At 46.0% G+C, this 115,343-nt stretch carries 107 protein-coding genes, 1 other RNA gene and 2 pseudogenes (1 of these 110 running past the window's edge); 35 read left to right on the forward strand and 75 right to left on the reverse strand.

Annotated features, from left to right (window positions below; all coding sequences use genetic code 11):
- Positions 1 to 103: 103 nt before the first annotated feature.
- From H3S82_RS00280 to H3S82_RS00305, 6 genes are all read right to left on the reverse strand, one after another.
- Positions 104 to 1,156 carry a hypothetical protein gene (locus H3S82_RS00280; protein ID WP_077993967.1) on the reverse strand — a complete coding sequence of 351 codons (1,053 nt, stop codon included), beginning with the start codon at positions 1,154 to 1,156 and terminating at the stop codon, positions 104 to 106.
- 21 nt (positions 1,157 to 1,177) lie between these two features.
- Positions 1,178 to 1,642 (reverse strand): protein TolR, encoded by a 465-nt coding sequence (tolR, locus tag H3S82_RS00285; RefSeq protein WP_198225661.1) that lies wholly within the window; start codon positions 1,640 to 1,642, stop codon positions 1,178 to 1,180.
- A 13-nt stretch (positions 1,643 to 1,655) separates the two neighbouring features.
- Positions 1,656 to 2,369 (reverse strand): protein TolQ, encoded by a 714-nt coding sequence (gene tolQ, locus H3S82_RS00290; protein ID WP_198225660.1) that lies wholly within the window; start codon positions 2,367 to 2,369, stop codon positions 1,656 to 1,658.
- Positions 2,370 to 2,969: 600 nt separating this feature from the next.
- A complete protein-coding gene (locus H3S82_RS00295) occupies positions 2,970 to 3,644 on the reverse strand; it encodes a DUF1013 domain-containing protein (protein WP_077972978.1) in 675 nt (224 codons plus the stop codon).
- Positions 3,645 to 3,776: 132 nt separating this feature from the next.
- On the reverse strand, positions 3,777 to 4,778 hold the full coding sequence (locus H3S82_RS00300; RefSeq protein ID WP_198233384.1) for an NAD(P)H-quinone oxidoreductase: 1,002 nt from the start codon (positions 4,776 to 4,778) through the stop codon (positions 3,777 to 3,779).
- 484 nt (positions 4,779 to 5,262) lie between these two features.
- The gene (locus H3S82_RS00305; protein WP_077972984.1) at positions 5,263 to 5,430 is read right to left on the reverse strand and encodes a YdcH family protein; all 168 of its coding nucleotides are present in this window, start codon (positions 5,428 to 5,430) and stop codon (positions 5,263 to 5,265) included.
- Positions 5,431 to 5,665: 235 nt separating this feature from the next.
- On the opposite strand from H3S82_RS00305, the gene H3S82_RS00310 reads away from it, so the two are divergent.
- The 9 genes from H3S82_RS00310 (at position 5,666) to H3S82_RS00350 (ending at position 11,631) form a co-directional block, all read left to right on the forward strand.
- Positions 5,666 to 5,869 (forward strand): YdcH family protein, encoded by a 204-nt coding sequence (locus tag H3S82_RS00310; RefSeq protein WP_077972986.1) that lies wholly within the window; start codon positions 5,666 to 5,668, stop codon positions 5,867 to 5,869.
- Positions 5,870 to 5,889: 20 nt separating this feature from the next.
- On the forward strand, positions 5,890 to 6,393 hold the full coding sequence (gene purE / locus H3S82_RS00315; protein WP_198233385.1) for a 5-(carboxyamino)imidazole ribonucleotide mutase: 504 nt from the start codon (positions 5,890 to 5,892) through the stop codon (positions 6,391 to 6,393).
- Positions 6,390 to 7,472 (forward strand): 5-(carboxyamino)imidazole ribonucleotide synthase, encoded by a 1,083-nt coding sequence (locus H3S82_RS00320; protein WP_198233386.1) that lies wholly within the window; start codon positions 6,390 to 6,392, stop codon positions 7,470 to 7,472. Before purE ends, H3S82_RS00320 begins: the two co-directional genes overlap by 4 nt.
- A gap of 189 nt (positions 7,473 to 7,661) precedes the next feature.
- Entirely contained in the window at positions 7,662 to 7,787 is a 126-nt protein-coding gene (gene ykgO, locus H3S82_RS00325; protein ID WP_075869311.1) for a type B 50S ribosomal protein L36, read from the forward strand.
- A 187-nt stretch (positions 7,788 to 7,974) separates the two neighbouring features.
- Complete coding sequence (locus tag H3S82_RS00330; protein WP_198233387.1) at positions 7,975 to 8,673, forward strand: M48 family metallopeptidase; 699 nt, start codon at positions 7,975 to 7,977, stop codon at positions 8,671 to 8,673.
- A 101-nt stretch (positions 8,674 to 8,774) separates the two neighbouring features.
- A non-coding RNA gene (gene ssrS, locus H3S82_RS00335) (6S RNA) lies at positions 8,775 to 8,936 on the forward strand.
- Positions 8,937 to 9,317: 381 nt separating this feature from the next.
- Positions 9,318 to 9,905 (forward strand): 5-formyltetrahydrofolate cyclo-ligase, encoded by a 588-nt coding sequence (locus H3S82_RS00340; RefSeq protein ID WP_369459105.1) that lies wholly within the window; start codon positions 9,318 to 9,320, stop codon positions 9,903 to 9,905.
- A 21-nt stretch (positions 9,906 to 9,926) separates the two neighbouring features.
- Positions 9,927 to 10,748: a TIGR00282 family metallophosphoesterase gene (locus H3S82_RS00345; protein WP_075913890.1), complete on the forward strand. Its 822-nt coding sequence runs from the start codon at positions 9,927 to 9,929 to the stop codon at positions 10,746 to 10,748.
- 133 nt (positions 10,749 to 10,881) lie between these two features.
- A complete protein-coding gene (locus H3S82_RS00350) occupies positions 10,882 to 11,631 on the forward strand; it encodes a YebC/PmpR family DNA-binding transcriptional regulator (RefSeq protein WP_077972998.1) in 750 nt (249 codons plus the stop codon).
- A gap of 348 nt (positions 11,632 to 11,979) precedes the next feature.
- On the opposite strand, the gene rpmE is transcribed toward H3S82_RS00350, so the two are convergent.
- Entirely contained in the window at positions 11,980 to 12,201 is a 222-nt protein-coding gene (rpmE, locus tag H3S82_RS00355; RefSeq protein WP_075869314.1) for a 50S ribosomal protein L31, read from the reverse strand.
- Between the two features lie 168 nt (positions 12,202 to 12,369).
- On the opposite strand from rpmE, the gene H3S82_RS00360 reads away from it, so the two are divergent.
- A complete protein-coding gene (locus H3S82_RS00360; protein WP_246785214.1) occupies positions 12,370 to 14,163 on the forward strand; it encodes an ABC transporter transmembrane domain-containing protein in 1,794 nt (597 codons plus the stop codon).
- A gap of 48 nt (positions 14,164 to 14,211) precedes the next feature.
- A complete protein-coding gene (locus H3S82_RS00365; RefSeq protein WP_198237074.1) occupies positions 14,212 to 15,534 on the forward strand; it encodes an FAD-binding oxidoreductase in 1,323 nt (440 codons plus the stop codon).
- 113 nt (positions 15,535 to 15,647) lie between these two features.
- Here H3S82_RS00365 and H3S82_RS00370 read toward each other — a convergent pair whose 3' ends face one another.
- The 4 genes from H3S82_RS00370 to H3S82_RS00385 form a co-directional block, all read right to left on the reverse strand.
- Positions 15,648 to 16,439, reverse strand: a complete 792-nt coding sequence (locus H3S82_RS00370) for an inositol monophosphatase family protein (RefSeq protein WP_077973022.1) — start codon at positions 16,437 to 16,439, stop codon at positions 15,648 to 15,650.
- A gap of 11 nt (positions 16,440 to 16,450) precedes the next feature.
- A complete protein-coding gene (gene efp, locus H3S82_RS00375; RefSeq protein ID WP_077973024.1) occupies positions 16,451 to 17,014 on the reverse strand; it encodes an elongation factor P in 564 nt (187 codons plus the stop codon).
- Between the two features lie 128 nt (positions 17,015 to 17,142).
- Complete coding sequence (locus tag H3S82_RS00380) at positions 17,143 to 18,126, reverse strand: tetratricopeptide repeat protein (RefSeq protein WP_198233521.1); 984 nt, start codon at positions 18,124 to 18,126, stop codon at positions 17,143 to 17,145.
- Positions 18,123 to 18,782, reverse strand: coding sequence for a thiamine phosphate synthase (locus tag H3S82_RS00385; RefSeq protein WP_198233522.1), 660 nt, complete (start codon positions 18,780 to 18,782; stop codon positions 18,123 to 18,125). Before H3S82_RS00385 ends, H3S82_RS00380 begins: the two co-directional genes overlap by 4 nt.
- Before the next feature lie 215 nt (positions 18,783 to 18,997).
- Here H3S82_RS00385 and H3S82_RS00390 point away from each other — a divergent pair, with 215 nt between their 5' ends.
- The 7 genes from H3S82_RS00390 to H3S82_RS00420 all read left to right on the forward strand — a co-directional run bounded on the left by H3S82_RS00390 (position 18,998) and on the right by H3S82_RS00420 (position 24,683).
- Complete coding sequence (locus tag H3S82_RS00390) at positions 18,998 to 20,209, forward strand: OpgC family protein (RefSeq protein WP_370541263.1); 1,212 nt, start codon at positions 18,998 to 19,000, stop codon at positions 20,207 to 20,209.
- A gap of 345 nt (positions 20,210 to 20,554) precedes the next feature.
- Positions 20,555 to 21,043: a DUF1465 family protein gene (locus H3S82_RS00395; protein ID WP_198233525.1), complete on the forward strand. Its 489-nt coding sequence runs from the start codon at positions 20,555 to 20,557 to the stop codon at positions 21,041 to 21,043.
- Positions 21,044 to 21,118: 75 nt separating this feature from the next.
- Complete coding sequence (ruvC, locus tag H3S82_RS00400; RefSeq protein ID WP_198237075.1) at positions 21,119 to 21,628, forward strand: crossover junction endodeoxyribonuclease RuvC; 510 nt, start codon at positions 21,119 to 21,121, stop codon at positions 21,626 to 21,628.
- Complete coding sequence (gene ruvA / locus H3S82_RS00405) at positions 21,625 to 22,239, forward strand: Holliday junction branch migration protein RuvA (RefSeq protein WP_198233477.1); 615 nt, start codon at positions 21,625 to 21,627, stop codon at positions 22,237 to 22,239. Before ruvC ends, ruvA begins: the two co-directional genes overlap by 4 nt.
- Positions 22,240 to 22,248: 9 nt before the next feature.
- Positions 22,249 to 23,292 (forward strand): Holliday junction branch migration DNA helicase RuvB, encoded by a 1,044-nt coding sequence (ruvB, locus tag H3S82_RS00410; RefSeq protein WP_198233478.1) that lies wholly within the window; start codon positions 22,249 to 22,251, stop codon positions 23,290 to 23,292.
- Positions 23,285 to 23,740, forward strand: a complete 456-nt coding sequence (ybgC, locus tag H3S82_RS00415; protein ID WP_198233479.1) for a tol-pal system-associated acyl-CoA thioesterase — start codon at positions 23,285 to 23,287, stop codon at positions 23,738 to 23,740. Before ruvB ends, ybgC begins: the two co-directional genes overlap by 8 nt.
- Before the next feature lie 202 nt (positions 23,741 to 23,942).
- On the forward strand, positions 23,943 to 24,683 hold the full coding sequence (locus tag H3S82_RS00420; RefSeq protein ID WP_198233480.1) for a transporter substrate-binding domain-containing protein: 741 nt from the start codon (positions 23,943 to 23,945) through the stop codon (positions 24,681 to 24,683).
- Positions 24,684 to 26,140: 1,457 nt separating this feature from the next.
- On the opposite strand, the gene H3S82_RS00425 is transcribed toward H3S82_RS00420, so the two are convergent.
- The 5 genes from H3S82_RS00425 to tkt form a co-directional block, all read right to left on the reverse strand.
- Entirely contained in the window at positions 26,141 to 27,268 is a 1,128-nt protein-coding gene (locus H3S82_RS00425; protein ID WP_370541177.1) for a porin, read from the reverse strand.
- 287 nt (positions 27,269 to 27,555) lie between these two features.
- Positions 27,556 to 28,584 (reverse strand): class I fructose-bisphosphate aldolase, encoded by a 1,029-nt coding sequence (locus H3S82_RS00430; protein WP_198233481.1) that lies wholly within the window; start codon positions 28,582 to 28,584, stop codon positions 27,556 to 27,558.
- 133 nt (positions 28,585 to 28,717) lie between these two features.
- Positions 28,718 to 29,908 (reverse strand): phosphoglycerate kinase, encoded by a 1,191-nt coding sequence (gene pgk, locus H3S82_RS00435; protein ID WP_198233482.1) that lies wholly within the window; start codon positions 29,906 to 29,908, stop codon positions 28,718 to 28,720.
- Positions 29,909 to 30,051: 143 nt separating this feature from the next.
- A complete protein-coding gene (gene gap / locus H3S82_RS00440; RefSeq protein WP_077973035.1) occupies positions 30,052 to 31,059 on the reverse strand; it encodes a type I glyceraldehyde-3-phosphate dehydrogenase in 1,008 nt (335 codons plus the stop codon).
- 33 nt (positions 31,060 to 31,092) lie between these two features.
- Positions 31,093 to 33,072: a transketolase gene (gene tkt, locus H3S82_RS00445; protein WP_077973036.1), complete on the reverse strand. Its 1,980-nt coding sequence runs from the start codon at positions 33,070 to 33,072 to the stop codon at positions 31,093 to 31,095.
- 224 nt (positions 33,073 to 33,296) lie between these two features.
- Between tkt and H3S82_RS00450 the strand changes: the two genes are divergently transcribed.
- Positions 33,297 to 33,572: a DUF4164 domain-containing protein gene (locus H3S82_RS00450; protein ID WP_077973037.1), complete on the forward strand. Its 276-nt coding sequence runs from the start codon at positions 33,297 to 33,299 to the stop codon at positions 33,570 to 33,572.
- Between the two features lie 12 nt (positions 33,573 to 33,584).
- Positions 33,585 to 33,947, forward strand: coding sequence for a cell division protein ZapA (locus tag H3S82_RS00455; protein WP_078040149.1), 363 nt, complete (start codon positions 33,585 to 33,587; stop codon positions 33,945 to 33,947).
- 516 nt (positions 33,948 to 34,463) lie between these two features.
- On the opposite strand, the gene pyk is transcribed toward H3S82_RS00455, so the two are convergent.
- Both pyk and H3S82_RS00465 read right to left on the reverse strand, forming a co-directional pair.
- Positions 34,464 to 35,900 carry a pyruvate kinase gene (gene pyk, locus H3S82_RS00460; RefSeq protein WP_198232861.1) on the reverse strand — a complete coding sequence of 479 codons (1,437 nt, stop codon included), beginning with the start codon at positions 35,898 to 35,900 and terminating at the stop codon, positions 34,464 to 34,466.
- Positions 35,897 to 36,364, reverse strand: a complete 468-nt coding sequence (locus H3S82_RS00465) for a DUF1036 domain-containing protein (RefSeq protein ID WP_077973657.1) — start codon at positions 36,362 to 36,364, stop codon at positions 35,897 to 35,899. Before H3S82_RS00465 ends, pyk begins: the two co-directional genes overlap by 4 nt.
- A 133-nt stretch (positions 36,365 to 36,497) precedes the next feature.
- On the opposite strand from H3S82_RS00465, the gene H3S82_RS00470 reads away from it, so the two are divergent.
- Complete coding sequence (locus tag H3S82_RS00470) at positions 36,498 to 37,292, forward strand: N-formylglutamate amidohydrolase (RefSeq protein WP_077973040.1); 795 nt, start codon at positions 36,498 to 36,500, stop codon at positions 37,290 to 37,292.
- A 148-nt stretch (positions 37,293 to 37,440) separates the two neighbouring features.
- Positions 37,441 to 37,698, forward strand: a complete 258-nt coding sequence (locus H3S82_RS00475) for a DUF2312 domain-containing protein (protein ID WP_075869337.1) — start codon at positions 37,441 to 37,443, stop codon at positions 37,696 to 37,698.
- Between the two features lie 180 nt (positions 37,699 to 37,878).
- Here the strand turns inward: H3S82_RS00475 and H3S82_RS11350 are convergent, their stop codons facing one another.
- From H3S82_RS11350 to H3S82_RS00490, 4 genes and pseudogenes are all read right to left on the reverse strand, one after another.
- The gene (locus H3S82_RS11350; protein ID WP_370541264.1) at positions 37,879 to 38,220 is read right to left on the reverse strand and encodes a hypothetical protein; all 342 of its coding nucleotides are present in this window, start codon (positions 38,218 to 38,220) and stop codon (positions 37,879 to 37,881) included.
- A pseudogene (locus H3S82_RS00480) lies at positions 38,199 to 39,684 on the reverse strand (ABC-F family ATP-binding cassette domain-containing protein); the annotation flags it as partial. The gene H3S82_RS11350 and the pseudogene H3S82_RS00480, both read right to left, overlap by 22 nt.
- A gap of 113 nt (positions 39,685 to 39,797) precedes the next feature.
- On the reverse strand, positions 39,798 to 40,091 hold the full coding sequence (locus tag H3S82_RS00485) for a glycine zipper 2TM domain-containing protein (protein WP_075869339.1): 294 nt from the start codon (positions 40,089 to 40,091) through the stop codon (positions 39,798 to 39,800).
- Between the two features lie 156 nt (positions 40,092 to 40,247).
- A complete protein-coding gene (locus H3S82_RS00490; protein WP_198232863.1) occupies positions 40,248 to 40,877 on the reverse strand; it encodes a thiamine diphosphokinase in 630 nt (209 codons plus the stop codon).
- 334 nt (positions 40,878 to 41,211) lie between these two features.
- On the opposite strand from H3S82_RS00490, the gene H3S82_RS00495 reads away from it, so the two are divergent.
- Entirely contained in the window at positions 41,212 to 42,642 is a 1,431-nt protein-coding gene (locus tag H3S82_RS00495) for a M48 family metalloprotease (RefSeq protein WP_370541265.1), read from the forward strand.
- A 48-nt stretch (positions 42,643 to 42,690) separates the two neighbouring features.
- Here the strand turns inward: H3S82_RS00495 and H3S82_RS00500 are convergent, their stop codons facing one another.
- The 8 genes from H3S82_RS00500 to mtgA form a co-directional block, all read right to left on the reverse strand.
- The gene (locus tag H3S82_RS00500; RefSeq protein ID WP_246785215.1) at positions 42,691 to 43,659 is read right to left on the reverse strand and encodes a cation diffusion facilitator family transporter; all 969 of its coding nucleotides are present in this window, start codon (positions 43,657 to 43,659) and stop codon (positions 42,691 to 42,693) included.
- 78 nt (positions 43,660 to 43,737) lie between these two features.
- Positions 43,738 to 44,649 (reverse strand): RNA polymerase factor sigma-32, encoded by a 912-nt coding sequence (locus tag H3S82_RS00505; RefSeq protein ID WP_077973049.1) that lies wholly within the window; start codon positions 44,647 to 44,649, stop codon positions 43,738 to 43,740.
- Between the two features lie 257 nt (positions 44,650 to 44,906).
- On the reverse strand, positions 44,907 to 45,506 hold the full coding sequence (locus H3S82_RS00510; protein ID WP_078040466.1) for a CarD family transcriptional regulator: 600 nt from the start codon (positions 45,504 to 45,506) through the stop codon (positions 44,907 to 44,909).
- Positions 45,507 to 45,864: 358 nt separating this feature from the next.
- Positions 45,865 to 46,203 carry a ferredoxin FdxA gene (gene fdxA / locus H3S82_RS00515; protein WP_077973053.1) on the reverse strand — a complete coding sequence of 113 codons (339 nt, stop codon included), beginning with the start codon at positions 46,201 to 46,203 and terminating at the stop codon, positions 45,865 to 45,867.
- Positions 46,204 to 46,338: 135 nt separating this feature from the next.
- Positions 46,339 to 46,713 (reverse strand): RNA-binding S4 domain-containing protein, encoded by a 375-nt coding sequence (locus H3S82_RS00520; protein ID WP_198232864.1) that lies wholly within the window; start codon positions 46,711 to 46,713, stop codon positions 46,339 to 46,341.
- Positions 46,710 to 49,652 (reverse strand): DEAD/DEAH box helicase, encoded by a 2,943-nt coding sequence (locus tag H3S82_RS00525; RefSeq protein ID WP_198232865.1) that lies wholly within the window; start codon positions 49,650 to 49,652, stop codon positions 46,710 to 46,712. Before H3S82_RS00525 ends, H3S82_RS00520 begins: the two co-directional genes overlap by 4 nt.
- A gap of 833 nt (positions 49,653 to 50,485) precedes the next feature.
- Entirely contained in the window at positions 50,486 to 50,665 is a 180-nt protein-coding gene (gene rpmF / locus H3S82_RS00530; RefSeq protein WP_075869347.1) for a 50S ribosomal protein L32, read from the reverse strand.
- Positions 50,666 to 50,942: 277 nt separating this feature from the next.
- Positions 50,943 to 51,608 (reverse strand): monofunctional biosynthetic peptidoglycan transglycosylase, encoded by a 666-nt coding sequence (gene mtgA, locus H3S82_RS00535; protein ID WP_246785216.1) that lies wholly within the window; start codon positions 51,606 to 51,608, stop codon positions 50,943 to 50,945.
- Positions 51,609 to 51,815: 207 nt separating this feature from the next.
- Here mtgA and H3S82_RS00540 point away from each other — a divergent pair, with 207 nt between their 5' ends.
- Positions 51,816 to 52,718, forward strand: coding sequence for a polyprenyl synthetase family protein (locus H3S82_RS00540; protein ID WP_198232867.1), 903 nt, complete (start codon positions 51,816 to 51,818; stop codon positions 52,716 to 52,718).
- A 91-nt stretch (positions 52,719 to 52,809) separates the two neighbouring features.
- Here H3S82_RS00540 and H3S82_RS00545 read toward each other — a convergent pair whose 3' ends face one another.
- Positions 52,810 to 53,082 (reverse strand): hypothetical protein, encoded by a 273-nt coding sequence (locus H3S82_RS00545; protein WP_198232868.1) that lies wholly within the window; start codon positions 53,080 to 53,082, stop codon positions 52,810 to 52,812.
- On the opposite strand from H3S82_RS00545, the gene H3S82_RS00550 reads away from it, so the two are divergent.
- Positions 53,081 to 53,689 (forward strand): YigZ family protein, encoded by a 609-nt coding sequence (locus H3S82_RS00550; RefSeq protein WP_198232869.1) that lies wholly within the window; start codon positions 53,081 to 53,083, stop codon positions 53,687 to 53,689. The genes H3S82_RS00545 and H3S82_RS00550 overlap by 2 nt on opposite strands.
- Positions 53,690 to 54,108: 419 nt before the next feature.
- On the opposite strand, the gene ispG is transcribed toward H3S82_RS00550, so the two are convergent.
- Entirely contained in the window at positions 54,109 to 55,344 is a 1,236-nt protein-coding gene (ispG, locus tag H3S82_RS00555) for a flavodoxin-dependent (E)-4-hydroxy-3-methylbut-2-enyl-diphosphate synthase (RefSeq protein WP_198232870.1), read from the reverse strand.
- A 371-nt stretch (positions 55,345 to 55,715) separates the two neighbouring features.
- On the opposite strand from ispG, the gene H3S82_RS00560 reads away from it, so the two are divergent.
- On the forward strand, positions 55,716 to 56,006 hold the full coding sequence (locus H3S82_RS00560) for a hypothetical protein (protein ID WP_077973077.1): 291 nt from the start codon (positions 55,716 to 55,718) through the stop codon (positions 56,004 to 56,006).
- Between the two features lie 229 nt (positions 56,007 to 56,235).
- Here H3S82_RS00560 and H3S82_RS00565 read toward each other — a convergent pair whose 3' ends face one another.
- The 17 genes and pseudogenes from H3S82_RS00565 to H3S82_RS00645 all read right to left on the reverse strand — a co-directional run bounded on the left by H3S82_RS00565 (position 56,236) and on the right by H3S82_RS00645 (position 75,209).
- The gene (locus tag H3S82_RS00565) at positions 56,236 to 57,354 is read right to left on the reverse strand and encodes a branched-chain amino acid ABC transporter substrate-binding protein (protein WP_078040165.1); all 1,119 of its coding nucleotides are present in this window, start codon (positions 57,352 to 57,354) and stop codon (positions 56,236 to 56,238) included.
- 75 nt (positions 57,355 to 57,429) lie between these two features.
- Positions 57,430 to 57,777, reverse strand: coding sequence for a DUF6867 family protein (locus H3S82_RS00570; protein WP_077973081.1), 348 nt, complete (start codon positions 57,775 to 57,777; stop codon positions 57,430 to 57,432).
- A gap of 49 nt (positions 57,778 to 57,826) precedes the next feature.
- Positions 57,827 to 58,561, reverse strand: coding sequence for an ABC transporter ATP-binding protein (locus H3S82_RS00575; protein ID WP_198232871.1), 735 nt, complete (start codon positions 58,559 to 58,561; stop codon positions 57,827 to 57,829).
- A gap of 104 nt (positions 58,562 to 58,665) precedes the next feature.
- Positions 58,666 to 59,472: pseudogene (locus tag H3S82_RS00580) on the reverse strand (ABC transporter ATP-binding protein); the annotation flags it as partial.
- Positions 59,472 to 60,887: a high-affinity branched-chain amino acid ABC transporter permease LivM gene (gene livM / locus H3S82_RS00585; protein ID WP_370541267.1), complete on the reverse strand. Its 1,416-nt coding sequence runs from the start codon at positions 60,885 to 60,887 to the stop codon at positions 59,472 to 59,474. The gene livM and the pseudogene H3S82_RS00580, both read right to left, overlap by 1 nt.
- Before the next feature lie 153 nt (positions 60,888 to 61,040).
- Complete coding sequence (locus H3S82_RS00590; protein ID WP_078040168.1) at positions 61,041 to 61,949, reverse strand: branched-chain amino acid ABC transporter permease; 909 nt, start codon at positions 61,947 to 61,949, stop codon at positions 61,041 to 61,043.
- 170 nt (positions 61,950 to 62,119) lie between these two features.
- Positions 62,120 to 63,136, reverse strand: a complete 1,017-nt coding sequence (locus H3S82_RS00595; protein ID WP_198232873.1) for an HlyD family secretion protein — start codon at positions 63,134 to 63,136, stop codon at positions 62,120 to 62,122.
- A gap of 30 nt (positions 63,137 to 63,166) precedes the next feature.
- Positions 63,167 to 64,816 carry an MFS transporter gene (locus H3S82_RS00600; protein WP_198232874.1) on the reverse strand — a complete coding sequence of 550 codons (1,650 nt, stop codon included), beginning with the start codon at positions 64,814 to 64,816 and terminating at the stop codon, positions 63,167 to 63,169.
- Positions 64,813 to 65,256 carry a MarR family winged helix-turn-helix transcriptional regulator gene (locus tag H3S82_RS00605; protein WP_198232875.1) on the reverse strand — a complete coding sequence of 148 codons (444 nt, stop codon included), beginning with the start codon at positions 65,254 to 65,256 and terminating at the stop codon, positions 64,813 to 64,815. Before H3S82_RS00605 ends, H3S82_RS00600 begins: the two co-directional genes overlap by 4 nt.
- 1,116 nt (positions 65,257 to 66,372) lie before the next feature.
- Positions 66,373 to 66,777: a F0F1 ATP synthase subunit epsilon gene (locus tag H3S82_RS00610; protein WP_077973103.1), complete on the reverse strand. Its 405-nt coding sequence runs from the start codon at positions 66,775 to 66,777 to the stop codon at positions 66,373 to 66,375.
- A gap of 164 nt (positions 66,778 to 66,941) precedes the next feature.
- Positions 66,942 to 68,567, reverse strand: coding sequence for a F0F1 ATP synthase subunit beta (gene atpD / locus H3S82_RS00615; protein ID WP_077973104.1), 1,626 nt, complete (start codon positions 68,565 to 68,567; stop codon positions 66,942 to 66,944).
- 18 nt (positions 68,568 to 68,585) lie between these two features.
- Positions 68,586 to 69,473: a F0F1 ATP synthase subunit gamma gene (locus tag H3S82_RS00620; RefSeq protein ID WP_077973105.1), complete on the reverse strand. Its 888-nt coding sequence runs from the start codon at positions 69,471 to 69,473 to the stop codon at positions 68,586 to 68,588.
- Between the two features lie 20 nt (positions 69,474 to 69,493).
- On the reverse strand, positions 69,494 to 71,023 hold the full coding sequence (gene atpA, locus H3S82_RS00625) for a F0F1 ATP synthase subunit alpha (protein WP_077973106.1): 1,530 nt from the start codon (positions 71,021 to 71,023) through the stop codon (positions 69,494 to 69,496).
- A complete protein-coding gene (locus H3S82_RS00630) occupies positions 71,023 to 71,598 on the reverse strand; it encodes a F0F1 ATP synthase subunit delta (protein WP_078040175.1) in 576 nt (191 codons plus the stop codon). The genes atpA and H3S82_RS00630 overlap by 1 nt, the downstream gene beginning before the upstream one ends.
- A 196-nt stretch (positions 71,599 to 71,794) precedes the next feature.
- On the reverse strand, positions 71,795 to 72,187 hold the full coding sequence (locus H3S82_RS00635) for a DUF4345 family protein (RefSeq protein ID WP_198232876.1): 393 nt from the start codon (positions 72,185 to 72,187) through the stop codon (positions 71,795 to 71,797).
- A gap of 100 nt (positions 72,188 to 72,287) precedes the next feature.
- Positions 72,288 to 72,929 carry a hypothetical protein gene (locus H3S82_RS00640; RefSeq protein ID WP_077973115.1) on the reverse strand — a complete coding sequence of 214 codons (642 nt, stop codon included), beginning with the start codon at positions 72,927 to 72,929 and terminating at the stop codon, positions 72,288 to 72,290.
- Positions 72,930 to 73,016: 87 nt separating this feature from the next.
- A complete protein-coding gene (locus H3S82_RS00645) occupies positions 73,017 to 75,209 on the reverse strand; it encodes a primosomal protein N' (RefSeq protein ID WP_198237076.1) in 2,193 nt (730 codons plus the stop codon).
- A 109-nt stretch (positions 75,210 to 75,318) separates the two neighbouring features.
- Between H3S82_RS00645 and fsa the strand changes: the two genes are divergently transcribed.
- Positions 75,319 to 75,972: a fructose-6-phosphate aldolase gene (gene fsa, locus H3S82_RS00650; protein ID WP_198232877.1), complete on the forward strand. Its 654-nt coding sequence runs from the start codon at positions 75,319 to 75,321 to the stop codon at positions 75,970 to 75,972.
- A gap of 198 nt (positions 75,973 to 76,170) precedes the next feature.
- Positions 76,171 to 76,755: a DUF805 domain-containing protein gene (locus H3S82_RS11355; RefSeq protein WP_077973117.1), complete on the forward strand. Its 585-nt coding sequence runs from the start codon at positions 76,171 to 76,173 to the stop codon at positions 76,753 to 76,755.
- Between the two features lie 103 nt (positions 76,756 to 76,858).
- On the opposite strand, the gene lptE is transcribed toward H3S82_RS11355, so the two are convergent.
- The gene (gene lptE, locus H3S82_RS00660; protein WP_077973119.1) at positions 76,859 to 77,434 is read right to left on the reverse strand and encodes an LPS assembly lipoprotein LptE; all 576 of its coding nucleotides are present in this window, start codon (positions 77,432 to 77,434) and stop codon (positions 76,859 to 76,861) included.
- Positions 77,421 to 80,033 carry a leucine--tRNA ligase gene (leuS, locus tag H3S82_RS00665; protein ID WP_198232878.1) on the reverse strand — a complete coding sequence of 871 codons (2,613 nt, stop codon included), beginning with the start codon at positions 80,031 to 80,033 and terminating at the stop codon, positions 77,421 to 77,423. Before leuS ends, lptE begins: the two co-directional genes overlap by 14 nt.
- 125 nt (positions 80,034 to 80,158) lie before the next feature.
- On the opposite strand from leuS, the gene H3S82_RS00670 reads away from it, so the two are divergent.
- Complete coding sequence (locus H3S82_RS00670; RefSeq protein ID WP_198232882.1) at positions 80,159 to 80,839, forward strand: YggS family pyridoxal phosphate-dependent enzyme; 681 nt, start codon at positions 80,159 to 80,161, stop codon at positions 80,837 to 80,839.
- Here the strand turns inward: H3S82_RS00670 and H3S82_RS00675 are convergent, their stop codons facing one another.
- The gene (locus H3S82_RS00675; protein ID WP_370541179.1) at positions 80,840 to 81,823 is read right to left on the reverse strand and encodes an SDR family oxidoreductase; all 984 of its coding nucleotides are present in this window, start codon (positions 81,821 to 81,823) and stop codon (positions 80,840 to 80,842) included. It abuts the gene before it with no gap.
- 311 nt (positions 81,824 to 82,134) lie between these two features.
- On the opposite strand from H3S82_RS00675, the gene acs reads away from it, so the two are divergent.
- The gene (gene acs / locus H3S82_RS00680; RefSeq protein WP_198232879.1) at positions 82,135 to 84,084 is read left to right on the forward strand and encodes an acetate--CoA ligase; all 1,950 of its coding nucleotides are present in this window, start codon (positions 82,135 to 82,137) and stop codon (positions 84,082 to 84,084) included.
- Between the two features lie 651 nt (positions 84,085 to 84,735).
- Here acs and H3S82_RS00685 read toward each other — a convergent pair.
- The 3 genes from H3S82_RS00685 to H3S82_RS00695 are packed head-to-tail and all read right to left on the reverse strand — an operon-like array spanning position 84,736 to position 87,713.
- Complete coding sequence (locus H3S82_RS00685) at positions 84,736 to 85,926, reverse strand: acetate/propionate family kinase (protein WP_077973127.1); 1,191 nt, start codon at positions 85,924 to 85,926, stop codon at positions 84,736 to 84,738.
- Positions 85,919 to 86,863, reverse strand: coding sequence for a bifunctional enoyl-CoA hydratase/phosphate acetyltransferase (locus H3S82_RS00690; protein WP_246785217.1), 945 nt, complete (start codon positions 86,861 to 86,863; stop codon positions 85,919 to 85,921). The genes H3S82_RS00685 and H3S82_RS00690 overlap by 8 nt, the downstream gene beginning before the upstream one ends.
- Before the next feature lie 28 nt (positions 86,864 to 86,891).
- A complete protein-coding gene (locus H3S82_RS00695; RefSeq protein WP_077973130.1) occupies positions 86,892 to 87,713 on the reverse strand; it encodes a hypothetical protein in 822 nt (273 codons plus the stop codon).
- Between the two features lie 198 nt (positions 87,714 to 87,911).
- Between H3S82_RS00695 and H3S82_RS00700 the strand changes: the two genes are divergently transcribed.
- Positions 87,912 to 89,282 carry a sensor histidine kinase gene (locus H3S82_RS00700; protein ID WP_198225628.1) on the forward strand — a complete coding sequence of 457 codons (1,371 nt, stop codon included), beginning with the start codon at positions 87,912 to 87,914 and terminating at the stop codon, positions 89,280 to 89,282.
- Between the two features lie 406 nt (positions 89,283 to 89,688).
- Here the strand turns inward: H3S82_RS00700 and hpt are convergent, their stop codons facing one another.
- Entirely contained in the window at positions 89,689 to 90,225 is a 537-nt protein-coding gene (hpt, locus tag H3S82_RS00705; protein ID WP_198237077.1) for a hypoxanthine phosphoribosyltransferase, read from the reverse strand.
- Positions 90,226 to 90,461: 236 nt separating this feature from the next.
- Here hpt and ftsE point away from each other — a divergent pair, with 236 nt between their 5' ends.
- The 3 genes from ftsE to H3S82_RS00720 are packed head-to-tail and all read left to right on the forward strand — an operon-like array spanning position 90,462 to position 92,762.
- On the forward strand, positions 90,462 to 91,121 hold the full coding sequence (gene ftsE, locus H3S82_RS00710) for a cell division ATP-binding protein FtsE (protein ID WP_077973134.1): 660 nt from the start codon (positions 90,462 to 90,464) through the stop codon (positions 91,119 to 91,121).
- Positions 91,114 to 92,088 carry an ABC transporter permease gene (locus H3S82_RS00715; RefSeq protein WP_246785218.1) on the forward strand — a complete coding sequence of 325 codons (975 nt, stop codon included), beginning with the start codon at positions 91,114 to 91,116 and terminating at the stop codon, positions 92,086 to 92,088. Before ftsE ends, H3S82_RS00715 begins: the two co-directional genes overlap by 8 nt.
- A gap of 2 nt (positions 92,089 to 92,090) precedes the next feature.
- Positions 92,091 to 92,762 carry a YdcF family protein gene (locus H3S82_RS00720; protein WP_077973136.1) on the forward strand — a complete coding sequence of 224 codons (672 nt, stop codon included), beginning with the start codon at positions 92,091 to 92,093 and terminating at the stop codon, positions 92,760 to 92,762.
- A 91-nt stretch (positions 92,763 to 92,853) separates the two neighbouring features.
- On the opposite strand, the gene ybaK is transcribed toward H3S82_RS00720, so the two are convergent.
- The 10 genes from ybaK to H3S82_RS00770 all read right to left on the reverse strand — a co-directional run bounded on the left by ybaK (position 92,854) and on the right by H3S82_RS00770 (position 105,983).
- Positions 92,854 to 93,327, reverse strand: a complete 474-nt coding sequence (ybaK, locus tag H3S82_RS00725) for a Cys-tRNA(Pro) deacylase (protein ID WP_077973137.1) — start codon at positions 93,325 to 93,327, stop codon at positions 92,854 to 92,856.
- A 55-nt stretch (positions 93,328 to 93,382) separates the two neighbouring features.
- Positions 93,383 to 95,362, reverse strand: coding sequence for a MacB family efflux pump subunit (locus H3S82_RS00730; protein ID WP_198225625.1), 1,980 nt, complete (start codon positions 95,360 to 95,362; stop codon positions 93,383 to 93,385).
- Between the two features lie 3 nt (positions 95,363 to 95,365).
- Complete coding sequence (locus H3S82_RS00735) at positions 95,366 to 96,565, reverse strand: efflux RND transporter periplasmic adaptor subunit (RefSeq protein WP_198233493.1); 1,200 nt, start codon at positions 96,563 to 96,565, stop codon at positions 95,366 to 95,368.
- Positions 96,562 to 98,052: an efflux transporter outer membrane subunit gene (locus H3S82_RS00740; RefSeq protein ID WP_198237078.1), complete on the reverse strand. Its 1,491-nt coding sequence runs from the start codon at positions 98,050 to 98,052 to the stop codon at positions 96,562 to 96,564. Before H3S82_RS00740 ends, H3S82_RS00735 begins: the two co-directional genes overlap by 4 nt.
- A 145-nt stretch (positions 98,053 to 98,197) precedes the next feature.
- Positions 98,198 to 99,004 (reverse strand): exodeoxyribonuclease III, encoded by an 807-nt coding sequence (locus H3S82_RS00745; RefSeq protein ID WP_198237079.1) that lies wholly within the window; start codon positions 99,002 to 99,004, stop codon positions 98,198 to 98,200.
- A gap of 485 nt (positions 99,005 to 99,489) precedes the next feature.
- The gene (locus H3S82_RS00750) at positions 99,490 to 100,107 is read right to left on the reverse strand and encodes an outer-membrane lipoprotein carrier protein LolA (protein WP_370541268.1); all 618 of its coding nucleotides are present in this window, start codon (positions 100,105 to 100,107) and stop codon (positions 99,490 to 99,492) included.
- A 132-nt stretch (positions 100,108 to 100,239) separates the two neighbouring features.
- Complete coding sequence (locus H3S82_RS00755; RefSeq protein ID WP_198233498.1) at positions 100,240 to 102,687, reverse strand: DNA translocase FtsK; 2,448 nt, start codon at positions 102,685 to 102,687, stop codon at positions 100,240 to 100,242.
- 156 nt (positions 102,688 to 102,843) lie between these two features.
- Positions 102,844 to 104,013, reverse strand: coding sequence for an ammonium transporter (locus tag H3S82_RS00760; RefSeq protein WP_246785276.1), 1,170 nt, complete (start codon positions 104,011 to 104,013; stop codon positions 102,844 to 102,846).
- A 319-nt stretch (positions 104,014 to 104,332) separates the two neighbouring features.
- On the reverse strand, positions 104,333 to 104,671 hold the full coding sequence (locus H3S82_RS00765; protein ID WP_077973154.1) for a P-II family nitrogen regulator: 339 nt from the start codon (positions 104,669 to 104,671) through the stop codon (positions 104,333 to 104,335).
- A gap of 439 nt (positions 104,672 to 105,110) precedes the next feature.
- Positions 105,111 to 105,983: an acyl-CoA thioesterase II gene (locus tag H3S82_RS00770; protein WP_198233515.1), complete on the reverse strand. Its 873-nt coding sequence runs from the start codon at positions 105,981 to 105,983 to the stop codon at positions 105,111 to 105,113.
- A gap of 106 nt (positions 105,984 to 106,089) precedes the next feature.
- Here H3S82_RS00770 and H3S82_RS00775 point away from each other — a divergent pair, with 106 nt between their 5' ends.
- Positions 106,090 to 107,331 (forward strand): ubiquinone biosynthesis hydroxylase, encoded by a 1,242-nt coding sequence (locus tag H3S82_RS00775; RefSeq protein ID WP_198233516.1) that lies wholly within the window; start codon positions 106,090 to 106,092, stop codon positions 107,329 to 107,331.
- Positions 107,332 to 107,803: 472 nt separating this feature from the next.
- Here H3S82_RS00775 and H3S82_RS00780 read toward each other — a convergent pair whose 3' ends face one another.
- The 9 genes from H3S82_RS00780 to trmD all read right to left on the reverse strand — a co-directional run.
- Positions 107,804 to 108,025, reverse strand: a complete 222-nt coding sequence (locus tag H3S82_RS00780; protein WP_198233517.1) for a hypothetical protein — start codon at positions 108,023 to 108,025, stop codon at positions 107,804 to 107,806.
- Between the two features lie 451 nt (positions 108,026 to 108,476).
- On the reverse strand, positions 108,477 to 109,256 hold the full coding sequence (locus H3S82_RS00785) for a succinate dehydrogenase iron-sulfur subunit (RefSeq protein ID WP_077973159.1): 780 nt from the start codon (positions 109,254 to 109,256) through the stop codon (positions 108,477 to 108,479).
- A 15-nt stretch (positions 109,257 to 109,271) separates the two neighbouring features.
- Positions 109,272 to 111,116, reverse strand: coding sequence for a succinate dehydrogenase flavoprotein subunit (sdhA, locus tag H3S82_RS00790; RefSeq protein WP_198237080.1), 1,845 nt, complete (start codon positions 111,114 to 111,116; stop codon positions 109,272 to 109,274).
- Positions 111,117 to 111,121: 5 nt separating this feature from the next.
- Positions 111,122 to 111,508: a succinate dehydrogenase, hydrophobic membrane anchor protein gene (gene sdhD, locus H3S82_RS00795; protein ID WP_078040192.1), complete on the reverse strand. Its 387-nt coding sequence runs from the start codon at positions 111,506 to 111,508 to the stop codon at positions 111,122 to 111,124.
- A gap of 19 nt (positions 111,509 to 111,527) precedes the next feature.
- Positions 111,528 to 111,929, reverse strand: a complete 402-nt coding sequence (gene sdhC / locus H3S82_RS00800) for a succinate dehydrogenase, cytochrome b556 subunit (RefSeq protein ID WP_077973165.1) — start codon at positions 111,927 to 111,929, stop codon at positions 111,528 to 111,530.
- 527 nt (positions 111,930 to 112,456) lie between these two features.
- Entirely contained in the window at positions 112,457 to 112,924 is a 468-nt protein-coding gene (locus H3S82_RS00805; RefSeq protein WP_210326761.1) for a GNAT family N-acetyltransferase, read from the reverse strand.
- A 106-nt stretch (positions 112,925 to 113,030) separates the two neighbouring features.
- A complete protein-coding gene (gene leuC / locus H3S82_RS00810) occupies positions 113,031 to 114,440 on the reverse strand; it encodes a 3-isopropylmalate dehydratase large subunit (protein WP_198233456.1) in 1,410 nt (469 codons plus the stop codon).
- Positions 114,441 to 114,647: 207 nt separating this feature from the next.
- A complete protein-coding gene (gene rplS / locus H3S82_RS00815; protein WP_077973169.1) occupies positions 114,648 to 115,109 on the reverse strand; it encodes a 50S ribosomal protein L19 in 462 nt (153 codons plus the stop codon).
- A 178-nt stretch (positions 115,110 to 115,287) separates the two neighbouring features.
- Positions 115,288 to 115,343: the end of a tRNA (guanosine(37)-N1)-methyltransferase TrmD gene (trmD, locus tag H3S82_RS00820; RefSeq protein WP_077973171.1), read on the reverse strand. Its footprint extends 643 nt past the window's final position; only the last 56 of its 699 coding nucleotides appear in the window; its start codon lies off the right edge, out of view; the stop codon is at positions 115,288 to 115,290.

Consider the following 115,343-nt stretch of genomic DNA (forward strand, 5'->3'; position numbering starts at 1 on the left):
GAAAAAATTATCTCATCAACACCATTGGCGAATAGCAAAGTCGGTTATCTCTCCTATAGTTGTTTACTTTGTTTAATCCCGTCACAAAAATACGTCGCCACAATCAGAACGAATTGAACGGGTCGATTTTCAAATCAAATCCCTGACCCCATTTGTCATATTGGTCACGTGGCAAATCCTCGAACGGCTGACAGGCAAATATGGCCGCGCGTGTCTGGTTAATCAGCAAGTCCACTTTATTGGGGTTGCCACTCATTCCGGTAATGATCGGTTCACCGACAACTTTACCCTCTATGCTCAAATTGAACTTGGCTTCGGCAACCGGATTTTCTCCCGCGACCCCGCCACCGAGGGCGGCCAATTTCAAGTTTTTGGTGATACAGCTTGTTGCCGCATTAACGAGTGTCTGACCAACATCCTGACCATTGCCGATATTTTTCTTGGCACCAAAACCCGCAGGCCCTTGCGAACGGGCAGCACCACCGCCGGATGTGCGCGTTTTATCAATCAAGGCCTTTTCATTCATTGCCAGAATATCATCGACACTTTCACCTTTGGCTTTTACAGCAGGCTTAGGCTCCGCCGGTTTCGGTTTTGCTGTCGGCAAAGGTGCTTTTTCCGGTAAATTCGGGAAAGGATCCTTCTTCGGCTCGCTAGCTGGTTCGGTCGCATCGGCCGATTCTTCCGGCTTCGGCTCTGCCTTATCCGGCTTGGAACTTTCTTCCGGCTTTTGTTCTTCTACCTTCGGTTTTTCTTCAGGTTTCGGAGTATTGTCCGGCTTTGTTTCGGGCGTTTTTGTAGGTGGAACGGGATTCGGATCCGCGTCGGGTGTGCCCGAAGGCGGCGGTGTTGCATCGACATCGCGATCTTTTTCCTTGGGCTTTAATGGCGCTTCATTATCAACCTTGCCATCACCGACATGCTCGGCATCAGGCTTTTCAACCGGTTTTGTGGTCGGTTTCGGTGCGGCTTTATTCTCTTTGGATGCTGTCAACTCGCCCTTTTGTATCGAAGTCGTTTCGGCAATCGGCACCAGAGAAACCGGCAAAGCTTCGGTTACCTCCGCATTAAAATCGGCCGGCGAGGAAAGGCTGATAAGCCCCCAGGTAAGAATCAGGGCATGTGCCGCTACCGATGTTGCCAGACCTGCTTTCATAATATCAGTTTATCGCCAATTTTACTGTTGTGGCAGACTTGCCAATGCAACATTGGTAAAGCCCGCTTTCTGAATGATTGCGAGAAGGTCAAGAACCTTCTGGTATTCTACTGTTTTTGCTCCGCGAACAAAAATACGTTGCTTGGAAGCATCACCGCCTGATGATTCTGTAACAGCATTCAATTTTGCAACAACTTCATCCGGCGTATCATAATATTCCTCATTGACGGCAAGGCGCCCCTGATCGTTAATGGAAACCGTCAAAGGTTTTGTTTCGGTGTTGACGGGGCCGGCTTGCGTTTTCGGTAAATCAAGCGGCACACCATTAACAAGCAATGGTGCCGAAACCATAAAAATAATTAACAGAACCAGCATCACATCAACGAATGGTGTCACGTTGATTTCACTCATCAAGCCACGACGCGGCGCACCGCCACGGCGACCACGCCGTTTTGAACCACCGGAACTTCCTACAGCCATACCCATCTCAGAATTCCTTTTAGTAAGACTGGCGAGAAGTCAATTTCTCATCGATTTGGCGGGAAAGAATGGCTGAAAATTCGTCGGCAAAGCCTTCAAGACGACCGGTGATTTTTCCCGCATCTCCCGACAATTTATTGAAAGCAATAACCGCCGGAATAGCAGCAAGAAGACCGATAGCCGTTGCCAACAAGGCTTCCGCAATACCGGGTGCGACGACAGCAAGAGATGTATTCTTCGAGGCTGCAATGGACTGGAAAGAACTCATAATACCAACAACCGTTCCGAAGAGGCCAATGAACGGACCTGCCGAGCCGACTGTTGCCAGAAACCCTAAACGCGATTCCATGCGGTCGCTTTCGCGGGCAAGTGCAACATCCATAGCTTTATCAATACGGCTTTGCAAACCCATCGGCGAGCGCGCACCCTTTTCAAGTGACTTTTTCCACTCGCGCATAGCCGCCATAAAAATGGCTCCCATGCCAAAGACCCGCCTTTCGCTCAAATTTCTATACAAGTCCTCAAGCGATTGGCCGGACCAGAAAATCTGCTCGAAACGGTTCATCGCATGACGAATGCGACTATAAGCAATCAATTTATCAATAATAATTGCCCAGCTCCAGATAGATGCCAATAGCAAGCCGATCATGACAGCTTTTACAACCCAATTGGCCTGCATGAACAGGCTCCAGATTCCTACCGACGCTGGACTCGCTAATTCTATTCCCGGCATAATGTGTTAATCCCTGAATCCAAACGCCCGGCATCTTTTCACCGGGCGGTCTTAAGCAAAATTCTTTACTTCCCGTCAAAATAACTGAAGCATCAGATTTACCGATAGACCTGCTTCACGATATTTCCCTGCTTCACGTTATTTCTATGACGTTTAAATTTGTTGAAACAAAGGCCAAAACTTGAATATTCCGGCGCGTTTGCTTCGACGATATCAATAGATAAGGATGGTTAATTTTTAGTAATGATAAGTCGGCTAATTAAAAACAAACCTGAACGGGGCAACTTTTAATGGTCTAGGAGTTCAACTTTGGAGGCTTAAAAAATCTGCCTTTGCGGGCACAATGATGACAAAGAAACAATATTTCATATGTTAAAAAGCAATTTAATGAATTTATCATTTTAAAATTTAACTTATAACTTCTTATAATTAGTTATAGATAATAAAAATATTATAACAAAAACGTAAAAAATTGTCGTTATTTGACCGACAGAGCTAAGTTTTCGATAAACAAAACCCGCAATTTTTTCAAATTGCGGGATAAAACGAATAGTTTATTTGCCAAACCAATCAAGTCTGACAGCTTGACTGGTAAAAAACTCAGTTATCGTCGTGATTATCACTTTTAAGAGATGAAAGCTTGGCAAAAACCTTATCGGCATCAAGCTCTTCATCCTTGTTATCATTGATTTCAAGATTCTCGGTAGCTGATGCCGGCAATAATGTGCCGTCTTCCGGTGTCACTGCAGGACGGTTCTTGGCGGCTTTTTCAACTTCTATATCAAGTTCGATTTGCGAGCAGAGCCCGAGTGTTACCGGATCCATCGGTGTCAAATTTGCCGAATTCCAGTGCGTACGATTGCGGATTTGCTCGATTGTCGATTTGGTCGTGCCGATCAAACGGGCAATCTGCGCGTCTTTCAATTCGGAATGATTGCGCACCAGCCACAAAATAGCATTCGGACGGTCCTGACGCTTTGAAAGCGGTGTATAGCGCGGTCCTTTACGTTTGTTTTCCGGAAGGCGAACTTTTGGTTCGGAAATTTTCAGGCGGTAATCATTATTCTTTTCGCCGCGTTCAATTTCATCACGCGTCAATTGACCGGTAATAATCGGATCAAGCCCTTTGATGCCTTGTGCTGATTCTCCATCGGCAATCGCTTTGACTTCCAATGGATGCAACTTGCAAAAAGCGGCGATCTGGTCAAAAGAAAGCGCCGTATTATCAACCAGCCAAACGGCTGTAGCTTTGGGCATCAATAGTTGTGTTGCCATAACATTATCCTCTCGTTCGCCCGCTCCGGTGAGGCGGGACGTGGAATAGACCACATTTTCCGGGAATTCGCCAAGCCTTATAAACCGAATTTTATAAAACGACAAGACATGAGGTGAAACTCGCAAGTCCCCTCAATCGATTTGGAGAATAATTTTGCCAATATGGGCGCTTGATTCCATGCGTTCATGGGCTTTGGCGGCTTCTGCAAGCGGAAAAACCTTATCAATAACCGGATGAACTTTTTGCGTTTCGAGGAGCGGCCAGACTTTTTCCTTTAATTGCGCGGCAATGGCAGCTTTAAACGCTGTGTCACGTGCCCTCAACGTCGAGCCGGTATGAATAAGCCGCTTTACATAAATGTAGTTGAGATTAACGGTTGCCATAGAGCCGGAAAGATTGGCAATCTGGACAATGCGTCCCTCAGGGGCAGCGATTTTGTAATTCTTGTTGACATAGTCGCCCCCGACCATATCAAGAATGACGTTGACACCTCTTTTATGGGTAAATTCCTGAGCCTTGCTGACAAAGTCCTCTGTCCGGTAATTGATTGCAAGATCGGCCCCGAGTTTCAAACAGGCTTCGCATTTTTCTTTTGTTCCTGCTGTGGCAAGCACCTTGGCACCGAAAGCTTTTGCCAATTGGATAGCTGTCGTGCCAATGCCCGAAGTGCCACCGTGAACAAGAAAAACTTCACCCGATTTCAAATGTGCGCGATCAAACACATTGCTCCAGACGGTAAAGAAAGTTTCAGGCAGCGCCGCCGCTTTTATAAAATCATAGCCATGTGGAACAGGCAAAACATTATCGGCAGCAACAGCCGCATATTCGGCATAACCTCCACCGGCAATCAGCGCCGTGACTTTGTCGCCAACTTTCCATTGTTTGACTGCAACACCAAGTTTGACAATTTCACCTGCAATTTCCAACCCCGGTAGTGGCGAAGCTCCTTCCGGCGGCGGATAACTACCCATCCGCTGGAAAACATCCGGACGGTTCACACCGGCTGCACGAACACGCACAAGAACTTCATTGTTCTTTATGTCCGGAATGTTGACATCAACGAGTTTGAGCACTTCGGGCCCGCCTTTACCGGCAATTTCAATAGCCTTCATTGTCTTTTTCGAGACAGTCATTGTAAACCCTTTCTTCAAACTTCCGACATTCGTGCCAATCTTGCCCTGACATAACAGTCTTGCTCTGGCATTTTATGTGTAAATGTCTTTCATGACATATGGTCTTCTCCCCCGCAAAGTCTATTTCCGTGCAATTTCCTTTTATCCAGAACCATTTTTGCGTAACAAAAACTTTATGCCCCCCTATGATACGGGAAATTCATGTTCAATGAAGTAATAGCAAGAAATAAGGCTTAAGCCAAAAGAGTGATTGTCAAAAAAACTTGTACATTATTTTTAACGGCACATTGTACAAGTAGCCAGCGACACTTTTGTAAACAATTTACAAAACCGTGTTATAAAAAAACGCCTCGTTTGGTGTGAAAATACACCTTGGCCGGAAAGGGAAAATCTCCCCCTTTCCTTCATGCAAGCTTCACTCAGGACAAAATAATTTTGTAACCTGTTTCAAAAAATCGATAAAACTTTAAACAATCAATTAAAACTAAAGCGTTTTGAGTTTTTCGATCTCGTCCTTGAGAGCAAGCTTCTTCCGTTTGAGTTCATTAATGGCAAGATCATCGGCCGAAGGCGAAGCCATGGCTTTGTCGATTTTTGTTTCAAGCTCCTGGTGCTTACGTTCCAAAGATGCCAGATGTGCTTCAGTCGCCATAACTATGCTCCTTATTTCTTTGATATTAACTTCATAATTCTTGCGAAGCCTTTTCTAATCGGCAAAGAATAGCTTGGCATCTTTAACATTAATTGTCGACTTTAAAATGAATTACCACAGATTTTGGCAATTAAACATTTTCGCAATTTTTCTTTCGTGGTATAGGCGAAAAAATGACGATGGGCGACAACAATGCCCGATGAACAAGCCCCATGCAAAATAGGACGGCCGCTAAATGTCTGAACAGGAACAGGTTGATGTCAAATTGGCTGTTGCAAAATTGAAGCAAGAACATGCAGATTATGATGCAGCAATTGACGCAATGATAAAAACAGGCTGTGACCAGTTACAAATCCAGCGGATGAAAAAAAAGAAATTGGCGATTAAAGATCAACTGCAAAAACTCGAAGATCGTATTATTCCCGACATTATTGCATAAAAACTATGACAGGAAAAAACATGGGCACGAAAACACATGATGTTGCCATTATTATGGGCAGCCAATCCGATTGGGAAACAATGCGCCATGCTGCTGAAACGCTAAAAAGTCTCGGCATCAGTTATGAAGCAAGAATCGTTTCGGCTCATCGCACTCCTGATCGTTTGTATAATTTTGCCAAAGGCGCCAAAAAGGCCGGTTTCAAGATTATTATTGCCGGCGCCGGAGGCGCTGCCCATTTGCCGGGAATGACTGCCGCAATGACCAGTCTTCCGGTATTTGGTGTTCCGGTACAGTCGCGCGCATTATCGGGGCAGGATTCGCTTCTTTCCATTGTGCAAATGCCGGCGGGTGTGCCGGTCGGAACACTTGCCATTGGAAAATCGGGTGCCATCAATGCCGCACTCCTTGCCGCTTCTGTTCTTGCCCTTTCTGACAAAGCCCTTGCCGGTCGGCTTGATGAATGGCGAGCCAATCAAACGGCCAGTGTTTCGGAATTTCCCGTCGATGAGGTGAAAAAATGAAAAATCTTGAACCAGGAGATACAATCGGCATTATCGGTGGTGGGCAGCTTGCCCGTATGATGGCAAGTGCCGCTGCGCGGCTTGGATTTCATACAATTATTCTTGAGCCGACGCCGGGTTGCCCCGCCGCACAAACAGCTAATCGTCAAATTGTTGCAGATTATGATGATGAAAAAGCATTGGATGAACTCGCCAATTTATCCGATGTGATCACTTACGAATTCGAGAATGTTCCTGCTCGCGCCGTTGACCGGCTTGCTAAAAAAGCCACTGTTTTGCCAAAACCGGCAGCACTAGAAGTTTCTCAGGATCGCTTTACCGAAAAGAAATTTCTGAACGACAGCGGTATCAAAACGGCTCCGTGGTTTCTTGTCGACAATCGTCAAATGCTGATTGCCGGTCTCGGCAATGTTGGCGGCAAAGGCATTCTGAAATCACGCCGATTCGGTTATGATGGCAAAGGACAAGTGCGGCTTGATAATCCGACCGAAGAAGAAATTGATCAAGCGCTTGCCGATATCGGGAATGCGCCTGCCATTCTTGAAGGATTTGTTCCATTTAAAAAAGAAATATCGGTGATTGCCGCCCGTGATTTTGATGGCAATATTGCCTTTTATGATTGCCCTGAAAATGTTCACCGTGACGGCATTTTAAGAACATCGACCGTTCCGGCTTCTATTGACGAAAAGACCGTCGAGGCAGCGCAAAAGGCAGCAAAAACGGTCCTTCACGAACTCGATTATATCGGTGTGATCGGAGTGGAATTTTTTGTTCTCAAAGATGGCTCGGTCTTGGCCAATGAATTGGCACCGCGCGTTCATAATTCCGGCCACTGGACAGAAGCAGCCTGCCTTATCTCGCAATTCGAACAGCATATACGTGCAGTCGCCGGTCTTCCCTTGGGGAAAACAACGCGGCATAGCAATTGTGTAATGGAAAATTTGATTGGCGAAGATGTGAAACGCTTGCCCGATCTATTGGCGGAACCGCAAACTTTCATCGACCTTTACGGGAAAGCGGACATAAGAGCGGGAAGAAAAATGGGGCACATTATAAGACTGACCGGTCGTGCCGAATAACAGCAAAACGACAGGCTTGAACGTCTCCAAAGTTTGATTCTTGATAGAGTTTGACAATGGAAACACTATTTTTGCGTGATTTAGAGTTGACAAACCCTCTATCGTCAGGCTATTTGACCGACGAAATTCAAGCCCGATTATGGGTCCAATCCTTTTACCCGGCGACGGGTTATACAAACGGTGATTGAAATGAAAATTAAAAATTCGCTCAGAGCGCTCAAGGGTCGTCACCGCGACAACCGCATGGTTCGCCGCAAAGGTCGTATTTATATTATCAATAAGACCAACCCGCGCTTTAAAGCCCGTCAGGGTTGATTATTCGATATATGAGTTAAAAAGGCTCCATTATGGGGCCTTTTTTATTTTGCACTATATTCCACCATTGCTTCAATTCCCTCATCATTATAATATCGCCGCCATAATATGCGGCGGGCGTTGAAAAACAAAATCATCTGTCGCGGACTTCATGTGACAAAGAAAAACGGCCCTGACAGAGGAAATCATGATGAATAAATGGAAAATTCGTTTTTTCATAATTTCTCTGTCTATTATAACGGCTATGTCGCCTTCTTTAGTGTTTTCTCAAGGCTTGCCGGAACTTCCACCACAAGAAGACCCTGATTCTCCGCCATTATCACCGGAAGATATGATTCCCGATAAGCCATCTCGGGAAGAAGCATTGCCCGATCTTGGAAAAGATCAGAATGCAGCACAAAAAAAGCAGGCTGAACTTGACCACTTGCTTGCTGTTTTGAAAAGAACCGCCAATCAAAAGGAAGCGGCAAAAATCAGTCGCCAGATTCAAGGCCTATGGTCGCAATCGGGAAGTGATACGATTGATCTTCTTATGCAATGGGCTGAAGATGGTATTAACCAGCAAGACTATGCCAGGGCGCTTGATTTTCTTGATAATGTGGTGGCCTTGCAGCCCGATTATGCTGAAGGATGGGCGCGTCGTGCAGCAGTTCATGTGCAATTGAATGACCTGAAACTTGCAATGAGTGATCTTCACCGCTCGCTTTCATTGGAACCCAGAAATTACAATGCCCTGTTTCTCGTCGGGTCGATTCTTGAAATGACAGGGCGCAATAAGCTTGCGCTACACGCCTATGAAGATGCATTGCAAATTTATCCGCAAATGCAACGCGCGCAAAAACGTGTTGGCGACATTCTTGAAGAACAAATCGGACGGGCTATCTGATTTCTTCAAAGATTTCGGGATTTAAATAAAACTTGCAAATTAAGTTTCAAAAACCTGATTGTGGACTGGTAACAAGTCGGGACTTCACCTATATTGGCCGAGGCGTTCTGCTCTTCTCGACAGGAATAACTGCATCCCCGGGGCCTTATTGATCTCTAAGGGAGCTGTCCCTGATTAGGCTCGTGGGCCTTTTCATATGGCGCCCACCTACGTTGTAGGTTTCCCGGGATCAAATACATTCCACCGGTTGCTGCGGATCGCCACTTTCTTCTCTCAAATTGTTTAGGGCATAAACGACAATCTATTTGTCCTTATAATCTATGGCTCATTTCATTTTAGCCGGACAAATGTTTTCTTCCAGCTTCAAACTTGTCTCTTCAGATCGACCTTTGCATCACCTTCAAATTGTTTCGATCAATGATTGCGAGTTCGACCTTTCCTTTACCACCTTGCCGATCTTTGTGAGGATTTGTGATGATTAAAGAAGCCATGGCGGTTATCGTCACGATTTAAAGGTTTCCACTGTTCTCTTGATAAGATTTTTCAAAACAGCTTTGACAAAACCGGATGATCGTCCATTATCGTTAAAGTTAAACCGGATTTTAACAATAAATCGCAGAGCAGCTTTGAAGAAATAAACGGAAGTGGAAGACGTTTCTCGCAAGATGACCAACAACAAAAAAACGCTTCGACAGGAAGCACTGGCTAGACGCGACCGGATACCGGAGAAACAGCGCGTTATCATTTCGCAAAAACTCGTCGATGAGCTTCAAAAGCTGCTTGCCATTTTAAAAGGCAAAACTGTTGCAGGTTTCTGGCCGATCAAAAGCGAAATTGACCCGCGCCCGATTATGTTGGCACTGAAAGAACATGGATTTAAACTGGCTTTACCGGCCATTATCGATAAAACAAAAATGGTTTTCAGAATTTTTGAAGATGAGGGAAAACTCGTTGATATGGGCTTTGGTACCGTAGGGCCATCCGAAGAAGCGAAAATCGTCGAGCCGGAAACACTCCTCGTTCCGCTTTCGGCTTTTGACAACAAAGGAAACAGAATTGGTTATGGTGCCGGTTACTATGATCGGGCAATTGCAAGCTTGAGAGAAAACGGGCATAACCCTTTATTGATAGGACTTGCTTTTGATTGTCAGGAAGTTCCATCAATACCGGCCGAACCTCACGATCAAAAATTGGCAATGATACTCACCGAAAGTGGTTTAAGATCGTTTTGAAGAGATGTTTAGAGTAGAATTATGAGATTTTTATTTTTAGGTGACATGGTTGGCAAATCCGGCCGCACAGCAGTGTTCCAGAAGCTTCCGGGCTTGATATCAAGTCTTAAACTCGACTTTGTTGTCGTTAACGGAGAAAATGCAGCTTCGGGCTTCGGCATTACCGAAAAAATCTATAATGAAACACTGGAAGCTGGTGCAAATGTTGTAACCACCGGTAACCATGCGTTTGACCAGAAAGAAACTTTAAATTATGCCGATCATGCCGACCGGTTTTTAAGACCTGCAAATTTCCCGAAAGGAACGGCAGGCAAAGGTTCGGGTGTCTATATAGCAAAAAACGGTGCGCGTGTGCTTGTTGCCAATGTTATGGGACGGGTATTCATGCATCCCGATCTTGACGATCCGTTCGAGGCAGCCGAACGCATTGTGGGAGAATGTCCGCTCGGCGAGCAGGCCGATGCCGTGATTTTTGATTTCCATGCCGAAGCCACAAGCGAAAAACAATGTTTTGGCCATTTTCTTGATGGTCGCGCCAGTGTGGTGGTGGGCACCCATACCCATGTTCCGACAGCCGATTATCAGATTTTTAACGGCGGCACAGCCTTCATGTCGGATGCCGGTATGTGTGGTGATTATGATTCGTCACTTGGCATGGATAAAGAAGAGCCGCTCAACCGTTTTGTTACCAAAATATCGCGTGGCCGCTATGAACCGGCAAGCGGGCCTGCAACCATTTGTGGGCTTGCGGTTGAAATTTCCGACCGTACAGGGCTTGCAGAAAAAGTATCCGCCTTGCGACTTGGACCGCGATTGGAAGAATGCTTGCCGGATTTTTGGTGAAAGACGCGCAACTCTTTACCTTTTCACTCGTTTTCCGTATAAGGCGCTCATTCAGATTTTTATTAGAACATTGTCCGACAGGATACTTCGATCATTCCAAGGCTCGCTGTCGGTGAAAACCGAAAGGTGATCTATGTCAGGCCATTCACAGTTTAAGAATATTATGCATCGCAAAGGTCGTCAGGATGCGATGCGCTCGAAGATGTTTTCCAAACTCGCCCGCGAAATTACAGTTGCGGCCAAGCTTGGTGTGCCGGATCCTGCGATGAATGCCCGTTTACGCTTGGCTGTGCAAAATGCGAGAGCCCAGTCCATGCCGAAAGACAATATCGAACGGGCGATTAAAAAGGCTGCCGGTAACGATAGCGAAAATTATGAAGAAGTCCGCTACGAGGGTTACGGCCCGGCCGGCGTTGCTGTTATTGTCGAAGCTTTGACAGATAATCGCAACCGTACAGCCTCCAATGTTCGTGCCGCTTTCACCAAAGCGGGTGGCGCATTGGGTGAAACAGGTTCGGTCGGCTTCATGTTCAATCGCGTTGGTGAAATTGTTTATAAACCGGAAGCCGGTGACGCAGACAAAGTTATGGAAGCAGCTATTGAAGCAGGTGCCGATGATGTCCAGTCTGATGAAGATGGCCACGTCATTACCTGCGCTTTTGAAAATGTTGGCGAAGTTTCCAAAGCACTGGAAGCCGCACTTGGCGAAGCCGAATCGGTCAAAGTCGTCTGGAAGCCGACAACAACAACACCGATTGATGAAGAAAAAGCCGAATCGGTTCTTCGTCTGATTTCTACCTTGGAAGAAGATGATGACGTTCAAAACGTCTATGCCAATTTTGAGGTGAGTGACGAAGTCATGGCAAAGCTTGCCGCCGAATAATTTTATTCTTGAAGTTTCCAACTGAATTGTTCCGGCTTTCGGGTGTTTTTTAAACCTCCCGAAGGCCGGTTTTTTTTGAGGCGGCGAATTTATTTTCCGTTCGCCGGATTTATCCCCTGTTCAAAAACCATTTGTTTGTTGAAAAGTAGGTTTTTCGGGAACGGGCTTTTTATCGGGCTGTCTGTTATTTTTTCGTGCTTTTATCTTCTTCTCTACCATTTGAACAAAAGCTTTCGGCTAAGGTTCGAGACGGGCAGTTGGAAAATTGTCACTATGCCGATAACTGCAATGTTTTAAAAAATAAAAAACCCGCCGGATTGGCGGGTTTTAAAGGGAAATAGAAACTTATTAAAGGCCGAGATTGCCAAAACGGTTTTTGAACTTGGAAACACGACCACCGCGATCAACGAGAGTCTGTGAACCACCAGTCCATGCCGGATGTGTTCTCGGATCAATATCAAGATTCATAGTATCACCCTCTTTGCCCCATGTGGAGCGGGTGAAATACTCGGTGCCATCTGTCATCACAACCTTGATGGTGTGGTAATCGGGATGAATATCAGCTTTCATGACGCAAACTTCCTGCTTCTAACGGTAACGAACGGTTACATGGTGTATTTTCATGATGCCATCCGTTCATCAATTTGATAAACAAAGCCCGGGCGTGGCCGGACTTTGATAAAAATCTGGTGTTGCCTATACAACAGCACGAACGATAGCACAAGGGCACAATAGAATATGGATAAGAAGAACAGCATGGAAAATGGCGAAAAAAGACTATCTGCCCCGAAAAAACATAGCTTGCGTCCATTATCAGCACTGCAACCTTATGTATTCCGTTATAAAAAACTTGCCTTTTCGGCTGCTGTTTCTTTGATTGTTGCAGCCCTTGTTATGTTGGCTCTTCCCATCGCTATCCGCCGTATGCTCGATCATGGCTTTAGTTTAAGCAACGGCACCATGATCAATTCCTATTTTGCGGTGCTGTTTCTGCTTGCTGCAATTCTGGCTCTTGCTTCAGCCGGGCGTTATTATTCAGTGATTACTTTGGGAGAACATGTGGTGGCCGATCTCCGGCGTGATGTTTTTTCCCATATTATCAGTCTGTCACCGGAATTTTTCGATAAATCCCGTTCCGGTGAAATTATCTCGCGCTTATCTGCTGATACAACGCAAGTAAAATCGGCAGTCGGTGCTACAGCTTCGGTTTTCTTACGCAATATTATCATGGCTGTTGGCGCCATTATTATGATGATTGTAACCAGTCCGAAACTGTCGGCAATGGTGCTTGTGGCAATTCCCATTGTTGTTATTCCGCTCATTGTTTTCGGTCGCAAAGTGCGCAAAAGAACCCGCCTCGCACAAGACCGTCTTGCCGATGCGACAGCACTTGCTTCCGAACAGGTAAGCGCTATCCGAACCATTCAGGCTTTTACAGCTGAACAAAATGTCAATAAACGTTTTTCCCAATTGATCGAACGAGCTTTCCAATCGGCACGTGGGTCGATTTTATCGCGTGCGTTTTTAACCGCTTTTGCTATTTTTCTTGTCTTTGGTAGTGTTGTAGCCGTGTTGTGGATTGGCTCGAACGATGTCTTGAATAAAACCATGACAGCCGGAACATTGGGGCAATTCGTTCTTTATGCGGTTTTCGGTGCAAGTGCATTCGGCCAATTATCGGAAGTTGGCGCCGAGCTTGCACAGGCAACAGGCGCGGCCGAAAGACTTGCCGAACTGCTTGTTGAAAAAACGACCATTACTGTTCCCGCCACTCCGTTGAAACTGCCTGAACCGGCACGGGGTGCAATCAACTTCAATCATGTCGATTTTGCCTATCCGACCAGAAAATCACAACCTGTCTTGCACAATTTGACCTTTTCGATCAAAGCCGGAGAGACGGTTGCCTTTGTCGGCCCCTCCGGCGGTGGCAAAAGTACAATTTTTTCATTGATTTTGCGCTTTTATGATCCCGATAGCGGCAATCTTACTTTCGACGGGACGGAAATTTCCAAAGTCAAGCTTGAGGATTTACGTTCGCGTATTGCCTATGTACCGCAAGATGTCGCCATTTTTGATGGAACTTTGCGGGAAAATATCGCCTTTGGTAATCCTTTGGCCGACAATAAAGCTATTGAAGAAGCGGCCGAGGCTGCCCATGCACTCGACTTCATTCATAATTTGAAAGACGGTTTTGAAACTGAAGTCGGCGAGCGCGGCATTACCCTTTCAGGCGGACAGAAGCAACGTATAGCCATTGCACGTGCAATTTTGCGCAATGCGCCGCTTCTTTTGCTTGACGAAGCGACATCTGCACTCGACGCAGAAAACGAGATGCTTGTACAAAGAGCGCTTGAAGGATTAATGAAAAATCGCACAACACTGGTTATCGCCCACCGTTTGGCAACAGTTTTGAAAGCCGACAGAATTGTTGTTCTTGATAAAGGTGCTATTGTCGAAGAAGGTACACATGACGAACTGGTTGCTCAAAACGGCCTTTATGCGCGTTTGGCAAAACTACAATTCTCGCATTGACGACAATACGGCAAAAGAAAATACAGGGATTAGAAAACAGGCCATATTATGGTTCAAATTCGCGTGGAGCCGAAAATTGATGGCGTTTCGGGTTGGTTTGCCACATCGCCCGATCATGGAATAACAATTGGCAAAAATTTTGAAGAAGATAAAAACTTTGATTTTGTGATTATCGGAGCAGGCTTTATCGGCCTTTCATTGGCTTATCGGCTGGCCGAACGGCAACCGGATGCCAAGATTGCTGTTATTGACGCACTCAAAGTCGGCGAAGGAACTTCGGGACGGAATGCCGGCTTTATCATTGATGTTCCGCACAATGTGGATGGCGGCAAAACAACTCCCGATCATGACCGGCGGCTTTATGCATTGAATAAATTTGCCATAAGGCGTTTGGGTGATTTTAAAGACCGTTTTGCTATTTCCTGTGATTGGCAGGAGAGCGGTAAATATATGGCCGCCCACGAAACAAGAAACCTCGGCAATCTTGACCATTTTGCCGAACAACTGAAAAATGACGGGTTTGATTATCAGGATATTGCCGGAGACGATTTAGCGAAACGATTGGGATCTGCCTATTATCAACGGGCAATCTATACAAAGGGCAATGTTCTTGTTAATCCTGCCGCACTTATCCGTGGTATTGCCAAAGCCTTGCCACCTTCTGTCAGCCTTTTTGAACAAACACCTGTTACAGAAATCACTTATGGTTCCAAGCATGTGATTAGAACCGTCCGCGGGCTTATTACGGCAAAATTTATCTTCGAGGCAGGTAATATTTTTAACAGTGAATTCGGCTATGACAAGCACCGTCTTGCGCCCGTTTACACTTATGCCAGCCTGACAAAACCGCTTGATGCCAGTGATGTCGAAAAGTATTTTTCCAATGTAAAACCGTGGGGCATTACCTCGGCTCATCCGGCGGGCACAACGGTGCGCTATACTCCCGACCACCGCATCTTTATTCGTAATGTGTTGCGTTTTGCCCCGACATTGACAACTTCCAAAGATGATATCGATTTTGCCTTGATCCACCATAGGCGTTCGTTCGAAAACCGTTTTCCCGAGCTTTCCCATATCCCGTTCGAATTCACCTGGGGCGGAATGATTGCCGTTACGCTTAACCAGAATTATGTTTTCCATAAACCTGCCGAAAACATCATGGTTTTGAATGGCTGTAACGGCGTTGGCGTGGCAAAAGGCACATATCTCGGTGTTTGCGCGGCGGATTTTATTTCTGGCGATGATAATGAAGAAATCCGCTTCATTCGCGAGAACAGTCATCCGAGCTTTATTATTCCCGATCCGATCCGTTCGCTTGTTGCCCGCTACCGGTTGAAAAAGGAACAAGCCGCTGCTGGTGGTGATTTATGAAGTGAGAACATCTCAAGCGAAACAAGTATGTGCAGGATTTAACTCAAAAAAATTCCCGCTTTCAAAAAAGCGGGAATGGAATTTGATAGAAATTTTTGAACAGAGCTTAGCCATCAGATCGGCTTTTTAATCGTCTTCATCAGTGCTTTATGAATAAGCTCGTTTCCGGCAACGATATTCTTTTTCCCGAAGATATTTTGCCCGCCATCCTTGTCACTGACAAAGCCGCCAGCTTCACGAACCATCAAAAGGCCGGCTGCCATATCCCATGGCTGTAGATTATCTTCCCAAAAACCGTCAAGACGACCGGCTGCAACATAAGCAAGATCGACCGCAGCCGCACCCATGCGCCGGATACCGGCCACTTCGGCCATCACATTGCGCAGTTCAACAAGATATTCGCCATGATGCCCACGACCAAGATGGGGAATACCTGTTCCGATAACGCAATCTTCAAGCTTGCGACGATTGGCAACCCGCATGCGCCTGTCATTTAAAAACACGCCACCACCGCGCTCGGCAGTAAAGAGTTCATCCATTGCGGGATTATAAATCACACCGGCAACAATCTGGCCCTGACGCTCCAATGCAATCGAAACGCCGAAAAAAGGTATGCCGTGAAGGAAATTGGTTGTCCCGTCGAGCGGGTCGACAATAAAACGATGTTGGGTGTCGCTACCGTTGATCTCGCCCGATTCTTCCATGAGAAAACAATAATCCGGACGCGCTTTTAAAAGCTCTGTCCGGACAATATCTTCTGCGCGTCGATCGGCCTGGCTGACATAATCGGCCGGACCTTTCAAAGACACCTGAAGATTTTGTACCTCGCCATAGTCACGGGCAAGCGACCGCCCCGCTTTCATTGCCGCTTGTACCATGACATTCATTATCGCTGAACGCGCCATCAAACCAATCCTTAATCTGCACGACGCAGATAAATAAGCTCGTTTGTATCGACAACCACTTTCTCGCCTGAAGAAATAAACGGCGGCACAAGAATGCGGATGCCATTTTCGAGAACCGCCGGCTTATAGGAAGAAGCAGCAGTTTGCCCCTTAACAACCGGATCGGCTTCGGTAATCGTCAATGTGACCTGATCTGGCAAATCGATGCCGATCGGCTTTTCTTCATAAAGTTCAACCGTGACCTTCATGCCATCCTGAAGGAAAGCAGCACGCTCGCCAACAAAATCTTTCTGCAATTCAAGTTGCTCGAAAGTTTCCGAATCCATGAAAACAAGTGCGTCACCCTGCTCGTAAAGGAACGTATAGTCCTTCTGTTCGAGTCTTACTTTTTCAACAGTTTCAGCTGCACGAAAACGTTCATTCAATTTGGTTCCATCAAGCAGGTTCTTCAATTCGACCTGATTGAATGCACCACCTTTTCCCGGTTTGACTGCATTGCATTTGACTGCAACCCAGAGGCTGCCATTATGTTCAATCACATTACCCGGGCGGATTTCATTACCATTGATCTTCATCTTTTTTATCCGACATTAGATTATTGTGGAATAAGGACATTTGAAAATGTTCTTGATTAATCTGTTCAAGACCATAAAAAAAGTCTTTAAGCAAGGGGCGGCTTCAAATTTAAGGACATGCTTGAACTTTAAAGTGTCGGCATAAGCTGTTCTGCTTTTTGGCGGGCTGTTGCCAATTGCTCATCTGACATGCCTTCCAACATATTTTCGAGATCGGGGGCTTCCATTTTAGCCTGTTTGGCTACCATATACCAGGCGGCAGCTTTTACAATATCCCCCTCGGTTCCGATACCATCGCGATAAAGCCTTGCAAGATTGATCTGGGCCGGTGCAATCATCTTGCTCGCATCCATTAACAGCAAATTGAATGCTGCTTCATAATCCCGTGGACCACCGCGCCCTTCAACCATCCATTTGGCCAGAGTGATTTGTGCCGGAACATGATCTTTTGCAGAAGCTGCCTCCAGCAATTTGCGTGCATTATTGTCATCACGCGGACGTTTTGGCGTACCACGCGCCAATATCTGGCTTGCAGCAAATGCCGAATCCGGATTGCCCCGTGCAGCCCCCTTCAAAAAATAGCTGAGACTGGTCTCCAAAGCGTCATCGCTATCGGATTTGCTCAATAATAATTGGCCGTAATAAAAATAGGCTTCAGGGACACCGGCATCCACGGCTTTTTTAATATATTCCTCGCCTAATGACGGGTCTTTGGGAACATAGGTTCCGTTGAAAACCAACAGCCCGTAACGTAATTCTGCTTGCGGGTCGCCCTGCTTGGCAGCGCGGCCGAACCATAGAGCTGCCCGTGCCCCGTCAATTGCAACGGCATAGCCTTCCATATACATACGCCCCAACAGCGTTTGAGCTGTCGCATCACCTTCTTCGCCTCTTTTCAAGGCTTCCAGAAATGCCGTTTTATAATTTCCTGCCATATAATTATCATAGGCACTGTCATATTGACCGGCTTTTAAATTATTTTCTCCCGTTTGTTGCGGCACCACGGGCTTTGCACCTTTATCCGAACGGGCGTCTTCGGCATTAGCCCATGAACTACCGGCGAAAAGCATCATAAAAAACGCACCCAATAGTTTGCTTGTGAATGTTTTCATTCAGCAAGCTCCCCGTCGAGAACGTCGCAGTCCTCAATCAACTGCATAATTTGACGCACTGATTGTTGCGGGTTTTCATGGCCAAAAATAATGTCTTCAACAGCAATAAACTCGGCTTTCGTTGCAATCACGTCGCCAAATGTCGCAATGTCGGAACCCGCCTGAACAATGGCCGGAATTTCCATAACTTCAGCCCACCACGATGAAAGTGCAATATTGCGCGGGTGAGGAGCCGGTTTTTTATCGGCTCCAAGTTTACCGAACATCAAATAGTCCGGCTCACATTCGCCACTCAACATAGAGCTGTGTTTGTCACGCAAATTGCCGAAGCCGATAATCATTGAATCATGGCGGCGTTCAAGCAATGTGTGGAGGTCTTCAATCGTGCCTTCAAGATGGATTCCATCGGCGTGAATACGACCGGCAATGCGGCTATCATTGGAAACAAGAAAAGCAATAGACTTTGCCTCGATTGCATTAACGAGCAATTCGGCCTGTTGCTGTAGAAATGTCGTATCATTTTGCGAATCATAGACAATGAGGCTAGCAAAATCACCTTTATCGAGAACATCCATCAACAGATCGGCCTTTATGTTGCGACGCATGTCAAGTGTCATCACAAGTCTTTGGCGTAGGTGATTTATCTCTTTACTCATGGCATTATCATTTAGGTCTATAAAAAGGACGAATTAGGGCGAATCTATCATTTCCACACTAATCATTTCTTACAATGATTTCACCTTGGAAAGAAATGTGATTATGCATTGTCATATTTCGACTTCAAATTGCCTGCAAATCAGATAATGACGCTGTGAGCAAATTTTATTTGATCGGCCGTTTGGTCAACAGGGATTAGAATTCTATGAAGCAAATGACAATGTCTAAAAGGGACACCCGAATTGATGTGTTTCGCGCATTGGCATTGCTGACCATTTTTATAAACCATGTTCCCGGCACAATTTACGAATGGCTCACCCACAAGCATTTCGGCTTCTCCGATTCGGCAGAAGCTTTTGTTCTTATTTCCGGAATAGCTGTCGGCTTGGCCTATGGCAGCAAATTTTTCGGACAAAACCGGTTGCTCATTTCTTTAAAACTTTTACGCCGCTCGGCTACTCTTTATTCAGCCCACATACTGACAACATTGATGAGTCTGGCAATTTTTGTCGCCGCAGCATTATTTTTTCAACGACCGGAATTTTTGCATCTCAACAATATACCGCCTCTGTTAAAGGATCCTGCATCATCGTTGCTTGGTCTCGTCACACTTGGCCACCAGCTCGGCTACAACAATATATTGTCGCTTTACCTTGTTCTGGTTCTGGCAACACCTTTTATACTTTACCTTGCGATAAAATCGCTCAAGCTTCTGCTCGCCCTGTCTTTGATAATATATCTCATAGCAGGTTTTTATGGCATTGCACCGCATAACTTCCCGACCAAGGGTGTATGGTTTCTCAATCCGCTTTCATGGCAATTCCTGTTTGTTATCGGCTGTGCAACAACAATTTATATCAAAAAGGGTGGTAAACTTCCTCGCCATCCTCTGCTCGTCATTGCCGCAGCAAGCTATCTCGTCATCTCGTGTCTGTGGGTGCGCCTTGGCTGGTGGTGGATTAATCCGACAATGGGACTTCCCGCAACTCTTGCCAGTTTTAACAAGACTTTTCTTTCTCTGCCGCGTCTTCTCCATATTCTGGCGCTGGCCTATCTCATTGCCACAATCACACCGCTCAACAAATTGGCAAAGGTCGGAAGCAATCATCCACTTGCCATACTTGGTAAACACAGTCTTGCTGTCTTTGTCGCCGGCACTATTCTCGCCATGGCGAGCCAGGTTCTTAAAATAGTAAATCCCGGTGGGCTTTATTACGACACATTGCTTTTGACTACGGGAATCGTCATACAATTTGCCGTAGCCTATTATTTCGAATGGATAAAAATCGCCACGAAAGAACTTGCGACCAAAGAACTCGCAACCACGGGGCAAACCTACTATGTGGCTCGCAGTTCCCAAGCGACGGGACAACAGGAAAAGCTTTCACCAACGAGACTTGCTGATAAACATTGGCAAAAAGCATGAAGTCAGGACCAATTGCCCTCGTCGAAGCTCGTTGCAGAAACGATTCTCAAGTCTCTTGATCAATAGAAAAACTGCAATGACAAAAGTCCGGTTGAAACAAAAGCCGGTTAAACCAAAAAATTGTCCGGCCAAACCGATATCAAGGCACTATAGACTCATCGCTTTTAAGCCGTTAACCTTGCATTAAGGATTTCATTGCGAAAAGATCCAAAAAAGTGCAGTTTTTGTTTCTGCAAAATCTTGATGGAACAATTACCGAAAAGATTTCTGTCTTTGGAATTGTTGGAATCGGGAAAAAGAGTTGGAGTAAAACGGTTGCATCCGCAAGGTTTTCATAACGACAATATGATTGTCATGTTTGAACATGGTGCATTCGACAATGCATTTTCGCGTCTTTATGACGAAGGAATGTCACTGATCGAAAAAACCGCCGCCTATATTGATGGCGATGGAAAAATTGCTTCACGAAACCTTTCGGGAGAAGCTTCTTCACTTTACGCAGCCGAAGCTATGCGTATGAGCACAAGGCTTATGCAAGTCGCTTCATGGCTATTGTTATTTCGTGCCGCACGCGAAAAAGAAATGACGAAAGAACAAATTGCGCAGGAAAAAGCAAAAGTCTGTCTCAACACTCCTTCATTGATCGACGAAAATCCGAATTGGAAAGAGCTGCCCGAAGAATTCAAACATCTTGTCGAACTTTCGTTGCGGATAGAAGAACGCGTCCGTCATATGGATCGCGATGTTGAAAGCGCCTTGAACCATGATGAGAGTGCCTTAAACCCTGTCAACAAACAGATCGATATGATCAAAGCAGCCTTTCAGCATAATTAACTTGCTGTTCATTTTGTTTCCCTTTTGTTCACAATCTGCTACAAAACGGAGCATAAAAGCTTTATGCTCCGGATTATGGCTGAAGCGATTCGTATTATAGGTATCGATCCCGGTTTAAGGCGTACTGGGTATGGCGTCATAGACGTTCTGGGAAATAATCTGAAATTTGTTACATCCGGTACAATACGTTCGGATGATAAATTAAGTTTGGCTTCAAGGCTGTCTACACTTTATGACGGCCTTTCGGAGATCATCCATTCTTTTATGCCGGAGGAAGCAGCTGTCGAGCAAACTTTTGTCAATAAGGACGCAACAGCCACATTGAAGCTCGGACAAGCGCGCGGCATCGCATTATTGGCACCGGCACAAGCCGGTTTGCCGGTTGCCGAATATGCACCTAACTCCATCAAAAAAGCTGTCATTGGCGTCGGACATGGTGAAAAACAACAAATTCATATGATGGTGAAAGTTTTGATGCCACGGGCCAGTTTTGATTCAAGCGATGCGGCTGATGCTTTGGCCATTGCTATTTGTCACGCCCATAACCGCAATAGTCTGGAAAACCGTTTGAGAGCTTTGGTATGATAGGAAAATTGAAAGGCATTATTGACGAAATCAATGTTGATCACCTGATCGTCGATGTTCATGGCGTTGGCTATATTGTCTTTGCAAGCCCACGTGTTCTGGGAAGCCTGCCGGGCATTGGTGAAGCTGTAACGCTCTTCATTGAAACGCAAGTGCGAGAAGACGCTATAAAGCTTTTCGGCTTTACCACAAAGGCTGAAAAACAATGGTTCGCGCTGTTGCAGACCGTGCAGGGTGTCGGCGCAAAAGTGGCTCTGGCACTGGTCGGTACATTGTCACCTTCCGAAATTGGCAATGCAATTGCCTTGAAAGATATTGCGATGGTGTGCCGCGCACCCGGAATTGGTAAAAAAGTAGCCGAACGTATTGTAACAGAACTGAAAAACAAAGTTCCCGAATTTGCCGGTAATGATAAAAATTTGGCCCTGAAACAGGACCTCGGCGAAGGAGCCACATCGCAAGCAATATCGGACGCCGTTTCGGCTTTGGAAAATTTGGGTTATTCGCGCGATCAGGCCGCCAATGCTATTGCCAGTGCATTGCGTGAAGCGGGCAATGACGCAGATTCGGCAAAGCTGATACGGCTTGGTCTAAAAGAAATTTCAAGGTAAAATGTCGGCATGGAAAATAATGAACGCCTGATCTCTGCCAATAAACGTGATGAAGATGGTGACGTTTCTCTGCGTCCCCAATGTCTTGATGATTTTGTCGGTCAGGAAGCCCAAAGAGCAAATCTGAAAGTTTTCATCGAAGCGGCAAAAAATCGTAATGAAGCTTTGGATCACGTTTTGTTTGTCGGTCCTCCCGGACTCGGCAAAACAACTCTTGCGCAAATTCTGGCAAAAGAGCTCGGTGTCAATTTCCATTCGACTTCCGGACCTGTCATCGCCAAAGCGGGTGATCTTGCGGCGCTTTTGACAAATCTTGAGGAGCGGGATGTTCTTTTCATTGATGAAATTCATCGTTTAAGTCCGGCGGTTGAAGAAATCCTCTATCCGGCTATGGAAGATTTCCAGCTTGACCTGATTATTGGCGAAGGTCCTGCTGCACGTTCTGTCAAAATTGATCTTTCAAAATTTACCCTTGTTGCAGCAACAACAAGACTTGGCTTGCTGACCACACCCTTGCGTGATCGTTTCGGTATTCCGATAAGACTGAATTTTTATACCGTTGACGAGCTCGAGCATATCGTCAAACGCAATGCCCATATTCTAGATATGCCTATTGCCGAAGACGGGGCGCGGGAAATTGCGCGTCGTGCGCGCGGTACACCGCGTATTGCCGGCCGACTTTTGCGCCGGGTCAGAGATTTTGCTTACGTTTCCGGGGCTACAACAATTAATCGCGATATTGCTAACGAGGCATTATTGCGTTTGGAAGTCGACCAACTTGGTCTTGACCAGCTTGATCGACGCTATCTTGGTATGATTGCCGAAAATTTCGGCGGTGGACCTGTAGGGATCGAGACGATTGCAGCCGGTTTATCAGAACCGCGTGATGCGATAGAAGATATTATAGAGCCTTATCTCATCCAACAGGGGTTTATACAGAGAACCCCCAGAGGTCGGGTGATGACTGCAAAAGCCTGGACCCATATGGGGTTAAATCCACCGAAAGCGGTTGATCAGGCCCAATTTAATATGTTTGGCGAATCTGATGATTGAAAATGTTCCTTTTTGCGGCGAATTTATTGGTAATGTACACCATCTTTTCGCCCGTGTTTATTATGCTGATACCGATTTTACCGGTGTCGTCTACCATGCCCGTTATCTCGAATTTTTTGAACGCGGGAGATCGGAATTTATAAGATTGAGCCGGGCTCAACACCAACAACCGCACGACGCGGAAGAAAACGAAAAATTAGGTTGGGTTGTCCATAAAATATCCGTCAATTACCATAAATCTGCCCGGTTTGACGATATACTTGATATACGTACGAAGATAACAAAAGTGACAGGCGCACGAATTGTCATGGCTCAGGAAATTATTTGCAACGACTTGTTACTTGTCTCGGCAGATGTTCAACTGGCTTTGGTCAATTCCGAAGGCCGGCCTAGAAGGTTGCCCGATCAATTCATCACGAGCTGGGAAAATGCGCTGCCACAAAAATAAATAGCCTGATTTATCGAATTTAGGGGAGGAATGATAAAATTTTTACTATTTGTGAATAAAAGTGCATGTTAATGTTTTTCTTTAAGAGAATTTTTGTTGGTTATTGGTTTTGGAATAGCCATATCTGTAGCGGAGGTTTGGCTATAAAGAAAGGATTCGATTATCGGACGTGTTCTCAAGTTCGTTAATGAGGGGGTGGTTTATGATTTTTAAATTTATTTGTAGAGCCATCATTATGGTGGTGGCTTTAGGTTTTGTGCATATTGCGAATGCACAAGAAGTGAAATTTGCGACTGATAATTCCAATATTCCTTTCAGTTATATGGAAAATGGCAAGCTCGTCGGCTTTGACATAGAATTGTGGGATGCCATCGCAAAAGAGATGGGTATTAAATATACAACGACACCGATGGACTTTTCGACGGTTATTTCGGATGTGCATATTGGCCAGATTGATGTTGCTATGGCCGGTCTGATTATTACCCGCACACGTTCCAATGTGGTCGATTTTTCCAAACCCTATTATGAAGGTGGGCTTGTATTACTGGTTCGCAGTGACAGCACTATAAAATCCGTTGATGATCTCAAAGGCAAAACAGTTGGCATAAAAAACGGCACAAGTGCTTTTCCTTATGCAATTGAACATTTACCGAATACCCAGCGTCGCCTCTTCCCGGAAATCGATGCGGCTTTTAACGACCTCGTCAATGGCGGAGTAGATGCTGTGTTGTTTGATGCTCCGGTTGTTATGCATTATGCAGCAAACGAAGGGAAGGACAAGGTAAAAGTCGTGGGAAGCGTATTGGAGCAACAGACCTATGGTGCAGCCTTCCCGCAAGGTAGCCAGTTGCTTGGTCGCTACAATGTTGCACTCAAACGTCTGCAAGATAATGGAACATATGCAGCAATCTACAAGAGATGGTTTGGTGTCAACCCAAGCTAAAGTTTCGATTTTGTTTTAGAAATTCAGCACAGTTTTTGAAATTGCTTTTGCTTTTCCTTTTACCGCTGCTGGATAGGCGAAATTGCCGGAGTTCGAGAGTGCGCTTTCTCCAATAATCGGGCAAGGTTGAAAAATATTGAACTATATTCGATGACCACTCTCCGATGGGTGGGTTCTCTCATTTCACTTGGTTCATGAATGTTTGTACATTTATGATTGATATTTCCCTTATCAACATCATAAGATTTAAGGTCTTGTCTTTGTTTCAAGACAATCCTCTTTCATAAAACTATAAAAAGAAAAATTGATTGTATATCCTTAGTCGTATTTCGGAATCCGGAATCTGTAATATTTTTGGCTTTCTTATTGTCTTTTTTATAACGCTTCAACATTCGTAAATTTACTCTGCACAATCGCAATTAGGACAACCAATTCTTTAAAAGTTTATGCGCCTATATTGGAGCGGCCCCGCGAGAGTCGATATTCTATGTTTTTTATATTGACGACAATGAAGGGTTATTTGAAAGCCCCGCTACAAGTAGATATAGGGTTAATGCCCATGGAAAGACAACGTTCTTTCAAATCTTCGAACGCAACGGGTACATCTTTGAACGCAACGGGCAAGGTTCTATGAAATTTGTTCCTCCGCGACTAAAAGCTTCGTTACAAAACATTTTACTTAGCATTATAGTGCGGCAGAAGAGACATATTTAGTAGAAAATCCGTTGGGCAGCATGGATATAAAGGACCGGCTGATTTTGGATATGAGTTTGCGTTGATCGCAGCAAAACAGAACTTGCAAAGAATGATTTCTTATCAATAACATCCGAATTCTACAATATTTTATTGATTTTAATAAGTAAAATTCAAAATATTATCCATTAAAAAGAATTAAATTTTCCTATTAAAAAATTTTAATATCAATTTAAATTAATTTTTCCCTTCATAAAAATATTATTCATAATTTATTTTCTAAAAACGAAATTATTTGAGTTCTTTATTGAATATAAATCATTTTATAAATTTTTTAATTGTATTTTTACTAACAGGATGTGTCATAAAACGTCAGGTAGTGATTGAAATTCCGGATAGCCATATGTTTTGAATTCAAAATTCAAAAACTGAACCATCAAAAATTCAAAGAGCAACGTTGTTTTGAACAAATGATGCTGTATTATTCACGTTCAACCATCATAAACTATCTTTCCGATCTTTAACTGCCATCATCCGTATTATTTCCGCGAAAATAAAAATATTCGACCTGACCCGGTTCGAGTGAAAGGGTCAGTCATATTTATTCATGGTTTGATTATCACGACAAAAATTGACTTTTCTCTCCTCCCCCTCGCAATTTGCGGAATTTAGCCAGTCCGGAAGTTTGGTTCCGAATGAATGGAGCGAAAGATACCCAATAAAAAAGCCCCAAAAGGGGCTTTTAATGAGTTACGCCAAATATCTTAGAAATCGCGTTGGATACGAATGGCACCGCCTATAGCATCCTGATCATACAAATCGGAATGGACATCGTTCCATTTACGATAGTTGACTTCCGGCATAACAGTAAGACCGGGAAGCATTTCATAAGCAACATTGACAGCCGTGTAGGTGTTGCCTACGCCTTCATAAGTCAACTGCAAGTTACCTGTTGTTTTCGGTGTGAATTTATAAGAGGCGCCGAGCCAGCCAACCCATTTTCCACCCCATGTACCGTAGAAACTGTCGACAGCACGGATACCGCGACGACCATCACGGATGAGAGTGTCCTCGTCATCAATATCTTCATAATATTTGTCTTTGAGGTCTTTATAAGCCCCCATGACCCAGACATTGAATGCATCGGTAATTTTCAGATTGACTTTTGCCTTGCCAATCCAGGCTTCATTGACAGCGTCATAAGCACCGGCACCGGTAATCGATCCCCAACCTTGATCGAATTTCAAACCGGCAACAACATCGGGAGTATAATCTTCTATCGTTCCGTTGAAGTCGGTATCTTCGTTACCGCCTTGTTCGATTGAAACCAATGCCGTCAAACCATTGCTGAATGCGTATTGGTACTGGATCATATTGGTCCGATAGGCACCGCCCAGGACAACATCATCATTAATGAAGTCGCCATAGTAATCGAAAAATGTATTCAACGCCGATTCATCAACACCGATATGCAAACCACCGAGTTCGATATAACCGAAACGCAATTGGGACGAAGAGGAATCCGTTCCATCATCAAAATCGGAACGTAACTCGATATGTGTTTTCAAGGTTCCGAGTTCGGTTTCGGAAGCTGTAGCAACGAGCAAATGGGCACGGACTTCATCGCGCCAGGTTTTCATATTACGTTCGTCACGCGAACGGGCGTAAACATCATCGCCACCTTTTGCTTGTGCATAAATAAAACCGCCCACCTTCATACATGTATCGGTACCGGGAATATAGAAATATCCCTCGCCATAAGCGTCACAGACGCGAACATATTCGACCGGCTCGGCTTCCGGCAAGGCGACATCGGCTGCCTTTGCCGCTGTTGTTTGGATTGCGATAACCGCGGAAGTTACCATGAATGCCTGAAATAATTTTTTCATCATTGCCCCGAAAAGTTACTGATCGATCATCTCGACAGCTTTAGGTGTGAACTGCTTGACATGGACATCTGAATTCCCTCGCCCGTCATGTCCATGCAAATTGAAACGAGCACATATAAGCTCTGAGTATCTATACAAACTTGAAGAATTTATTCAAGTTTTTAATGGCCTTTTTATTTCTAAGTTGTTTTTAAGAGATAATATGTAACAAATATGATACACTTTTATAATAAAAGCCCGAAACAGGTGCTTCGGGCTTTTTGAAAATTTTATAATTCCAATCCAAAAAATCAGGCGGCTTGTTCGTCCTTTTTGGTCCATTTGCCAAGTGCTGCAAGATAGTTCATCTTTGCACGGTGAGCAAAAGCCTTTTGTCCGGCTGCAACATTCTGCTTTTTACCGCCCCATGCCGCGATAGCAGCAGCTTGAAGAGCACGTCCGTAAGAGAATGTTACCTTCCACGGCAGGTTGCCGATTGCGTTGATTGCCGAAAGATGAGCTGTTGCTTCTTCGTCCGACTGGCCACCGGAAAGGAATGCGATACCGGGAATGGTTGCCGGAACAGTTGATTTCAAAACACGAACGGTTTTTTCAGCAACTTCCTCGACAGAAGCCTTGCGGGCATTTTTACCGTCAATAACCATATTCGGCTTTAAAACCATGCCTTCCAATTTGACGCGGGCAGAAAAAAGCTCGTCAAAAACGGTTCTCAACACATGTTCGGTTACTTCATAGCAACGATCAATCGAGTGATTTCCGGGTTTGCCATCCATGAGAATTTCCGGTTCAACGATCGGAACAATCTGTGCTTCCTGACAAAGTGCGGCATAACGTGCCAAGGCTTGAGCATTTTGTCTTACAGCACCCCATGTCGGCAATTTATTGCTATCAATAGCAATAACACCGCGCCATTTGGCAAAACGAGCGCCAAGTTCATAATATTCTTTCAAGCGTCCCCGTAAACCATCAAGCCCTTCTGTAATCGTTTCATCCGGAAAACCGGCGAGCGGCTTTGCCCCTTCGTCGACCTTGATACCGGGTATCGAACCGGCCTGTCTGATAATGTCGGTCAACATGCGACCATCCGAGGCTTTTTGACGAATTGTTTCATCAAAAAGAATGACACCGGAAATGTATTTTTCCATAGCTTCTTTAGTCGTGAACAACATCTCACGATAGTCGCGACGGTTTTCTTCGGTCGATTCAAGATGGATCGTATCAAACCGCTTTTTTATGGTGCTTGTGCTTTCATCAGCAGCAAGCAGACCTTTTCCTCCTGCCGTCATAGCAATTGCAATATCCTCAAGACGTTCACTCATTGGGGTGGCTCCTCTTTTTTAATAGCCAGACAATAACAATTTGTATCCAAAGTGAAACGGACAAACCCCCGTTCCAATCATTTCAATATGCAAGCGGGGAAATCTGAAAAACAATTTTCCCCACTTCATTATTTTATTTCTCCAAGGCGACAATACCAGGCAACGGTTTGCCTTCCATCCATTCGAGAAATGCTCCGCCCGCTGTTGAAATATAGGTAAAATCGGCAGCAACACCGGCATGATGAAGCGCCGAAACCGTATCACCACCACCAGCAATGGAGGTGAGCTTTTTCTGTTTTGTGCGGGCAGCAACACGTTTGGCAACAGCAACTGTACCTGCATCAAAGGGATGCAATTCAAAAGCGCCAAGCGGTCCGTTCCAGACCAGCGTTGCAGCGTCATCTATGGCCGCATTGATACGTTCGACAGAATTTTCACCGATATCGAGAATCATACCATCGGCGGGAATTGAATCGATACCATAACGATGGTTAGGCGAATTTGCTTCAAAACTTTCGGCAACAATAGCGTCAACCGGCAAAATAATTGAACAATTTTCGGTCTTTGCCTTGGTCAAAATAGCACGGGCAGTCTCTCCGAGTTCATGCTCGCATAATGACTTTCCAACACTTAAACCTCTGGCCGCCAGAAATGTATTGGCCATGCCGCCGCCGATAATAAGTGCATCGACCTTTTCAATCAAATTGTTCAAAAGATCAATCTTCGTCGAAACTTTGGCACCACCAACGATGGCTACCACCGGATGAGCCGGATGACCGAGCCCTTTTTCCAGTGCCTCGAGTTCCATCTGCATGGAGCGGCCGGCATAGGCTGGCAAAACATGGGCAAGCCCTTCCGTCGAAGCATGGGCACGGTGAGCGGCGGAAAACGCATCATTCACATAAATATCGCCATTTTCAGCCAATGCTTTGGCAAATGCCGGATCGTTCTTTTCTTCGCCTTCGTGGAAGCGTGTATTTTCCAAAAGAACAATATCCCCGTCTTTCAGGGCATCGACAACGGCTTTTGCTTTTTCGCCAATGCAGTCCTCGGCAAAAGCAACTGTTTTCCCTAAAACTTTTTCGACCGTCGGGACAATTTGCTTTAATGAAAATTCGGCAACAACTTTGCCTTTCGGACGCCCGAAATGGGCAAGCAAAATAACTTTTGCACCTTTTCTGCTCAGTTCGGTGATGGTTGGTTTAACCCGCTCGATGCGAGTGGCATCCGTTACTTTTCCGTCAGCGACTGGCACATTGAGATCAACGCGCAGAAGCACGCGCTTCGATTTTACATCAACATCATCAAGGGTGCGAAAAGCCATATTTTTCTCCAGATTTTCAAGGAACGGGCTTTTATTTCAATGTGGCCCATTCAAGTCCGTTTTATTGAAAGTCTTGGGACAAACTCTCAACAAGACCTTCATTTTTAATAAGAAAATGGGGGCTGATGCCCCCATTATTATTGTCAGATCGTCTTTGCAAATGCGACAGCAACATCAGCCATACGGTTGGAGAAGCCCCATTCATTGTCGTACCAGGAAAGAATACGAACGAATGTTCCATCCATAACGCGTGTTTGCTCGGTATGGAAAATAGAAGAATGTGGATCATGGTTGAAATCGTGGCTGACGAGTTTTTCATCGGTATAGCCGAGGATACCCTTCAAAGGACCATTTGCAGCTTTACGGATTTCTTCATTGATTTCTTCCGGTGTAACCGAACGCTTTGCAATAAAGGTAAAGTCGACAACCGAAACATTCGGAGTCGGAACACGAATAGCAACACCATCAAGCTTGCCTGCAAGTTCCGGCAAAACCAGACCAACAGCCTTGGCAGCACCGGTAGATGTCGGAATCATCGACAAAGCTGCAGCGCGTGCACGGTAGAGATCTTTATGCAATTTATCCAAAGTCGGTTGATCGCCTGTATAAGAGTGAATGGTTGTCATGAAGCCTTTTTCAATGCCGACAGTTTTGTTGAGGACATGGGCAACCGGAGCAAGGCAATTGGTGGTGCAGGATCCGTTCGAAATGACTTTGTGCTCTTTTGTGAGCTTGTCATGATTAACGCCATAGACAACCGTCAGGTCAGCGCCTTTTGACGGTGCGGAAACGATAACACGCTTGGCTCCTGCATCAAGATGGGCAGCAGCTTTTTCACGGGCGGTAAAAATGCCGGTGCATTCCAAAGCAATATCAATGCCGAGTTCTTTCCACGGCAATTGTTCCGGATCACGTGCAGCCGTAACCTTGATCGGCCCGCGGCCAGCGTCAATGGTATCGCCCGATACTTTTACTTCATGAGGGAAACGTCCATGGACCGAATCATAGCGCAACAGATGGGCATTTGTTTCAACCGGCCCCAAATCGTTAACTGCAACAATGTCAATATCTTTGCGACCGCTTTCAATGATTGCACGCACAACATTGCGTCCAATACGTCCAAATCCGTTGATTGCTACACGTACTGCCATATTATCTCTCCCTTTAATTGAGATATTTGAATATTAAAGCTTTGCTTCCGCCGCTGCAACGACGGCTTCGGGGGTTATCCCGAAATGTTTGTAAAGTGCGTCGATAGGACCACTCGCACCAAAACTATGCATTCCTATAAATACACCATCTCGACCAATAAAACGATCCCATCCTTGGCGAATTGCTGCTTCAATAGCAATTTTCACAGGCGCTGTACCTATCAAAGCCGTTTGATAGGACTCTACTTGGTGCTCGAAAAGTTCAAAACAAGGGACCGACACAACTCTTGTAGGAATTCCTTTGTTTTCAAGTTCGTTGCGTGCCTTCACCGCTATTTCAACTTCCGAACCGGATGCAAAAATCGTAACTTTTGCTTCATCACTCGCCGTCATCAATTCATAAGCACCCAAGGCACAAAGATTGTCTTCGTCATAGTTTTTGCGCAAAGTGGGCAAACCTTGACGGGTCAATGCCAAAGTCGAAGGCGTTGTTTTTGATTTCAATGCCAATTGCCAACATTCGGCGGTCTCGACCACATCGGCCGGACGGAAAACAAGATGATTGGGAATTGCCCGCAAACTTGCCAGATGTTCAACCGGTTGATGGGTGGGGCCATCTTCACCAAGGCCGATGGAATCATGTGTCATCACATAGATGACACGAATACCCATCAATGATGAAAGCCGCATTGCCGGACGGGCATAATCGGAAAAGCACAAGAAAGTTCCCGAATAGGGAATGATACCACCATAAAGTGACAAGCCGTTCATAATCGCAGCCATGGCATGTTCGCGAATACCATAATGAATATAACGACCGGAAAAATCTTCCGGTGTAATATCATTGGTCTGGCTTGTTTTGGTGTTATTGGAGCCTGTCAAATCGGCCGATCCACCGATTGTTTCGTCAACTGCCCCATTGATAACTTCAAGTGCCATCTGCGAGGCAACACGCGTCGCAACTTTCGGCTGGTCAGCAGCAAGTTTCTTTTTGTAGTCATTAATGACGCTATCGAAATTGCCGGGCAGGTCACCACGCATTAAACGTTCGAATTCGGCACGTTTTTGTGGATCAAGAGCTTCAAGCTTTTTATCCCATTCCTGACGTTTTTTTGCAGCATTGAGACCGGCAAGCCGCCAGTTGTCGAGAATCTCGGCGGGAATAACGAAAGGCTCGCTTTCCCAGCCGAGCGATTTACGTGTCTCGGCAACTTCTTCCTTGCCGAGCGGCGACCCATGAGCCTTATTGGTTCCCGCTTTGTGCGGAGAGCCGAAACCGATTGTTGTCCGGCACGAAATCAATGTCGGTTTGTCGGAGGTTTTGGCTTTTTCGATTGCTTTGGCGATTGCATCCTGATCGTGCCCGTCAACCTTGATTGTATTCCACTGACAAGCTTCAAAGCGTGCACATTGGTCGGTATTATCCGAAATCGTAATCGCACCATCAATCGATATCTGGTTATTGTCCCAGAAAACAATAAGCTTGTTGAGTTTCATATGACCGGCAAAAGCAATGGCTTCTTGCGAAATACCTTCCATCAGGCAACCATCGCCGGCAAGCACATAAGTATAATGATCGATGAGATCTCCCCAACGTGCATTCATGATGCGCTCGCCAAGTGCCATACCGACGGCATTGGCTATGCCCTGACCTAACGGACCGGTTGTCGTTTCAATGCCATTGATATGACGATATTCCGGATGACCGGCAGTTTTTGCGCCAAGCTGACGGAAATTCTTTATCTCGTCTATCGTAACGTCTTCATATCCGGAAAGATACATGACTGAATAAAGCAACATGGAACCGTGTCCAGCCGAGAGAACAAAACGGTCCCGATTAGGCCAATTCGGCTTTTTCGGATCGTGGGCTAAAAATTTTGTATAAAGCACTGTCGCAATGTCGGCGGCACCCATAGGAAGACCAGGATGCCCCGAATTTGCTTTCTCGATTGCATCGATGGAAAGAAAACGGATAGCATTGGCCATCTGGTTCTGCTTGTCATTATTTTTCATGAAAATTGGCTACTCTTTGATCGCTAGTAAATTCGGTCTAATGCTTCTTTTGACAAATATCACTTAAACCGTGTGAGTCAATAAAATCCCACTGTCACCAGCTTTGATACGGTGGATTTCTTGCCACAAGCCGAGAAGACATTTAAGAATAGTAAAACTCGGATAAAATTTGCCGGAATGATTCGTTTTTGAATTTATCTTTTACACAAAGGATCTGGAACTCGATGCCACAAGATACATCAATTCTCGATCAAGCGATCAATCGTCTGGAAAACGCTCTTAAGACGCTTGAAAATGCCGTTGTCAATGACAATAAAGATACATATGACACCAGTGAGCTCGAGGAAGAAATCCAGCGCATGAATGCAGATCGCAGCCGTCTGGCGCAAGCACTCGATACATCTGAATCGCGCGCTGAACGCCTTGAACAAGCCAATAAGGAAGTATCGCGCCGTCTTATTACCGCAATGGAAACGATACGAACAGTGGTTGACCGGTAAAGGGCAATAAATATGGCAACTGTATCAGTCACGATTGATGGAAAAACCTACCGCATGGCTTGCGATGAAGGCGAAGAAGACCATCTTGCCGGTCTTGCCCATCAGCTTGACCAATACATCAGCCATTTGAAATCGAATTTCGGCGAGATCGGAGATCATCGCCTTTCTGTTATGGCAGGCATCATGGTTATGGACGAGCTTGATGAAGCGCGTCGTCAGTTAAATAGCCTAAAACAGGAAAACGACATGTTGCGGCAGGAAAATACACAGCTTACCGATGCCTGTGAACGCTACGAAACAGTCGCAGCCAAAGCAATTGATCGGGCGGCCAGTCATATTGATGCTCTTGCCCGCGAGCTTGTGAAAAACCAGTAAGAGTAAACACTGACCCGATATATCCTGGTGTCTTTCCCGTTTCTTTCCTGTTGTCTCCATTGAAAATCATTTTTTCCATAAACGGAAAATAAAAGACCGTTCATAAAAATATCAATACAGTAAAATTCCGCTTTGTTTCAAAAGCCCCATAAATAATGGGCATATAAATTAACGGCCCAAATTTATGTGTTTTTTAACACTTGGTAAGTCATTTCTATAGTCTGGGACGACACTTACAGCGGATGGTTTTTATCAGGAGCTTTTTTGGCTCCCTTTACCGGAATAGTTTTATATAAAACCTGATCTTCAGTTTACGGCTTTTCCGCGAAGCTTAGCCGATATCCTGTTCAAAGAAAATCTGAACTGCTTTCTTTCAATATCAGGAACTCTTCCGCCTGAAAACTCGCCCCCTCACAAGCGAGGTGAAAGAGACGCTGAAAAATCATCGGCGAACATAGATTTCGGCAGAACCGGAGGAATCAGGCTCTGCCGATGAATGTCAGGATTTACCGATGATTATCTGCGTTTGCCATCTTCCTTGGCAACATAGGCTATGCGCAACATATTGGTTGCACCCGGTGTTCCAAGCGGTACACCGGCGGTTACAATAATTCTGTCACCTGGAACGCTATAGCCTTCCCGAAGTGCAATGGCAGCAGCTCTTTCAACCATATCATCAAGATTGTGCGCGTCTTCTGTGACAACACAATGAAGTCCCCAAACAAGGGCAAGGCGCCGCGCTGTTTCGGTAATCGGTGAAAGAGCAATGATGGATGGCATTGGCCGCTCGCGGGATGCACGAATACCTGTCGCACCGGAAGCCGTATAAGCGACAATGGCCGAAAGGTTGAGCGTTTCGGCAATTTGCCTTGCAGCAAGCGAAATCGCATCGGCTCCTGTCGGTTCGGGAGCCGGATGTTGCGCATCAATCATCGGTTCATAATTGGAATCCCGTTCGATCTTGCAGGCAATTTTATCCATTGTGCGAACGGCTTCTTCCGGATAGGCACCGGCCGCCGATTCAGCCGACAGCATGATAGCATCAGCCCCTTCATAAACGGCTGTTGCAACGTCCGAGACTTCAGCACGGGTTGGAACCGGTGAGGTGATCATCGATTCAAGCATCTGGGTTGCAACCACAACCGGCTTACCAGCGCGCCGACAGAGTTTGATAATATCCATCTGGATACCGGGCACTGTTTCCAACGGCATTTCAACGCCAAGATCACCGCGCGCCACCATAACAGCGTCGGATAAATCGACAATCTCGTGAATTCTGCGAACGGCCTGCGGCTTTTCGATTTTTGAAAGAATAGCCACTTTGCCTTTGGCAATTTTACGGGCTTCGGCAATATCTTCAGGGCGCTGGATAAAGGAAAGCGCAATCCAGTCGATCGGCTGTTCAAGAACAGCAAGAAGATCTTTGTGGTCTTTTTCCGTCATTGCTCCGACACCAAGCAGCGTGTCCGGCAGGCTCACGCCCTTGCGATCGGAAATGTGCGTTCCGGCGACGACCTTGCATTCAATAGCGGTATGTGTGCATTTCTGGGCCAGAAGCTCGAGTTTACCGTCATCAATCAACAAACGTTCGCCCGGTTTGACCGCATCGAAAATTTCCTTGTGAGGCAAGTAAACACGAGTATTGTCCCCCGGAATATCTTTATTGTCGAGTGTGAAAGTCTGCCCGGCAACAAGATCAACCTTGCCTTTTGCAAATTCTCCCACACGTAATTTCGGTCCCTGCAAATCGGCAAGTATACCGATCGGGCGCCCTTGTTTTTTCTCGATATGACGTATGATTTTAACCAAAGAGCGCATTGTGTCATGATCGGCATGACTCATATTGATGCGAAAAACGTCAACCCCCGCTAAAAAAAGCTTTTCGATCATTTTTTCGTCGGACGATGCAGGTCCGAGCGTAGCAACAATCTTTACTTTACGGTTACGTTTCATTTTGTGGGAGCTCCTGTAACAAGCGGCGTATTCAACGCCGGATTATTGGATACAGGTTCGGTAAGCTGAACCATCCAGCTTGTCTGCGTACCCGTATCGATTTCTTGAAAACCGGCTTTCTGAAAGCCTCGTGCAAAGCAGTCATTGACACCATTAATGGTAAATTCGGAATCTTTCACGCACATATTGATGGGACCATCCCAACGCCCGTGATTTTTAGCATCTTCCGCATGAAGATAATAAAAACGCGAGGATAAAGGCCCGTCAATAATCGTCTTGCAACGTGTTGGACCGACAACCCACCAACCTTCGGACATCCATCCGGCTTTTGCACGGTAGCCAATGGAAACGCCGATGGCTTCCTGAGTTGTGTTGCAGACACGGAAATCCGCACGAGCCGCACATGAAAGAGCGAGCATGATCGCCATACCGAAGAGAATAATCCTGGTCTTTTTCAACAACATTTCTGGCACCTTCGGTTTTATTTGGTCCTGACCGCTATTCTTTTGCACTTCATTTGTGTTTTGTGTAGTTTCGTAAAATTTGTCAATGTCAGAGATTTTCAAAACAGCCATATTATAAAGTGATGATAAAAAAATGAAACAGAAAGAAAATTTCTATTCCTTTGAAGAAATTCCCGGCAATATGGAAGCGGGGCTCGTCCTCATCTGTGACCATGCAAGCAACGCTTTGCCTGATGAATATGGCTCGCTCGGACTTCAATCTTCCGAGCTTTTCCGTCACATCGCCTATGATATAGGTGCTGAAATGCTCACAAGAGAGCTTGCAAAACGGCTTGATGCACCTGCGGTGGTCAGCCATTTCTCGAGACTTTTGATCGACCCCAACCGTGGAGAAGATGATCCGACATTGATTATGCAATTGTCTGACGGTTCTGTGATTCCCGATAATTATCCGATGAGCGAAACCGAAAGACAACGCAGAATCGAAAACTATTATAAACCATACGACCTTGCTGTCGGGCGGTTGATCACCGGTGTCGAGGAGGCAAGTGGTAAAAGTCCATTTGTCATTTCAGTACATTCTTTTACACCCGTCTGGCATGGTAAAGCCCGTCCTTGGCATATCGGTCTTTTATGGGACAATGACAGACGTGCTTTCGACCCGCTGTTTACCGGTTTGAACCAAATTGCCGGGCTTAAAGTTGGCGATAACGAACCCTATGACGGCGCCTTGAAAGGCGATACAATGTATCGCCATTGTACAAAAAAGGGTATTGCCCACATCCTCATTGAAGTCCGACAGGATTTGATAGCGGACGAAGCGGGTGTGTTAAAATGGGCAGATTATCTTCAACCGATATTTCATAAAATAAACGGGATGCCGATGATTCACATGAAACAGATTTTTCCATCTCGTGCCGACCGGTAACTTTTAGAACTTGGCCCTTGGCTAAAATATTGGGGGTAAAAATTAAACCCGCCATCTTGACTCCGAGGGCAGGACTCGGACATCAACAGGAAACTAAACGATCGACTTAACGACTCGTTTGAACACGATTTATCTGGAGGCCATTTCCATGAGTGAAGTGACAGACGAAAAACAAGCAGTGGCCGTTGGCCAGTTGCGTTCTTTTATCGAGCGTATCGAACGCCTTGAAGAAGAAAAGAAAACAATTTCCGACGACATAAAAGAAGTTTATGCCGAGCTCAAAGGAAGTGGTTTTGACAGCAAGGCCGTACGCACAATTATACGTTTGCGTAAAAAAGAAGATCATGAGCGTCAGGAAGAAGAAGCTATGATCCAGCTCTATAAAGATGCACTTGGAATGAGCTGATTTTTAAAATTTTTGAAAAATCGAAAGCCTTCCGTCTCCGGAAGGCTTTTTGTTATCTCTGACAAATGACCGGTGATTATGCGGGGGTGTGACCATGCCATCCACCTTTACCGGTTCAGCATTTGTTCAATGCCAAAAAATTCGCGTTGAAGGACATCCTATAGTTTTCAAAAAATGAAGCTATTTTTCGAGTTCTTCTTTCAGCATTTCAAGCTCGAGCCACTCGTTTTCTTTCGCTTCAAGGTCTTTTCTCTTTTGTTCGAGAAGGTGCGAAAGTTCCTCGAATCTTTTGGCATTTTTTGTATAAAGGTCGGGATCGGAAAACTCTTTTTCCATCTTTGCAATCTCGTCATGAAGCGCATCAATTTCCGAAGGCAATTTTTCCAAAGCATATTTCTGTTTATAGGATAGCTTCTGTTTGGTTTCCCGTTTTGCCCTTTCGGCTGGAGCCGATGTTTGTGGCGCAGATGATTTCGCAACATTTTTCTGTTCGATTTCCCGACCTTTTCGTTGCGCGATCATATCGCTATAGCCACCGGCATATTCGAGCCAGCGCCCATTGCCTTCAGGAGCGATGATACTGGTAACTGTGCGATCAAGAAAATCGCGATCGTGGCTGACAAGCAAAACAGTTCCCGGAAAATTGCTGACAAGTTCCTGCAAAAGATCAAGCGTTTCCATATCAAGATCATTTGTAGGTTCGTCGAGTATCAACAGATTTGCAGGACGCGATAAGACGCGGGCCAACATCAACCGCGCTCTTTCGCCGCCCGACAATTCTTTGATTGGGGTCCTCGCCTGTTCAGGCGAAAACAGAAAGTCCTTCATATAGGAGACAACATGTCGTTGCTCGCCATTGACGATAACGCTATCCCCGCGCCCGTCGGTCAAATAATGGGCAAGCGTTTCATTTTCATCAAGCGAGCGTTTTTGATCAAGCGTTGCAATTTCAAGATTGACGCCGAGTTTTACTGTTCCGCTATCGGGTGTCAAAACCCCGCACAGCATGGATAACAACGTCGTCTTGCCAATGCCATTGGGACCCACCAGTCCCACCCTGTCACCGCGGTGGATACGTGTTGAAAAACGATCGACAAGAACCTGTTCGCCGTAAGCTTTGCTGATATTTTTGGCTTCGATCACCAGTTTTCCGGATTCCTGTGAATCGCTCAACTCCATGACAGCATTGCCCTGCGGCCCGCGATAGCTCTTGTATTTCTGCCGCAATTTCTGCAATTCGTCGAGACGGCGCACATTGCGTTTGCGCCGCGCTGTAACACCATAGCGCAGCCAATGCTCTTCACGCACAATCTGACGGCCGAGTTTTTGTTGCTCGATTTCTTCCTCTTCAAGAAGCTTGTCACGCCATTCCTCGAAAAAAGCAAATCCCTTGCCAAGGCGCTTTGTTTGCCCCCGATCAAGCCAGATTGTCGATTGCGAGACGTTTTCCAGAAAACGCCGGTCATGCGAAATCAGGACAATGCTTGACCTTATTGTTTTAAGTTCCCCTTCGAGCCATTCGATTGTGGTAAGATCAAGATGGTTGGTCGGTTCATCCAGAAGCAGAATATCGGGAGCCGGTGCAATAACACGCGCCAATGCGGCGCGGCGCGCCTCGCCGCCCGAAAGCTGGTCGGGTTTTTCTTCACCGCTCAAGCCCAGATGATCAAGCATATAGCTGACACGGTGGACATCATCCAAAGGCCCCAGTCCCGCTTCGACATAGGCACGCACATTTTCAAAGCCGTCAAGATCGGGTGATTGCGGCAAATAGCGGATTGTTGCCGAGGGATGTCGGAAAACCTCGCCATCCGTCGGCTCGACAAGACCGGCAGCAATTTTAAGAAGTGTCGACTTACCCGAACCGTTACGCCCGACAAGCGCAATACGATCACCGCTTGAAACCGATAAAGCAGCATCGGTCAGCAATGGTGTACCGCCAAAGGTGAGTGAAATGTGGTCGAGACGTAAAAGAGGAGGCGCCATTATGATTCCGTTTGGTTATTTTTTCCGATTAATAGCAAAATATATTTTTTAAACACATAAAATAAAAAAGGGCCAGCAGAACCGACCCCTTCATTTTTCAGGTCTTTAAAACCTTATTGGTATTGGTTGCAAGGTGCCTGATACATTTGCCCATAAGCATCGCGGTAGTTACAATACTGAACGCCATTACGCTTTGTTGCAACACCAACAAGCGTACCTGCCGCAGCACCGATAGCAGCGCCTCTCAAAGCACCCTTGCCATTCCCCTTGATAGCACCGCCTGCGAGTGCGCCCAAAGCCGCACCACCAACGCCATATCCGGCAGTACGCTGTTCATTCGGCGAACAGGCAACAGTTGCAAGTCCCAAAGCTGAAACCATGGCAATTACAGAAATACGTTTAAACATGTCCTCACTCTTTCTCTTTTTAATCTTTTCGACACTGTGTCTTAATAATAAGGCAAAACCAAGATAAGGCCAAAGCACTGGATTCATCCTTATCTTGATATAACATATGGATAAAACGAATATTTTCTAAAGAGCTATCCGCAAAATTTATGCTCTTCAAACCAATGTTGCCAACAAGATTGCTCTGCCCTCCGACAGGGTCACGTTTAATTGGCCTTTTACTTCATTGGAAAGGGTCAATGATGAACCAAAGGGCACATTTTTTTTCAAAAGCGGCCATCTGGCGCCCTCGATTGTGAGACCATCGAGGTCATCAAAGCCGATAAGGCTAAAAATTGTGCCGGCGGGCAAATCGAATGAATAAGCTCCCGGAAGAAGAGCATATCCTTCCTCCTTGCCACTCGTTAGAAGAACATCAATGCCGTTTTCTTTCATCGCCAATGCATGGGCGAAGTGGAAAAAAGCGTGGTCGGAACGTTTGCCACCAAGAGCACCACACAAAATAATGTGTTCGGCTCCTCGTTCCAAAGCAAAATCGATAGCGAGCTCTCCATCGGTCTTATCCTTTGCCACGGGAAAAGACTTCTTCTCGATATCTTTATAGCGTTCTTTCAAGTCGGCTTTCGTCGAATCGAAATCTCCTACCCACAATTCCGGTTTCACATGAAGCATTTCGACATAACGGATTGCCCCGTCAGCAACGATAATATGGCCATGTCCGATCTGCTTCATAAGCCGTTCGGTCACATAAAGATCGCCATCAAGAAGAACAGTAAAGCTTTTCACTCAAACGCCCATTTTTGTTTTGTCAGTTTTCCCGATTTTTCTTTTTTCAAATTTTCTATGCCAGTTATCAGTTCGCCCTCTATTTAAATTGTCTGATCGTCCTCCATATGTCATAACAATTCAATTCTACTTGTTGTAATATAGATGAAATTTCCAAAAAGCATGTTATTTTCAACTTTTTCGACATAGTGGAAATCATTGTTCTCCCTGTGAACTAGGGAAAGTGCCTGCCAAGATGAATAAACACAAACGATTGGGAAAAATGAAGTCGCATTTATTGCCACGCATTTTTACGCTTGCGCCAAAGAAAATTGGCTTTGCCATTTTTATCGGTTTGGGTTTATCGGGATTATCAGCCTGCCAGCTTGTTGATTATAACAAACCGGATGGCGGTCTTATGCCTTCAGGCACACCGGTTACAGTCGACAAAGTAAGCAAGGGGGATTCTCTTGCACAATTGGGGGCCTCGCAACATCCGCGAATCTTACAAACTTATGGCGGTGAATATAGCGACCCGAAACTCGAACGGATGGTTGCAAAAATCGTCGGTAAGCTCACTGCAGTTTCGGACAAACCTGACCAGACCTACCGGATTACTATTTTGAATTCTCCCAATGTCAATGCTTTTGCGCTTCCCGGTGGCTATGTCTATGTCACACGCGGTCTTCTTGCACTTGCCAATGATTCTTCGGAAGTAGCAGCCGTTCTTGCCCATGAAATGGCACACGTCACCGCCAATCATGGTATTTTACGCCAGCAAAAAGAAGCCGAAGTGGAGCTTACAAATCAGGTCGTCAGTGAAGTTCTGGAAGACCATTCGGCCGAACGTGAAACAGCCATTCGCGGAAAATTGCGGCTTGCACAATTTTCGCGCAATCAGGAATTGCAGGCGGATGCAATCGGCATAAAAATGTTGGGCCAAGCCGGCTATGATCCGTTTGCTTCGCCACGTTTCCTCCAAGCCATGGAAGCCTATGCTGCCTATCGGAATGTTTCCGGTGCAACCGATGCAACACTCGACTTTCTGGCAAGTCACCCGTCAACGCCCCAACGTATCCAGCTTGCAACCGATCAGGCCCGCAAAGTAGGAGCACCCGGCGTTGGCAAAACCGACCGGGAGGATTTCCTGAACGGCATTGACGGAATGATTTTTGGCGATACCGCTGATGAAGGTTATATTCGCGGAAACCAGTTTATCCATCCCAAATTGGGTATTACTTTCACGGTGCCTGAAGGATTTACAATAGATAATTCTTCCGCCGCCGTCATTGCCAGCGGAAATAACGACATTGCTGTGCGTTTCGACGGTGTTGCACTCCCGAGCGGCTCCTCGCCGGTCGATTATATCAAAAGTGGTTGGGTAAGCGGTCTTGATCCATCTACTATACAGGCCATTACTATTAATGGTTTAGAAGCGGCACGTGCCCATGCTGCCAATGATCGCTGGCAATTCGATGTCGTTGTGATCTTTGTCAAGGATCATGTCTTCCGGTTCTTGACGGCTGCTCCGAAAAATTCGTCCGCGCTCAATTCGGTGGCGAATGCCACAACATCTTCCTTTAAAGCGCTTTCGTCTCGCGAGGTTTCTGCCCTTAAACCGTTGCGTATCCATGTCCTGACAATTAAAGGCGGAGAAACTGTTGCATCCGTTGCGGCTCGCATGCAGGGGACCAATGCCAAAGAAAAACTGCTGCGCATCATCAACGCATTACCGGCAACAGTCAATTTATCAGCGGGTGACCGAATCAAAATTATTTCCGAATAGATTTCGACGAGGTCGCGAAAAATCCGTATCTTGATAAGCTCTGTTCTCTTAATAAGCCCATTGCGGACTTGACGTAAAAGACACTGTCAGCCACCGATCCGGCCCCGCATGACCTATCTTTTCGCCGATTTCGGTACGGATTTTATCGAGCTCTTCAACTTCGGCAATTTTATAATGATGTGGCAAGATGAGATGAATCTCGATCATTGTCGACCGCCCTACCTTGGCGAGATAATTCTGGGAACCGACAAAACCGTATTTTTCTACAATGGCATCGACAACATTATTGACGTGTTCATCAAGATCAACCGGCGTGATCATCAAAATATCGCGCATGGCGCGTAAAACGGTTCTAACCGGCATTGGTAACATGATAAGCGCAATGAGCGCCAGAATAACCGGATCAATATAGGGTAAAATCCATTCGTAGCCCGTACCTTCTATCAGATTGGCAAAGGTAAAAGCACATAGAAGAGCCAAGCCTATGCCACCCGATACAATCCAGCTCTTTACATCAATTGTTATGAAAGCCGACTTTATCCGACGATTGAAATATTGTTCGTAAAACGCCATTGCAAAGCAAAGGATGACTGCAAAGATCGAAAACCCGATAGCGGCATCGAAATGCGGAAGTTTTCCGCCATTCAAAATTTTACCAACGGCTTCAAACAAAGCATAAATAATGGCAATCATTAAAGATAAGCCGTTAATTGCAAGCAGCATTGGTTCGAGATGCCAAAAACCATATTGAAAGCGCTCGACAAATTTGGGTGCTTTGCGGCTGCGCCGGTTTACGTCAATCTCGATGAGCCGGACAACGAGAAGCGCAGCAATACTGAACAGACAATCAATCGACGAATACATCCCGTCGAAAATGATAGAGGAGGCACCCGAAAGAATGCCCGTGATGATCGCTGCAATTGCCAGAACTATCGTTGCTAGAATAGAATATGCGAGTAATTTTTGTTCAATATGCGCGTTTTTGTCGAACGGTGACAAACCGGTTCTCCTGGCCAATTCTACCCTGTGATCCTGTCAGGTATTTACCCTTTTAGCAGGATCGCCTTGAGATGACGAAACGCGTTCTTTTGGCAATTAAACCTGATAAGCATCGACAGTGTTAACAGAAAGAAGGCAATTACGCAATTTTTCCAATGCCCTTGCTTCGATCTGACGGACACGTTCCTTGGAAATGCCCATTTCTTCACCCAAGGCTTCAAGAGTTGCGCCTTCATCATTCAAACGTCGATAACGGATAATTTGAAGTTCTCTTTCATTCAAAATCTGCAGTGCATCATGAAGCCATTTCGAGCGACGTTGTCCATCAATTTCGTCCTCGACAAGTTCGTCTTGCAACGGGTGATTATCAACGAGCGAATCCATTTTGCTGCCCGAATTTTCATCATCCCCGATCATTGGAGCACTTAACGAATTGTCGGTTGTCGAAAACCGGAAATCCATTGTTTCGACATCGGAAACGGAAACGCCGAGCTTTTCCGATATATTGCGATAGATATCCTGTTTTGTCATGGTTCTATCTTCATTTGCAAGCTTGGTACGCAAACGTCGTAAATTGAAAAACAGTGCCTTTTGGGCCGAACTTGTACCACCGCGAACAATCGACCAGTTACGCAAAATGTAGTCCTGAATGGAGGCTCTTATCCACCATGTTGCATAGGTGGAAAAGCGCACTTCGCGCTCGGGATCAAAACGTGCGGCTGCTTCAAGAAGCCCGACATAGCCCTCCTGAACCATATCTCCCAAAGGTAATTTGAAATGTTTGAACTTGCCCGCTATTGAAATGACCAATCTCATATGGGAAACGGCAATCTTATGCATGGCAACGCTGTCCTGATCATCCCTCCAACGCAATGCGAGCATGTGTTCATCTTCTCGTTCGAGGTAGGGAGCTTTCATAGCCGAACGCATCATGTTCCGACCAAGCATATTGTCGGTACCCGAATTGAAATTTGTCGTAACTTGCGTTGACGTGGAGATGTTGGACATGATTGCCCCCTCGGTAGGAAAAGTGTTAGCAGGAAAATAAAAAGCTATTTTCCTTTCAGGCTGCTAACGTCTGCCGAAAGAGTTGGTTCCATAAAAAAACAACTAAAAGTTAAAATAATTTAATTTTTGATAGTTTTTTTACAATTTTTACGTGTTCTCTTGATAAATTTAAATCATTGAAAAATAAAAAGCCCGCTTTAAAAGCGGGCTTTTAAAAATATCGAAGACTATATTGTTGACTGTCTCGCCAATTATGGTCAAGCAGCGACGTTCTCGCTGTCTTCACCATCGACATCAATATCGACATCACCGTCAGCATCACTTTTAGCACTGCGCTTCGGGCTCTTGGCGAGATTGATTTCAATTGCGCGAACGGCTTCTGTTTCCGAAATCTTGTTGACGACAGCAATTTCACGCGCCATGCGATCAAGCGCTGCTTCATAAAGCTGACGCTCCGAATAGGATTGTTCAGGCTGATTTTCAGCACGGAAAAGATCCCGCACCACTTCGGCGATCGAAATCAAATCACCCGAATTGATTTTTGCGTCATATTCCTGTGCACGACGAGACCACATTGTCCGCTTGATACGTGCCCGCCCCTGTAGCACTTTCAACGCGCGGTCAACAAAATCGGTCTCGGACAATTTGCGCATGCCAATCGATAAAGCTTTGGCAACCGGAACTTTGACATGCATTTTATCTTTTTCAAAATGGATGACAAACAGTTCAAGCTTGATACCTGCAACTTCCTGTTCTTCAATAGCAACAATCTGGCCAACACCGTGGGCAGGATAAACGATGTATTCTTGAGCCTTAAACCCGTGCCGTGCCGGGGATTTTTTCTTGGGGGATGACATATTTTTAACCAACTCCATTTGTGCTCGGCACTGCTGCCGACAAACACAGGTTGAAGGCTCCAAAAACATAGAGCCTTATCCGATCCCCGAATTTTCAACATTACTTCCGACTTATCCCGCACAATAAGCTTTTGCACATTTGCAAAGCAAATGTTCCGATAAGTCCACCCAATCTTGCATCATTCGACTACACGTGATGAAAACATCCACGATACGACGCGAACTATGCCTGATTAAAACACCTTTCGATGAGAAAAAGAAACGTCAAAGACATTCAGTATCGGCTTAACGGCAAAACCTTAACACAAAAATCCAACGAAATCAATCATCCGGCAGTTAAGTTCAACTATTTGTATGCCTAATCACCGCTTCCAGGCTTGGGCGAGAAATATTTTTCAAGTTTTCCGGTAACGCCGTCCATTTCAGTTGCTTCGGGAAGCTGATCTTTCTTAACCGTTATATTCGGCCATTTTGCCGAATATTCCATGTTGAGCTCCAGCCATTTTTCCAGCCCCGGCTCGGTATCCGGCTTGATTGCTTCAGCCGGACATTCCGGTTCACAGACACCACAATCGATGCATTCGTCAGGGTGGATAACAAGCATGTTTTCCCCTTCATAGAAACAGTCAACGGGGCAAACCTCGACACAATCAGTGTATTTGCAGCGAATGCAATTGTCGGTCACAACATAGGTCATTGTTCAATCTCCAGTGTTCACGTCAAGCGCATTCCGACAAAAGCCTGTCACACTTTTAAACGGAAATGAAACGATAACAGCACTGAATTAACGTTTTTGTCTGATCGTTTCAACCCCGCATATGAACCAATTTGTTCACATTTCCTGTTTTAAAAAACGCAATAATTGCCTTCTGTCACGTTTTGTCGGGCGGGGACCTGATGAAATAATATTCTGTCTGTCTGCTACAACTTCGATGGGTGTCAAATCTTCATAAAGCAATCGGGCTTCCGCTACCGGCCCCCGACGCTCGCCAAGTCCTGCTACCTTATAAACGACCACCGAACGTTCGAGCCGGATAGTCAGAACGTCTCCGACTTTTATCGAATAGCCCGGCTTGTCAATTTTCACACGATTAACTCTGACCTTGCTGCCCTCAACGAGTTTGGCAGCAAGGCTACGCGTTTTGACCGTCCGTGAGAAAAACAGCCACTTGTCCAAGCGCTGTCTCGAAACGGCCCCTTCGCTCATTTTTTCAATTGGTCACGCAAAGCTGCGAGTTTTGCAAAAGGCGAATCAGGGTCAACCGGTTTCGGTTGCGACTTTGATTTATGCTGTTTGTAAGAAGCATCCGCTTTCGGATTGTTAAAAGACGAATTTTTACGCGGACGTTGTTTGTCACGACGTGATTCGCCCGACTTTTCCGGTCTGTCACCTGTTTTTTCAAAGCGCTGTGCGGAACGTTTCTTTTTGTCGCTATTCTGCCTTGACTGACGGTAATCATGCCGCCCCTGATAATGCCAAAGCAATACAGGTTTTTCCTCTTCTTCCGTAGTCTTCTTTGTGAAATGAGGACCGACCGGTTCAGCTTCCGGTGTTTTGACTTCTTCTGTTGTTGCAGTTTCCTGAACTGCAGGGGTCGTCGCAAAATCGCCTACCGGTTCGGCAGGACGTTCGACAACTGAAGCAGGCTTTGCTTCCTCCGGTGTTGCATCAAGTTCCTGAAGCTTGGCTGCAATTTCCGCCTTGTCTTTTTTATCAAAACGGTAGCCCAGACTTTTCAGAATTTCTTCCATATCCTCGGCTGTTGCACCAAGTATCGACATCATTGCCGGAGTAACCAGAAAATGACGCCCGTCATAAGCACCGTCCGGACGCGGCCCGCTACCGGGCTTCCAGTTCGCTGCATTGCGAATGAGATCAGCGAGACGTTCCAGAATATCGACACGTACGGCACGGCGCCCCAGAATCCGATAACCGGCAAGCTGATAAAAGGTCGGGTCGAAAGTCGGGTCGACAACAACCGAGGTACGGCCGGCCGCTAGTACTTGCAGAACATCGCCATAACCCGGCAAATCGCGTGCATGATTTTTCAATGCCCATAGAAGCGTAATGGCTTGCGCCGGTGCCGGCTTCAACATCATTGGCAGAAAAATATGAAAAGCGCCAAAACGTGTTCCGAGTCTTCTCAAGGCTGCACGTGAAATCTGGTCAAGGCTTTTGACCTCTTCGGCAACGTCACGACGCGGCAAAACGCCCAGATGTTCAACCAGACGGAACGCCAGTCCACGTGTCATACCAACCAGCGCATCCGCATTGATAAGATCAAAAAGCGGTTTCAATGCTGTTTCAAAATGGAAGCTCACAAAACGATCGACCCGTTCGGCAACTTTTTCACGCGCCTGCCCCGTCAATTGTTCATCGGCGAGCAGTACCGCTCTCGGCTTCAAAATATCATCGGTTGCAGCAAGGCTTGCCAAAGGTTGGCCAATCCAGCGAACCACACCATCCGAACCGACCGCAAAATCGCCATTGGCCGAAGCGGCCAAACGATCTGCCTTTTTTTCGAATTCACCGGCCAATATTTTATCTGCAGCAGCCCTTAGAGCTTTTGCATCGGCACCTTCGCCATTGACATCGGCAATAAAACGAAACCCATCAAGTTTTCCAACATGATGCCCCTCTACGAGAACATCGCCAGTTTGAACTATTTCGGCATCCATCATCACATTCTCTCTAAGCCGCTTCATAAGTACGCTTGTTCTGCGGTCTACAAATCGTTTCGTCAACCTCTCATGTAACGCATCTGACAATCTATCTTCAATTTCCCGCGTCTTTTCTTGCCAGTGTTGCGGATTGGTAAGCCATCCGGGTCTGTGAGACACAAATGTCCAGGTTCTAATCTGGGCAATCCGATGCGATAAAGTGTCAATATTACCATCGACTCGATCAGCTTGTGAGACCTGCTCGGCCAAATAGTTTTCATTGACGCTGCCGCGTTTTACAAGATCACGATAGATGTTGGCAATAATTTCCGCGTGTTGCGCGGGTGCAATTTTGCGATAGTCGGGAAGTGCACATGCGTCCCAAAGCAATGCCACGCGCTCGGGCCTGTCAGCCAATCGGGCGATATCATAATCATGCGAGAGATTATCAAGAGCTTGCGCATCCACAGCCGGTAATGCACGGGCTAATCCTTCCACAGGGGCTGCCGCTTCCAGTGATTTTCTCAAACTGTCAAGCGTTGTAAAATCGAGATCTTCGCTACGCCACTGCAAAACTTTGACCGGATCAAAATGATGTGATTCGATTCGTTCAACAAGATCTTTATCCAGATCGGCAATCCGTCCGGTCACGCCAAAGGTGCCATCACGCATATGACGGCCGGCACGTCCTGCAATTTGCGCCATTTCCGCTGCGGTCAAATCGCGAAACTGGTATCCGTCAAATTTTCTTGTCTGGGCAAAAGCCACATGATCGACATCCAGATTAAGTCCCATGCCGATCGCATCGGTTGCCACAAGAAAATCCACGTCTCCCGATTGATAAAGGGCTACCTGCGCATTTCTTGTGCGTGGCGAGAGCGCCCCCATGACCACGGCTGCCCCACCACGCTGGCGCTTGATCAATTCGGCAATTGCATAAACATCATCGGCAGAAAAGGCGACAATTGCTGTGCGGCTTGGCAAACGGGTCAACTTTTTCGAGCCTGCATAGAGCAATTGCGAAAACCGCGGACGACTGACAACATTAAGACCGGGCAAAAGCTTTTGCAGAATGCCTTGCATCGTCGAAGCACCGAGCAACATCGTTTCCTGTGTGCCACGCAAATGTAAAATCCGATCGGTAAAAATATGGCCGCGAGCGAGATCACCGGCAAGTTGCACTTCATCTATCGCGACAAAAGAAGCCTTGGTTTCCCTTGGTAAAGCTTCCACCGTGCAAACAGAATAAGGGGCACCGAGAGGAGTAATCTTTTCTTCCCCCGTAATGAGAGAAACCCTGTTCGGGCCGATCTTTTCGCTGATACGGTTATAAACTTCCCGTGCAAGAAGTCGTAACGGTAGTCCGATCATTCCGCTATCATGGGCAAGCATCCGCTCGATTGCCAAATGGGTTTTGCCGGTATTTGTCGGCCCCAGAACGGCTGTTACATCACGCCCCGAAAGGATGAGAGGGGCTTTAGCCATCGTCTACTCCAAATAATCAGATTTTGCCGGACATAGCCGCCAAAATACGCCTTAACGCCTTATCAAACGACAAGCAAGCTTTGTCATTTACCAAACGTTAACCATAATTCTTAACCTTTGGAACAGTACCGGAACGAATCAGCGACGAATCGCTGACATTACCATGTTCTTGATATGTTCTAACCAGATAATGTATTCTTACTAGGTGAGAAACCAAAATATAGCAATAAGGTCAAGGAATAATCCGGAAATTTGCCAACCAGATCATTCGTAAAATCGCACTATTCTCCAGCTTACAACTTTCTTGAGCTTCAAGCGTCTCCCGCTTCTATTTCCTTATAAACGGGCATTTTTCACCAAACACTTTTTGCCAATGTGTTTCCGCTATAGATAATAAAGTTTTCCCAACACAGTTTGCGTACCGGCTCTTTAAGCCGCTGTTTCCGATAAGGTAAAAACAAGCACCAACCGGTTCCGAATTTTTATCGACAAACCGTTTTGATTGTGAAGCGCGAAGACAAAAAAATTGATGAGAAAAATCACATTCGCTATCGACGAAATTTACTTCTCTTCAAAATTGCAGCAAGACGATGCGAAAACAGGAAATTGTTTACCGGATTTAAGCGACAGCAACCATTTATAGCCAATCCGGACAGGTATTGTTTGGCGATGCTATCAACGAGATGGCAAGTCAACCGGAGAATGAAATTCCACAAAACAAGTTGGAGAATTTTCACCAAACCGGCGCACCAAATACATCAAAAATTCGTCGAATAATTTGGACATAAAAAAACCGGCCAATAGACCGGTTTTTCTTTAAATTCAAAAAGACCTCAGTCTTTCGGTGTTAGAACCTGACGGCCACGATACATACCGGTTTTAAGATCGATATGGTGCGGGCGACGAAGCTCGCCGGAAGTTTTGTCTTCAACATAGGTCGGAGCCTTGAGGGCATCGGCAGAACGACGCATACCGCGCTTTGACGGGGTCGTTTTTCGTTTAGGTACAGCCATGGAATTATACTCCAAATTTGCTTAAAACGTATCTGCCACCATAACCCGAAGCTATATCGGCAGACAAAAATTATAGAAGGTTTGGCGAGCCTATACACTGATTATCAGACTTTGACCAGACTGAAATCAGCATTTTTTATGAAATAGGTCGATATTGTGCCTATTATAAGCGGAAAAATTTTAAAATCACCTTTTTGCTTAAAATCTTCCAAAACTGCCGGCATGTTTTTGCTGTTATTGCGAAATTGTCCAACCAGTCAAATCCGACTCAATTTCATTACTGCTCTGAACCCGTCTCTCGCAAACATTGAGTATAAGCAGACGATTGACGTACGCGTTTTTCTATCAGACGTTCAAGCCTTGTCAAATTCACGGATGGACGGGAAGGATTACGCAATTTCGGATTGGGTAAAGTGACTGCGAGATAGGCTGCTTGCCTTGGATTGAGATTTTTTGCCGAACGTTTGAAAAAATGTTGTGAAGCAGCTTCCGCACCATAGATTCCGGGCCCCCATTCGGCAATATTGAGATAAATTTCCATAATACGTCGTTTGGACAAAACAGCATCGGCGACCGTCGCATAAGGAATTTCAAGACCTTTTCTCAAATACGACCGGTCATGCCATAAAAACAGGTTTTTCACCATTTGCATCGTAATTGTCGACGCTCCTCTGTTAGGGCCTCCATCACGCGAAATAACAGTTTTCATTGCGTTCCAGTCAACACCGCTATGGGAACAAAATTGACCATCTTCAGACATGACAACTGCATAAACGAGATGAGGAGAAATATCGTCAATACTGCGCCACTCCCGTTCATAAGGAGTAAAAGTAATCTGGTCACGCAGCATCAAGGTCGAAACCGGATGGATAAATGGCAGATTATAAAGAAGCATCAGCAAAAACGGGAAAGATAGCAAAATTGCCAACGCGTAGAGAACCAAGCGAAGTCTTTTCGAAGGCCCTTTACCAGATCGGTCTAGAGATTTCCTGTCTTCAGCAAACAATTAAGCCTCGTTCAATCTTCATTCCCTGTTTATAATCGTCTCGCGATTTATCTCTTTTTTATATCTTTATTGTCTAACTCATAAGTGTTGACGGCAAGGTTGGAATGTTTCATGTCCATCTTGCAAAGATTAAAGGAATTCTCAATGGACGATTTTACCAATTTACTTGCAAAAAATGCCCGCCAGATTGGTGAAATGCTGGATGCAAAACTCTCCAGCCATATCGAGGCGGGAGAAATTTCCCGCCCGTCCCGCCTTCTTGCTGCAATGCGCCATGGTGTTTTGAATGGTGGCAAGAGATTGCGGCCTTTTCTTGTTATCGAGACTGCCCGACTTTTTGATGCCAATATCGAAGCGGCACAATGTGTTGGCGCAGCCCTTGAAGCAATCCATTGCTATTCATTGATACATGACGATTTGCCGGCCATGGATAATGATGATTTGCGGCGCGGCAAGCCCACTGTCCATAAAGCGTTCGACGAAGCGACGGCCATTCTCGCCGGTGACGCATTATTGACAATTGCTTTTGATTTTCTCTCCGATGACAAACTTGAACTTGATGCAAAAATCCGGCTCAAACTGATCAATGGTCTTGCCCGCAGTGCCGGTCTTGGCGGCATGGTAGGCGGGCAGGTGTTGGACCTCGAAGCAGAAACAAAAAAACCTGACGAAAGCGGCATTATCACATTGGAAGCGATGAAAACCGGCGCACTTATCCGCTATGCCTGTGAAGCCGGTGCTATTCTTTCCAATGCCACCCGCGAAGACCGCGAAAGACTTTCCGAATTCGGCGCGGCGATCGGCCTTGCTTTCCAGCTTGCCGATGATGTCCTTGACGTGACGTCCGATACCAAAGCGCTCGGCAAAACTGCCGGTAAAGACATAGCCGCCAATAAAGCAACTTTGGTTGCCCTCCATGGTGTCGAATGGGCTAAACACCAACTGGAAGGGCTGATGAAACAGGCTGATGACTTACTCGAACCATTTGGCAACAAGGCCGATATTCTAAAGGCGACAGCAAGATTTATTATAGAAAGAAAAAACTGAACAACAAAAACTGAAACAGCGAAAAACTTTATGCATTCATAGGCCATTCGCGGTGAATGTCATGCGTTTACAAACAGAAAAAGCGACGCATTCAACTTTCGTTAAAGCCAAGTGATTGTCTTTTGCGATAAAGAAAGATGTCTTGGCGTTTGTTTCGCAAAATAAATAAAGCTTTTTTAGGATAATGTTTTTTATGTTCATGAAGAAGCCACTCTTGGTTTTGGGCCCTTGCTCTTTTCACAAGATAATTGCTTCGGTAATGATGAGTGGTGTTTTCGTTTAATATCGCTTTCTCTCGTCCCTTCAAGAACTTGTCATTAACAAAGCCAAAGACATTTAAAAGAAGACTTCGGAAAATACTCATGGCCTTTACTCTTGCTTCTGCAACAGAGCTTATGGAAGAAATTAAAAAAAGCCGTTTTTTAACGCGTGCTTTTCCGATCAATTCGGTAACCGAAGCCGAAGCGATTATTGAAACAATCCGCAAAGAAGAGGCGACACACCATTGCTATGCTTGGAAGTTTCATCAAAATTACCGCTTCAATGATGATGGTGAACCGACAGGAACTGCCGGTAAACCAATCCTCAATGCCATTGAAGGCAGAAACTGCGATTGCGTTCTTGTCATTGTCACACGTTGGTTCGGAGGGGTTAAACTCGGCACCGGTGGGCTGGTTCGTGCCTATGGGGGCGGTGCGTCAAGAACACTCCAAAAGGCCGAACTTGTCGAACTTGTGGACTGGCAGATTTTGACTTTTCACTGTCCTTTCAATCTCTTACCAATTGTCGAAAACGAGGTTCAAAATTTTCTTGCACAGATTGATAACCGGCATTTTGACGATTCCGGATGTGAAGTGACACTCCGTTTGCCAAAAGATGAACAACAGAACTTTATTGACTGGATAAAAGACATAAGCAGCGGGAAAATCCTGATTGATGGAGAAAACTCCCCCTCCGACACGTCTTTATAGAAGTTTTCTCCAAATTTATAAAACTCTTGCCAAATAAAGATGTCCGTCAATTTGACGGCTACTTTTCCTGATTCTACTTGATTGAAGAGCGCCCCCGATAGGCAACGCATTCAAAAACAATCACTTCCGCTTAAAAGTCAACCGTTCCAGCTCTTCCGTGATCTGCCATGCTTAAAGTTTTATCGGGCGCAGCACATTTTTTCATTCCAACAAAGCTTTTAAGCCATTTTGACTTTTTAAACGCGTTCAAGCTCTTTTAATTCTGCAATAAGTGAACCGGGCTTTTCATCGTTTTTGATGACGAAAAAAGCAAATGCACCTTTTTGCCGTTTGAAAACCTCAGCAAAAAACGCGCAAATCAAAGTCGGACACTCGTTTCAAATGTCCACTTCATGGTTTTTGAATGGACGATTGCAACTCTATTTGAAACGCTCTTCGATATATTCGGCTACCATCTGCTCGAATTCAGCCGCAATATTTGCCCCGCGCAGTGTCTTGACTTTTTTACCATCAATGAAAACGGGGGCAGCCGGCATTTCTCCGGTACCGGGAAGTGAAATACCGATATTGGCATGTTTCGATTCCCCGGGTCCGTTGACGATACATCCCATGACGGCAACATTGAGTGTTTCGACACCGGGATATTTTTTCCGCCAGACCGGCATATTTTTGCGAATATCACCCTGAATTTTCTGTGCGAGTTCCTGAAACACCGTCGAGGTGGTGCGTCCACAGCCGGGGCAAGCGGCAACAGTGGGTATAAATTGTCTGAATCCCATAACCTGCAAAAGCTCTTGTGCAACCTGCACTTCACGCCGGCGGTCGCCGCCCGGTTCAGGTGTCAAAGAAATACGTATGGTATCGCCAATTCCCTGTTCCAATAAAATGCCCAGAGCTGCCGAAGAGGCGACAACACCTTTGGTTCCCATACCTGCTTCGGTAAGCCCCAGATGCAAAGCATAATCGCAGCGCTTGGCCAACATGGTATAGACAGCGACAAGGTCCTGTACCTGACTGACCTTTGCCGACAGAATAATTTTATCCTTCCCAAGGCCGATTTCTTCCGCAAGATGTGCCGAAATAAGTGCAGACTGCACCACCGCTTCATGCATGACCTCATCGGTCGAAAGCGGCCCGCCTTTTGCAGCATTCTCATCCATCAGCCGTGTCAGCAATTCCTGATCGAGCGAACCCCAGTTCACGCCGATACGAACCGGTTTGTCATATTGAATCGCAAATTCGATTATTTCACTGAATTGTTTGTCACGTTTTTCGCGAAAACCGACATTTCCGGGATTGATGCGATATTTTGCCAAGGCCTTTGCACAATCAGGATATTCGGCGAGTAATTTGTGACCGATATAATGAAAGTCTCCGATGAGCGGAACTGTAATTCCAAGATTGTCCAGCCGTTCTCTTATTCTTGGTACAGCGGCTGCCGATTCATCCCTATCGACAGTAATGCGTACAAGTTCCGAACCTGCCTTGGCGAGTGCTGCGACCTGAGCCACGGTTGCATCCACATCGGCTGTGTCCGTATTGGTCATTGATTGCACGACAATAGGATTATCGCCTCCCACCATAACGCCGCCAACATTGACAGCAACAGATTTGCGACGCGGAAAAGGTTTGGAAAAATATTCGTGCGTGTTCATTTTCGGATGATGTCTCTTTTATTGCCTGACAATCATAATCATATCGTTTTGTTATAACTGTTTTAAACCCATTTTCCCAATCGGAATTTTGAAAAAGATTTTCACTTTTCCGATTATCGGAATGTCGTTTTTCAGAAATTACGTGAGGTCAGTGATGAATTAAAACCGTCCCGTGCTTTTTATGTTTTTCATGGCATCTTTCCGGTTTTAGAAAATTTCCCGATTTGAATATACCGTTTTCAAGAAAAAATTACGGCCCGAGGTTTTTCATTTCCACTGGAAGGAACTTTTTTACGCATTATCTATTGTAATAGATAGTAGTTACAGCCTTGTGTTCGATTTATACGGGGCTTCAGCGCAAGGGAAAAACAATGTTTAATGTTCTTAACGGCAGTGACACGAAAGAAAAAGTCGAAAAACGTATTCAGGATCTTAAAGCCGAGCTCCAATCGCTCACCCATTCACTGACTAAAGGCGACGGTTTCATGAGCAATACAGGCGAAATCGCCGAAACAATAAAGGATAAAGGTCGCCAAGCGCTCGATGTTGTCGGTGAACAAGCCCACTATATTACCAAGCAAACCAAAAATTATCCCAAAACTGCTCTAGCGGTTGTCGGTGTCTTGGGAGTTGCAGCTTATTTTCTCCTCCGCCGCAAATAATCGGAACGATAAAAACAAGATTGCATTTGTGTTAGAATAAAGTTTGTCTCACTAAGAGTTGAGAAACAAATTTTTAAAATGAGCAGCGCATTCAAAAGGTCCGCTTGGTCATATCTGACCTGATAAAGAAAGATAAAGTTAAATAAAAAAGCGCGTTAAACGCGCTTTTTTATTGTCCAGTCGTTTTCAGCTCTTTTAGCTTACTTTAGTTCTTTTCCGACTTTATTTTTCAATCCTTGACCTCGGAATAATTATAGCTTCCGTCCGGAGCTTTATACCAGCGGTTCATAACAAAACCACCTTCCTTCGGATCGCCTTTCTCGGTGAAATCCAAAGGTCCGAGCACTGTTTTGAAAGGCCCTTTTGTTTTCAGATATTGCGCCACTTTTTGAGGGTTTTGCCCTTCGGCAGTAATACCTTCGGCCATAAGCTGCACAACCGCATAGGAATAAAGTGTGAATGCTTCCGGTTCAAATCCGTTCGCCCGGAAAGATTTTACCAATTCCTCATTGTCCTTATTGCCACGAGGATCGGCGTTGAAGGTATTCATAACACCAACAACTGCATCTTGCGCCGTTGCGGCAAGCTCATTGCTGGCAAAGGCATCACCACCGATATAGACAGGTTTGACCTTCTGTTCCGCCATTTGGCGCAACATCAGACCGGCCGGTGTATAAAGCCCGCCAAAATAGACAACATTTGCGCCACTCTGCTTCATTTTTGCAATAATGGCCGAAAAATCTTTATCCTCGACATTGACACCGTCAAAGCTCAATTCGGTCACGCCAAGCTTGTTCAGTGTTTTTTTGACTTCTTCGGCAATACCAATTCCATAAGCGGTTTTGTCGTGAATAATCATGACCTTCGGATCAGGAACATGCTTTTTTATGAATTCAGCGGCAAATGACCCTTGCTGGTCATCACGTCCGCAAACACGAAACTGCATCGGATAGCCCGATTCCGTCAATTTAGGATTGGTAACACCGGCTGAAATTGCCAGCATGCCATTTTCATCATAAACAGTTGCTGCCGGAAGCGCTGCACCCGAATTATAATGGGCTACGACAAATTGCACACCATCGCCGGCAAGCTTGTTGGCACCCGAAACGGCCTGTTTGGGGTCCGATGCATCGTCGACAATCTCGATAACGAGCTTTTCGCCTTTGATGCCCCCCTTGTCATTGATATTTTTAACGGCCATTTCGGCGCCATGCTGAATTTGCGCACCAATCGCCGCGCTCGGTCCCGTAGCAGGAATTGCAACACCGATTTTGATATCTGCCCAAGCACTATTCATGAACGTGCCAAAAGCAATTGCTGCAACGGTTGCCAATAATGCTTTCTTCATTTCAGTTCTCCTCTTTTTTCTTCATAAGTTGTAAAACATCCAAAGTAATTTTTCCAGACAACATCAAAGAAAAGCTTATTTCTTGTGCCAGGTAAAAGGCGACGATTTCTTGTAAAGCCAACTATATTGGCGAACCATCTGGTTTGTCCGCGTAAATTGAAAACCGAGACCTGCAAAAATCAGCAAGACAACAAGATCGACAAGATAATAATGAAGCGATAACAGAGTGCCGTTGAAGGGCGGTATATAATGGATGAAGCGGATAGCCGCGGCGAGCGGAACCATCGAAATCAGCGCCACTTTCAGCCCATGCCAGGTCAGTGCACAAGCGCGCCCCGTCATCCACGCGGCCCAGCCACCAAGAATGATAGTCACCAGTACAAAGACAAATAGTGAAGACTCTTGATAAAGGATACCTTGCATTTTTTCTCCCTAAAGATTCAAACACCAGTGGTGATTTTGAATATCCTGATTAATGTCGACCACCTTCAAGATAGGCTGCCCTGACTTTCGGGTTCGATAAAAGTTCTGCACCGGTTCCGCTCATTGTAACAACACCATTCACAAGGACATAACCGCGATGGGCGAGTTTTAACGCCCCGAAAGCGTTCTGCTCGACCAGAAAAACAGTGAGACCGGTTTCCTTGTTTAGTACTTTGATTGCATCGAATATCTGTTTAACAATGAGCGGTGCGAGCCCCAATGAAGGTTCATCAAGCAATAATAGTCTCGGACGCGACATAAGCGCACGCGCAATTGCCAGCATCTGCTGTTCGCCACCGGACAATGTTCCGCCGCGTTGCTGCAAGCGTTCTTTCAGGCGTGGAAATAAAGCAAACATTTTCTCGACATCCTCGTCAAAATATTTGAGGTTATCGATACTTGCACCCATTTGCAGGTTTTCAAGAACGGTCATGCGCGGAAAAATGCGCCGCCCTTCCGGCGACTGCGCAATACGTAATCGCGCAATTTCATGCGTTTCCATATAGGTAATGTCATGACCATCAAACCAAATACGACCTGACCGTACACGCGGTTTGCCGAATATCGTCATCATCAAAGTTGACTTACCGGCACCATTGGCGCCGATGAGTGTAACAATCTCGCCTTGCCGGACTTCAACACTGACGCCCCGTAGAGCTTGAATAGCACCGTAATAGGTTTCAATATTTTCGACTTTAAGAAGTGCTGGTGCATCGTTACTCATGAACGCTTTTCCTCTTGTTCTTTCAAGTCGGCAGTAATGATTTCCGTTTCCGATATTTCAACAGAAGCCGCGACATCCTCAACTGCTGTTTCAGGAGATGCCTCTTCATCCTCGTCAACGCCAAGATAAGCTGCAATCACTTTCGGATCGTTTTTGACGACCTCCGGCGTACCATCGGCAATTTTTGACCCATATTCGAGAACAACAACATGATCGGATATTTCCATCACCACCGACATATCATGTTCGATCAGCAATACGGAGGTATGTTCGACATCCCTGATATCCAAAAGAAGATCGTTCAGTTCAAGCGATTCTTTAGGGTTAAGACCTGCCGCCGGTTCATCAAGACATAAGAGTTGCGGCTCGGTGCACATCGCACGTGCAATCTCGAGACGCCGCTGATCACCATAAGGAAGATCTCCCGCAGGATCATCGGCACGATGGACAAGATTTATTTTTTCAAGCCAAAGCTCGGCTTTTTTGATCGCCTCTTTGGCTGCCCGCTTATATGAAGGAAAACCGAACAGGCCAAGCACGGTCATGCCGGAAGCACGCATTAACTCGTTATGTTGCGCAACGAGCAGATTTTCGAGAACCGTCAAGCCGGTAAACAAGCGGATATTCTGGAAGGTGCGGGCAACTTTCGCTTTCTTGGTAATTTCATAATCGGCAAGCCGCTCCAATAGAAAAGTTTTTCCTTCATTGGTGTGGAGAGACAACATCCCGCCAGTCGGCCGATAAAAGCCGGTAATACAGTTAAAAACAGTTGTTTTACCTGCACCATTCGGCCCGATCAAAGCCGTAATCTTGCCCCGCTCGACATTGAAACTCAAATCGTCAACGGCAACGAGACCACCAAATTGCATCCTGAGGTGCTCGATTTGGAGAAGGGTATTATCGTCAGCCATTAGCCGTTTCCTTCTTTTGTAAAATCACCTGAAACAGCTTTCTTCACTTTCAGGAACGCACTCGGCTCCCGTTTACCGACAAAGCCGCGCGGTTTCCACACCATGACGAACACCATCGCCAGACCGAACCAAAGCATACGATATTGTGGCGGGTCAAAATCAGGACCGAATATCATCTGTAGCGCCGGAACATCGCGCAATAGCTCTGTGCCACCAATCATGACTGCAGCAGCCACAGCAATTCCACCTAGTGACCCCATACCCCCCAGAACAACAATTGCCAGAATAATTGCCGATTCGTCGAAAATGAAACTCGTGTAATCGGCGCGCCCCTGTCTTGCTGCAAAAAATGCTCCGGCAAAACCGCCGAACATTGCGCCGATGGAAAAGGCCGTCAATTTTGTTGTTACTGTGTTGATTCCAAGCGAGCGGCAGGCAATTTCATCTTCGCGTAAAGCTTCCCATGCCCGTCCGATTGGCAGTCGACGCAACCTCATCACGACCCAGGCGGTAATCACCACCATGACAAGAATGACATAATAGAGAAATATCTTATAATGGGCAGCCTGAAAATTTAATCCGAAGAGCTCGGCAAATCCGCCTTCGCCCCTTGTGAAGGGAACACCGAAGAATGTTGCTTTTTGAACCGACAACCCAGCAGCGCCGCCGGTAACCGGCGTCCAGTTTTGCAAAATTGTGCGGATAATCTCTCCGAAAGCCAAAGTAACAATGGCAAGATAATCACCACGCAATCTTAATACCGGAAATCCCAGCATCATTCCCCAAAGGGCTGCAAAAATACCGGCCAAAGGCAGGCACAGCCAGAATGAAAAGCCGAAATGATTGCCGAGAAGGGCAACTGTATAGGCTCCCACGGCATAAAAAGCGACATATCCCAAATCAAGCAAGCCGGCAAGGCCAACCACAATATTGAGTCCCCAGGCAAGCATGATATAAATCAATATCTGGATTGCATAATTGTCGATCCACTTTTGCGATTGGGCGAGATTATCAACCAGAAAAGTCGTGACAAAAAACGGATATACAAGCAACAGCGCCAAAATACATCCCGGAGCATATTTCTGAAACCCCGGTGTGACTTCCCTGACCGTTATCCTGATTGCCTGTTGAATACCTTTGGCATAGAGAAAAACAATGGCAAGCAGCACAAAAGCGACGACGACAATTCCGGCAATGAAAAGCTGATGGGCTTGAGCCGACAAATTATAAGTGGATTGGGCAGAGGCATCTTCATAATAAAGCCATGCCCGATAGGCGATGAACAATATGACAGAAGGGACAAGTGCAAAAACTGCTCCCTTTGTACCACCGCCAAAAAGACACCACGTAAAACGCCCGACACCGGCAATAATCACATAATTAAGAAGATAACCGATTTGCGGTGTCAGTGTCATCTCGTTCCGCAAATTGAGATCAGCCCTGAAACCCACGATAAAGGCAAACAGCAATAATGCGATAAAAGCTGTCACAATGCCTTCGCGACAAGCGCGTTTAAAGTCGATTCTTCCGGCATTTGGCAAAGATGTTATCTGGTTCATGGCCGCCGTCTAAACCTTTTCAACTTCTGGCCGTCCAAGGATACCGGATGGCATAAATACGAGAACAATTGCAAGAATGAGAAAGACTGCAACGTCTTTATATTCCGGCGGAAAATAGGTTTGCCACAAAGCTTCTGTCAAGCCGATCAGAAGACCGCCAAGAACTGCACCGGGCAACGACCCGATTCCCCCGAGAACGGCGGCGGTAAAAGCTTTGATTCCAGGAATAAAACCATCGGCAAAATGAATTTGTCCATAATTCATCAGGTAAAGTGTTCCGGCTATTGCGGCAAGCGCTGCCCCCATAATGAAGGTCACCGAAATAATCCGGTCCACATTGATTCCCAAAAGAGCCGCCATTTTGCCGTCCTGTTCGACGGCGCGTTGGGCGCGGCCGAGCGGTGTTTTGCTGACAATATGGGAAAAGATAAAAAGCAGAACGGCCGTAACCACGACGACCAGAAGTTGCTTGTTCAAAATAAAAACATCGGTTCCCGGAATGACAAAACCACCACTGATCATTTCCGGAATAGGCTTGTTACGCGGGCCCTGCTCGACCTGAACGAAATTGCGCAAAACAAACGACATGCCGATTGCTGTGATCAATGGAGCAAGACGAAAGGAGCCGCGCAATGGCCGATAAGCAACCCGTTCGATAACCCAAGCCCAGACAGATGTGAAAACCATTGAAACGATGAGCATTATGAGAAGTGCCAGTGCAATAGGCACGGCTGCCGGCAATGTCAGCAGCATCATAAAAACGATCATCGCAATGAAGGCACCGATCATGAACACATCACCATGGGCAAAATTGATCATGCCCAATATGCCATAGACCATCGTGTAGCCAATAGCGATAAGCCCATAAATAGCCCCCAAAGCAACTCCGTTTATTAGTTGCTGAAAAAAATAATCCATTGAGTGTATGTCCCCTGTGTTATTTTTCCGTTTTTAACAATACCAACTGTCAAGCCGAAAGCAAATGGCCGGAATAGGGATTAACGCAATCGAACGCGGTTTCATAGTATTTTTTAAATTTTCTAAATCTGCCTTGAGATAAAACAGTTTAAATCAGTTCAACCTGGAATTTAATTTTGTAATTTTTCCGGATTTACCGATGTATCAACATGAGGAATAACCGACATACCGGGTATTAATCGATCAACATATTTCTGGTCAGGGTCGATCTCGATACGGACCGGAATGCGCTGGGCAACTTTGGTGAAATTTCCGGTTGCGTTGTCGGGTTTCAAAACAGCAAATTCCGAACCGGCCGCCGGCGAAAAGCGGGCAACATGCCCTTTGAGCTTATACCCGTCCAACGCATCGACAGAAAATACTACCGGTTGTCCGGCTTTCATATTGGCACATTGTGTTTCTTTATAATTGGCGACAATCCAGACATCATCGGGTACAACGGCAAGGAGTTGCGTTCCCGCTGTGACATATTGGCCAAGTTTTGCACCGACTTCACCGACACGCCCGTCGCGTGGGGAATAAATTTTGGTATGATCAAGATCTATTTTTGCAAGTTCAACCGCTGCTTCGGCACTTTCAACATCGGCCTTCAAGCCTTCCCGATCAACAAGAATTTTCTTTAATGCCTGTGTTTTGACTTCAAGTTCTGCACTTTTTTGATCGCGATCGGCACGGGCGGAATCTTCACTGCTTTGCGATGACACACCGCGTTGCGTCAATGGTTCAACACGTTTCCAGTTAAGCTCCGCCTTGGTGAAGGCAGCCTCTGCGGAGCGAATATCGGCTTTCGCTGATTCCTCCTGCTGGTAGGAACTCGCCAATGCGGCCTTTTTTGAATCGAGTGTGGCTACGGCCTGTTCCACCCTTTGCTTGAAAATGCGATCTTCTATTTCAATCAGAAGCTCACCTTCTTTGACGCGCTCGTAATCTTTGACCTTTACGCTCGAAATATTCCCCGCCACTTGCGGGCTGATCATCGTCACAAAGCCTTTAACATAAGCATTGTCTGTGGTTTCGATACTGCTGATAAAAGGAGGCAGTTGCCACGCCCATAATATCAATAATATCCCGCAAATACCGGCGATAATGGAAACAGCCGTTGCTTTTGAACGTAAAAACCTTATCATTCTCTTTCATCCGCATTTTAACGCCTGTTTTCAGGCTGTTTGTGTCGATAACTGGACTTGTTTTTCACGAAATTTTTTATATCCACGTAAAGCCATTCTGATGAGCAAGATCACCAGAACAATAAGAGCGATACATGAATAAAGGCGGAACACATCGTTATAAGCCAGAACATTGGCCTCGAGTGTCGACCTTTTTGCTAATGCTGCAAGACCCTCGCTATGTCGCAATACCGGATCGCTGATCACGTGGGCGTAGACCTCGGAGAGCTGATTGACATCATTTGCGACAATCGGATTACTCATAACAATTTGCTGGGTGAGGATATTTGAATGATATTTTTCAAATACAATTTGTAAACTGCCGAAAAACGCCGAGCTCATCAGTCCGCCCGTATTTTGTGTAAACAGAAAGACTGCAATAAAGCTCAGAATATAATTCGGCCCTCTGGCAATTGCGGTTGCGAGCCCCTTCGACATGGAAGGCGGTAAAAACAACGCATAGCCAACGCCAATCATTGATTGACTTAATATCATCTGATCGGGTCTTGTGAGATTGGTTGCATGACTATCTATGAAGGACCCGCCAGCAAGCAGGATAAGCGCAATGACGTGGAACAAATCCTCGCGGCCAGGCTTGAAAAATATAGCACATGAAAGGCCCCCGAGAACGGTGCCAACAACCACGCCTGCATGCATAACTTCCATTTCACGGTTGAGCAGACCGAACAAATTAAAAAAATTGGATGCTAAAGTTGCCTGCTCCGACAGCAAAATTCTGAACATCATAAGAACGATTGCGATGTGAAGCATTTCTTTGCTGAATAGCCAGCGCAAATCTATCAACGGATTTTTCCGGTTCACTTCTATGACTGACGCGGCCATAAGGCAGAAAACCGCTATAGCGAGCCACCACCCCATCCACGATACCTCACGCCACCAATATAATCGACCAACCGGCATAATTGCTGCGTTAATTCCAAGACCAACAGCGATAAGACCGTAGCTCACATAGTCCAACTTCTCGATAACTTTTGCCCGTTTGATCGGCGTTAAAGGCAAATAGAAAATGCAAGCAAAGCCGATGAGTGCAAGCCCCATTTCCAATGCAAACAATGCGTGAAAGCCGGCATGATCAATCAATGCGGGCGAAACCAGCCTTGATAAGGGAACAGCAAGAGCAATGTTCATCAAGTTGAGACTTAAACCCACAGTGCGCTTTTTGGCGGGTGCGAATGCTTCAATCATATAGAAAAAAGCAAGTGACGACATAGGGGCCGCCGCAATACCTGCGAAAAACCGGATAATAATTGCCGATTGCAAGCTTGTGACAAACAAATGCAATATACATGTCAATAAAAAGCCGATAATCGACAATTCGGCAAAAAGTCTCAAACCATATTGGTTTCTTATCTTGATAAGGAAAATAGACAGGCTGACATTGGGCGCCATATAAGCACCGACAAGCCATGTCGTTTCCTCGACAGTTGCATGGAAAAAACCCGTGAGTTGAGTAATATTGGATTGGACCATATTGGCCCCGAGGCCATAGACCCATTGTAAAAGACTGGCCGCAAAAATATAAAGCAGACAGCGATGGATGGGACCGGCAAATATTTTTCCAGGATTTGAAAAAGGTGGTTCCCGTTCATCATCGGGCAGTGGGAGAACGCCTGCGCTCATGAGCGGCCCTCTCTTTCCACCGCATCGGCAATATGTTCAAGAACACCCATAGCATTTGTGATATTTTTGCCGTCAATGCCGGACATCACCTCGTGACTGAGATGTGCGGCATAAGTTTCTATTTCCTCGACTGTTTTTCTCCCCTCCGGCGTTAAAGTAACGCGCTTGGCTCGCCGGTCATCTTCCGCAACATTTCGTATAACCAGACCCTGTTCTTCCAATGCATCAATAAGCCTGACCAAAGTTGCATGTTCAATACCTAATTCTTCAGCCAAATTTTTCTGGAAAAAATCGTCCTGATCTTTCAGGGCCGACAAGGTGAGTGCGCGGGCCAAGGTCAAACCGTGCTGGCGAATGCGCGCGTCCAGCAAATTTCGCAGTTTACGGCTAACCTTGAATAACAAATCGATAAACAGCACTGATTGAGTGGCGTTTTTCATGAACTCGTCCAGAGGATTTATGTAGTATGCTAATAATTATGATGCGACATATATAAGGCTAAAATGCCATTCGCAATTCACTTCCTTATTGCTCACAAAGGGTTGAACCGGTTTTTAAAAGCGGATTGCAACCGCAATTCACATGAAACGCAGCGGTTCTCATTTATCGGCTATGGATTTTTGTTCGTTCGATGCCGAGAACCGGCTTTCTTTATTCAAGCACTGATTGTTGCACTTGTTGGTCAATAATGGAAAACGAATAAATAAATAATCTTACGCCGTTTTTGTCACATAATAAGCTGCTGTTTTCACAATCCGGATTAAGGTGCTCTGCCTTTCCATAATATTGGCGGAGCGAATGAACAATCGTTAGCGGAAGTCAACAGCATCGATACCTGGAATTATAAATCACGCGTTCTCGCGATTCAGACGGCAGCGCGTCTTGAAATGGCATTTCGTCAATTCGTTAATGAAGTTCGGCTTGAATTATCGGTCCGAGGGCAACGCACAATTTATGGTTTTTGCTTATTCCAATAGGCAATCAACAATCTTGAGCGGCATTCGAAAAATTCCGATAAAACCTTATTGCTCCGGTTCGAGATTGGATTCCGCTTGGAAACTGCAAAATTATTTTCGAAGTGAATTTTATTTAAGCAAAATGAGCAGGCAGTTGTCGATAAGCCGAGCTGCTTGCGATTTTTCAAGGCACTTCCTGCTTTTCCGGCAAGTCCCCTCGCCGAACTCAACTGGATTTGCGCTTGTTTTTAAGTCAAAAACCGGTGATGTTTTGGCTTTCCAATAACAGTTTGTGTCACAATCGCAATTTGTCGATTGACGGTTTTCTTTGTCTCCATTGGTATTGCGCTTCCACCCTTAAAAAGAACCAAGAAGGTCTTGAAAGCCGAGGAGTAGTGCCAAACAAAAACAGAATTTTTCCGGCGAGATAGGCGGCTGTCATTGGGGAGACATCGCGAAAAGCAAGATAGGTTTGGAAATAGAATTTGATTCCGGAAATATTATCTGCTCACCAAAATCGTGAGCTTTTTATGCGCAAGGGAGCATGATCAGTAAATGCCGAAGACAGGAAAACGCCAATTTGCAAATAGTGGCGTTTGATCAAATTGTCGAAATGACGTTTTGTATAGATGTCAATTGATGAAGAAAATCTTCCGCCTTATTGCGTGCTTCATCATTCTCGGCGCCTTCAAAGACTTCACGTGCTTCACTAATACGGCGTTCCAGATCGCTTTCATCGAATTTTTCAACGGAAACGGCTGATTCAGCTAATAAAGAACAACCGTGACGATTAATATCGGCGAAGCCGCCATAAACAACAAATGACATTTGGCCGGTTGCCGATTTTACTGTGATAATTCCCGGAGTAACCGCGGTCATAACAGGAGAGTGATCAGGAAGAATGGTCATATAGCCTTCACTTCCCGGCAAGACAACTTCAGTTGCTTTTTCCGAAAGTAGCAATTGTTCTGGAGAAACCAGCTCAAATAAAAATGATTTAGCCATATCTTTCGTCACCTTACCCTAAAGACAATCAGTAAAATCTGCAAAAGTCTAAAAAGACCTGAAGATTTCAAACTCTTTGCAGTGCAAAAATAGATTTTTCCCCAATGGGCAAGCCACTGCAAATGGCTCTGTCGCCACTATAAAAGGCGACAGAACCCTTTTAATTACGAGACTTGTTCAGCAAGACGCTGTGCTTTTTCAACAGCTTCCTCGATCGAGCCTACCATATAGAAGGCAGATTCTGGCAAATAGTCGTATTCACCGGCGCAAAGACCTTTAAAGCCTTTGATCGTATCTTCAAGAGCAACCAATTTTCCCGGAGAACCCGTAAAAACTTCCGCAACATGGAAAGGCTGCGACAAGAAACGTTCGATCTTGCGGGCACGAGCAACAACAAGTTTATCTTCTTCCGAAAGCTCGTCCATACCGAGAATGGCGATGATATCCTGCAACGACTTATAGCGTTGAAGAATTGTTTGAACCTGACGGGCAACACTATAGTGTTCTTCGCCAACAACAAGCGGATCAAGCATACGCGAGGAAGAATCAAGCGGATCCACAGCCGGATAAATACCCTTTTCAGCAATGGAACGCGACAAAACAGTCGTTGCATCAAGGTGGGCAAACGATGTTGCCGGAGCCGGGTCGGTCAAGTCATCGGCAGGAACGTAAATTGCCTGAACGGACGTGATAGACCCTTTGTTGGTGGTTGTAATACGTTCCTGCAAAGCACCCATATCGGTGGCCAAAGTCGGCTGATAGCCCACAGCCGAAGGAATACGACCGAGCAGAGCCGAAACTTCCGAACCGGCCTGGGTGAAACGGAAAATATTATCCACGAAGAATAGAACGTCCTGACCATCATCACGGAAGCTTTCGGCAACCGTGAGACCCGACAACGCTACACGGGCGCGAGCACCCGGTGATTCGTTCATCTGTCCATAAACCAAAGCACATTTTGAGCCTTTTGCAGAACCGTTATGTTCTTTCGGATCAACATTCACGTGGCTTTCGATCATTTCGTGATAAAGGTCATTACCTTCACGGGTACGTTCACCAACGCCGGCAAAAACCGAATAGCCACCATGCGCCTTGGCGATGTTGTTGATGAGCTCCATAATCAGAACTGTTTTACCAACACCGGCACCGCCGAACAAACCGACCTTGCCGCCTTTGGAATATGGCGCAAGCAGGTCAACCACTTTGATGCCGGTAACCAGAATTTCCGATTCTGTCGATTGATCGACATAGGCCGGAGCAGGCTGGTGGATCGCACGAATCTTGTCGGATTTTATTGGCCCGACTTCATCAACAGGTTCGCCGATAACATTCATGATACGACCAAGCGTTGCTTCGCCAACGGGAACCGAAATAGGAGCGCCGGTATCGACAACTTCCTGACCGCGAACCAAACCGTCGGTCGTATCCATCGCAATTGTGCGAACTGTATTCTCGCCAAGGTGCTGTGCAACTTCAAGAACCAGCCTATGACCAAGATTTTCGGTTTCCAAAGCATTCAAAATTTTTGGCAGATGTCCGTCAAATTGCACATCGACAACAGCACCGATAATCTGTGTTATATGGCCTAAAACGCCTTTAGTCTTATCAAGCTTGTAATTACCTTTGGTTTCGGTAACAGATGCCGATGCTTTCTTGGCCTTGCCAGATTGCTCTTGAGCTTCCGCTTTGACTGAAGCTTTAGAAGCTGCCGGTTTGGCAGCAGCTTTTGCTGTTACTTTCTTTTCCGCAGCCTTTGTGGTTGCCGTCTTTGGGGTCGCCGCTTTTGCCATCGATCCTTACCTTCCATATTAGAGCGCTTCTGCGCCCGCAATAATTTCAATCAGTTCTGTCGTGATCTGAGCCTGACGTTGACGGTTATAAGTGACCGACAGTTTATTGATCATCTCACCCGCATTACGCGTTGCATTATCCATTGCACTCATCTTGGCACCCATTTCTCCGGCACCATTTTCCAGTAGCGCCCGAAAAACTTGTACGCCAATATTGCGCGGGATAAGTGTATTCAGGATTGTTGCGGCGTCAGGTTCATACGAATAAACGGCAGGAACAACTGCTTTCTCCTGTATATCTTCGTTCTCATCTTCTTTCGGAGCGGGGATAAGTTGCAGGGAAGTCGGTTGCTGATTGATGACTGACACGAAGTCGGAATAAAACAATGTGCAGACATCAAATTCGTCTTTTTTGAACAATTCAATTATTTTATCCGCAATGTTTTTAGCATGCGAATAATTGAGGTGCTTGGCTTCTCTCAGGCTGACATGGTCGATGATATATTGACCGAAATCGCGATGCAAAATATCGAAGCCTTTTTTCCCTACAGTGAGTATTTTTATCTTTTTGCCCTGAACTTGCAGTGCCTTGATATGCTCGATTGCATGGCGGGCAATTTGCGAATTGAAACCGCCACACAGTCCACGCTCTGCTGTACAGACCACGAGAAGATGCACATCATCTTTCCCGTTGCCGACCATCAATTTCGGTGCGTCTTCTGCACCGATATGAGAAGCCAGATCGGTAAGCACCGCGGCCATACGTTGCGCATACGGACGCGCTGCTTCTGCTGCCTCTTCTGCACGACGCAGCTTTGCCGCAGCGACCATTTGCATCGCACGGGTTATTTTCTGCGTCGCCTTAACCGAGGCGATACGATCTCTAAGATCTTTTAGCGAAGCCATTAAACCGTCCCATCATAAGATCAAGAAAAGTTCTTGGAATAAGCTTGTAGAACTGTAGTCAACTTGTTCTTCAGCTCATCAGTCAACTTCTGTTCGTTGCGGATACCATCAAGAATATCCGTATGGTCGGTGCGCATCAATGCCAGAAATCCTTGTTCGAATTTGCTAACCTGATTAACAGCAATCTTGTCGAGATAACCATTTACACCGGCAAAGATAACAACAACCTGTTCCTCTGTCTTCAACGGCGAAAATTGTGGCTGTTTCAGCAGTTCTGTCAACCGCGCACCGCGATTAAGCAAACGCTGGGTCGATGCATCAAGATCAGAGCCGAATTGGGCAAAAGCGGCCATTTCACGATATTGGGCAAGTTCACCCTTGATCGAACCGGCTACCTGCTTCATTGCTTTAATTTGTGCAGCAGAACCAACACGGGAAACCGATAGACCAACGTTCACTGCCGGACGGATACCTTGATAGAACAAGTTCGTTTCAAGGAAAATCTGACCATCGGTAATCGAAATCACATTGGTCGGAATATAGGCTGATACGTCATTTGCCTGCGTTTCAATAACAGGAAGCGCTGTCAGCGAACCGGCACCATGAGCATCATTCATCTTGGCTGCGCGTTCAAGCAAACGGGAGTGCAAGTAAAAAACGTCGCCAGGATAAGCTTCACGCCCCGGCGGGCGACGCAGCAACAAAGACATCTGGCGATAAGCCACAGCCTGTTTTGACAAATCGTCGTAACCAATCAAAGCATGCTTGCCGTTATCACGGAAATATTCACCAATCGCACAACCGGCAAATGGCGCAATAAATTGCATCGGAGCCGGTTCGGAAGCAGTCGCCGCAACAATGATCGAATATTCCAGTGCGCCACGTTCTTCCAGTGCTTTCACAAAACGGGCAACAGTCGAACGTTTCTGACCGACAGCAACATAAACACAATAAAGTTTATCTTTTTCGATATTCTTGTCATGTGCCGGCTTCTGGTTAAGAAATGTATCTAGTAAAATTGCCGTTTTACCGGTTTGACGGTCACCGATCACCAACTCGCGCTGGCCACGCCCAATCGGAATAAGTGCATCAATCGCCTTAAGACCGGTCGACATCGGCTCGTGAACCGATTTACGCGGGATGATTCCGGGAGCCTTGACGTCAACACGACGACGTTCTTTGGCATTGATCGGACCTTTACCGTCAATCGGGTTCCCCAAAGCGTCCACAACGCGTCCAAGAAGCTCCGGACCAACAGGAACATCAACGATAGTTTTCGTGCGCTTGACCGTATCACCTTCACAAATGTCACGATCCGAACCGAAAATAACAACACCGACATTATCACTTTCAAGGTTAAGCGCCATACCACGTATGCCACCGGGAAACTCGACCATTTCACCGGCCTGAACATTATCCAAGCCATAAACACGGGCGATACCGTCACCCACAGACAGAACCTGACCAACTTCGGAAACTTCGGCTTCTTTACCGAAATTTTCGATTTGACTTTTCAGGATTTTAGATATTTCCGACGGTTTAATATCCATCAGCCGACCTCTTTCAGTGCAAGCTTAAGCGAAAACAATTTCGATGACAGTGACGTATCAATCTGACGCGAACCGAGTCGGACGATAAGACCACCCAATATATCCGGATTAACGGTTTTATGCAGGTTCACATCTTTACCTGCCACGGTTTTTAATGTTGCTTTCAACTCTTTTTCCTGAGCTGAAGTCAATTCCTGCGCCGAAACAACTTCTGCCGAAATTTCGCCGCGGAAGTTGGCAGCCAGATTATGGAAAGCAGAAACAATGGCCGGCAACACAAAAAGCCGTCTATTGGATGCGACGACACATAAAAAATTGGCAACATAACGACTGGTGGCGTTTTTATCCATGCCGGCTTCTTTACAAAGAGAAGCAACCGCCTTTTCCTGTTCAACCGATGAAAAAACCGGACTGAAGACCAGACGTTTTAAATCACTATTTGATTCGATCAATGAAAGGCATGAAGATAGTTCTTTTTCTACAGCATCGACACATTTGGCTTCTCGTGCGAGATCAAAAAGTGATGCAGCATAACGCTCGGCTACTGCAGATGTTAGCGAAGACGACTTTGACACTCTATCCTGTCTTTCCCCTTAGCAGAGAGTTGACCTTAATAACTGCCAACTCGGTAATGCCAGATAACTTTTCCCGTTGTCGGTATGTGACCGCTATTCAAATATTAAAAGTTGATAGGCATCTAGCATACACAATTGAGACTCGCAACACCGCAACAGGCTGCTTTTTAAAACTATGCCTTATTTTTTTTAATATTTAAGCTACAAAACCGAAAGCATAAACAAAACTCGCTATTGCAAACACTATTTCGATCAATAGCGAAATGACATTAAAGCCAGAAAAGCTTTTGTCAATTATAAATGAGACAAGCCGTCCGACAATGCAGAAAAATACCGCCAAAAATAGCGCAACCGCTAAAAAAGGTTGTGCAAACAATAAATAGCCAATTCCCAAGCCGAGCGGCAGCCCGCCCATATTGCCGCGCACCGCAGCAAGGAGTGAAGCTGATTCTTGTTGCGGATAAGTCCAGAACATCCGCATCGCAATTTTCGGCCAGATTAAATAGAACAGACCTACCAGAACAAAACCCCACGCTACGAACCATGCAAGCCACTCTCCGCAACTTTGGGGAAAGTAAAGTTCAATCATCGTTACCTACCTTCAAATCCTCTCAAGGCCGAATTTTTTAACCATTTAAGCAATAAGTTCTATATGCACGCTTTTTTAAAAAAAGAAACGGGTAGCAATATTATTGTGCCGGACCCGAAAGAAAATTTTCTTCTCCGGTCGGATCTTTCAGGCAATTGTCCTGCAATATTTTTTCAATGTCCTGAGGTACCGATTTGATCTTTGCTGTATTTGTTTCCTTGAATGTATCAAAGGCTGATGAGGCTACCGTGTCACCTGTCTCGATCAATGCTTTATCCAACAAAGCATCATTATTTTCCATACGCACCTCGACAACTTCAGCAGAAAGATCGAGAGCGCGTGCCGTTTCTATCATATCGCGACGCTGGCTTAAGGTAGTTATCATGCGTGTCGCCACCGGCCCCGGTTCAACCTTTCCGTTAATACTCAATCCTTTTTCGAGTTGATAAACTTCCTTCAGAATATGATCATATTGCTGGACAATATTCATATAGACCCATTGTCTGGCTTTGGATGAAGGTTTTTTACATGATTTCATCATGCTGTTTGCCGGTTCGTCAATCATTGGCATAAATACTTTGTCCGATTCTTTGAGCATACTATAAGCAAAGACAAAAACGGTAACATCGGCACTTTTCTTATTATTCTGGCTATCGTGCCCGATGACATCAGAAACAGATTGGGAAAAAACCGGACTTATTGAAAACAGTAACGTCGACAATATCAATAAAAAACGCATCATTCCAAACCTCTGAAACGATTGATCTATGCCAAACAGACCACCTGCCACATTGTTACTGTTTGTCCCGTTCAGCGAGAAGCACGGACATTAAATGAAACTTTGCGGATCAATGTCAACCTGCACCCGTATTGTACCACGAATTTTGGGCCCCCGTGCAATCATTGCACGAATAAAAGATTGCATATCGGCACGACGGCTTCCCTGTAGAAGCAGTCTGAACCGATATCGTCCGCGCACCAATGCCAATGGCGCTTCGGCCGGTCCCAATACCGATATTTCATTTGCCGATGGCGCTGCCTTCCGCAAAGCGCGCGCATGTGCTTCGGCGTCACTGCGGCTTTCAGATGAAACAATAAGCGCTGCGAGACGCCCGAAAGGCGGGAGATTGTGGCGTGCCCGCTCGTCAATTTCTCTTTTATAAAATGCTTCGCTGTCGCCCGAGATAATTGCCTGCATGACCGGATGTTCCGGCTGATAAGTCTGTATCAACCCAAAGCTTTTCAATCCGGTTCGACCAGCGCGACCGGTGACCTGTGACAACAACTGGAACGTGCGTTCTGCCGCGCGCGGGTCCCCATTGGAAAGTCCCAGATCCGCATCAACCACACCGACGAGTGAAATACCCGGAAAATGGTGGCCTTTGGCAACCAGTTGTGTTCCGATGACAATATCGACCTCGCCTTTTGAAATGGCTTCAAGCTCCAGCCTTAATCTTTTGACACCCCCTATCAAATCGGTCGACAATACGAGAATGCGCGCTTCCGGAAACAGCTTCAATGTTTCCTCGGCTATCCTTTCGACACCCGGCCCACAGGCAACGAGATGATCGAGTGTTCCGCATTCCGGACAAGCTTCGGGGATCGGTTCGTGATAGCCACAATGGTGGCACATAAGTTGCCCGCGAAAGCGGTGTTCAACGAGCCAGCTCGAACAATTCGGGCATTGGAAACGGTGACCGCATACGCGGCATAACGTCAGAGGTGCATAGCCGCGACGATTGAGAAATATGAGCGCCTGTTCTTTGCGATCAAGCACCTCGCGCATGGCAAGTTCAAGTGGCGGTGACAAAAACCGCCCTGAGGGAGGAGCATTCTTGCGCATGTCGATAGCGCGCAAATCCGGCAGTGCGGCCTTTCTGAAACGCGATGGAAGATGAACCGCCTGATAGCGTCCCTGAAGAGCATTGACCTTGCTTTCTACCGACGGGGTGGCAGAAGATAAAATGACCGAAAAACCGCCGAAAGAGCCACGCGCCACAGCCATATCACGCGCATTATAAAAGACACGGTCTTCCTGTTTATAGGCTGTATCATGTTCTTCGTCGACGATAATCAGTCCGAGATTTTCGAAAGGTAGAAAAAGTGCGGAACGTGCACCGGCAACGACTCTTATCCGCCCTTCAATGACCTGCCGCCAGACCCGTTCACGTTGTTTGGGGGTGAGATCGGAATGCCATTCGGCAGGCGGCGCACCGAAACGGCTTTCAAATCGATCGAGAAATTGCTGCGTTAATGCTATTTCCGGCAAAAGAATCAAAATCTGTTTGCCTTTTTCAAGCGCCTGCGCAACAGCTTCAAAATAGACTTCTGTTTTGCCTGACCCCGTAACACCGTCAAGCAGCAAGACTTTAAAACAATCCCCGTCGACGGCCTCTATCAGCTTATCGGCGGCAAGTTTTTGCGCTTTTTCAAGTGTCGGGCTTGAATAGTCGGGATCAGGGAGCGCCACAACCGGAGGGGGCGGCATTTCGATTTCCTCGAATATACCGGAATTTTTCAATCCTTCGACAACGCTTGTCGATGTTCCGGCGGCATGGGCAAGCCCCGATTTTGTCCAGGCGAGGCCATTTTGCGCAAGCTCGAGAACGCGTTTTCGTGCAGCAGTCATTTTCTCGACTTTGCCACCACAATAGCGCAATCCGGCAATTGCCGGTTCCGGATCAAATGCCGCAGGAACCCGCAAAGCCATACGTGCAACCATTCCCGGTGGGGAAAGAGTATAGTCGGAAACAAAATGGATAAAACGCATCATATCGGCCGGCAATGGCGGACAATCGAACACTTCGGAAATCGGCCGCAATTTTTTTGCCGCCACTTTGTTATTGCTGTTTGCCTCATTGGTAACGAGACCGGCCACTTCTCTTGGCCCCAAAGGCACGCGCACAATCGAACCGACTTTGACATTCATATCGTCCGGCACAGAATAGCTATAAGCCGTTTCCGCCGGCATAGGCACCAGAATTGAAACAGTTTTTTGGGGTTTTGATTCGATATTTGTCATTATCGGTGTCATGTTGGTCTTGCTTTTGCATAAAACAATGGATCATAACAAGCAAATCGTAAAAGATCACCGGATATTGGACAAAGCAAAAGCACTCAGGAGCTGGAATATGAAATTTTTTGTTGATACTGCCATTATTGAAGAAATTTCGGAGCTCAATAATCTAGGACTTGTTGATGGTGTTACGACCAATCCTTCACTGATCTTGAAATCCGGACGGGATATCATCGAAGTAACAAAAGAGATTTGCGCCCTGATAGACGGCCCTGTATCAGCAGAAGTCACCGCGGCAGACTTCGACGGAATGATGAAACAAGCCCAGATCTTGGCAAAAATTGCCGATAATATCTGTATCAAACTTCCTATGACATTTGACGGATTGAAGGCTTGTAAAGCACTTTCTTCGAAGGGCTTGAAAACCAATATGACCTTATGTTTCTCGGCCAATCAGGCATTACTTGCAGCCAAAGCCGGTGCAACCTATGTTTCTCCTTTTATCGGACGGCTTGATGATCTCGGATTGAACGGGATGGATCTTATTGGTGAAATCCGGACAATTTTCGACAATTACGACTTTAAAACCCAAATCCTTGCCGCATCTATCCGGACAGTCAACCATGTCAAGGAAGCTGCACTTATTGGTGCCGATGTCGCGACAATCCCGCCTGCCGTTTTGAAATTGTTGATAAAACATCCTCTCACCGACAAAGGTCTGGATGTATTCATGAAAGATTGGGCAAAGACCGGACAAACTATTGGCTAAAAAAATAACAGCCCTAATTGGAAAACAACAGTTCATGATTTGAAGACGAGCGGGTAATATATCAAGAACAGCATTAGCCATTTTTTGCCATGGCTTTGCTGTTTTAAAACGATCAAAGCCTTGAAAGAAAGTCATTCTGACAGAGGGGGTTAAAGAGTGCTAGTTATTTGGGAAGCTGTAAAATCGGCATTTTCAAATATGACAGTTTTCGACGGACGGGCAAATCGAAAAGAATTCAGCCTGTTTTTGTTATTTGACGTTTTCGCTTTTACTGTTTTGTTTCTTATCGCTTTTTTTGACACTAACAGTATTTTTAGTCAAATCCTCAACTTTCCCATAACCGCTCTTGGTATTTTTTTGTATATCCCGAGCGTCTCGCTCATCATCCGCCGGTTTCACGACGTAGAATGGCATGGCTTATGGCTGATTTTTCCATTCATAGGGATAATTTTTCTTTTACCACTTATAATTTTATGGCTGGTTTTTTCAATTTTTTATCATTTAACCGGCCTGTTCGGTCTCGTTATATGGATATTTTTGGTCGGATTATTGCCGATACAACTTTTCCATTTGAAAACCGGAGAGCCGATGTTTTACCTGCTTTTGGGTGTACCGGCCGCAATCTATATTCTTTTCGCTCTGATACTTTGCCCGATGAGAAGCCAAAAAGGCCAAAACAAATATGGCGAACCAAGTTTAAATCTATATTCCGAACAATATTTCTTCGATAAAGCGCATAACCACTCACCGGATAATGAGCCCCCATCGGAACAAGAGAAATAGTATCGCACCAAATCTTGCCACGACGGGATTTGAATAAATAATTGGCAGAACCGTCATAAAATTAAACGTCGGTCAGGCGGTCAAATCGCCTGACCAAAACGAATCATTTCAATTTCGACATATCCTGAGCCAAAGACAGGAAGATCTGCTCGGCCAATTCTTCTGCGGCACGTTTCTTGGCATCCTCTTCAGCTTGCAAGTTTGCATATTCCTGACGAGGACGGTCAAACGAAGCGCTGACAGTCCGTGTGCGTTTGGCAACCGGTTTATTTTTCATATCTTTCAAAACATAAGCCGAACGACCATCAACAGCACCGGCAGATGCACGGCCCGTACGATCGGTCGAATCGCCTATATCCATCTGGACTGCAGTCCGGATGCTATAGCTTGTGCCAAGCGATAGTTGATAGGTTGGATCAGAAGGCTCTCCTGCACCACCATTCAACAAGAAAATCAATCGGTTACGAACCAACTGGTTAAACCGGTCGGTTGGCTCGTCAATAATGACGCCAGACAATTTCGAACGAATGGACGGTGAAACATTCAGTTGCGCCGTCCCGTTCGAGTCTCCATGATAGAGAGGTTGAACAGTGCAGGCCGATATGGCGAGCGTTGTCCCCAATAGTACAGCAGTTGTTATGGGTCTGATGCTATTCAGAATATGGTCAGGCAACAACATTGACGATCCTCTGTGGAACTACGATAATTTTCTTCGGCTTCTTGCCTGCCAGATTTGATTGCACAAAATCGAGGGCAAGAACAGCCTTTTCGATAGTAGATTGATCCGCATTGCGTGCAATTGTCAAATCACCACGCTTTTTCCCGTTAATCTGGATAGGGATAGTAATCTCGTTATCCACAATTAAAGCAGGATCATAATGTGGCCAAGACATTTGGGCAACCAGATTTGTCTCTCCCAAAGCTACATGACATTCTTCCGCGAGGTGCGGAGTCATTGGCGATATCATGACGATAAAGAAATCCAGTGCCTGTCTCAAAGCGGCCTTCATTTCGTCGTCGGCTTGTTCCAGATTTTGCAATTCCGGAGCGAGCTTGTTAACAAGTTCATAAAGGCGAGCCACAGCGCGGTTGAAAGCAAGCTTTTCAATATCATCTGCCACTTTCGCAAGTGTGCGGTGAGCCGCTTTGGAAATATCGAGCGCTGCACCCTTTGTTCCGGCTTGCGGTTTGACATGTGCCAATATTTCGGCACTTGACGAAATCAACCGCCAGACGCGTTGCACAAAACGGTGGGCACCTTCCGCACCCGCTTCGGTCCAGATAACATCACGTTCGGGCGGTGAATCGGAAAGCATGAAAAGCCGTGCGGTATCAGCGCCATAGGAAGAAATAATATCATCAGGGTCGACGACATTTTTCTTCGACTTCGACATTTTTTCGATCGAACCGATTTCTACCGGACTGCCATCGGAAAGGAGGGTCGCACAACGCACACCATCCTTTTCTTCTATCCGGATATCGGCTGGTGCCACCCAACCTTCCTTGTTATGATAGGTTTCGTGAACCACCATACCTTGAGTGAAAAGCCCCTTGAACGGTTCGTCGACATTGACGTGGCCGGTCAATTTCATTGCCCGCATAAAAAAGCGCGAATACAACAAATGCAGAATCGCGTGTTCGATGCCACCAATATATTGGTCGACCGGCAACCATTTCCGGATTGCATCCTTGTTGGTCGGCTCATTTTCCCAAGGGGCAGTAAAGCGGGCATAATACCACGAGGAATCGACAAAGGTATCCATCGTATCGGTTTCCCGCCGTGCGGGTTTGCCACAACGCGGACATTTAACGAATTTCCATGTCGGGTGGCGGTCAAGCGGATTGCCGGGTTTGTCGAATGTAACATCATCAGGTAATTTTACCGGCAAATCGGCACGTGGAACCGGTACATCCCCGCAATCATCACAATGGATAATCGGAATCGGGCAGCCCCAATAGCGTTGCCGCGAAATACCCCAGTCACGCAGGCGAAATTGAACTTTGCGCTCGGCTTGCGGGCGACCGTTCAACATCTGGCCGGACAAGTGTTTGAGAACTTCTTCAAATGCGGCTTTCGGCTTCAAGCCGTCAAGAAAGCCGGAATTGATCATAATACCGTCTTCGGTGTGGGCTTCTTCGGTCACAACAAAACTGTCGGGATCCGCACCTTCGGGCAAAACAACCGGACGCACCGGCAATTCATATTTATTGGCAAAATCAAGATCGCGTTGATCGTGAGCAGGACAGCCGAAAACTGCACCCGTTCCATATTCCATCAAAACGAAATTGGCGACATAAACAGGTATTTCCCATTTATCATCGAATGGATGGACGACTTTCAAGCCGGTGTCGAAACCTTTTTTCTCGGCTGTTTCAATCTCGGCTGTCGACGTTCCCTTGCGGTGACATTCGTCGATAAAATCTTTCAGTTTTGCATTTTTTTCGGCAAGTTTGCGGGCAACCGGATGATCGGCCGCAATAGCGATAAAGGAAGCACCGAATATTGTATCGGGGCGGGTTGAAAAACACTCGATTTCACTGAAACCGTCTATCGGCGTTTCCTTGGCAATTTCCCAGCGCAAAAGCGCACCTTCGGATTTGCCAATCCAGTTGCGTTGCATAACGCGCACTTTTTCCGGCCATTCATCAAGGCCGTTCAAACCATCCAGAAGTTCCTGACTGAATTTGGTGATTTTGAAAAACCATTGCGTAAGCTCCCGCTGTTCAACGAGCGCACCCGAACGCCAGCCGCGCCCGTCAATGACCTGCTCGTTTGCAAGCACTGTATGATCGACCGGATCCCAGTTGACCTTGGAGGTTTTACGATCAACAAGCCCTTTTTCATACATATCGAGAAAAAGCATCTGCTGGCGATGATAATATTCAACATCGCAGGTTGCAAATTCGCGCGACCAATCAAGAGAAAGCCCCATGGACTTCAGCTGCTTTTTCATGGAAGCGATATTCTGGTAAGTCCAGTCTTTCGGGTGAACTTTGTGTTGCATAGCGGCATTTTCTGCCGGCATGCCGAAAGCATCCCACCCCATCGGGTGCAAAACATTGAATCCGCGGGCGCGTTTATAACGGGCAACCACATCCCCCATCGCATAATTGCGCACATGCCCCATGTGAATGCGTCCCGAAGGATAGGGAAACATTTCCAACACATAATATTTCTCGCGCGGGTCATTATTATCGGTTTTGAAAACTTCTTTTTCACCCCAGATTGACTGCCATTTCTGTTCAGTCGCGCGTGGATTGTAGCGTTCGGTTGCCATTACAATTATACTCTTGCAAAATGTGGTCAAAAAACTCAATACGTGCTTCACCACGGATTAAGGAAAGCGTCAACCATTTCTATGCGCTTTTATTCATTAAAATTGATGAAGAAGGGAAAATGACTATGGATGCGGTTATTGCACAATGGCAAAAAGTCAAAGAGAATATCGTCAAAGCGTGCAATGATGCAAAACGTAGAGCTGATGACGTTCAGCTCATCGCTGTGTCGAAAACTTTCGGAGTTGAAGATATTCACCCGCTTCTTGAAGCAGGACAACGAGTTTTCGGTGAAAACCGTGTTCAGGAAGCTGAAAGCAAATGGCCGCAATTGCGCGAAGAATTTCCTGATCTCAAGCTCCATCTCATCGGGCCATTGCAATCAAATAAAACAAAAGAAGCAGTCCAGCTTTTTGACGTGATCGAAACGATTGACAGAGAAAAAATTGCAAAATTTCTTCAAGAAGAAATGTTAAAACAAAACCGCAAGCTCCCTTGCTATGTGCAAGTCAATATCGGAGAAGAGCCACAAAAAGCCGGCATAGCGCCAAATGAGGCAGTCGAGTTTGTCAAACACTGCCAAAACGGCCATCATCTCGATATTGTCGGCTTGATGTGTATTCCGCCAGTCGGTGAAAATCCCGGCCCCTATTTTGCTCTTCTTGCAAAATTGGCTAAAGAGGCGGAAGTGAAAAAACTGTCAATGGGAATGTCGGCGGACTATGAAACAGCCATTGCCTTCGGTGCCACGAGTGTGCGCGTCGGTTCGGCAATATTCGGTCATCGTCCGCCGGTTACTCACCAATAATCAGCTATCCATGCCAATTCCGCCGGCCGCACCAAAGACCTGGCCTGAACAATAGCTTGCTTCTTCTGATGCCAGCAAAACATAAAGGGGGGCAATTTCAACCGGCTGGCCTGCACGCTTCATAGGTGTTTCTGAACCGAATTGCGGCATGGCTTTCATAAGCTGTCCACCTGCCGGTTGCAGCGGTGTCCAGAAGGGACCCGGGGCAACGGCATTGACACGAATGCCTTTCGGAGCGAGCTGTTTTGCCAGTGATTTGGCAAACGCAACATTGGCAGCCTTGGTTTGTGAATAGTCAAACAAGGTTGCAGACGGGTCAAATGCCTGTACCGAAGACGTGATAATAATGGAACCACCCGCAGGAATGTGTGGCAATGCAGCTTTTGTTACACGGAAAGGTGCATAAATGTTGGTTTTCATCGTCTGGTCAAAAGATTCGTCTGTGAGATCGGCAAGAGCTTCCACCGCCTGTTGACGGCCGGCATTATTCACCAGAATATCAAGTCCGCCCAGTTTTTTGACTGCTTCCTCGACCAATTTTTCGCAAAAATGCCGATCGGTCAAATCACCGGGAATAGCAAATCCTTTGCGCCCTGCCTGTTCGATGAGCTTGATAACCTCTTGCGCGTCGGACTCTTCTTCCTTCAGATAATTGATTGCAACATCGGCACCTTCACGTGCAAAAGCGATTGCCACTGCCCGCCCGATGCCGCTGTCACCGCCGGTAATCAAGGCTTTTCTGCCTAAAAGTTTACCGGAACCTTTGTAGCTTTTTTCTCCGTGATCGGCCTTTGGTGTCAACTTTGATGCAAGTCCCGGAGCTTGTTGTTTTTCTGTCGAATAGGGAGGCTGCGGATAAGCATCCACCGGATTTTTCAACGAAGCTGTTTGCGCCGCCATCCGGTGACCTGACTTCTTTGACGTCACATCAGCTCCATTTTTCAACGCTTCTTCACGCGAGACTATCAGCTTTTCGTCCAACATAGCATTTTCCTTTCAAATACCGGACACAACACGAAGTGGTATCACTTCGCTATTTTAACTACTGCTCGCTGTTTTAAAATCGATGCCTCGCTGGCCTTTTTCAGTAAAAAAGAAACAAAAATTGACAATTTATAATTATTTTACTTCGGTTTTTTCTAGTCATTCACGATAAGTTTTTTAAAAAAATTATTTTAAGACTTCCAAGAAACCGATGATACCATTTAATGTAAATATCAAATATCCATCACAAATGGATATTTGATAAAGAACGTGTTGCGTGAGGAGAATAGCAACACAAAAAGGAGGAGAAGATGACGGATAAAGTCTATCCTGTATCTAATAATATCAAGAAAAATGCCTTGATTGATCGTGAAACATATCTTCAATGGTATGATGAAAGTATCAAGGATCCGGATGCATTCTGGTCGAAACATGGCCGGCGCATTGACTGGTTCAAACCATTTACAAAAGTTAAAAATACCAGTTTTCGAGGCCGTGTATCCATAAAATGGTATGAAGACGGCATCACAAATGTAACCTATAATTGCATCGACAGACATTTGAAAAGTCGCGGTGACCAGGTTGCGATGATCTGGGAAGGTGACAACCCCTATATTGATAAAAAAGTCACCTATAAGGAACTTTACGAAAACGTCTGCCGGTTTGCCAATATCCTAAAAAAACGGGGCGTTAAAAAAGGCGATCGGGTTACCATTTATCTTCCCATGATTCTGGAAGCCGCTTATGCAATGCTTGCCTGTGCACGTATCGGCGCAGTCCATTCAGTCGTATTTGCAGGCTTTTCACCGGAAGCACTTGCAGGGCGTATTGTCGACTGCGAATCGACCTTTATCATTACAGCCGACCAAGGTGTACGTGGTGGCAAGCCCATCCCTTTGAAAGAAAATGTCGATCATGCAATCGACATTGCCGCACGCCAATATGTTCTGGTCAATCAGGTGATGGTTGTGCGTAGAACCGGCGGCAAAATCGGCTGGGCCCCCGGCCGTGACTTCTGGTATCATGAAGAAATGGCCAATGCAAAAACCGAATGCCCGCCAGCGCGCATGAAAGCCGAAGACCCGCTTTTTATTCTTTATACGTCAGGTTCTACGGGTAAACCGAAAGGCGTCCTTCATACAACCGGCGGCTATCTTGTTTATGCTTCCATGACGCATGAATATGTATTCGATTATCACGTCGGAGACGTTTATTGGTGTACCGCCGATGTCGGCTGGGTGACCGGACATTCCTATCTGGTTTACGGGCCATTATGTAATGGCGCGACAACGCTTATGTTTGAAGGTGTCCCGAACTTCCCCGATCAGGCGCGCTTTTGGGAAGTTGTCGACAAGCATAAGGTCAATATTCTTTATACCGCACCAACAGCTATTCGTGCATTAATGGGAGCCGGTGACGAATATGTCGAACGCTCGAAACGCACGTCGTTGCGTATTCTTGGTTCGGTTGGCGAGCCGATCAATCCGGAAGCATGGAACTGGTTTTATCATAAAGTCGGTGATGATCGCTGCCCGATTGTCGACACATGGTGGCAGACCGAAACCGGTGGCCATATGATCACCCCGCTACCCGGTGCAACCGATCTGAAACCCGGTTCGGCAACACTTCCTTTCTTCGGCATCAAGCCCGAGCTTGTCGACACTGAAGGAGAAGTCCTTGAAGGTGAAAATGATGGAAACTTATGCATTACCGACTCATGGCCGGGGCAAATGCGCACAATTTATGGCGATCATAACCGTTTTGTAGAAACCTATTTTTCGACCTATAAGGGCAAATATTTTACCGGTGATGGCTGTCGTCGTGATCATGACGGATATTACTGGATTACCGGCCGCGTCGATGACGTCTTGAATGTTTCAGGCCATCGTCTTGGCACGGCAGAAGTTGAATCGGCGCTCGTCTCCGATCACAATGTTTCCGAAGCAGCGGTTGTAGGTTACCCGCATCCGATCAAGGGACAGGGTATCTATTGTTATGTGACATTGATGGAAGGTATCGAACCGACAGAAGAATTGCGTCAACACCTTATCAAACATGTCAGAAACGAGATTGGACCGATTGCCACACCCGACAAGATCCAGTTTGCTCCGAGTCTGCCAAAAACACGTTCGGGCAAAATCATGCGGCGAATTTTGCGTAAAATTGCCGAAGACGAATTTGAAAATCTGGGCGATATATCGACACTTGCAGAACCGCAGGTTGTTGAAGACCTGATTGCTGACCGTTTGAACAAACGTTAAGCACCAAAATAATATCGGCGGAATATTCCGCCGATATTGCTGCGACCTATTGTCGAATTCCTGTTAGCCTGAATTTTTTAGTAATTCGAATGTCTTCGTTATAGGTGCATCTGCCAATATTTACGGGTATCCGCCAATATTTGGCGCAAACTTTACGCCCTGTCTTGGAAACACATAATCTTGCCAGCACATACTTCACCAAGAAGAAGCGACGAGTGAAAACAACTTGACCGTTCACTTCGTCAGTCGAAACATACAATCGGACAGGCTTCACTTGGCTAAATATGGAAAACGGCAGACATACTTCATTGATTTAAAAATTGTGCTTACAAAGCTTATGAAAAATCCCTTAAAGAGCTATAAAAATCTCTCATAGAGAACGGATCTTAAAGAACGGATTCGAGCATTAGAAATTGGCTTTCGATGTTCTGTCGACTAAAGGGCAATGAGAATATTATAGTGTAGATTGGTTGGCTCTACGCCGATGCTGCCTCCGTTTTCTTCGGGGCCTCATGGCGATATAACGAGCGCAATTGCATAGTCCTGTTTATCTTTTCAGCTATTTCAACTGTTTCAGCTATAGTTGAACAATAGGCTTATCCCTGCAATGCAATAAAGCAATTTATGACCGCAACCTGTTCATTTAAAAATTCAATGAGCTGTTTTTTCGTTTTCGGTCAAAAGAAGGGCAGCGTCATCAGCAATACGTTGTTCTTCGTCCGTCGGAATTATGAACGCGGCAATAGGACTATTAAGCGTTGTCAGCCGTGATTGATTGGCATTATTGGCTTCATAGTCAATCTCGATCCCCATCCAACGCAATTGTTCCAATACAGCCTCGCGAATTTCCGGTTGGTGTTCACCGATACCGGCAGTGAAAATAATGGTATCAAGCCCTTCCAGAGTGACTGCCAAACGCGCGATTTCCTGCGCAATACGAAGAGTAAAAACATCAAGAGCCTGTTTTGCCTGTTCCAATTTGGATGCCACCAGATCACGACAATCGGCGCTGATGCCAGACATACCAAGGAGGCCGCTCGAATGATAAAGCATATATTCCATGTCACTGACACTATGGCGCTTGTTTCGCAACAGATGGATGAGAACTCCCGCATCAAGTGACCCGCAACGCGTTGCCATAGGCACACCGTCAAGTGTGGTAAAGCTCATGGTTGTTTCAGCACTCTGCTGATCTTTCAATGCGCAGAGACTGGCGCCACTGCCAAGGTGGGCAACAACGACATTCTTTATACGGACATCTTTCGGCAATTTGGGTAATTGTTCCGAAATATAGTGATAGGAAAGCCCATGGAAACCGTATTTTTTGATACCGCGGTTGTGCAGAATTCGGGGAATGGCGAAACGTCTCACTCTATCGCTCTGGCCCTGATGAAAAGCTGTGTCAAAAGAGGCTGTTTGCATGAGCGACGGATAAAGTTTTTTGACCAGGTAAATCAATCGGAGATTGGCCGGTTGATGGAGTGGTGCAAGCGGTATAAGCGATTCCATATAATCCAATGTTTTATCATTGACGATACACGCATTTCTGAAGATATCTGCGCCGTGTACTATTCTATGACCAACCGCTTTGATTTCTCCGATATCCATTCGCTCAACAAGCCAGCCAAACACTTGCTTGAGCATTTCTTTATCATCGGCTTTTTCTGGGAGCGGTGCAGCCGCTATCTGCTCGCCGGTTTGTTCAATCCGGAAAGAAAAACAATTACGCCTGAGATCAATCGAACCTTTTCCAAGACGCTCTGCGCGGGAGCCCTTTATTTCATAAAGCCCGACCTTTAATGATGAAGAGCCGGAATTGAACGTTACAATCCGGTTATGCATGATGCGCCTTCTCCAGTTTGAACCGCCGCTCGACCATGATTTTTGCGAGTGCTGCGGAGGCAAGACGCACTGACACTTTATCCGATCGGCTGGTGAGAATAATCGGCACACGCGCACCAAGAACCAGTCCGGCAGCACCGGCATCGGCAAAATACATCAATTGCTTGGCAAGCATATTGCCTGCTTCAAGATCCGGCACCAGAAGAATATCGGCTTTTCCTGCGACCGGTGAAACAATACCCTTTATTTCGGCCGCCTTCAAATTGATCGCATTATCAAAAGCCAACGGTCCATCCACAACAGCACCGGTAATTTGCCCGCGCATCGACATGACAGTCAAAGCTGCTGCATCAAGGGTGGCCGGCATTTTCGAATTAACGGTTTCTACCGCCGCAAGCACCGCAACAAGCGGTTTTTCACGCCCCAGAATGCGCATAAGATCAACCGCGTTTTGAACAATATCGCGCTTGTCATCAAGATCCGGACGGATATTGATTGCCGCATCGGTAATGAAAAGCGGCTTTGAATAGGCCGGAATATCCATTGCATAAACGTGGCTGATACGTCGTTCTGTTCGCAACCCCGATTGTGCGTTGACCACGGCGCTTAAAAGCTCGTCGGTATGGAGCGACCCTTTCATTAACGCCTGAACTTTTCCACTTGCTGCCATTTCGACCGCTTTCTGGGCAGCCGCATGGCTATGTTCTGTCGGTATGATTTCGAGATCATCTATTTTGACGCCTGCTTCTTTTGCAGCTTTCCTGATTTTTAATTCCGGCCCGACCAGAACCGGTTGCAAAAATTTTTCTTGCCAGGCTTCAATAGCCGCCACCATGGCTTCTTTTGAACAGGGGTGGACAATTGCCGTTTTGATGGGAGGAAGATCGCGCGCTTGTTCGAGATAAGCATCATAACGTCCGTGTTTTTTTGCTGCCATCGTCATTTCCTTCCAACAACAATTTTAACTAGAACATTGGCCGCATTATTTTTTCGCCTGATTCTGCGAGACGGGCGATTGTACCCATCAATTCTTTCTTTTCGGCCTCGGTTAAATCAACATGATCGAGTTTTTGATCAAATACAATAGCGAAATTGCATCCTTCAGGTATAGCGCCAAGAACATATCCCCTTGACTGATCGACAAAGACCAACGGATCTTTGCGTTTTACTTTGAGCAAACGTTTTTGAATTTTGCCATCAGGCAAATGAATTCGGTAAAAACAATAACCGAAAAATAATTTTGTCAAAGCAACAATTGTCGGCATCATCTTACGTTGGCTTCCGACAACTCTCCATTGCCTATATTGCTGTATAAAATCGGCAAAACTTTTTATCGCAATTAGAAATGCAATTATCAAAACAATAAAAAACACAAACAACCGTTGCCATATGTGCTCTATTTCAAGGTTAAGCACCATTTTTTCCGGATTGTCGCGCTGATAAACAATATATACCGGATAAGAATTCCTTGTTAAACCTAAAAAGCGCACTGAAAAATGTTTTATAAAACTCTGATTTCCGAGCGTTATTTTCGCGTCTGTCCGGCATTCTCGAAAAACCAGTAGTGTTGCACGGCAAAGATTATTTTCCAAAGTAAAATTCTGGACATATTCCGGCTTATCCATAATTTTGAAATCTTCAATGAAATGTGGCTTCCAGAAAAAACAGAACCCTAAAAAAATAACATTGAACAATAAAAAATAGATTAGTCCGCGCTTAAGATAGGAGTAATCACAGCGTTTTATTTTGAGCGGTCTTGTCGGGAAAGATTGACTGAGATTTTTCATAACTCATCCGGTAAAATCCTCGATAAGTTAAATAATATAATTTTATGCGTTAATTTTACAATAAACCGATATGATAAACAGTTAACAAGGTGGTTATTAAATGATATAAGTTTCCGTGGGAAATGCGGGATGACGCTAAAAGCCTGTTTGTACATGAAAGTATTTATGGGTTATTGAAACGGAGTCTGTATAACCACGATGAAACGTGTTGAAAAACAGGAGTGGCGTAACCAGCTTATTCTCGATAATGCCCTGGATTATGCAATATTAACGGCTGACATGAACGGGCTTATTGTCAGCTGGAGTCCGGGCGCCGAAAAATTGTTCGGCTGGAAACCGGAAGAAATAATCGGTCAACCGCTTGATGTTCTTTTCACAGAAGAAGACAGGATGAACAGGCTTCCGGAAACGCGCCAACAAATGGCAAGTTTGCACCGGATAGACGTTGTCGAGCGGTTTCACCAAAGAAAAGATGGTACCACATTCTGGGCATCGGGAGATCTTCAAGCCCTCTATAGCGATGATGGGAAGCAGCAGGGATTCTTAAAAATTGTCCGCGATCGTACAGACGAACAACGTCATTCCGAAACATTAAGGTTGAGTGAAGAACGGTTGCGGCTCGCCCAGCAGGCTGCCGGCATCGGTGCTTTCGAAATTGACCGTGATCGCAAAATAATTGAAGCGACACCGCAATTTTTAAAACTTCTGGGATTCGAGGAAAGCGAGGAACTTCCCTTGAATGACTTTTATTCAGTCATCGTCGATAATCCGGAACAGATTGCAAAACAAATGTTGCAAACGAGACAAGATGAAAGTCTGATTACACATTTGGAATTCCAGATCAAAAGGGCTGATACCAAACAATTACGCTGGATCGGTTATTGGGCGGAAGCTGCTCCAAAAGACGTTGGCAAGTTGATGAAACATCGAATCCTGGGTGTTTTACAGGATGTGACCGAGCGGCGCGACGCACAAGAAAAACAGGCACTCCTTTCAGGTGAACTTGCCCATCGTGTCAAAAATATTTTGGCAATTGTTCAGAGCATTGCCAATCAAACTCTTACCGAATCGACATCGGTGACAAAAGCATTACAGGATTTTTCGGTACGGCTGAATGCACTTGCCCATGCACAGGATATTTTGACACAAGGTGCAACCAACAGTGCCAACCTCAAACAAATTGTCGAAAGCAGTCTTGATATCCATGACAAAACCAAAAAAAGGTTCATCATATCGGGTCCGCCCGTATCACTCTCGCCACAAACAGCGTTGTCCATGGCTTTAGCACTTCATGAATTGAGCACCAATGCTGTCAAATATGGTGCTTTGTCCTCAAAGAGCGGAATCGTTGAAATTAACTGGACTCTCGATAAGGATGAATTCCATTTTTCGTGGTGTGAAAAAGGTGGCCCGACAGTTAGTCAGCCAACAAAGCTCAGTTTCGGCAGCAAACTGATAAAGCGTCTTTTGCCAGCCCGTTTCAACGGACATGCCGAATTGAATTATGCGCCGGAAGGTTTCTCCTTTGAACTAAAAGCGCCTCGAACAGCAGAGAATTTTCCTGGTTGATAAATCAACGTGACCTTTGGAAAAAATGCAACAGATTCATTTCGGGGTAGCGATTTTGAACAATATTTGCTGGCACAAAATATTCTGTTGAATGGACGGGAAACGCAAATCGGGTAATATTAACTATTTCCGGAGCTTGGCACATAGGACAGCCGACTTTGGCAGTGCACCTCAAAAAAATCCGGACAAGCATTTTATCATTGCTGACAAACTGACCGGTTATCAGATATTCCTGCCTATCCGGTGATTTCAATGATCAGATAAACACAAAAAAACAAAATGGGATTTGGCAGCAATGTCGGTCTCGCGCCAGTGTTTTATCAGAAAAATTTGTGAGACGCGCTATCGGACATTTCATTATGATGGTTACCGGAAAGATTATCCGGTGTTATGAAATTTTATGCATTTATTTATGAATGACACCGACGAAAGGAAGCTGGCGGAATGCGTGGCCCGCATCCATTCCGTAACCGACAACAAATTGATCAGGACAGGAAAAACCGACGAAATCCGCTTCAATGTCGGCCTGACGGCGCATCGCCTTATCAAGGAGGGCCGCGATAAAAATGCGTCCGGCTCCACGCGTTTTCAAAAGATCCCGAACAAATTTCAGTGTCTTTCCCGATTCCAGAATATCATCGATTAAAAGAATGTCGCGCCCCGTAATATCGCTATCAAAATCATGAAGAAGTCTGATCTCTCCGCTCTCCTGACCAGCGCCATAGCTTGAAATTGTTATGAATTCGACAGTCGATCTGACACCGGCGCGATGAAGTTCTCTGATAAGATCTGCTGCAAAGATAAATGACCCTTTCAAAATCGGTAAAACCAGCAAATTTTGCGGCTTTTTAGCTGCAATTTCAGTTGCCATTATACGATTGCGTTTGGCAATGTCCTGTTCCGAAAACAGAACATCAATCGACTTTCCATCTATCAAGGGCATGTTATTATCCATATAAAATTTTATGGCCGTGGCCTAACACAGACAATCGCGTTAAGAAAGCAATTGTCACCGCCAAATTTTAACCGCGACTTAACCATATTCATCAAGGATAGGAAAAATTGGGTCCTCCGGTCAAGGACCTTTCAAGAGTTGGCAATGAATGCCTCTGAAGGACAATAGCGGCTCACAGGGCAAAACCGGATAAAATTTCTGCGGTTAGAATAGGTAAATTAACAGTGATTCGTTTTGAAAATGTAGGCTTGCGTTATGGCATGGGGCCGGAAGTCCTCCGTGATATAAGCTTTTATATTCCGCACGGATCATTCCAGTTTTTGACTGGTCCTTCGGGTGCCGGCAAAACAACATTGTTGCGGTTGATGTTTCTCGCATTAAAACCGACGCGCGGCCTTATCAATATATTCGGCCATGATACTGCCCTTTTGAAACGGCAGGATATGCCGAAATTGCGCCAGAGAATTGGTATTGTTTTTCAGGATTTCCGCCTGCTCGATCACATGACAACATATGAAAATGTTTCACTTCCCTTGCGTGTGAGGGGGCGTGAAGAAGCAACCTACCGGGCCGAAGTAGAAGAGCTTCTGCAATGGGTAGGACTTGGTGAACGCATGGACGTATTGCCTCCTGTTCTATCCGGCGGAGAAAAACAACGCGCCGCGATTGCCCGTGCATTGATTGACCAGCCCGAAATTTTATTGGCAGATGAACCGACCGGTAATGTCGACCCCGTCCTTGCCCGCAGACTATTGCGGCTTTTTATCGAGCTTAACCGTTCGGGAACTGCTGTGATTATTGCAACCCACGATGTCAATCTGATGGAGCAGGTCGATGCGCGTCGCATGATTCTTAACGATGGAAGGCTGGAACTTTATGACTGAGCTTTTGCCATCTGACCCCCCAAGAAAATTCCGGTTCCTTAAAAGCTCGACACCTCAAACATCGATTGTTCCTGCGGGTGATGTGTCGGGACAAGCCTTGGTCGTTGTGATTGCGATCATGACGTTTCTCGCATCTCTGGCTATTGGCGGCGTGGATCTTATCGGTCATTCGGCGCATAATTGGGAAAATCAGGTTTCAAGAGAAGCCACTATTCAAATCCGTCCGACTGATGGCCTTGATATAGAAAAAACTTTAAAATATGCCGTAGAACTCGCCAAAAGCTTTCGGGGTGTAAAATCTGCCGAAATCGTCGACCGCACCCAAACAGAACGTCTTCTCGAACCGTGGCTTGGAACCGGACTGGAATTGAACGAGCTTCCTATTCCGCGTCTTATTGCCGTGACACTTGATGATTCCGTTCCGGTCGATTTCGGTATGATAAGCGATGCCATTGCAACACAAATACCCGGAGGAAGTTTTGACGATCATCGCAACGCAATCAGCCGGCTCGTCACAATGGCACATGCGACCATTATTATCGGACTGGTCATATTGGCTCTTGTCATTTCGGCATTGACCCTTACGATTATATTTGCAACACGCAGCGCCCTTTCAGCCAATCAGCACATTGTCGAAGTGCTGCATTTCATCGGAGCGGAATCAAGCTTTATCGCCCGTCAGTTCGACTTGCATTTTTTCAAGACCGGTTTCAAAGGAGCTTGTTACGGCGGCCTCTCCGCCATTATCGTCTTTATTGCTTTTTCATTCTGGTCAGGCTTTGTTTCCGGTACACCTGGCGGCGACCAGACATCGGCCTTGTTCGGCCATTTCAGTCTTGGCCTGTCGAGTTATATCAAGATATTTATTCTTGTGAGCTTCGTCTCTTTACTGACGATGATGACGAGCCGCCTCACCATTTTAAGCCAGTTAAAATCTATTGACCGTAGCGAAAGCGAGTTATTTTAACGATGAGCGAATACACCTTATATGCGCAATTGGCAGATCCTGTGCAGAAGCGGAAAAAGCTTCGCCAGATCAGATTATTGCGTTGGAAAAGGCGTTTTTTCAAACATCTGCCGCCGGTCAGTATTTTTATTCTCGTCTGCATTATTCTGTTCGGCAGCGGTTTTTTCTATTTCAGTGAAAAAATATCCCGTCTCGCTCCACCGGATCCGCTTCCGGTCGCTGACGCAATTATTGTGCTGACTGGCGGTGAAAGCCGGATGGAAGCAGGTCTTGATCTGCTCGGCAAAGGACTTGGCAAAAGACTGTTGATCAGCGGTGTCAATCCATCCACCAATAGTCAGGCCTTAATACGTGTGACCCATAGTGACCCGCAATTATTCGAGTGTTGTGTGGATCTCGGGCACGAAGCTGTCAATACAATCGGAAACGCCGAAGAGGCGACCGACTGGATAAGAAAAAATCACTATCAAAAGGTCTATATCGTCACCAACGATTATCATATGCCGCGTTCGTTACGCGAATTGAACCGCTTGATGCCTGAGATAGACTTCATCGCCTATCCGATTAGCGACGGAACAGGAGAACAAAGCCTGCTCCGTCAATTAGGCGAATTGAGATTGCTTGCAAGCGAATATATCAAATTCATCGGTGCGGAGCTTAGAGCCTATTTCTGATAAAGACGCAATTTTTTTAAACCGGTTCTTTCAAAGCCACATGTTCGACAATTGGCAAAATGATAACGGAATGACAATCGGTTTTGAGTGTTCAGCGCTTGAAATCGGCAACTTTGGCCGAAAGAACAGCAATGGCATCTTTCGAATGCATCTTGACCTGAAAACCGCGTCCACCGCCATTGATATAGATTTTATCAAACAATTCAGCTGTTTTTTCGAAAATTGTTGGTAAATGCCGTCTTTGTCCGAAAGGCGAGATTCCACCCACCTTGTAGCCCGTTAGTTTTTCGGCTTCCTCGACGCTTAACATTTCGGCATGTTTTCCACCAAAAGCGGCGGCAAGTTTTTTCATATTGGCTTCCTGATCGGATGGCAAAACCGCAACATGGGGTTTGCCATCAACGCTGACCATCAATGTTTTGAAAACTGTTTCCGGATCAGCCCCGACAGCTTCTGCTGCCTGCAGGCCGACACGATCAGCATGCGGGTCATAGTGATAGGTGATAAACTCGTATTCGATATGGTTATGATCAAGAAAGGCGGTTGCCGGAGTGGTTTTTGACACTTTAGACTTCCTTCAAATTCAATATTTATCAACGCGTCAATTCAAATCGATGCGGCTAGTCGCGCGATAAAGCGGCAACAGGGTCAAGTTTAGAGGCATTGCGTGCAGGCAGAAAACCGAAGCCGATGCCGATAAGCGTGGAAAAAACAAAAGCTATAATAATTGAACCCATCGAGTAAACAAGTTTAAACGGTGCGCCGCTCACGGCAAAAATCCACCCGACAGAAAGACCGAGCAAAATACCCAAGGCACCGCCGATCAAACAAACAAGGACAGATTCTATCAGAAATTGCTGGAGAATATCACTCTGACGTGCGCCCACAGCCATCCGCACACCAATTTCATTGATTCGCTCGGATACGGTAACTAACATGATATTCATCACACCTATGCCCCCCACCAGAAGCGAAATCAACGCAATGGAGGCAACCAGCAAAGTCAGAACTTGCGTGCTTGCAATGACCTGTTCACGAAATTCTTCGGAATTGCGAATGAAAAAGTCTTCTGTGCCATGCCGCATAATGAGAAAACGTTTAACCGCAGCCTCGGCCAAACGGGAATCGACATTGTCGGCAACTTTCAATGTAATGGAGCGTACGGTCTTGTTGCCGAGAAAGCGTGTCTGCACAGTTGTATATGGCAAATAAAGTTGCAAAGTATCGGAAGGCGGTCCCATTTGTTGCAACTCTATGACACCAACAATACGGGTGGGAACTTTTCCAACCAGAACCACCTGTCCGATCGGACTTTCGTGACTATCGGGAAAAAGCGTTGGCACAGCCTGTTTTTCAACCACGAGATCGGTTGCACGCGATAGCACACTTTCGGAATCGAACAATCGTCCCTCAACCAGTTTTGCGCCTTGTGCTTTGAAATATTGGTCGCTTACACCATAAACCGTCACATTCGATTCGATCGACCCGTAGCGGACAGTAGATGATGTCGTGACAGTCGGTGTTACAGCATCGGCATAAGGTTGTTCGGAAAGTGCTGTTGCATCGGAATCGACCAATGTCGTAACCTTGCCCGATCGCATATCGGCAAAGCTCTTTCCGGCAAAAATATTCAATGTATTGCTTCCCAGACTGTTGATGTTTTCAAGAATCTGTTTTTGCGTACCATTTCCCAAAGCAACCATGGAAACCACGGCAGCAATACCGATAATAACGCCAAGCATGGTCAAAAATGTGCGCATACGATGCGCATTCATTGACAACAAAGCCATGCGGAAAGCCTCATGGAAGCGGTCAAGAAATGATCTCAACAGTCCGATTTTTTTGTTGCTCACGACTTCTGTTGCTACTTCGTCGGCATGACCGGTGGCTACTTCTGTCGGGCGGTTGGGTTTATCCGACAAAATTTCCCCGTCACTGATTTCGATAATCCGTTCGGCTTTTTTTGCGACCGACATATCGTGCGTTACGATAATGATTGTGCGCCCTTCTGCGTGGATTTCCTCCAGAATGCGCAAGACTTCTTCACCGCTATGACTATCAAGTGCTCCCGTCGGCTCGTCGGCAAGGATAACCTCGCCATTATTCATCAATGCACGCGCAATCGAAACACGTTGCTGTTGACCACCGGAAAGTTGTCCCGGACGGTGGGTAATGCGCTCGCCCATGCCGAGACGTTGTAAAAGCGCGGCTGCGCGCTTTTCTCTTTCGTGTGGAGAACGTCCCGCATAAATTGCCGGAATTTCAACATTATCAAGTGCTGTTAACTCGCCAAGCAAATGATAACGCTGGAAAATAAAGCCGAAATGATCGCGGCGAAGAGATGAAAGTTCATCAGCGGAAAGTTGCGAGGTTTCTTTACCGGAAACTTTGTAACTTCCCGAACTCGGCCGATCAAGGCAGCCGAGAATATTCATCAATGTCGATTTTCCCGACCCCGATGCGCCGACAATGGCCACCATTTCTCCACGTCGGATAGTCAGATTGATACCTTTCAAGACCCGTACTTTGCTTTCACCTGCCGGAAATTCACGTACGACATCTTCAAGAACAATGACCGCGTCTTTGTGAGTGTTTTCCATCAATCAGAACGGCCCCACGCGATGACGGCTTCCGGAAGTCGAAGGCATGGTGCCGTTGCTGACACCGGTTACAACGGTTTCACCTTCTTTAAGTCCGGAAACAACTTCGACCATAACTTTATTATTCAATCCGGTTTCAATGTCGCGGGCTTCAAGCTTGCCATTTTTGTCAAGAACATTGACCACTGCTCGTGTGCCCGAAACATCGTTCAATGCATCGCTCGGTATAAGCAGCACCTTTTCAGCGCGTCCCAGAATAATATGAACTTCCGCAGTCATATAGGTGCGCAAAACACCATCATCATTTGGCACATTGAATGTGCCATTATAATAAATGGCCTGCGAAGTCGACGAGCTCGAAGAAGCCGTCGAGGATGAATTGAAACTGATATCATTGCGGATGGATTCAGGTGCCGGTTCGATTTTTTCCAACCGGCTTTCATAGCGCCGCGTACGATTGCCTAAAACATTGAAATAAAGGTCCTGACCGGGTTTGACATTGATGACATCGGCTTCGGATATTTCGGCACGAACCGTCATCACCGACAAATCGCCGAGAATAACAATCGTCGGTGCCGACTGTACGGCGTTAACGTTCTGCCCTTCCTGAACGACGGTGGCAAGAACTGTACCATCGGACGGCGCCGTTACACGCGTATAACCGAGATTGACTTTGGCTGTCTCGACATCAACTTCCGCCTGCACAATCTGGGCTTTCAACTGGTCGATTTGTGCCGCACGGATTTTGACTTGCGCATCGGCATCATCAAAATCGGCTTTGGAAACCGCATGCGAAGAGATCATCGTTTGCTGACGGGTCATATTCTGTTTGGCAAGAACAAGTTGCGCTTCCTGCTCGGCAAGTTTTCCACGGTAATTGGCAAGAGCTGCTTCCTTGCTTTTCAAATCGTTTGTCTGGGTTGTCGGGTCGATTTCGGCAAGTAAATCACCTTGCTTGACAATGCTTCCGGGCTTTACTTTCATCGAAACAATACGACCCGTTGCGCGCGCACCAACAGCAACCAGCCGGTGCGGCTTGATTGTACCATTGGCAAGAACGCTGACTTCAATATCTCCCCTTTTGACCTTCGACGTCATATAGGTTGGCGCAGTCGTCGAAAAAAACGCCGAGTGGACAAATATCAAAAGCACGATCAGTGCAATCACAGCAATGATGATAACGACTGTTTTTTTTGCTTTCATCGCGTTTTGCTCTCTGTTTCAACTTTTTTGATGTGCGGCCCTGTATAGCCGTCGACAATTTCCGGTTTTGTGTCGTCTACCGCACCATTCCAACCGCCACCTAAAGCTTTCATGAGCGAGATATAGTCCTTGGTAATCGAAACCTGACTTTCAATCAGTGACTGTTCGGATGAATAATGGGAACGTTCTGCATTCAACAGTTCAAGAAAACTGGTATTGCCGCTTTGATAAAGCGAACGCGACAGGCTCAGTGCTTTGGCATAGGAATTGGCAGCAATGGCAAGTTTTGCCGAGCGCTGTCTTTCTTTGCTCATTGACACAAGTGCATTTTCGACATCTTCCAATGCCGTCAACACGCTGCTTCGATAATTGATAAAAGATTGGTCACGCTGGGCACGGGCAACCTCGACAGCAGCCATTCTCTGCCCGCCTTCAAAAATCGGTATCGTCAAGCCGGGACCGGCCGACCAACTGATTGAAGAACTTTTTCCAAGTTCACCCGGCTGGGTCGCAGAGGTGGAAATATTGCCTGTTAGCGTCAAAGACGGATAACGGTCGGCTTCTTTCTGGCCGATACGAGCGGTGGCTTGCGCATATTGGCGTTCTGCCAGACGAACATCCGGACGTGTCAGCAGAATATCGGCAGGAACGCCCGCCGGTATCGGCCATTTCGGTTCAGGAATTTTACCTGTTTTTGCCATGATATCATTAAGAGCGGTCGGGCTTTGGCCGGTTAAAACAGACAAACGGTGGACTGTTGTTGCAAGATTGGCCTGCATTTGTGGAATGCCGGCTTCGGTGGTGGCAGCTTGACCTTCGGCATTGGATACATCAAGCTGGGAAACTGCGCCGGCGGCAAATTTGTCTTTGGTCAATTGTGCGGTGCGCCGTTGCGCAATTGCGGTGCGTTGAGCCAGCGCTATCTGCTGTTGTAGCCCGCGTATTTCCGCATAATTGGTTGCAACATCTCCAATCAGGGTCAGCATTGTGGCACGCATATCTTCTTTGGCGCCATCAAGACCGTATTTTGCAGCTTCGACTGCCCGCCGGTTAGCACCGAAAAGATCAATTTCCCAACTTGAATCAAGTCCGCCGCGATACTGGCTGCGCTCGGGCCCGCCTGCCGATTTATTGCGATTGGCAGAAGCCGAGCCGTCGATACTTGGTAATAATGTTCCGGTTGTCTGCCACAAAGTCGCTCTTGCTTCACGCACCCTGGCTTTTGCCGATTGGACATCATTGTTACCGGCAATCGCATCAGAGACCAGTTTATCAAGCAAGGGATCATTCAGTCTTTGCCACCAGTTTGCAAGTTCCGGCGGTGTTGACGGTGTTTCATGTGAAGAGCCGCTCCATTTGGAATCGAGCTTGAAAATCGGCTTTTGATAATCGGGGCCGACAAGGCAGCCCGAAAGCATCAAAACTGAAGTCAGTGCAATCAAGGAAAAAGTTGATCGGCCGACAGTTTTGAAACAGCCTTTCTGCATTATTTTCCTGCTCCGATCACAAATTATAAAACGGCAAAGGTTTTAATTTTGCTTCTTATTTCATAAACAGAAGCGAAAATCTCGTGAAATTTTGTTCATGTTTTGTCAAAAGCAATAGATCAATAACAACGAATTTCACTTTTTGTTATGCAAGGTCGAAATGCATGATGACGGGAACATGATCAGACGGCTTTTCCATTCCTCTTGCCTCGGTCAAAATTTCCATTTCCTGCATATGTGGTACAAGATCCGGCGATGACCAGATATGATCGAGCCTGCGTCCACGGTTGGACGAGGCCCAATCTTTGGCCCGATAGCTCCACCATGTGAAAATCTTTTCCGGTTCGGGAATTTTCTTGCGCATCAAGTCGACCCAACCACCTTGAGAACAAAGATCAATCAATGTTTTTGTCTCTATCGGCGTATGGCTGACAATTTTCAAAAGTTGTTTATGTGACCACACATCATTTTCATAAGGAGCAATATTGAGGTCGCCTACGAGAATGCTTGAAAGCCCGTCGCCCATATCGGCTTTGACGGCTTTCATTTCTTCCAGAAAATCGAGTTTATGACGAAATTTCGGATTGATTTCGGGGTCCGGCTCATCCCCGCCGGCAGGAACATAGAAATTGTGAATACGGATATGTTTATCGCCAGCTTTGATTGTTACAGCAATATGCCTGCAATCATGCTTGTTGCAAAATTCCTTTTTTTCAACATTTTCAAAAGGCCGCAACGATAAGGTTGCCACACCGTGATAACCTTTTTGTCCGTGAACAGCGATATGTTCATAGCCTGCCGCACGCAAAGCTTTATATGGAAATTTATCATCAGGACATTTGGTTTCCTGCAAACACAAAATATCCGGTTTTTCTTTTTCTATAACTTTAAGAATAAGAGGTAAACGTAAACGAACCGAATTGATATTCCACGTTGCAACTGAAAAACTCATCAAACTTTAACCTTGATTGAAAATATGCGGTTACCGGTTCTTTAAGCGCAAAAACGGAGAAAATCCAGTTTTAGCAACACCGGTACACTGATGTCCTCATTTCAATCAGGAATGAGATCAATAAAACGCAAAGTTTCTGAAAACCCGATCTGTTAAAAAAGCATCCGTTTTCCTTCTGAACTGTCGGCGATCAATATCAATCCCGAAAGACAGTTCTGTCGTTTGCGAATGTTTATCAAAACCGATCGTGTCTTTTATAAAATATAAAAATACGTTCTTAATGAGAGAAATATCAATATAAACCGATTTTAAAATCAATAAATTCGTATAACCATAAGAACAAATATTATAAATCTATTTAAAATTCGATATGATAAATTGTATATAAAAGAAAATAGAATTTTAACAAGCCGTTAAATACAAGATTTCCGGTTTGAATATATAAAAACGAAGCTCTATTCAGTATCGGAATAATTTGGCAAACATCAATTGCCATTCCGTTTCATCGAAATACGCTGGTAGGGAATATCGAACATTCCTTTTGCAAATCTCACACCAGTGCGAACATTGGTAATCTGCACAGTGGTCTCGAGATTTTGTTTGTCGACAATGGTCCATTGCAAAAGTTCGTAAGTCTTGGAATCAAAAATCATACGAATTTGACCTTTACCCAATGTTTTATCGGCAAGAACAATTGTCGTTGACCCTTGATCCTGACTGACGTTTAGAAGCTTACCGTCCGAAAGATCAATTTTTGTATCGAGTAACATTTTCATGGGCGTCTGCGACAATTGGTATAGATCCCAAGTGTCAAGTTTGCGATTGTTGATCGCAACAGATTTGCCATCTGTAATGACGCGTACCGGTGAATTTTTATAACTGAAACGGATTTTACCCGGTCTTTCAAGGTAAAACGTTCCTTCGGTCATTTCGCCTTTCGGGCTAAACTGGATGAAATCACCCGTCATTGTTTGTATTGCAGCAAAATGATTGGCAATATCCTGTGCGTGTGCTGCCAAATTGGTATTCTGCGCAAAAGCCGGAGGAAGTATCATTGTCGATGCCGTCACACCGGAGGTTGCAAAAGCAAAAGCGGCAAACATAATTTTGAAAGCTGGTGCACATTTCTTTGTCATTCATAATCTCCTGCATTCATCTTTGCAGTAACCTGTGGCATCACTGTGACAGAACGCGCCCCGAAAGCAGCGATCCGACAATGACATGAAATTCAGTCTTTAAAAATTTTCGCCTTCTTCGGGAACAAGAATTTCACGCTTTCCGGCGTGATTGGCAGGGCTTATCAAACCTTCTTCTTCCATCCGTTCAACAATCGTTGCAGCACGATTATAGCCGATACCGAGCCGACGTTGAATGTAGGAGGTTGAAACACGGCGATCGCGCAGGACAACGGCAACCGCCTGATCATAAGGGTCTTGCGAATCTTCAAAATGGCTGGAGCCGCCTGAAATGTCATTATCGCCATCATCATCATTTTCTTGTGTGACGGCATCAAGATAGTCCGGAACACCCTGACTCTTGAGATGCTGGACAATCTGTTCAACCTCTTCATCTCCGACAAATGGTCCGTGAACACGCTGGATACGGCCACCCCCCATCATGAAAAGCATGTCTCCCTGCCCCAACAAATGTTCGGCACCCTGTTCTCCGAGAATCGTACGGCTATCAATCTTGGAGGTTACCTGAAATGAAATACGAGTCGGGAAATTCGCCTTGATTGTACCGGTAATCACATCGACAGACGGACGTTGCGTTGCCATAATTACGTGGATACCGGCAGCACGTGCCATTTGTGCCAAACGTTGGACAGCTCCCTCGATATCTTTTCCGGCAACCATCATCAAATCCGCCATTTCATCAATAATGACGACGATATAAGGCATCGTTGTCAGATCAAGAGTTTCGGTCTCGTAGATCGGCTCGCCGGTTTCATGATCAAAACCGGTTTGAACAGTTCTTGAAAGCTGTTCACCTTTACGTTCGGCTTCTTTGACCCGTTCATTAAAACCGTCAATATTCCTGACGCCGACTTTCGCCATTTTACGGTAGCGTTCTTCCATTTCGCGAACTGCCCATTTCAACGCAACAACGGCTTTTTTAGGGTCGGTAACAACCGGTGTTAAAAGATGGGGAATTCCATCATAAACAGACAATTCCAGCATTTTCGGATCGACCATGATCATCCGGCATTGTTCCGGTGTCATCCGGTAAAGGAGTGAAAGAATCATGGTATTGATTGCAACCGATTTACCCGAACCTGTTGTACCGGCAACAAGCAGATGCGGCATTTTCGCAAGATCGGCAATGACGGCCTCGCCACCTATTGTCTTGCCGAGAGCAAGTCCGAGTTTGGCTTTATTCTTATAGAAGTCCTGGGTCGCGATAATTTCACGAAGATAGACAATCTGGCGTTTCGGGTTGGGCAGTTCAATACCGATAACATTACGCCCCGGAACAACCGCAACACGAGAGGAAATAGCGCTCATCGAACGGGCAATATCATCTGCCAATCCGATAACACGAGAGGATTTTATACCCGGTGCAGGCTCGAACTCGTAAAGCGTTACAACCGGTCCCGAACGCGCATTGATAATCTGCCCTTTGACGCCAAAATCTTCCAATACACTCTCTAATTGGCCGGCTCTTTCTTTCAAAGCTTCGGGAGTGAGAAGATCACTCTTTTCGATAGGCTTCGGTTCGGCCAGAAAGTCGACACTGGGTAACTCGAATCCATCGGCAAGCCGCGACTTCGCTTTGCTTGCTGTTTCTCTTGGAAGGACAGTTTCCTCTTCCGGTTCGGCCCATGGCATTTCATCCGGTGCAGTGTCTGAAGGCGTTGAAAATTCGGGTTCGACCCGTTCATGATAGAGCGCATTCGTCCCTTCAAAATTCGGAACCGGAGGAAACATCGGTTCCTTGCGATGAAAAAAGCGGCCGATTTCTGCTCTCAACAAATAGAAAAGATGCATTGTTCCGCCAAGAACAGTAACCATCAAAGATGCGCGTGCCGGACCGTCATCTTCCTCTGTTCCCATACGGTTTTCCGCTCTACGTCTGGAATTTGCTTTTTTCTTGGGGCTACGGCGCCCGACAACGCCCCCCGCTATGGCGGCGGTCCAAAATGCCAAGGGTCCTAAAATGACAGCAATAATTGATGTTGAAACCACGGTCGGCACGGATCCGAGAAAAAGATTGGCAAAATTGAGGATTTTATCGCCAAAGACACCACCAAGTCCGATTGGCATGGGCCAATGCGCGAAAGGCGGCACCAGTGCAATAAGGCCTGAAAAACAGAATGCCGAAATTAGCCAGAAAAAAAGCCGGTGTAATGGTCTCCCTATATCTTTTTGGGCAATCAGAAGAACCGACCAAAAGAAAGGAGGAAGAAGGGCCGCAACACTGGCAAGCCCGAAAAATTGCATGGCAATATCTGCAAAGACGGCTCCCGGCCACCCCATGATATTTGTAACCGGATTATTATTGGCATAACTCAGGCACGGATCTGCAACATTCCATGTTGCCAAGGCGGCGGCGGCAAGGCCTATCAATACCAATATGCCGATACCGACAAACGAGCCAAGTTGTCGGGAAAACATCTCCACCAGATGCGGGCTTTGATAAGCACCATCTGTTGTCAAATCATAAGGGGATGAATCCTGACGCATAACCTAACCTGAAAACCCGATAATAGTCGAAAGAGATTTTTTATGATCGACTATAAAGCGAGAGAGTTAACGGGTTATTAACCAATAAAAAAAGCCTGAAAAATAAAAAGCCCGTTTTGTGGAAAACGGGCTTTCTTTTTTTATGTAACTGAAAATCTACTGGACTGTTTCTCCGTGCAAGGAAATGTCGAGTCCTTCGATTTCTTGCTGTTTTGTCGGGCGTAAACCAATGACGGCCTTGACAACATAAAGAATGATGGTTGTTACAACCGCAGTGTATATAATGGCGACAATAAGACCAAAGCCCTGATTGAGTACAGAAACTTTTGCATAAGCTTCCGGATCGGAAAAGAAAATATCGGAAGCAAAATAACCGGTCAAAAGTGCACCAATAATACCGCCTACGCCATGAACTCCGAACGCATCAAGCGAATCGTCATACCCCAATGCACGTTTGACAAAAACGGAAGCAAAATAGCATATCGGTCCGGCGATGATGCCGATTATGATTGCGCCGGATGGCTCGACGAAACCGGCTGCCGGAGTAATGGCCACAAGGCCGGCAACAGCACCCGAAATAATGCCGAGAACCGACGGCTTTTTGGATACAGCCCATTCGGCAATCATCCAGCACAAAGCACCGGCAGCAGTGGCAATTTGCGTATTCAACATTGCAACGGCTGCAACTTTGTTTGCAGCACCGGCAGAACCGGCATTGAAACCGAACCAGCCGATCCACAACAGAGAAGCACCGATCATCGACAGTGTGAGATTATGCGGAGCCATGTTAACGGTGCGATAACCCTGCCGTTTCCCAAGAACAAGCGCAGTAATCAAACCGGCGACACCGGCATTGACATGAATGACCGTCCCGCCAGCAAAGTCGAGGACACCATCTTGTCCAAGAAAGCCGCCGCCCCAGACCCAATGGCAAATAGGTGCATAAACGAGAAGCGACCACAATCCCATAAACCACAACATTGCAGAAAACTTCATACGTTCGGCAAATGCACCGGTAATAAGTGCCGGTGTGATAATGGCAAAGGCCATCTGGAACGTGACCCAAAGATAGGTAGGAAATGTTCCATTCAGGTCATCAATAGATATGCCTTTTAAAAACAACAGCGAAAAATCGCCATAATACGGATTTTTTCCGGAAAAAGCGAAAGAATAGCCCGCAACAAACCAGATAACGCTGATAAGACAGCAAATTGCAAAGCTTTGCATCATTGTTGCCAGAACATTTTTCTTGCGCACCATGCCACCGTAAAAAAGGGCAAGCCCCGGTATGGTCATGAGCAGAACAAATGCCGTTGAAACCAGCATCCATGCAGTATCACCAGAATCTATTTTAGCCGGAATTTCGTTAACGACTTCGGTGACTGTTTCTACCTCCTGCGCATAGCCTGCATCCGTCCCGATTAATGCAAACGCCCCGATAGCCACAGGAATTAATTTTTTCAAACTCGCCATCAAACCTCTCCATTTGGAAAAGAACGCGCTTTACGTTCACTCATTTACTTACCTAACAAGTTTCATGCCAACCGCTCTGCCCCGCGATATAGCTCAATAAAAAACGCTTATATGATAACCATTTTCACATTTTGCCTATTTTTTTGGCATTTTGCCTTTCGCAGAAGATTTTCTAAAGCGCATTTTCGTCGGTTTCGCCGGTTCTAATCCTCAAAGTTCTATCAAGAGACCAAACGAATATTTTACCATCGCCAATTTGGCCGGTGCGAGCGGCCTCGGTCACGACTTCCAGTACCCGGTCAAGTTGATCGGTTGGAACCGCGACTTCGATTTTTATTTTAGGCAAGAAACTGATGGCATATTCTGCACCGCGATAGATTTCGGTATGCCCTTTCTGACGGCCATATCCTTTGACTTCGGTAATGGTAAGGCCATCTATGCCGATATTTAGAAGAGCATCTTTCACATCATCCAATTTGAATGGCTTTATAATTGCGGAAATAAACTTCATGTCTCCTACAACTCCTCGATTTATGTTGACCAAAAAAGGATTTAAAAATTTCAACAACACAGAAAGCCATTCAAGCTTCATGCCAATTGGCACCAAACATTGAAAAAATTTCGCTTCTGGAAAAAGAATAAACAGGACAAGAAGTTTGCAAGAAGTTTGTCTGTTGCTATCGTGGTCGTAAATTGGTTGAAATTGATAAGGTTATGGACACCGTTCCCACGGTATCCATTGTCTTTATAATTTTGTTTCACGTAATAATAATTTTATGTAAATAATATTATTTGCTTGATAAATTATTTTATTGATCGAATTGTTTATTTTAAAATATAATTTTTTATAAATTTAACTCTATACAGAAATATGATTAATTTTTATTATAATAAAACTGGCTAAATCCGGTTTAATTAATTAGATATGTCTTGCTTTTTCTTCTTAATCGTCATGGTTTCGGGCTGACTAGCCTGATGAGGCCTTCCTGAGCCACACTTGCAATCAATATTCCGTCGCGCGTGTAGATATATCCCTGACTAAATCCACGTGCGCCGTGGGTGTTGGGACTTTCAATGTCATAGAGCATCCAGTCATCAAGACTGAACGGACGATGAAACCACATAGAATGATCGAGGCTCGCGGGAATGAGACCGGGAGTCAAAACGGATAATCCATGCACAATCAGCGATGTATCAAGCAAAGTCATGTCTGAAAGATAGGCAAGAAGAGCTGAATTCAGGCTTCTGGCAGGGGCGACTTTACCATTCAGTTTGAACCAACAGCGTTGTACCGGCCGATGTTTGTCGCGATTGAGATAATCATCAAGATCGACAGGGCGAATCAAAAACGGACGCTGCTCGTTCCAGTAATCACGAATATTATCAGGTGCAGATTCGAGAATCGCTTTGTCTATTGCCTGTTCACCGGACAATGTCTCGGGCTCGGGCAAATTTTCCGGCATCGGGCGCTGATAATCAAGCCCCGGTTCATCAACCTGAAAGGATGATGAAAAAGAAAGAATAGCAACGCCATTCTGCTTGGCAACAACCCGTCTGACAGAAAAGCTTCTTCCGTCGCGAAGTGGTTCGACTTCATAAATAATCGGATGATCAGGATCCCCGGGACGGATAAAATAAGCATGAAGAGAATGGATAAATCTGTCCGGTGCAACACTGCGATGGGCAGCAACCAAGGCCTGCGCAATAACGTGACCGCCAAAAACACGCTGCCAATGCGAATTTCCGCTTTGACCACGAAACAAATTCTGGTCTATTTTTTCTAAATCCAGTATGGATAATAGATGTTGAAGTCGATCGGTCATGAGCCATATTCACTTGGATAGTTGAACGAAACCGATTAGGTGAAACAGGAAAGCAGATGATTGTCAACAACCATCCCGCTCATCAATACTTACGAAAGGAAGCTCTATGTCTTCTTCGGCAATCCACCCCCATAAAGTTCTGGATCTCGTCATTGCAGGAGGTGCCTATGTCGGTCTTTCACTCGCCGTTGCGATTAAACAGGCTGTGCCGTCCCTCAAGATTGCAGTAATTGATGCTGCCCCGAAGGATAGTTGGAAAACCGATCCGCGTGCATCGGCAATTGCGGCAGCTGCCATTCGTATGCTGAGACAACTTCAATGTTGGGATGAAATCGAGCCACTCTCACAACCGATCAATGACATGATCATTACCGACTCACGCAATAGTGATCCGGTAAGACCGGTTTTCCTCACCTTTGATGGCGACGTCGCTCCCGGAGAACCTTTTGCCTATATGGTGGAAAACAAATATCTGAACGCCTCGCTTCACCGTCGTGCGGAAGAATTGGAGATACCTGTTTTAGAAGCTTTGAGCGTCAGTAATTTTACCAACAACGGTAACGAAATGCATATCGAATTGAGCAATGGTGAGACATTGCAGGCCCGACTTCTTGTCGCTGCCGATGGTGTGCGCTCGAAGCTCCGTGACATTGCCGATATCAAAACAATTTACTGGCCTTACGGGCAAATGGGTATTGTTTGTACTGTCGAGCATGAACGCCCGCATAATGGACGTGCCGAAGAACATTTTCTGCCCGCAGGACCTTTTGCCATTTTGCCGCTTAAAGGCAATCGTTCATCGCTTGTCTGGAACGAACGCAATAAAGACGCCGAACGCCTGATGGCTGCCGATGATATTGTTTTTGAATCCGAACTCGAGCTTCGTTTCGGACATCATCTTGGTGCGTTGAAAGTGGTGGGAGAAAGACGTGCTTTCCCCTTCGGCCTCACTTTGGCGAGAAGTTTTGTCAAACCGCGTTTCGCGCTTGCCGGTGATGCTGCCCATGGCATTCATCCGATTTCAGGACAGGGATTGAATCTCGGGTTTAGGGATGTTGCCGCACTTGCACAAATTATCGTCGAAACGGCTCGCCTTGGCCTTGATATAGGGTCCATTGTCGGGCTCGAACGCTATCAGGCTTGGCGCAGATTCGAGACAGTGCGTATGGGGATAACAACAGATGTGCTTAACAGACTGTTTTCCAATGACATTTCGCCGATACGTTTATTGCGCGATGTCGGTCTTGGCCTCGTTGAACGGATGCCAAAAATGAAGAATTATTTCATTCAGGAAGCGGCCGGTATTACTGACGGTTCTCCCAAACTTCTTTTAGGCGAAGCACTCTGAGAAAGAGCTTAATCAAGGTAAAGCAAATTCCTTGAAAGAGAAGTCCAACAATCAGACCCGTACCAAGCGAGTAACCCTCAAATCGGGTCTGATAACAAAATGAAAAATTCGTGCCCCTAATATTAATTCGGGTTCCTCGTAATCGAAAAACCCGATTGGATAGCGGTGGCGGCCGCTCAGATCGCCTTTTCGCACTTTTCGCATGACGACTTTCCCGCTTTTTAAACTATGCCTTCCCCGCTTTTATTTCACCGGTCATCCTCTTATTCGTGTTTCCAGCCGGCTTTTGGTAATTTCGTCAAGACCTTGGCACTTGGCGCATGTGGCAAAGAATAGGTCTTGCAATTCACCAAATTTGAAGACAATGCCTTTGGCACATAATCAAGTATCGTCCGGTTTTTTTAAGCCAAGAAACCGGATTATGTTCATTCCGGATTTTAAGCTTTTTAAAATTCAAGGATTTTTACTGTTTTCAAATCAGGACTGCAAAAGCCATTGAAAACGAAACATAAAATTCCGGCATCATCCGGCATAATAAAGTCAGCCCGTTGACGACTTGGAAAATTGTATCCGAAGGAAAAAGCCTTGAAGCGGGTTGGATAAAAATGAGCGAAACTTCATCAACATGGATAGTTCCACTTATCCCGCTCGGCAAAACAACAAAAAACATCTCCAACCGTTCAATAAAAATCATTCTCAATCGTTCAATAAAAAATATCCCTAAGAGTTAAATGAAGCCTCGGGAATGGAAATAAAAATTATGCTTGATCATATGGATTGCGACGCGCCCATTTCCTTTTGAAGAAATACAATTCAGTCGGCACTCAAAAAATTGGTGGAAGCGCGGTAATTTACATCTGGTCATGATGTAACAAAGCTCTAAACCGGTGAGCAAATATTATTGATATACCGGAAAACATAGCCTCTTAACGGTTAGGCAATCCACATAACTGCCTTTCGCAGGTTTCGACCTTTCACCTCTAAACATCGTTGTTTTTGCAGTCGTACCCCTTGTATTTTTATGAAGCTCTGTATTTTTACGACCTTGTCGTTTTTCAAGAACACTCGAAAATGTCGAGGACCAATTAAAAAAGCCGCGTGAATTTTCACGCGGCTTTTAAATGAAATAGGCCTGAATTTTACCGTTAAACGCGCCGTTCAATCATCAATTTCTTGATTTCGGCAATAGCCTTTGCAGGGTTCAACCCCTTCGGGCATGTTTGCGCACAATTCATGATTGTGTGGCAACGATAGAGCCGGAACGGATCTTCCAGATTATCAAGACGTTCACCCTTTGCTTCATCTCGCGAATCGGCAATCCAACGATAGGCTTGCAGTAACACTGCCGGTCCCAGATACCGATCACCATTCCACCAATAGCTCGGGCAGGATGTCTGGCAACATGCGCAAAGAATGCATTCATAAAGTCCGTCCAGTTTCTGGCGGTCTTCATGGCTTTGTAGCCATTCTTTCTGCGGTTCAGGTGAAACTGTATGCAACCAGGGCTCGATCGAGCGGTGTTGAGCATAGAACCGGTTGAGATCAGGAACCAGATCTTTTACCACCGGCATTGATGGCAAAGGATAAATCTTGATCGGATGTTTAACGTCATCCATGCCTGTAATACAGGCAAGGGTGTTGGACCCGTCAATATTCATGGCACAGGAGCCGCAAATACCTTCACGACAGGAACGCCGCAATGTCAAAGTCGGATCAACGTGATTCTTGATATATAAAAGGCCATCAAGAATCATAGGACCGCAAGAATTACGATCGACATAATAAGTGTCGAGACGCGGGTTCTGGTCGTCATCCGGCGACCAGCGGTAGATGTGGAACTCGGTCAGTTTCGACGTATCAGCCGGCTTTGGCCAAACCTTACCCGGCTTGATTTGCGAATTCTTGGGAAGCGTCATATGAACCATTATCAGTATCTCCCCTTAGTAAACGCGCTTCTTAGGCGCAATTTTCTTGAGCGAAATGCCACCGTCTTCCTCTTTGGTTAACGGGTTGAGGTGGACACCACGATAGGATAGTGAAACTTTCCCATCTTCGGACAAGCGCGAAACCGTATGCTTACGCCAGTTTTTGTCGTCACGCTCAGGGTAGTCCTCACGTGCATGAGCACCACGGCTTTCATGACGGGCTTCAGCCGAATAAACCGTCGAAATCGCGTTGGCCATCAGGTTTTCCAACTCCAATGTTTCCATCAGATCGGAATTCCAGATGAGCGAGCGATCGGTTACCTTCACATCCGGCAATTCATTCCAGATGTCCGAAATGCGTTTGCAACCTTGCCGAAGCGTTTCTTCCGTACGGAAAACCGCCGCATCTTCCTGCATGGCGCGCTGCATCTTTTCACGCAACTCGGCTGTAGGTTTGGCTCCATTGGCATAACGGATACGATCGAACCGATCCATGATCTTATCGACCGCCTGTTCGTTTATTGGCGGAATTTCCGACTTGCGATCAATAACTTCGCCAGCCCGGATAGCCGCCGCGCGACCAAACACTACAAGATCAATCAACGAGTTCGAACCGAGACGGTTGGCACCGTGCACAGAAGCGCACCCTGCTTCACCGACGGCCATCAAGCCTGGTTGAACACGATCGGGTTCATCATCTGTCGGGTTTAATACCTCGCCAAAATAATTGGTCGGTATGCCGCCCATATTATAGTGAACCGTCGGAATAACCGGTATCGGATCTTTCGTGACATCAACACCGGCAAAAATGCGGGCTGATTCGGAAATACCCGGTAGACGCTCATGCAAAATGGCCGGATCAATGTGGCTCAAGACCAGATAGATGTGATCTTTTTTAGGACCAACACCGCGTCCTTCCCTGATTTCAATCGTCATACAACGCGAAACAACGTCACGCGAAGCAAGATCCTTGAACGAGGGAGCATAGCGTTCCATGAAACGCTCGCCTTCCGAATTGATGAGATAGCCACCTTCGCCGCGTGCACCTTCGGTGATCAGGCATCCCGAACCATAGATGCCGGTTGGATGGAATTGGACAAATTCCATATCCTGCAACGGTAAACCGGCACGGGAAATCATACCACCGCCATCACCTGTACAGGTGTGGGCAGATGTTGCCGAGAAATAGGCACGGCCATAACCACCTGTCGCCAGCACAACCATTTTTGCCGAAAAGCGGTGAATGCTGCCATCATCAAGATTCCAGGCCACAACACCTGTGCAAACGCCATCGGTCATAATGAGGTCGAGTGCATAATATTCGACAAAGAATTGCGCATTATGCTTCAGGCTTTGGCCATAAAGTGTGTGCAAAATAGCGTGACCCGTACGGTCGGCAGCAGCACATGTACGCTGAACGGGCGGACCAGCTCCGAAGTCGGTGGTATGTCCGCCAAACGGGCGCTGATAGATTTTACCATCTTCTGTACGTGAAAACGGAACACCATAATGTTCAAGCTCATAGACAGCCGCCGGTGCATTGCGCACCAGATATTCCATGGCATCCATATCGCCTAGCCAGTCGGACCCTTTGATCGTGTCATACATATGCCACTGCCAATTATCCGGCCCCATATTGGATAGAGATGCTGCAATACCACCTTGTGCTGCCACGGTATGGGAACGTGTCGGAAAAACCTTGGTAATACAGGCGGTTTTTAACCCCTGTTCGGCCATTCCCAATGTTGCACGTAGCCCCGAACCACCGGCACCAATAATAACGACGTCAAATTTGTGATCGACAAAATGGTAGGCTTTTCCACTTTTTGTTGTGGAACTAGTTGAAGAAGTGGTGACCATAGAGATCAACCTCCCAATGTAATTTTTAGAAGGGCAAGAAGCAGACCCGCACCAATAATGTAACAAAAGAACGTATTGAGTGCCAACATCAAGATGCGTGTTGCTTCATTCGGAAAATAATCTTCCAAAATGACCTGCATCCCGAGTTTCATGTGATAGACACCGGAAAGAACCATCAAAGCCATCACAACGGCTACAATCGGATTTGCCAATGTTGCATGCACCGTCGCATAATCCTTGCCAACAAGGGAGACAACAAGCACGATGAAAAAGATAAATAACGGGACATTGGCAAGCGCTGTCATACGTTGCGCCCAAAAATGGCTCGTTCCTGTATGGGCAGCTCCCCAGCCCCGAACTTTTCCAAGTTCTGTTCTGAAATCTTTTTTCATGAATATCTTCTCCCTGCCATTAACGAACGCAATAACCGACGATCCAGATAAGAAGCGTCACGATAATGGAAATAAAGACTGTTGCCCAAGCCGTTTTGGTCGCGCAATGTTTTTCAAGGAGATACGTTCTTGTATCCCAGAAAAAATGCCGCACACCGCCAACAAGGTGATGGACAAGAGCCAATGTATATAGAAACAGAATGCAGCGCCCGATAAATGAATTGAACAAACCGTTCACTGCTTCAAATGCCCCACCACCGGACGCTACTGCCATCAACCATGCTGCAAGGAACAAGGTCCCGACATAGAGAGCACCTCCCGTAATACGGTGGGCGATAGACATCGCCATCGTAATCGGCCAGCGATAAATGCTGACATGCGGTGAAATAGGACGCGGTTTTGTTGTTGTCGTATCTGTCATAGGCTTTCCTGACCTGGTTTTGACTGCGGTTATGGAATAACCACCCCCGCCATTCCTCCCGTCTGTTTTGCTTTGCAAACAGGTTGGAAATAACTTTCAATGCACCGGAACAATATTTTTCATCCAATGCTACAGGCCGGCCATTTCAGTTGGCGGATTAAAGGTCACACCCAAAAACAACCGAATGCTCCATAGTCAAAACTAAAGAACATTATTCTTCTAATGCGGATTTTGCTCCACGTCAAAGCAGTAAAGCATATTCTTGTCATCAAATCATTGGGATTGGGTAGAGTTTTTATTACAAATCGCGTTTTAATCGTTTAAAAACATGATAAAATCAATCATATTTTTCCTTTTGCGAGGCCTTAGAAGCGACGGTAGGCACATAAACTGATTCTCGGTTACCGCCCCTATTTACTCAAATATTGCTCGAATAGCAGAAAACCGTTTTGCGTTTTCAAACAAAACGGTTTTCCTGATTTTATTTTGAATAATTAAGTTATAGGAGCAAACGAGCTTCAGCCATTTCAGTCGAACCGTATAATATAGCCGGTCCAATCCCCTTTTACGGCAATTTGCTCATAAAGTTTGCGCCCGTCCTCGGGAATACGGGGAGCATTCAAAATCAACTTTGTCCAGCCACGCTCCTCGGCTTTATCACAAAGAAGATCGATCATAGCTTTGGCGATGCCCTTACCCTGATACTCATGATGTACATGAATATGATCTACCTGCCCTGCACGCAATCCGGAAACCGGTTCGGGATGATCATAAAAAATGACAAATCCGACGAGTTCACCGTTAACGTGAGCGCCAAGTACTTCGGCCGTACGATCCTGTAGCAGTTGCTCGGCGTAATACTCGTCGGGCCGACGCGGGGCACCACGTTTTAACGCCTGGGTATAACTTGCAAGAAGAGGAGCAAGTAAACGTGCATCCTTCAAATGTAAAAGGCTGATTGCCACATCATGCCGGTCTTCTTTATTAATCGTCATCATACCCGAACTCCCTTTGGTGGGTTTTTCACTTGATCTATGTTTAAAGTGACCAGATCAAAACGTAAAGAGTTCTTGCTTCAGGAAATACAATTTGCCGCAGTTCCTATTTCCAATCTCTGACATCGACAAAATGACCGGCAATTGCAGCCGCAGCAGCCATAGCAGGTGACACCAGATGCGTGCGCCCTTTATAGCCCTGCCTGCTCTCGAAATTACGATTGGAGGTTGAAGCACAGCGTTCTCCCGGCTCCAGCCTGTCATCGTTCATCGCAAGACACATGGAGCATCCGGGTTCCCGCCAATCAAAACCGGCATCCTTGAAGATTTTATCAAGCCCTTCTTTTTCTGCCTGTTCTTTAACGAGACCCGAGCCCGGTACGACCATTGCCGAAACGGTGGGTGCAACCTTTTTGCCTTTAACCATTGCAGCCGCGGCTCTCATATCTTCAATACGTCCATTGGTGCAAGAACCGATAAAGACCCGATCAATCTTGATATCCGTCATTTTTGTGCCGGCCTTCAAGCCCATATATTCGAGCGCCCGCATTTTGGAAGCACGTTTGGTTTCATCGTCAATGTCTTCCGGATCCGGTACAACGCCGGTAACCGGAACAACATCTTCCGGCGATGATCCCCACGTAACCGATGGCACAAGCTCGGATGCATCAAGCGTGACAACAGTGTCGTAATGTGCCCCTTCATCCGATTTCAGTGTTTTCCAATAGGCAATTGCTTTTTCCAGCATCTCGCCTTTCGGCGCGCGCGGACGGCTCCGGATATAGTCAAAAGTGGTTTCGTCCGGTGCAATCATTCCGGCTCGTGCACCTGCTTCAATCGACATATTGCAGACAGTCATGCGACCTTCCATAGAAAGGCCACGAATTGCCTCGCCGGCAAATTCGATCACATGGCCGGTTCCACCGGCTGTACCGATTTTTCCGATAATGGCCAGAACAAGATCTTTTGCGGTCACGCCTTCTGGCAGACTACCATTGACCTGAACCAGCATATTTTTCGATTTTTTCTGGATCAGTGTCTGGGTTGCCAGAACATGCTCGACCTCGGACGTACCGATACCATGGGCAAGGGCGCCGAAAGCTCCATGTGTCGAGGTATGGCTATCACCGCAGACAATGGTCATGCCGGGCAGAGTAAAGCCTTGCTCAGGTCCTATAATATGGACAATACCCTGACGTTTATCGTTCTGGTTAAAATATTCGATTCCGAATTCGGAGGTATTTTTTGCCAAAGCCTCCACTTGCGTGCGGCTTTGCTCGTTCTTGATACCTTTTGCTCGATCTGGCGATGTCGGAATATTATGATCGACAACAGCCAATGTTTTTTCCGGATGGCGCACAGGACGATGAGCGATACGCAAACCTTCAAAAGCTTGAGGGCTGGTCACTTCATGAACAAGATGACGATCAATATAGAGTAGGCAAGTACCGTCTTCCTGACGGTCTACAATATGATCTTCAAAAATCTTGTCATAAAGTGTACGCGGGGCACTCATTTTTTTGTCCTTGAATATTAAAAATTAAGCGTTTTCAACTTTCAAATCGGCCATTATTCGGCGATTGTTCCAAAAGTCAATCAACATGACATGAGATAAGAACGATCGGACGATTTTGCAAAGCCCGCATCAAATTCCATAAAGAAACCGATGCAATAAAAAAGCGGCTTAAAAGCCGCTTTTATCTCAAATAAAACCAATCGGCTTTTATTCTGATTTCTGTTCAGCTTCCGGTAGCGGTGCAGCCACTGTTTCAACAGTGACAGTTTCAGCCACACCGGTGCTTGGAACATCAACCGCCTTCTTGCGGTAGTCTCTTTTCTCGGAAATGCGGGCAGCTTTACCGGTAAGGCCACGCAAATAATAGAGTTTGGCACGACGCACATTACCACGACGAACGACTTCAACGCCCTCGACAAGTGGTGAATAAACCGGAAATACGCGTTCTACACCCTCGCCATAGGAAATTTTACGAACGGTGAATGTCTCGTTAAGACCACCACCCGAACGGGCAATGCAAACACCTTCATAAGCTTGAACACGGGTACGTGTACCTTCAGTCACACGAACCGAAACGCGAAGTGTGTCACCGGCCTGAAAGGCAGGGAGTTTGCGCTTTTCTTCAATTTTTGCGCGCTGCTCGGCGTCGAGCTGTTGTATAATATTCATCTCATCAATCCTTCATGTTCTTCTCGAACAGTCAGAGCGCTCGACTCTTGCCCTCGAAACCTTGTTCCTTCGGCTATGCCTTGCGGCAGGAGCGGGTTCACCATCCATTAATTTCCGGATGCAGATGACGTACCATCTGAAAACGTGGTTTGCCCATTACACTATCGCGCAAACTGAATCAAGCTTTCCTGTTATTTTTCTCGTAAATCGAATAAAGATCCGGCCGTCTTGCTC

Source organism: Bartonella sp. M0192, from assembly GCF_016102305.1.
In the GTDB taxonomy this organism is placed as follows: Bacteria; Pseudomonadota; Alphaproteobacteria; order Rhizobiales; family Rhizobiaceae; genus Bartonella; species Bartonella apihabitans.

Coding starts and splice junctions, on each gene's coding strand:
- H3S82_RS00295 (WP_077972978.1), bottom strand. CDS start 3,644: ATGGCAACACAACTATTGATGCCCAAAGCTACAGCCGTTTGGCTGGTT.
- hpt (WP_198237077.1), bottom strand. CDS start 90,225: ATGCCCTTGATAGATGGAAAGTCGATTGATGTTCTGTTTTCGGAACAG.
- H3S82_RS00785 (WP_077973159.1), bottom strand. CDS start 109,256: ATGGTTCATATGACGCTTCCCAAGAATTCGCAAATCAAGCCGGGTAAG.
- gap (WP_077973035.1), bottom strand. CDS start 31,059: ATGGCAGTACGTGTAGCAATCAACGGATTTGGACGTATTGGACGCAAT.
- H3S82_RS00690 (WP_246785217.1), bottom strand. CDS start 86,863: ATGGCAGCAAAAAAACACGGACGTTATGATGCTTATCTCGAACAAGCG.
- H3S82_RS00520 (WP_198232864.1), bottom strand. CDS start 46,713: ATGAGCGAAGGGGCCGTTTCGAGACAGCGCTTGGACAAGTGGCTGTTT.
- ykgO (WP_075869311.1), top strand. CDS start 7,662: ATGAAAATTAAAAATTCGCTCAGAGCGCTCAAGGGTCGTCACCGCGAC.
- H3S82_RS11355 (WP_077973117.1), top strand. CDS start 76,171: ATGACAGTTTTCGACGGACGGGCAAATCGAAAAGAATTCAGCCTGTTT.
- ispG (WP_198232870.1), bottom strand. CDS start 55,344: ATGAACACGCACGAATATTTTTCCAAACCTTTTCCGCGTCGCAAATCT.
- H3S82_RS00545 (WP_198232868.1), bottom strand. CDS start 53,082: ATGAGTATTTTCCGAAGTCTTCTTTTAAATGTCTTTGGCTTTGTTAAT.
- H3S82_RS00350 (WP_077972998.1), top strand. CDS start 10,882: ATGTCAGGCCATTCACAGTTTAAGAATATTATGCATCGCAAAGGTCGT.
- H3S82_RS00670 (WP_198232882.1), top strand. CDS start 80,159: ATGGATGCGGTTATTGCACAATGGCAAAAAGTCAAAGAGAATATCGTC.
- H3S82_RS00505 (WP_077973049.1), bottom strand. CDS start 44,649: ATGTCCAACATCTCCACGTCAACGCAAGTTACGACAAATTTCAATTCG.
- H3S82_RS00385 (WP_198233522.1), bottom strand. CDS start 18,782: ATGAGTAAAGAGATAAATCACCTACGCCAAAGACTTGTGATGACACTT.
- H3S82_RS00430 (WP_198233481.1), bottom strand. CDS start 28,584: ATGAGTGAACGTCTTGAGGATATTGCAATTGCTATGACGGCAGGAGGA.
- H3S82_RS00600 (WP_198232874.1), bottom strand. CDS start 64,816: ATGAGCGCAGGCGTTCTCCCACTGCCCGATGATGAACGGGAACCACCT.
- H3S82_RS00645 (WP_198237076.1), bottom strand. CDS start 75,209: ATGACAAATATCGAATCAAAACCCCAAAAAACTGTTTCAATTCTGGTG.
- H3S82_RS00730 (WP_198225625.1), bottom strand. CDS start 95,362: ATGGAAAACACTCACAAAGACGCGGTCATTGTTCTTGAAGATGTCGTA.
- tkt (WP_077973036.1), bottom strand. CDS start 33,072: ATGAAAAATAATGACAAGCAGAACCAGATGGCCAATGCTATCCGTTTT.
- H3S82_RS00360 (WP_246785214.1), top strand. CDS start 12,370: ATGGATAAGAAGAACAGCATGGAAAATGGCGAAAAAAGACTATCTGCC.
- ybgC (WP_198233479.1), top strand. CDS start 23,285: ATGATTGAAAATGTTCCTTTTTGCGGCGAATTTATTGGTAATGTACAC.
- H3S82_RS00380 (WP_198233521.1), bottom strand. CDS start 18,126: ATGAAAACATTCACAAGCAAACTATTGGGTGCGTTTTTTATGATGCTT.
- fsa (WP_198232877.1), top strand. CDS start 75,319: ATGAAATTTTTTGTTGATACTGCCATTATTGAAGAAATTTCGGAGCTC.
- H3S82_RS00755 (WP_198233498.1), bottom strand. CDS start 102,687: ATGCGTCAGGATTCATCCCCTTATGATTTGACAACAGATGGTGCTTAT.
- H3S82_RS00455 (WP_078040149.1), top strand. CDS start 33,585: ATGGCAACTGTATCAGTCACGATTGATGGAAAAACCTACCGCATGGCT.
- H3S82_RS00735 (WP_198233493.1), bottom strand. CDS start 96,565: ATGAAAGCAAAAAAAACAGTCGTTATCATCATTGCTGTGATTGCACTG.
- H3S82_RS00305 (WP_077972984.1), bottom strand. CDS start 5,430: ATGGCGACTGAAGCACATCTGGCATCTTTGGAACGTAAGCACCAGGAG.
- acs (WP_198232879.1), top strand. CDS start 82,135: ATGACGGATAAAGTCTATCCTGTATCTAATAATATCAAGAAAAATGCC.
- H3S82_RS00550 (WP_198232869.1), top strand. CDS start 53,081: ATGGCCTTTACTCTTGCTTCTGCAACAGAGCTTATGGAAGAAATTAAA.
- H3S82_RS00745 (WP_198237079.1), bottom strand. CDS start 99,004: ATGAGTTTTTCAGTTGCAACGTGGAATATCAATTCGGTTCGTTTACGT.
- H3S82_RS00575 (WP_198232871.1), bottom strand. CDS start 58,561: ATGAGTAACGATGCACCAGCACTTCTTAAAGTCGAAAATATTGAAACC.
- H3S82_RS00610 (WP_077973103.1), bottom strand. CDS start 66,777: ATGGCTAAATCATTTTTATTTGAGCTGGTTTCTCCAGAACAATTGCTA.
- pgk (WP_198233482.1), bottom strand. CDS start 29,908: ATGGCTTTTCGCACCCTTGATGATGTTGATGTAAAATCGAAGCGCGTG.
- H3S82_RS00770 (WP_198233515.1), bottom strand. CDS start 105,983: ATGACCGATCGACTTCAACATCTATTATCCATACTGGATTTAGAAAAA.
- H3S82_RS00330 (WP_198233387.1), top strand. CDS start 7,975: ATGATGAATAAATGGAAAATTCGTTTTTTCATAATTTCTCTGTCTATT.
- H3S82_RS00510 (WP_078040466.1), bottom strand. CDS start 45,506: ATGTCATCCCCCAAGAAAAAATCCCCGGCACGGCACGGGTTTAAGGCT.
- H3S82_RS00775 (WP_198233516.1), top strand. CDS start 106,090: ATGTCTTCTTCGGCAATCCACCCCCATAAAGTTCTGGATCTCGTCATT.
- livM (WP_370541267.1), bottom strand. CDS start 60,887: ATGACACTGACACCGCAAATCGGTTATCTTCTTAATTATGTGATTATT.
- leuS (WP_198232878.1), bottom strand. CDS start 80,033: ATGGCAACCGAACGCTACAATCCACGCGCGACTGAACAGAAATGGCAG.
- H3S82_RS00700 (WP_198225628.1), top strand. CDS start 87,912: ATGAAACGTGTTGAAAAACAGGAGTGGCGTAACCAGCTTATTCTCGAT.
- H3S82_RS00685 (WP_077973127.1), bottom strand. CDS start 85,926: ATGCATAACCGGATTGTAACGTTCAATTCCGGCTCTTCATCATTAAAG.
- H3S82_RS00470 (WP_077973040.1), top strand. CDS start 36,498: ATGAAACAGAAAGAAAATTTCTATTCCTTTGAAGAAATTCCCGGCAAT.
- tolQ (WP_198225660.1), bottom strand. CDS start 2,369: ATGCCGGGAATAGAATTAGCGAGTCCAGCGTCGGTAGGAATCTGGAGC.
- pyk (WP_198232861.1), bottom strand. CDS start 35,900: ATGAAACGTAACCGTAAAGTAAAGATTGTTGCTACGCTCGGACCTGCA.
- H3S82_RS00450 (WP_077973037.1), top strand. CDS start 33,297: ATGCCACAAGATACATCAATTCTCGATCAAGCGATCAATCGTCTGGAA.
- atpD (WP_077973104.1), bottom strand. CDS start 68,567: ATGGCAAAAGCGGCGACCCCAAAGACGGCAACCACAAAGGCTGCGGAA.
- H3S82_RS00780 (WP_198233517.1), bottom strand. CDS start 108,025: ATGATTTTTATTGAACGGTTGGAGATGTTTTTTGTTGTTTTGCCGAGC.
- H3S82_RS00310 (WP_077972986.1), top strand. CDS start 5,666: ATGTCTGAACAGGAACAGGTTGATGTCAAATTGGCTGTTGCAAAATTG.
- H3S82_RS00620 (WP_077973105.1), bottom strand. CDS start 69,473: ATGGCTTCGCTAAAAGATCTTAGAGATCGTATCGCCTCGGTTAAGGCG.
- H3S82_RS00425 (WP_370541177.1), bottom strand. CDS start 27,268: ATGATGAAAAAATTATTTCAGGCATTCATGGTAACTTCCGCGGTTATC.
- H3S82_RS00805 (WP_210326761.1), bottom strand. CDS start 112,924: ATGACGATTAATAAAGAAGACCGGCATGATGTGGCAATCAGCCTTTTA.
- sdhA (WP_198237080.1), bottom strand. CDS start 111,116: ATGGTCACCACTTCTTCAACTAGTTCCACAACAAAAAGTGGAAAAGCC.
- H3S82_RS00565 (WP_078040165.1), bottom strand. CDS start 57,354: ATGAAGAAAGCATTATTGGCAACCGTTGCAGCAATTGCTTTTGGCACG.
- H3S82_RS00365 (WP_198237074.1), top strand. CDS start 14,212: ATGGTTCAAATTCGCGTGGAGCCGAAAATTGATGGCGTTTCGGGTTGG.
- H3S82_RS00420 (WP_198233480.1), top strand. CDS start 23,943: ATGATTTTTAAATTTATTTGTAGAGCCATCATTATGGTGGTGGCTTTA.
- rplS (WP_077973169.1), bottom strand. CDS start 115,109: ATGAATATTATACAACAGCTCGACGCCGAGCAGCGCGCAAAAATTGAA.
- H3S82_RS00720 (WP_077973136.1), top strand. CDS start 92,091: ATGAGCGAATACACCTTATATGCGCAATTGGCAGATCCTGTGCAGAAG.
- H3S82_RS00740 (WP_198237078.1), bottom strand. CDS start 98,052: ATGCAGAAAGGCTGTTTCAAAACTGTCGGCCGATCAACTTTTTCCTTG.
- rpmF (WP_075869347.1), bottom strand. CDS start 50,665: ATGGCTGTACCTAAACGAAAAACGACCCCGTCAAAGCGCGGTATGCGT.
- purE (WP_198233385.1), top strand. CDS start 5,890: ATGGGCACGAAAACACATGATGTTGCCATTATTATGGGCAGCCAATCC.
- lptE (WP_077973119.1), bottom strand. CDS start 77,434: ATGTTGTTGCCTGACCATATTCTGAATAGCATCAGACCCATAACAACT.
- H3S82_RS00590 (WP_078040168.1), bottom strand. CDS start 61,949: ATGGATTATTTTTTTCAGCAACTAATAAACGGAGTTGCTTTGGGGGCT.
- ruvA (WP_198233477.1), top strand. CDS start 21,625: ATGATAGGAAAATTGAAAGGCATTATTGACGAAATCAATGTTGATCAC.
- H3S82_RS00540 (WP_198232867.1), top strand. CDS start 51,816: ATGGACGATTTTACCAATTTACTTGCAAAAAATGCCCGCCAGATTGGT.
- H3S82_RS00635 (WP_198232876.1), bottom strand. CDS start 72,187: ATGATTGAACTTTACTTTCCCCAAAGTTGCGGAGAGTGGCTTGCATGG.
- H3S82_RS11350 (WP_370541264.1), bottom strand. CDS start 38,220: ATGATCGCGCAACGAAAAGGTCGGGAAATCGAACAGAAAAATGTTGCG.
- H3S82_RS00605 (WP_198232875.1), bottom strand. CDS start 65,256: ATGAAAAACGCCACTCAATCAGTGCTGTTTATCGATTTGTTATTCAAG.
- efp (WP_077973024.1), bottom strand. CDS start 17,014: ATGAAGATCAATGGTAATGAAATCCGCCCGGGTAATGTGATTGAACAT.
- H3S82_RS00675 (WP_370541179.1), bottom strand. CDS start 81,823: ATGTTGGACGAAAAGCTGATAGTCTCGCGTGAAGAAGCGTTGAAAAAT.
- tolR (WP_198225661.1), bottom strand. CDS start 1,642: ATGGGTATGGCTGTAGGAAGTTCCGGTGGTTCAAAACGGCGTGGTCGC.
- H3S82_RS00485 (WP_075869339.1), bottom strand. CDS start 40,091: ATGTTTAAACGTATTTCTGTAATTGCCATGGTTTCAGCTTTGGGACTT.
- H3S82_RS00395 (WP_198233525.1), top strand. CDS start 20,555: ATGATTGTCATGTTTGAACATGGTGCATTCGACAATGCATTTTCGCGT.
- H3S82_RS00370 (WP_077973022.1), bottom strand. CDS start 16,439: ATGGCGCGTTCAGCGATAATGAATGTCATGGTACAAGCGGCAATGAAA.
- H3S82_RS00465 (WP_077973657.1), bottom strand. CDS start 36,364: ATGTTGTTGAAAAAGACCAGGATTATTCTCTTCGGTATGGCGATCATG.
- H3S82_RS00560 (WP_077973077.1), top strand. CDS start 55,716: ATGTTTAATGTTCTTAACGGCAGTGACACGAAAGAAAAAGTCGAAAAA.
- fdxA (WP_077973053.1), bottom strand. CDS start 46,203: ATGACCTATGTTGTGACCGACAATTGCATTCGCTGCAAATACACTGAT.
- H3S82_RS00300 (WP_198233384.1), bottom strand. CDS start 4,778: ATGACTGTCTCGAAAAAGACAATGAAGGCTATTGAAATTGCCGGTAAA.
- H3S82_RS00570 (WP_077973081.1), bottom strand. CDS start 57,777: ATGCAAGGTATCCTTTATCAAGAGTCTTCACTATTTGTCTTTGTACTG.
- H3S82_RS00760 (WP_246785276.1), bottom strand. CDS start 104,013: ATGCTGGTTTCAACGGCATTTGTTCTGCTCATGACCATACCGGGGCTT.
- sdhD (WP_078040192.1), bottom strand. CDS start 111,508: ATGAAAAAAGATTTCAGAACAGAACTTGGAAAAGTTCGGGGCTGGGGA.
- H3S82_RS00525 (WP_198232865.1), bottom strand. CDS start 49,652: ATGGCTAAAGCCCCTCTCATCCTTTCGGGGCGTGATGTAACAGCCGTT.
- atpA (WP_077973106.1), bottom strand. CDS start 71,023: ATGGATATTAAACCGTCGGAAATATCTAAAATCCTGAAAAGTCAAATC.
- ruvB (WP_198233478.1), top strand. CDS start 22,249: ATGGAAAATAATGAACGCCTGATCTCTGCCAATAAACGTGATGAAGAT.
- H3S82_RS00390 (WP_370541263.1), top strand. CDS start 18,998: ATGACAATGTCTAAAAGGGACACCCGAATTGATGTGTTTCGCGCATTG.
- H3S82_RS00595 (WP_198232873.1), bottom strand. CDS start 63,136: ATGATAAGGTTTTTACGTTCAAAAGCAACGGCTGTTTCCATTATCGCC.
- H3S82_RS00475 (WP_075869337.1), top strand. CDS start 37,441: ATGAGTGAAGTGACAGACGAAAAACAAGCAGTGGCCGTTGGCCAGTTG.
- H3S82_RS00640 (WP_077973115.1), bottom strand. CDS start 72,929: ATGATGCGTTTTTTATTGATATTGTCGACGTTACTGTTTTCAATAAGT.
- H3S82_RS00715 (WP_246785218.1), top strand. CDS start 91,114: ATGACTGAGCTTTTGCCATCTGACCCCCCAAGAAAATTCCGGTTCCTT.
- H3S82_RS00280 (WP_077993967.1), bottom strand. CDS start 1,156: ATGAAAGCAGGTCTGGCAACATCGGTAGCGGCACATGCCCTGATTCTT.
- H3S82_RS00695 (WP_077973130.1), bottom strand. CDS start 87,713: ATGAAAAATCTCAGTCAATCTTTCCCGACAAGACCGCTCAAAATAAAA.
- rpmE (WP_075869314.1), bottom strand. CDS start 12,201: ATGAAAGCTGATATTCATCCCGATTACCACACCATCAAGGTTGTGATG.
- sdhC (WP_077973165.1), bottom strand. CDS start 111,929: ATGACAGATACGACAACAACAAAACCGCGTCCTATTTCACCGCATGTC.
- H3S82_RS00765 (WP_077973154.1), bottom strand. CDS start 104,671: ATGAAGTTTATTTCCGCAATTATAAAGCCATTCAAATTGGATGATGTG.
- H3S82_RS00345 (WP_075913890.1), top strand. CDS start 9,927: ATGAGATTTTTATTTTTAGGTGACATGGTTGGCAAATCCGGCCGCACA.
- leuC (WP_198233456.1), bottom strand. CDS start 114,440: ATGAGTGCCCCGCGTACACTTTATGACAAGATTTTTGAAGATCATATT.
- ruvC (WP_198237075.1), top strand. CDS start 21,119: ATGGCTGAAGCGATTCGTATTATAGGTATCGATCCCGGTTTAAGGCGT.
- H3S82_RS00320 (WP_198233386.1), top strand. CDS start 6,390: ATGAAAAATCTTGAACCAGGAGATACAATCGGCATTATCGGTGGTGGG.
- H3S82_RS00750 (WP_370541268.1), bottom strand. CDS start 100,107: ATGTTTGCCGCTTTTGCTTTTGCAACCTCCGGTGTGACGGCATCGACA.